The sequence below is a fragment of the Pseudomonas putida genome (genome assembly GCF_001941965.1).
In the GTDB taxonomy this organism is placed as follows: Bacteria; Pseudomonadota; Gammaproteobacteria; order Pseudomonadales; family Pseudomonadaceae; genus Aquipseudomonas; species Aquipseudomonas putida_L.
The window spans coordinates 57672-169986 of record NZ_MKZO01000047.1 but is presented as its reverse complement, the minus strand read 5'-3'; the positions used below and the strand labels follow the sequence as shown (position 1 = coordinate 169986).

103 protein-coding genes and 3 pseudogenes (2 of these 106 only partly in view) are annotated in these 112315 nt (G+C 64.9%); 41 read left to right on the top strand and 65 right to left on the bottom strand.

The genetic code is table 11. The features are described from left to right. The 8 genes from PSEMO_RS24160 to PSEMO_RS24125 all read right to left on the bottom strand — a co-directional run. Positions 1-41, bottom strand: partial view of a thiamine pyrophosphate-binding protein gene (locus PSEMO_RS24160; RefSeq protein WP_075805459.1) — the 5' end (the start) only. Its footprint begins 1645 nt before the window's first position; the window shows 41 of its 1686 coding nt (coding positions 1-41); the start codon lies at positions 39-41; its stop codon lies off the left edge, out of view. A 25-nt stretch (positions 42-66) separates the two neighbouring features. Then, positions 67-1263 carry an NAD(P)/FAD-dependent oxidoreductase gene (locus PSEMO_RS24155; protein ID WP_075805458.1) on the bottom strand — a complete coding sequence of 399 codons (1197 nt, stop codon included), beginning with the start codon at positions 1261-1263 and terminating at the stop codon, positions 67-69. A gap of 26 nt (positions 1264-1289) precedes the next feature. Continuing rightward, positions 1290-2102, bottom strand: a complete 813-nt coding sequence (locus PSEMO_RS24150) for an NAD-dependent epimerase/dehydratase family protein (protein WP_075805457.1) — start codon at positions 2100-2102, stop codon at positions 1290-1292. Positions 2103-2124: 22 nt separating this feature from the next. Further along, a complete protein-coding gene (locus PSEMO_RS24145) occupies positions 2125-3327 on the bottom strand; it encodes a pyridoxal phosphate-dependent aminotransferase (RefSeq protein ID WP_075805456.1) in 1203 nt (400 codons plus the stop codon). 1 nt (position 3328) lies between these two features. After that, a complete protein-coding gene (locus tag PSEMO_RS24140; RefSeq protein ID WP_075805455.1) occupies positions 3329-4993 on the bottom strand; it encodes a hydantoinase B/oxoprolinase family protein in 1665 nt (554 codons plus the stop codon). A gap of 23 nt (positions 4994-5016) precedes the next feature. Beyond that, positions 5017-7092 (bottom strand): hydantoinase/oxoprolinase family protein, encoded by a 2076-nt coding sequence (locus tag PSEMO_RS24135; RefSeq protein WP_086937263.1) that lies wholly within the window; start codon positions 7090-7092, stop codon positions 5017-5019. A 235-nt stretch (positions 7093-7327) separates the two neighbouring features. Continuing rightward, positions 7328-8083 (bottom strand): SDR family oxidoreductase, encoded by a 756-nt coding sequence (locus PSEMO_RS24130; RefSeq protein WP_075805453.1) that lies wholly within the window; start codon positions 8081-8083, stop codon positions 7328-7330. Beyond that, positions 8076-8825, bottom strand: coding sequence for an SDR family NAD(P)-dependent oxidoreductase (locus PSEMO_RS24125; protein WP_075805452.1), 750 nt, complete (start codon positions 8823-8825; stop codon positions 8076-8078). The genes PSEMO_RS24130 and PSEMO_RS24125 overlap by 8 nt, the downstream gene beginning before the upstream one ends. A gap of 85 nt (positions 8826-8910) precedes the next feature. Between PSEMO_RS24125 and PSEMO_RS24120 the strand changes: the two genes are divergently transcribed. The 6 genes from PSEMO_RS24120 to PSEMO_RS24095 all read left to right on the top strand — a co-directional run bounded on the left by PSEMO_RS24120 (position 8911) and on the right by PSEMO_RS24095 (position 13757). Next, the gene (locus PSEMO_RS24120) at positions 8911-9504 is read left to right on the top strand and encodes a TetR/AcrR family transcriptional regulator (protein ID WP_075805451.1); all 594 of its coding nucleotides are present in this window, start codon (positions 8911-8913) and stop codon (positions 9502-9504) included. Between the two features lie 197 nt (positions 9505-9701). Then, positions 9702-9869, top strand: coding sequence for a periplasmic nitrate reductase, NapE protein (gene napE / locus PSEMO_RS24115; protein ID WP_075805450.1), 168 nt, complete (start codon positions 9702-9704; stop codon positions 9867-9869). A gap of 35 nt (positions 9870-9904) precedes the next feature. Beyond that, complete coding sequence (locus PSEMO_RS24110; protein ID WP_075805613.1) at positions 9905-10159, top strand: chaperone NapD; 255 nt, start codon at positions 9905-9907, stop codon at positions 10157-10159. Beyond that, positions 10156-12660 (top strand): nitrate reductase catalytic subunit NapA, encoded by a 2505-nt coding sequence (napA, locus tag PSEMO_RS24105; protein ID WP_075805449.1) that lies wholly within the window; start codon positions 10156-10158, stop codon positions 12658-12660. Before PSEMO_RS24110 ends, napA begins: the two co-directional genes overlap by 4 nt. Positions 12661-12671: 11 nt before the next feature. After that, entirely contained in the window at positions 12672-13151 is a 480-nt protein-coding gene (locus PSEMO_RS24100; protein WP_075805448.1) for a nitrate reductase cytochrome c-type subunit, read from the top strand. Positions 13152-13160: 9 nt separating this feature from the next. Continuing rightward, positions 13161-13757, top strand: coding sequence for a cytochrome c3 family protein (locus PSEMO_RS24095; protein ID WP_075805447.1), 597 nt, complete (start codon positions 13161-13163; stop codon positions 13755-13757). 173 nt (positions 13758-13930) lie between these two features. Here the strand turns inward: PSEMO_RS24095 and PSEMO_RS34395 are convergent. From PSEMO_RS34395 to PSEMO_RS24035, 12 genes and pseudogenes are all read right to left on the bottom strand, one after another. Further along, positions 13931-14359 (bottom strand): annotated as a pseudogene (locus PSEMO_RS34395) (methyl-accepting chemotaxis protein); the annotation flags it as partial. A 433-nt stretch (positions 14360-14792) separates the two neighbouring features. Further along, entirely contained in the window at positions 14793-16058 is a 1266-nt protein-coding gene (locus PSEMO_RS24085) for an OprD family porin (protein WP_075805446.1), read from the bottom strand. 90 nt (positions 16059-16148) lie between these two features. Beyond that, a complete protein-coding gene (locus tag PSEMO_RS24080) occupies positions 16149-17351 on the bottom strand; it encodes a benzoate/H(+) symporter BenE family transporter (protein ID WP_075805445.1) in 1203 nt (400 codons plus the stop codon). Positions 17352-17538: 187 nt separating this feature from the next. Continuing rightward, positions 17539-18465 (bottom strand): catechol 1,2-dioxygenase, encoded by a 927-nt coding sequence (catA, locus tag PSEMO_RS24075; protein ID WP_075805444.1) that lies wholly within the window; start codon positions 18463-18465, stop codon positions 17539-17541. Positions 18466-18507: 42 nt separating this feature from the next. Further along, a complete protein-coding gene (locus PSEMO_RS24070) occupies positions 18508-19836 on the bottom strand; it encodes an MFS transporter (protein ID WP_075805611.1) in 1329 nt (442 codons plus the stop codon). Positions 19837-19884: 48 nt separating this feature from the next. Then, on the bottom strand, positions 19885-20646 hold the full coding sequence (locus tag PSEMO_RS24065) for a 1,6-dihydroxycyclohexa-2,4-diene-1-carboxylate dehydrogenase (RefSeq protein ID WP_075805443.1): 762 nt from the start codon (positions 20644-20646) through the stop codon (positions 19885-19887). Between the two features lie 61 nt (positions 20647-20707). Continuing rightward, positions 20708-21718, bottom strand: a complete 1011-nt coding sequence (benC, locus tag PSEMO_RS24060) for a benzoate 1,2-dioxygenase electron transfer component BenC (protein WP_075805442.1) — start codon at positions 21716-21718, stop codon at positions 20708-20710. Positions 21719-21762: 44 nt separating this feature from the next. Then, entirely contained in the window at positions 21763-22251 is a 489-nt protein-coding gene (benB, locus tag PSEMO_RS24055) for a benzoate 1,2-dioxygenase small subunit (protein ID WP_075805441.1), read from the bottom strand. After that, complete coding sequence (benA, locus tag PSEMO_RS24050; protein ID WP_075805440.1) at positions 22251-23606, bottom strand: benzoate 1,2-dioxygenase large subunit; 1356 nt, start codon at positions 23604-23606, stop codon at positions 22251-22253. Before benA ends, benB begins: the two co-directional genes overlap by 1 nt. 213 nt (positions 23607-23819) lie before the next feature. Further along, positions 23820-24773 (bottom strand): AraC family transcriptional regulator, encoded by a 954-nt coding sequence (locus PSEMO_RS24045; protein WP_075805439.1) that lies wholly within the window; start codon positions 24771-24773, stop codon positions 23820-23822. Between the two features lie 166 nt (positions 24774-24939). Then, positions 24940-25230, bottom strand: a complete 291-nt coding sequence (gene catC / locus PSEMO_RS24040; protein ID WP_075805438.1) for a muconolactone Delta-isomerase — start codon at positions 25228-25230, stop codon at positions 24940-24942. A gap of 13 nt (positions 25231-25243) precedes the next feature. Continuing rightward, positions 25244-26365: a muconate cycloisomerase family protein gene (locus tag PSEMO_RS24035; RefSeq protein WP_075805437.1), complete on the bottom strand. Its 1122-nt coding sequence runs from the start codon at positions 26363-26365 to the stop codon at positions 25244-25246. 130 nt (positions 26366-26495) lie between these two features. On the opposite strand from PSEMO_RS24035, the gene PSEMO_RS24030 reads away from it, so the two are divergent. The 3 genes from PSEMO_RS24030 to PSEMO_RS24020 all read left to right on the top strand — a co-directional run bounded on the left by PSEMO_RS24030 (position 26496) and on the right by PSEMO_RS24020 (position 29349). Next, positions 26496-27377: a LysR family transcriptional regulator gene (locus PSEMO_RS24030; RefSeq protein WP_075805436.1), complete on the top strand. Its 882-nt coding sequence runs from the start codon at positions 26496-26498 to the stop codon at positions 27375-27377. 363 nt (positions 27378-27740) lie between these two features. Beyond that, the gene (locus tag PSEMO_RS24025) at positions 27741-27983 is read left to right on the top strand and encodes a hypothetical protein (protein WP_075805435.1); all 243 of its coding nucleotides are present in this window, start codon (positions 27741-27743) and stop codon (positions 27981-27983) included. 340 nt (positions 27984-28323) lie between these two features. Next, positions 28324-29349, top strand: coding sequence for an AraC family transcriptional regulator (locus PSEMO_RS24020; RefSeq protein ID WP_075805434.1), 1026 nt, complete (start codon positions 28324-28326; stop codon positions 29347-29349). 131 nt (positions 29350-29480) lie between these two features. On the opposite strand, the gene PSEMO_RS24015 is transcribed toward PSEMO_RS24020, so the two are convergent. From PSEMO_RS24015 to PSEMO_RS23980, 8 genes are all read right to left on the bottom strand, one after another. Beyond that, a complete protein-coding gene (locus tag PSEMO_RS24015; RefSeq protein WP_075805433.1) occupies positions 29481-31892 on the bottom strand; it encodes a TonB-dependent siderophore receptor in 2412 nt (803 codons plus the stop codon). Positions 31893-31994: 102 nt separating this feature from the next. Then, on the bottom strand, positions 31995-32984 hold the full coding sequence (locus tag PSEMO_RS24010; RefSeq protein WP_075805432.1) for a FecR domain-containing protein: 990 nt from the start codon (positions 32982-32984) through the stop codon (positions 31995-31997). Beyond that, positions 32971-33486, bottom strand: a complete 516-nt coding sequence (locus PSEMO_RS24005; RefSeq protein ID WP_075805431.1) for a sigma-70 family RNA polymerase sigma factor — start codon at positions 33484-33486, stop codon at positions 32971-32973. Before PSEMO_RS24005 ends, PSEMO_RS24010 begins: the two co-directional genes overlap by 14 nt. A 456-nt stretch (positions 33487-33942) precedes the next feature. After that, positions 33943-36402 (bottom strand): TonB-dependent siderophore receptor, encoded by a 2460-nt coding sequence (locus PSEMO_RS24000; RefSeq protein ID WP_075805430.1) that lies wholly within the window; start codon positions 36400-36402, stop codon positions 33943-33945. Between the two features lie 74 nt (positions 36403-36476). Then, the gene (locus tag PSEMO_RS23995; protein WP_075805429.1) at positions 36477-37418 is read right to left on the bottom strand and encodes a FecR domain-containing protein; all 942 of its coding nucleotides are present in this window, start codon (positions 37416-37418) and stop codon (positions 36477-36479) included. After that, positions 37415-37924, bottom strand: a complete 510-nt coding sequence (locus PSEMO_RS23990; protein WP_075805428.1) for a sigma-70 family RNA polymerase sigma factor — start codon at positions 37922-37924, stop codon at positions 37415-37417. The genes PSEMO_RS23995 and PSEMO_RS23990 overlap by 4 nt, the downstream gene beginning before the upstream one ends. A gap of 51 nt (positions 37925-37975) precedes the next feature. Continuing rightward, entirely contained in the window at positions 37976-38167 is a 192-nt protein-coding gene (locus PSEMO_RS23985) for a DUF2986 domain-containing protein (protein WP_075805427.1), read from the bottom strand. A gap of 85 nt (positions 38168-38252) precedes the next feature. Further along, a complete protein-coding gene (locus PSEMO_RS23980; RefSeq protein WP_075805426.1) occupies positions 38253-38951 on the bottom strand; it encodes a hypothetical protein in 699 nt (232 codons plus the stop codon). 121 nt (positions 38952-39072) lie between these two features. On the opposite strand from PSEMO_RS23980, the gene PSEMO_RS23975 reads away from it, so the two are divergent. Beyond that, complete coding sequence (locus tag PSEMO_RS23975) at positions 39073-39720, top strand: hypothetical protein (protein WP_075805425.1); 648 nt, start codon at positions 39073-39075, stop codon at positions 39718-39720. A gap of 185 nt (positions 39721-39905) precedes the next feature. Here PSEMO_RS23975 and PSEMO_RS33595 read toward each other — a convergent pair whose 3' ends face one another. Next, positions 39906-40271 carry a hypothetical protein gene (locus PSEMO_RS33595; protein ID WP_178392044.1) on the bottom strand — a complete coding sequence of 122 codons (366 nt, stop codon included), beginning with the start codon at positions 40269-40271 and terminating at the stop codon, positions 39906-39908. 370 nt (positions 40272-40641) lie between these two features. On the opposite strand from PSEMO_RS33595, the gene PSEMO_RS23960 reads away from it, so the two are divergent. Then, complete coding sequence (locus PSEMO_RS23960) at positions 40642-41829, top strand: MFS transporter (RefSeq protein WP_075805424.1); 1188 nt, start codon at positions 40642-40644, stop codon at positions 41827-41829. On the opposite strand, the gene PSEMO_RS23955 is transcribed toward PSEMO_RS23960, so the two are convergent. The 6 genes from PSEMO_RS23955 to PSEMO_RS23930 form a co-directional block, all read right to left on the bottom strand. Continuing rightward, positions 41830-42759 carry a LysR family transcriptional regulator gene (locus PSEMO_RS23955; RefSeq protein ID WP_075805423.1) on the bottom strand — a complete coding sequence of 310 codons (930 nt, stop codon included), beginning with the start codon at positions 42757-42759 and terminating at the stop codon, positions 41830-41832. Between the two features lie 71 nt (positions 42760-42830). Then, a complete protein-coding gene (locus PSEMO_RS23950; RefSeq protein WP_075805422.1) occupies positions 42831-44081 on the bottom strand; it encodes an aspartate aminotransferase family protein in 1251 nt (416 codons plus the stop codon). Between the two features lie 25 nt (positions 44082-44106). After that, entirely contained in the window at positions 44107-45012 is a 906-nt protein-coding gene (locus PSEMO_RS23945; RefSeq protein ID WP_075805421.1) for a LysR family transcriptional regulator, read from the bottom strand. Between the two features lie 34 nt (positions 45013-45046). Further along, entirely contained in the window at positions 45047-45583 is a 537-nt protein-coding gene (locus PSEMO_RS23940; protein WP_075805420.1) for a 2,4'-dihydroxyacetophenone dioxygenase family protein, read from the bottom strand. Positions 45584-45710: 127 nt separating this feature from the next. Beyond that, positions 45711-47123: an amino acid permease gene (locus PSEMO_RS23935; RefSeq protein ID WP_075805419.1), complete on the bottom strand. Its 1413-nt coding sequence runs from the start codon at positions 47121-47123 to the stop codon at positions 45711-45713. Between the two features lie 262 nt (positions 47124-47385). Then, positions 47386-48396 carry an AraC-like ligand-binding domain-containing protein gene (locus tag PSEMO_RS23930; RefSeq protein WP_256721187.1) on the bottom strand — a complete coding sequence of 337 codons (1011 nt, stop codon included), beginning with the start codon at positions 48394-48396 and terminating at the stop codon, positions 47386-47388. A gap of 248 nt (positions 48397-48644) precedes the next feature. Between PSEMO_RS23930 and PSEMO_RS23925 the strand changes: the two genes are divergently transcribed. From PSEMO_RS23925 to PSEMO_RS23905, 5 genes are read left to right on the top strand one after another with little or no spacing between them, the layout of a single operon-like run. Continuing rightward, on the top strand, positions 48645-49541 hold the full coding sequence (locus PSEMO_RS23925) for a transporter (RefSeq protein WP_081430326.1): 897 nt from the start codon (positions 48645-48647) through the stop codon (positions 49539-49541). A 40-nt stretch (positions 49542-49581) separates the two neighbouring features. Then, on the top strand, positions 49582-50622 hold the full coding sequence (locus PSEMO_RS23920; RefSeq protein WP_075805418.1) for a phenylacetaldoxime dehydratase family protein: 1041 nt from the start codon (positions 49582-49584) through the stop codon (positions 50620-50622). Between the two features lie 16 nt (positions 50623-50638). After that, positions 50639-51244, top strand: a complete 606-nt coding sequence (gene nthA, locus PSEMO_RS23915; protein ID WP_075805417.1) for a nitrile hydratase subunit alpha — start codon at positions 50639-50641, stop codon at positions 51242-51244. Further along, positions 51244-51876 (top strand): nitrile hydratase subunit beta, encoded by a 633-nt coding sequence (gene nthB, locus PSEMO_RS23910; RefSeq protein WP_075805416.1) that lies wholly within the window; start codon positions 51244-51246, stop codon positions 51874-51876. The genes nthA and nthB overlap by 1 nt, the downstream gene beginning before the upstream one ends. A 31-nt stretch (positions 51877-51907) precedes the next feature. Further along, positions 51908-53425 carry an amidase gene (locus tag PSEMO_RS23905; RefSeq protein ID WP_075805415.1) on the top strand — a complete coding sequence of 506 codons (1518 nt, stop codon included), beginning with the start codon at positions 51908-51910 and terminating at the stop codon, positions 53423-53425. Between the two features lie 192 nt (positions 53426-53617). Here the strand turns inward: PSEMO_RS23905 and PSEMO_RS23900 are convergent, their stop codons facing one another. Continuing rightward, positions 53618-54013 carry a g-type lysozyme inhibitor gene (locus PSEMO_RS23900; RefSeq protein ID WP_075805414.1) on the bottom strand — a complete coding sequence of 132 codons (396 nt, stop codon included), beginning with the start codon at positions 54011-54013 and terminating at the stop codon, positions 53618-53620. 64 nt (positions 54014-54077) lie between these two features. Next, entirely contained in the window at positions 54078-54386 is a 309-nt protein-coding gene (locus PSEMO_RS23895) for a DUF2834 domain-containing protein (protein ID WP_075805413.1), read from the bottom strand. A 109-nt stretch (positions 54387-54495) separates the two neighbouring features. Between PSEMO_RS23895 and PSEMO_RS23890 the strand changes: the two genes are divergently transcribed. The 3 genes from PSEMO_RS23890 (at position 54496) to PSEMO_RS23880 (ending at position 55966) form a co-directional block, all read left to right on the top strand. Then, on the top strand, positions 54496-55305 hold the full coding sequence (locus PSEMO_RS23890; protein ID WP_075805608.1) for a helix-turn-helix domain-containing protein: 810 nt from the start codon (positions 54496-54498) through the stop codon (positions 55303-55305). Positions 55306-55423: 118 nt separating this feature from the next. Beyond that, positions 55424-55720, top strand: a complete 297-nt coding sequence (locus tag PSEMO_RS23885) for a DUF6555 family protein (protein ID WP_075805412.1) — start codon at positions 55424-55426, stop codon at positions 55718-55720. An 18-nt stretch (positions 55721-55738) separates the two neighbouring features. Next, positions 55739-55966 (top strand): hypothetical protein, encoded by a 228-nt coding sequence (locus tag PSEMO_RS23880; RefSeq protein WP_075805607.1) that lies wholly within the window; start codon positions 55739-55741, stop codon positions 55964-55966. Between the two features lie 56 nt (positions 55967-56022). Here the strand turns inward: PSEMO_RS23880 and PSEMO_RS23875 are convergent, their stop codons facing one another. Then, entirely contained in the window at positions 56023-56328 is a 306-nt protein-coding gene (locus PSEMO_RS23875) for a hypothetical protein (protein WP_075805411.1), read from the bottom strand. 462 nt (positions 56329-56790) lie between these two features. Next, the gene (locus PSEMO_RS23870; RefSeq protein WP_075805410.1) at positions 56791-58509 is read right to left on the bottom strand and encodes a SulP family inorganic anion transporter; all 1719 of its coding nucleotides are present in this window, start codon (positions 58507-58509) and stop codon (positions 56791-56793) included. Between the two features lie 369 nt (positions 58510-58878). Between PSEMO_RS23870 and PSEMO_RS23865 the strand changes: the two genes are divergently transcribed. Next, the gene (locus PSEMO_RS23865; protein ID WP_372239141.1) at positions 58879-60933 is read left to right on the top strand and encodes an ATP-binding protein; all 2055 of its coding nucleotides are present in this window, start codon (positions 58879-58881) and stop codon (positions 60931-60933) included. A gap of 102 nt (positions 60934-61035) precedes the next feature. On the opposite strand, the gene yfcF is transcribed toward PSEMO_RS23865, so the two are convergent. The 7 genes from yfcF to PSEMO_RS23830 all read right to left on the bottom strand — a co-directional run bounded on the left by yfcF (position 61036) and on the right by PSEMO_RS23830 (position 71878). Continuing rightward, positions 61036-61662: a glutathione transferase gene (yfcF, locus tag PSEMO_RS23860; RefSeq protein ID WP_075805408.1), complete on the bottom strand. Its 627-nt coding sequence runs from the start codon at positions 61660-61662 to the stop codon at positions 61036-61038. Between the two features lie 191 nt (positions 61663-61853). Next, positions 61854-64838: an autotransporter outer membrane beta-barrel domain-containing protein gene (locus PSEMO_RS23855; RefSeq protein ID WP_075805407.1), complete on the bottom strand. Its 2985-nt coding sequence runs from the start codon at positions 64836-64838 to the stop codon at positions 61854-61856. Positions 64839-65043: 205 nt separating this feature from the next. Next, complete coding sequence (locus PSEMO_RS23850) at positions 65044-66651, bottom strand: GMC family oxidoreductase (protein ID WP_075805406.1); 1608 nt, start codon at positions 66649-66651, stop codon at positions 65044-65046. 54 nt (positions 66652-66705) lie between these two features. Then, positions 66706-67923: a mandelate racemase/muconate lactonizing enzyme family protein gene (locus PSEMO_RS23845; RefSeq protein ID WP_075805405.1), complete on the bottom strand. Its 1218-nt coding sequence runs from the start codon at positions 67921-67923 to the stop codon at positions 66706-66708. Between the two features lies 1 nt (position 67924). Continuing rightward, a complete protein-coding gene (locus tag PSEMO_RS23840; protein WP_075805404.1) occupies positions 67925-69235 on the bottom strand; it encodes an MFS transporter in 1311 nt (436 codons plus the stop codon). A 108-nt stretch (positions 69236-69343) separates the two neighbouring features. Continuing rightward, positions 69344-70768: an aldehyde dehydrogenase family protein gene (locus PSEMO_RS23835; RefSeq protein WP_075805403.1), complete on the bottom strand. Its 1425-nt coding sequence runs from the start codon at positions 70766-70768 to the stop codon at positions 69344-69346. A gap of 177 nt (positions 70769-70945) precedes the next feature. After that, positions 70946-71878, bottom strand: a complete 933-nt coding sequence (locus tag PSEMO_RS23830) for a LysR substrate-binding domain-containing protein (RefSeq protein ID WP_075805402.1) — start codon at positions 71876-71878, stop codon at positions 70946-70948. 193 nt (positions 71879-72071) lie between these two features. Here PSEMO_RS23830 and PSEMO_RS23825 point away from each other — a divergent pair, with 193 nt between their 5' ends. Then, positions 72072-73250, top strand: a complete 1179-nt coding sequence (locus tag PSEMO_RS23825; protein WP_075805401.1) for a hypothetical protein — start codon at positions 72072-72074, stop codon at positions 73248-73250. A gap of 28 nt (positions 73251-73278) precedes the next feature. Next, positions 73279-74151: a LysR substrate-binding domain-containing protein gene (locus tag PSEMO_RS23820; protein WP_075805400.1), complete on the top strand. Its 873-nt coding sequence runs from the start codon at positions 73279-73281 to the stop codon at positions 74149-74151. Between the two features lie 104 nt (positions 74152-74255). Here the strand turns inward: PSEMO_RS23820 and PSEMO_RS23815 are convergent, their stop codons facing one another. From PSEMO_RS23815 to fae, 4 genes are all read right to left on the bottom strand, one after another. Then, complete coding sequence (locus PSEMO_RS23815) at positions 74256-75614, bottom strand: MFS transporter (protein WP_075805399.1); 1359 nt, start codon at positions 75612-75614, stop codon at positions 74256-74258. A gap of 78 nt (positions 75615-75692) precedes the next feature. Then, positions 75693-77126 (bottom strand): NAD-dependent succinate-semialdehyde dehydrogenase, encoded by a 1434-nt coding sequence (locus PSEMO_RS23810; RefSeq protein ID WP_075805398.1) that lies wholly within the window; start codon positions 77124-77126, stop codon positions 75693-75695. Next, positions 77123-78157 carry an aldo/keto reductase gene (locus PSEMO_RS23805; protein WP_075805397.1) on the bottom strand — a complete coding sequence of 345 codons (1035 nt, stop codon included), beginning with the start codon at positions 78155-78157 and terminating at the stop codon, positions 77123-77125. The genes PSEMO_RS23810 and PSEMO_RS23805 overlap by 4 nt, the downstream gene beginning before the upstream one ends. A gap of 10 nt (positions 78158-78167) precedes the next feature. Then, positions 78168-78680, bottom strand: a complete 513-nt coding sequence (gene fae / locus PSEMO_RS23800; RefSeq protein ID WP_075805396.1) for a formaldehyde-activating enzyme — start codon at positions 78678-78680, stop codon at positions 78168-78170. A 175-nt stretch (positions 78681-78855) separates the two neighbouring features. Here fae and PSEMO_RS23795 point away from each other — a divergent pair, with 175 nt between their 5' ends. Further along, positions 78856-79161: a hypothetical protein gene (locus tag PSEMO_RS23795; protein ID WP_075805395.1), complete on the top strand. Its 306-nt coding sequence runs from the start codon at positions 78856-78858 to the stop codon at positions 79159-79161. A 151-nt stretch (positions 79162-79312) separates the two neighbouring features. On the opposite strand, the gene PSEMO_RS34390 is transcribed toward PSEMO_RS23795, so the two are convergent. Further along, positions 79313-79504, bottom strand: a complete 192-nt coding sequence (locus tag PSEMO_RS34390) for a hypothetical protein (RefSeq protein WP_372239140.1) — start codon at positions 79502-79504, stop codon at positions 79313-79315. Between the two features lie 99 nt (positions 79505-79603). On the opposite strand from PSEMO_RS34390, the gene PSEMO_RS34385 reads away from it, so the two are divergent. Next, on the top strand, positions 79604-80437 hold the full coding sequence (locus PSEMO_RS34385) for a hypothetical protein (RefSeq protein ID WP_372239139.1): 834 nt from the start codon (positions 79604-79606) through the stop codon (positions 80435-80437). Positions 80438-80440: 3 nt separating this feature from the next. Here PSEMO_RS34385 and PSEMO_RS23785 read toward each other — a convergent pair whose 3' ends face one another. Together PSEMO_RS23785 and PSEMO_RS23780 are read right to left on the bottom strand one after the other, a co-directional pair. Then, positions 80441-81016: a methylated-DNA--[protein]-cysteine S-methyltransferase gene (locus tag PSEMO_RS23785; protein WP_305955604.1), complete on the bottom strand. Its 576-nt coding sequence runs from the start codon at positions 81014-81016 to the stop codon at positions 80441-80443. A 111-nt stretch (positions 81017-81127) separates the two neighbouring features. Further along, positions 81128-82030, bottom strand: coding sequence for a LysR family transcriptional regulator (locus PSEMO_RS23780; protein WP_178392053.1), 903 nt, complete (start codon positions 82028-82030; stop codon positions 81128-81130). Positions 82031-82165: 135 nt separating this feature from the next. Here PSEMO_RS23780 and araD1 point away from each other — a divergent pair, with 135 nt between their 5' ends. The 4 genes from araD1 to PSEMO_RS23760 all read left to right on the top strand — a co-directional run bounded on the left by araD1 (position 82166) and on the right by PSEMO_RS23760 (position 87730). Next, positions 82166-83164 carry an AraD1 family protein gene (araD1, locus tag PSEMO_RS23775; RefSeq protein WP_075805391.1) on the top strand — a complete coding sequence of 333 codons (999 nt, stop codon included), beginning with the start codon at positions 82166-82168 and terminating at the stop codon, positions 83162-83164. Positions 83165-83231: 67 nt separating this feature from the next. After that, the gene (locus PSEMO_RS23770; protein ID WP_178392046.1) at positions 83232-84551 is read left to right on the top strand and encodes an MFS transporter; all 1320 of its coding nucleotides are present in this window, start codon (positions 83232-83234) and stop codon (positions 84549-84551) included. Positions 84552-84579: 28 nt separating this feature from the next. Beyond that, entirely contained in the window at positions 84580-86133 is a 1554-nt protein-coding gene (locus PSEMO_RS23765) for a UxaA family hydrolase (protein WP_075805389.1), read from the top strand. Between the two features lie 19 nt (positions 86134-86152). After that, on the top strand, positions 86153-87730 hold the full coding sequence (locus PSEMO_RS23760) for an aldehyde dehydrogenase (NADP(+)) (RefSeq protein WP_075805388.1): 1578 nt from the start codon (positions 86153-86155) through the stop codon (positions 87728-87730). Positions 87731-87846: 116 nt separating this feature from the next. Here the strand turns inward: PSEMO_RS23760 and PSEMO_RS23755 are convergent, their stop codons facing one another. The 5 genes from PSEMO_RS23755 to PSEMO_RS23730 form a co-directional block, all read right to left on the bottom strand. Then, positions 87847-89628, bottom strand: a complete 1782-nt coding sequence (locus tag PSEMO_RS23755; protein WP_075805387.1) for a thiamine pyrophosphate-requiring protein — start codon at positions 89626-89628, stop codon at positions 87847-87849. A 97-nt stretch (positions 89629-89725) separates the two neighbouring features. Continuing rightward, entirely contained in the window at positions 89726-91810 is a 2085-nt protein-coding gene (locus PSEMO_RS23750; RefSeq protein WP_075805386.1) for an ATP-binding protein, read from the bottom strand. Between the two features lie 250 nt (positions 91811-92060). Next, positions 92061-94298 carry an ATP-binding protein gene (locus PSEMO_RS23745; RefSeq protein ID WP_075805385.1) on the bottom strand — a complete coding sequence of 746 codons (2238 nt, stop codon included), beginning with the start codon at positions 94296-94298 and terminating at the stop codon, positions 92061-92063. Further along, complete coding sequence (locus tag PSEMO_RS23740; RefSeq protein ID WP_075805384.1) at positions 94295-94909, bottom strand: biliverdin-producing heme oxygenase; 615 nt, start codon at positions 94907-94909, stop codon at positions 94295-94297. Before PSEMO_RS23740 ends, PSEMO_RS23745 begins: the two co-directional genes overlap by 4 nt. A 181-nt stretch (positions 94910-95090) precedes the next feature. Continuing rightward, positions 95091-95708, bottom strand: a complete 618-nt coding sequence (locus tag PSEMO_RS23730) for a LysE family transporter (protein WP_009406505.1) — start codon at positions 95706-95708, stop codon at positions 95091-95093. Between the two features lie 151 nt (positions 95709-95859). On the opposite strand from PSEMO_RS23730, the gene PSEMO_RS23725 reads away from it, so the two are divergent. Genes PSEMO_RS23725 through PSEMO_RS23700 form a run of 6 tightly spaced genes read left to right on the top strand, consistent with a single transcriptional unit; the run spans position 95860 to position 100819 of the window. Then, entirely contained in the window at positions 95860-96282 is a 423-nt protein-coding gene (locus tag PSEMO_RS23725; protein WP_075805382.1) for a nuclear transport factor 2 family protein, read from the top strand. After that, entirely contained in the window at positions 96279-97031 is a 753-nt protein-coding gene (locus PSEMO_RS23720; protein WP_075805381.1) for an SDR family NAD(P)-dependent oxidoreductase, read from the top strand. Before PSEMO_RS23725 ends, PSEMO_RS23720 begins: the two co-directional genes overlap by 4 nt. A gap of 7 nt (positions 97032-97038) precedes the next feature. Next, positions 97039-98286, top strand: a complete 1248-nt coding sequence (locus PSEMO_RS23715; RefSeq protein WP_075805380.1) for an NAD(P)/FAD-dependent oxidoreductase — start codon at positions 97039-97041, stop codon at positions 98284-98286. Beyond that, positions 98283-99095 (top strand): DUF1365 domain-containing protein, encoded by an 813-nt coding sequence (locus PSEMO_RS23710; RefSeq protein ID WP_075805379.1) that lies wholly within the window; start codon positions 98283-98285, stop codon positions 99093-99095. Before PSEMO_RS23715 ends, PSEMO_RS23710 begins: the two co-directional genes overlap by 4 nt. Then, a complete protein-coding gene (locus PSEMO_RS23705; protein WP_075805378.1) occupies positions 99070-100326 on the top strand; it encodes an SAM-dependent methyltransferase in 1257 nt (418 codons plus the stop codon). Before PSEMO_RS23710 ends, PSEMO_RS23705 begins: the two co-directional genes overlap by 26 nt. 1 nt (position 100327) lies before the next feature. Next, the gene (locus tag PSEMO_RS23700) at positions 100328-100819 is read left to right on the top strand and encodes a DUF2878 domain-containing protein (RefSeq protein WP_075805377.1); all 492 of its coding nucleotides are present in this window, start codon (positions 100328-100330) and stop codon (positions 100817-100819) included. A 193-nt stretch (positions 100820-101012) separates the two neighbouring features. On the opposite strand, the gene PSEMO_RS23695 is transcribed toward PSEMO_RS23700, so the two are convergent. Further along, positions 101013-101549 (bottom strand): DUF3833 domain-containing protein, encoded by a 537-nt coding sequence (locus tag PSEMO_RS23695; RefSeq protein WP_075805376.1) that lies wholly within the window; start codon positions 101547-101549, stop codon positions 101013-101015. A 2-nt stretch (positions 101550-101551) separates the two neighbouring features. Next, on the bottom strand, positions 101552-102103 hold the full coding sequence (locus PSEMO_RS23690; RefSeq protein WP_075805375.1) for a chalcone isomerase family protein: 552 nt from the start codon (positions 102101-102103) through the stop codon (positions 101552-101554). Between the two features lie 139 nt (positions 102104-102242). On the opposite strand from PSEMO_RS23690, the gene PSEMO_RS23685 reads away from it, so the two are divergent. From PSEMO_RS23685 to PSEMO_RS23675, 3 genes are all read left to right on the top strand, one after another. Next, complete coding sequence (locus tag PSEMO_RS23685) at positions 102243-102788, top strand: lipocalin family protein (RefSeq protein ID WP_081430324.1); 546 nt, start codon at positions 102243-102245, stop codon at positions 102786-102788. A gap of 150 nt (positions 102789-102938) precedes the next feature. Next, on the top strand, positions 102939-103634 hold the full coding sequence (locus tag PSEMO_RS23680; RefSeq protein ID WP_075805374.1) for a tRNA (adenine(22)-N(1))-methyltransferase: 696 nt from the start codon (positions 102939-102941) through the stop codon (positions 103632-103634). A gap of 238 nt (positions 103635-103872) precedes the next feature. Further along, on the top strand, positions 103873-104736 hold the full coding sequence (locus PSEMO_RS23675; RefSeq protein WP_075805373.1) for a sensor domain-containing diguanylate cyclase: 864 nt from the start codon (positions 103873-103875) through the stop codon (positions 104734-104736). A gap of 32 nt (positions 104737-104768) precedes the next feature. Here PSEMO_RS23675 and PSEMO_RS33900 read toward each other — a convergent pair. Together PSEMO_RS33900 and PSEMO_RS33895 are read right to left on the bottom strand one after the other, a co-directional pair. Next, positions 104769-105113: pseudogene (locus PSEMO_RS33900) on the bottom strand (glyoxalase superfamily protein); the annotation flags it as partial. Between the two features lie 21 nt (positions 105114-105134). Beyond that, a pseudogene (locus PSEMO_RS33895) lies at positions 105135-105542 on the bottom strand (NUDIX hydrolase); the annotation flags it as partial. A gap of 309 nt (positions 105543-105851) precedes the next feature. Here PSEMO_RS33895 and PSEMO_RS33585 point away from each other — a divergent pair. Beyond that, positions 105852-105992, top strand: coding sequence for a hypothetical protein (locus PSEMO_RS33585; protein WP_178392045.1), 141 nt, complete (start codon positions 105852-105854; stop codon positions 105990-105992). A 7-nt stretch (positions 105993-105999) separates the two neighbouring features. Here the strand turns inward: PSEMO_RS33585 and PSEMO_RS23665 are convergent, their stop codons facing one another. From PSEMO_RS23665 to PSEMO_RS23655, 3 genes are all read right to left on the bottom strand, one after another. Then, the gene (locus tag PSEMO_RS23665; RefSeq protein ID WP_075805371.1) at positions 106000-106953 is read right to left on the bottom strand and encodes a D-2-hydroxyacid dehydrogenase family protein; all 954 of its coding nucleotides are present in this window, start codon (positions 106951-106953) and stop codon (positions 106000-106002) included. A 120-nt stretch (positions 106954-107073) separates the two neighbouring features. Continuing rightward, on the bottom strand, positions 107074-108117 hold the full coding sequence (locus PSEMO_RS23660) for an ABC transporter substrate-binding protein (protein ID WP_075805370.1): 1044 nt from the start codon (positions 108115-108117) through the stop codon (positions 107074-107076). 325 nt (positions 108118-108442) lie between these two features. Further along, positions 108443-109414, bottom strand: a complete 972-nt coding sequence (locus tag PSEMO_RS23655; RefSeq protein WP_075805369.1) for an AraC family transcriptional regulator — start codon at positions 109412-109414, stop codon at positions 108443-108445. A gap of 202 nt (positions 109415-109616) precedes the next feature. Between PSEMO_RS23655 and antA the strand changes: the two genes are divergently transcribed. The 3 genes in view from antA to antC are tightly spaced (at most 11 nt apart) and all read left to right on the top strand, a layout consistent with a single transcriptional unit that may run on beyond the window. Continuing rightward, positions 109617-111005, top strand: coding sequence for an anthranilate 1,2-dioxygenase large subunit (gene antA / locus PSEMO_RS23650; RefSeq protein ID WP_075805368.1), 1389 nt, complete (start codon positions 109617-109619; stop codon positions 111003-111005). Beyond that, entirely contained in the window at positions 111002-111493 is a 492-nt protein-coding gene (antB, locus tag PSEMO_RS23645) for an anthranilate 1,2-dioxygenase small subunit (RefSeq protein WP_075805367.1), read from the top strand. Before antA ends, antB begins: the two co-directional genes overlap by 4 nt. A gap of 11 nt (positions 111494-111504) precedes the next feature. Next, positions 111505-112315, top strand: the 5' portion of a protein-coding gene (gene antC / locus PSEMO_RS23640) for an anthranilate 1,2-dioxygenase electron transfer component AntC (RefSeq protein WP_075805366.1). It continues 224 nt past the right edge of the window; the window shows 811 of its 1035 coding nt (coding positions 1-811); its start codon is at positions 111505-111507; its stop codon lies off the right edge, out of view.

The window sequence follows — 112315 nt, the reverse complement described above, 5'->3', positions numbered from 1 at the left end:
AGGACCTGCCCGCCGCTGCGTACCGCTGTGTTGTCGCTCATTGTTGTTCTCCTTCAGGCAGCGCGCTCAGATAACCGAGTCTTCGAGGAACGGCTTGTTGTCGATGACCCGCTGGTAGGACAGCGCGCCCAGGTCCAGCGAGCGATAGCCGCCATAGGTGATCAGCTCGGACAGCCCGCGCCCGATGGCGGGCGCCTGCTGCAGGCCGTGGCCGCTGAAACCGTTGCAGAAGAGGAAGTTGCCCACCTCGTTGTGCGGGCCGACGATGGCGTTATGGTCGAGCACGCAGAAGTCGTAGTGCCCGGCCCAGAAGTTGACCACCTTGATCCCTTCGAAAGCCGGCACGCGCTCGGCGAGGATCGGCCAGACCTCTTCGTCGAACTCGTCGTGCATGACGTCGAAGTCCTCGAAGTCCACTTCCGGGTCGTGTTTCGGGTAGGTGCCACCCAGGTAGAACTGCCCTTCGGGGCGGAAGAACACCCCGGTCGGATCGATGGTCAACGGCACCGTGCCTTGCAGCGGGGTGCGGCAGTCGAAGACGAACAGCGAGCGGCGGCGTGGCTCCACCGGAATATCCAGGCCGGCCAGACGGGCGACCTTGGTGCCCCGGGTGCCAGCGCAGTTGACCAGCACGCCGCAGCCGATGCGCTCGCCACTGGCCAGTTGCACGCCGGTGATGCGGTCGCCTTCACGCTGAATGCCGACCACCTCGTTCTCGATGTACTCGATACCCATGGCGCGCGCCTTGCGCCGGAAGCCATTGAGCATGCCGAGGCTATCGAACCAGCCCTCGCCGGTCTTGCCGTAGCTGGCTCCGGCCAGGGAATCGATATTCACCCAGGGGAACTGCCGCGCCAGCTGCTCGGGGTCGAGCAGGTGCACGTCGGCGCCATGGGACACCTGGGTGTCGTGCAGGCGGCGCAGCACCTCGTAGCCCTTGTCGTCGCCGAGGAACAGGTAGCCGTTCTCGTGGAAGGCCAGGTTCGGCTTGTCGCCGTCCACTTCCATGACCTCGGGGAAGTTGCGCACGAACTCGGCACCGAACTTCGAGATCTCGATATTGATCGGATTGGAGAACTGCTGGCGGATCGAGCTGCTGGACAGCGCGGTGGCCGACTTGTTGTAGGTCCAGTCACGCTCGATGACAAGCACCGAGCCCTGGAAATCCGGGTTGTTGGCGAGGAAGTAGGCGGTGGAGCTGCCGTTGACCGCGCCACCGACGATCACCACATCGTAATTCTGTTGTTTAGCCGTGGAAGCCATGATTCAGCACTCTGTTGATGTGGAGGTCATTTCGGGTCTTCGAAGTGCCCGGCACCAGCGAAGTTGCCGCCGTGGAAGCGCGCCGCCGGTTCGTTCGGGTCCAGCGGCGGATGCTCGGCCAGGACCTTTTCCCGATAGTCGTCGGCGCTGTCCCGGGGCACGTAGCCGATGGACGAGGCCAGGCGGTTGTCCCACAGGCTTTCGCGGTTGGCCGACAGGCCGTAGACGATCATGTGCCCGACCCGCGGCGCCAGCAGCGAGCGCTCGGTGAGCTGGGCAAAGTCGTCGAACGACAGCCAGGTGGCGAGCATGCGTCGGTCCAGCGGCTCGGGGAACGAGGAGCCGATGCGCAGGTTGACCGACTCGATGCCGAACTTGTCCCAGTAGTAGCGGCCCAGGTCCTCGGCGAAGCACTTGCTCACGCCGTACAGGCTGTCCGGGCGGTGGGCGGCAGTCGCGTCGATGGTTTCGGTGCGGTCGTAGAAGCCGATGGCGTGGTTGGAACTGGTGTACACCACGCGCTTGACGCCATTGCGCCGCGCCGCTTCGTAGATGTTGTAGGTGCCGACGATATTGCCGTTGAGGATCTTCGCGAAGGTGTCCTCCACCGGCACGCCGCCGGCATGCACGATGGCGTCGACGCCTTCGGTCAGCGGCAGCACGTCGTCGAAGTTGCCCAGGTCGCAGCGGATCAGCTGTTCATGGGGCGCAGCCTGGCCCAGGTCGGCGATATCGGTCAGGCGCAGCTCGTCGGCGAAGGCTGCCAGGTGCTTGCGCAGCACCGAGCCGAGGCGTCCGGCGGCACCGGTGATCAGCAGGCGTTTGAAAGGTTTGTTCATGGTGACCTCGAATTCCGATTAATCAGGACAGGGCCGCGAAGGCATCGCGCAGCTGCCCGAGGGCCTGTTCCAGTTCCTGCCGCGATGTGGCGAACGACAGCCGTACATAGGGTTCCAGACCGAAAGCAGAGCCCGGCACCGTGGCCACCTTGCCGACCCGCAACAGATAGGCCGAGAGGTCGGCGTCGTTGCCGATCACCTCGCCGTCCGGGGTGCGCTTGCCGATAAAGGCCGCGACATTGGGGAAGGCATAGAAGGCGCCTTGCGGCATCTCCAGTTGCAGCCCCGGGATCTGCGCCAGCCCGCGCACCACCAGCTCGCCCCGAGCCTGGTACTCGCGGTTGGCTTCGCGGACGAAGTCCTGCGGGCCGTTCAGCGCGGCCACGGCGGCCAGCTGGGAGATGCTCGACGGACAGGTGGTGGTCTGCGACTGGGTCTTGTTCATCGCCACGATCAGGTGCTTCGGCCCGGCGGCATAGCCGAGGCGGTAGCCGGTCATGGCATAGGCCTTGGACACGCCGTTGATCAGCAGGGTGCGATCGCGCAGCTGCGGGCAGGCGGTGACGAAGGACACGAACGCCTGGTCGCCGAGCACGATGTGCTCGTAGATCTCGTCGGAGATCACCAGCACGTGCGGGTGGCGCTCCAGGACCGCGCCGAGGGCGGCCAGCTCCTCACGGGTGAAGATCGCCCCGCTCGGGTTGTTCGGCGAATTGAGCATGACCCAGCGGGTACGCGGGGTGATTGCCGCCTCCAGTTGCTCCGGGCGCAGCTTGAAGCCCTGGTCGGCATCGCACGGAATAACCTTGGGCACGCCGCCATTGAGCATCGCCATATCGGTGTAGGACACCCAGTACGGCGCCGGGGTAATCACCTCGTCGCCCGGCTCCAGCGTGGCGAGGAAGGCATTGAACAGCAGTTGCTTGGCACCGTTGCCGACGCAGATTTCATCGAGGCCGTAGACCAGGTCGTTTTCCCGGGCGAACTTGTCGACGATGGCCTGGCGCAGCGACTCCAGGCCATTGGGCCCGGTGTAGTGGTTGTTGCCGGCGAGCATCGCCTGGTGGGCGGCCTCGATCACGTGGGCCGGGACGTTGTAGTCCGGCTCACCGAGGGCCAGGTTGATCACCGACTCGCCCTGGGCCAGCATCTGCTTGGCCAGGACCGACACCGCCATGCTTGGCGAGCTCTTCACCGCGCGCACGCGGCTGCTCTGGATTTCCATCTCAACGCTCCCCGCCGGCTTCGAAGCCGTAGTCGTCCCGCGCCTGCTCGGCGCTGATGTAGCCGAAGCGCAGATCACGCTCGACCTGCTGGCGATCGCGCTGGCGCGGATCACCGTAGCCGCCGCCACCGGGCAGGCGCAGGACCAGGCGCCGGTCCGCCGGCACGAACTGCTGGCCCTTGCCGCGCAGCAGGCTGCCATCGTCCAGGCCGACATAACCTGCCGCGCCCGGCTGGCCACCTTCCAGGCCGCGGGCGGCGTACTGGATACGGTCGAACATGGCGCTGAAGCGGAAGCTGTAGCCCTCGGCCGCCGAGACCTCGATCTCCTGGCCCAGGCCGCCGCGCAGCAGGCCGGCACCGCCGGAACCTTCCCGCAGCTCCTTGCGCCAGACCACCACCGGGCCGGCATGCTCGGTGGCTTCCACCGGCATGGTGTGCACGCCGCTCGGGAAGGCCGTGGCGCTCAGGCCATCCATCGCCGAGCGGGCGCCCATGCCGCCGCTGTTGAACATCAGCATCTCGGCATTGCGGCCGTTGGGGTTGCTGTCCAGCGGGCGCACGCTCAGGTGCAGGTTCCACAGGGCACTGGCGCCCTCGGCCGGGACCTTGCCCGGCAGGCACTTGTGCAGCGCACCAAGGACCAGGTCGGGCACGAAGTGGCCGAGCACATGACGCACCGACACCGGCGCCGGGTGCTTGGCATTGAGGATGCAGCCTTCCGGCGCGGTCACCTCGAAGGGCTCCAGGGACGCCGAGTTGTTGGGGATTTCCGGTGCGACGATGCATTTCAGGCCATAGCAGGCATAGGCCTTGGCATAGCCCAGGGGCACGTTGATACCGAACTGGCTCATGCCCGAGGTCCCGGTGAAGTCGCTCTTGATGCCGTCCGGGCCGACAGTCAGGGTCACCGCCAGGGTGACCGGCACGTCGTAGCCGTCCAGGGTCATGCTGTTGCTGTAGGTGCCGTGGGGCAGCGACTTGAAGCATTCCAGGGTGGCGCGGCGGCTGTGTTCCAGGATGAAGCTGCCGATATGCTCCAGGTCGTCCAGCTGGAACTCCTCGAGCATGTCCAGCAGGCGCTTGTGCCCGGTCTCGTTGCACGCCGACAGGGCGTAGAAGTCGCCGACCACCCGATCGTTCTCGCGCACGTTGTTGCGCAGGATATTGATCAGGTCGCGGTTGACCTTGCCGCGCTCGAACAGCTTCATGATCGGGATGAACAGGCCTTCCTCGTACACCTCGCGGGCATCCGGGCCGAAGCCGCGGCCGCCGATATCCACCACGTGGGCGGTACTGGCGAAGTAGCCGATCAGCCGCCCCCGGTAGAAGGATGGCGAGACGATGGTGATGTCGTGCAGGTGCCCGGTGCCCTTCCACGGGTCGTTGGTCACGTAGACATCGCCTTCGAAGATGTTGTCCTCGCCGATGTCCTTGATGAAGTGCACCACCGCCTCGGCCATGGTGTTGACGTGGCCCGGGGTGCCGGTCACGGCCTGGGCAAGCATGTTGCCGGCGCGGTCGAAGACCCCGGCCGACAGGTCGCCGGCCTCGCGCACGCTGGTGGAGAAGGCGGTGCGGATCAGGGTCAGGGCCTGCTCTTCGACCACCGAGACCAGGCGGTTCCACATCACCTGCATTTGAATGTCGATCAATGTTTCGCTCATGGTGAATGCTTCCGAATCAGGTATTAGCGACGGGCGACCAGCAGGCAGCCGTCGGGCTGGACCGTGGCGGTGAAGTTCGAGGTAACGAAGGTCGAGGTCTCGCGTTCGACGATGATCGCCGGGCCATCGACCCGGGCGCCGACCTGCAGCTCTTCGCGCGGGTGGATACCGGCGTCGACGAAGCCACCGGCCGCCACGTCGAAGACCTGGCGGCGCGCGATTTCATGGGCACGGTACGAAGCCGCGACTTCCTCGATTCGGGCCACCGGTGGCAGTGGCGAGCTGGCCCTGACCGACCAGCTGACGATCTCGATGTCCGGACCTTCGATCGGGCGACCGAAGAAGCGGGTGTAGGCCTCTTCGAAACGCGCCTTGAACTCGACGGTGTCCGCCGCACTGAAGGCCTTGAACGGCAGGCCCACGGGGATTTCCCAGCCCTGGCCGACGTAGCGCATGAAGGCGGTGCAGTCCATTTCCGGCTCGCCCTCGGGCATGCCCTGGCGCAGGAAGCCCAGCGATTCGGCCTTCATTTCCTCGATCAGCACATTGACCGCGGCGGCATCGAACTCGGACAGGCGCACGAAGGCGCTGCGCACCGCCTCGTAGCCGAACGGCGCACGCAGGAAGCCGATGGCCGAACCCACGCCGGCACCGGCCGGGACCAGGAAGCGCGAAACACCCATTTTTTCGCAGAGGCGCGCAGCATGCAGCGGACCACCGCCGCCGAAGGTGATCATGGTGTAGTCGGCGATGTCCTTGCCGCTTTCCACGGCATGCACGCGACCGGCGTTGGCCATGTTCTCGTCGACCACCTCGCAGACGCCGAAGGCAGCGGTATCGGCCTGCATGTTCAGCGGCTGGCCGATCACCCGGCCCATGGCGCTGGCAGCGTTATCGCTGGACAGGCGCAGGGCACCACCGGCGAAGTTGTCGGCGTCCAGGCGACCGAGCAGCAGGTTGGCGTCGGTGATGGTCGGCTCCAGGCCACCGCGACCGTAGCAGGCCGGGCCTGGCTCGGAGGCGGCACTGTGCGGGCCGACGCGGATCTGGCGCATGCTGTCGATGCTGGCGATGGAACCGCCGCCGGCACCGATCTCGACCATCTCTACCACCGGAATGGAAATCGGCATGCCGCTGCCCTTCTTGAAGCGGTAGGTCCGGGCGACTTCGAAGGTCTTGGCGGTCTTGGGCACCTGGTCTTCGATCAGGCAGATTTTCGCCGTGGTCCCGCCCATGTCGAAGGACAGGACGTTTTCCAGTTGGTAGCGGCGGGCAATATCGGCGGCGAAGATCGCCCCGCCGGCCGGGCCGGACTCCACCAGGCGCACCGGTAACTCGGCGGCGCTCTGCACGGAAATGATGCCGCCGCCGGAGTGGATCATGAACACCGGGCAATCGGCGCCTTCCTTTTTCAGCGTGATGACCAGGCGGTCCAGGTAGGACTTGATCAGCGGCTTGACGTAGGCGTTGGCGCACACGGTGTTGAAGCGTTCGAACTCGCGCATCTGCGGCGAGACTTCGCTGGAAATCGAGATGGACAGCTGTGGCAGGCGCGCCTGCAGCGCATCACGCAGTTGACGCTCGTGGGCGCCGTTGACGTAGCTGTGGATGAAGCCGATCGCCACGCTTTCGTAGTCGCCTTCGGCGATGCGCTCGACCAGGGCGTCGACCTCGGCCTGGACCGGGGCGATCAGCACGCGACCCTTCACATCCAGGCGCTCGCGCAGGGTGTAGCGGTGTTCACGGTCGATCAGCGGCGGCGGCAGGGCGATATTGATGTCGTACTGCTCGAAGCGGTTTTCCGTGCGCATTTCCAGGGTGTCGCGGAAGCCTTCGGTGGTGATGAAGGCGGTGCGTGCGCCACGGCGTTCGATCAGGGCGTTGGTCGCCAGGGTGGTGCCGTGGATCAGCTGGTGGATATCCGAGAGCTGCAGGCCGGCCTGCTCCACCACCTGGCGCACGCCGGTGAGGATGGCCCGCTCGGGCAGCTCATAGTCGGTCAGGATCTTGGTCGAATGCAGAACCCCGTCCACGTCCAGCGCGATATCGGTGAAGGTCCCGCCTATGTCCACGCCGACCCGGCATGATGTCGCAGTCATCGTCATATCCCCTGCAATGCTTTGTAGTTGTACGACCCCGCCTTGGTGGGCGGCTTTAAACGTAAGTTATATGTTGTCTTACATGTGGTCAAGCACCTCTAGACAGAAATCTGTTGCCTTTGCCGGCCTCATCGCTGGCAACGCCAGCTCCCACGGGGTGTGGTGCCAGCCACAGGATCCGGGCCCGACACGAACCCTGTGGGAGCCGGCGTTGCCGGCGATGGCGTCGGTCCTGTCACCCCAGCGTCTTGACCATCCGTGCCCCACCCACCGCCTGCGCCGTGGGAAACACCTCCAGCCGCGACACATCCACCGCTGCCGGCATCCTCAGCGCTGCCAGCAACAGCTCGGCGATATCCGCCGGCTGGATCGACTCATAGCCGTCATACAGCTCGCTGCCCGCCGCCTGCATGCCCATCGCGGTCTTGTACAACTGGGTCTGCACCCGCCCCGGGGCGATCTCGGTCACCCGCACGCCAGTACCGAGCAGGTCACAGCGCAAGGCATCGCAGAACAGGCTGACGCCCGCCTTCGAAGCACCATACACCGCGGCCCCTGGATGCGGCGCCCGCCCGGCGCTCGAGCCGATGAAGAACAGGTGCCCCCTGCCCCGCCCGACCATTCCCGGCAACACCTGCCGGGCCAGGTGCAGCGGCGCCTTGAGGTTGATATCGAGCATGTTGTCGATCTCCGCCTCGTCGATCTCCTGGAACGCGGCCCGGGTCGAGAGGATGCCGGCGTTGTTCACCAGCACATCCACCGCCTGCCCTTCCAGTGCGGCGCTCAGCCCACGGAAATCACGGACATCCGCCTGCAGGGTGGTCACCCCCGGCTCGCCGGCCAGCTCGGCCAGCGCTTCGGGGCTGCGCCCGACCGCGATCACCTGCAGCCCGACATCGCGCAACGCCAGGACGATGGCCTTGCCGATACCGCTGGTGGCGCCGGTGACCAGGGCCCGCTGGTAGCCGGCGGGAAAGGCGACTTCAGGCATAGATATAGCCCCCACTGACGATGACGTTTTCACCGGTGGCATAGCTGTTGCGGCTGCTGCCCATCATCACGATCCATTCGGCGATTTCCGCAGGCTCGGCGGCGCGGCCCAGCGGGTTGGCGGCGGCCAGTTCGCCGAGGAAGCCCAACTGGCGGGCACGCTCGGTGGCGAAACCGGCCGGGGCCACCGAGTTGACCAGGATCTGGTCCTTGGCACAGGCCTGGGCGAAGGATTTGGTCAGGCTGACCACGGCGGCCTTGGTCGCCGCGTAGTGGGCGTTCTGCGGGTGAGCCTTGAAGGCATCCACCGAGGTAACGTTGACGATGCGCCCGGTCACTGCCGGCGCCGCCACGTACTGCTGCATATGCCGCACCGCCGCGACCATCATGTGGTAGGTGCCCTTGATATTGACAGCGTTTTCCAGGTCCCATTCATCGTCGGTGATCTCGAAGATGTCCTTGCGCGGGTAGATCGCCGCGCTGTTGACCAGGCAATGCACCCGGCCCAGGGCCGCGACGATCTCCTCGAACGCGCCGTGGGCGCTGTCCTTGCGGGCGATATCGCCAACCGCCAGCGCCACCTCGGCACCCAGGCCGCGCAGCTCTTCTGCCGCCTGTACCAGCAACTGCTCATTACGGTCGATCAGACCGATCTTCGTCGCCCCGCGCTTGACCATCAGGCGCGCCGTCTCCAGGCCCAGGCCCGATGCGCCGCCCACGATCACCACCGTTTGATTTTCCATGAACCACCTCTGCGATTGAGTCTTTACGTAAGATGCCTGTTGTCTTACATTTGGTCAAACATCAAATCGCCCACAGGTCATCCCGATGCCCGCCGCCAGCCGCCTGTCCCCGCCCTCCCCCGACGCCCGCGATCGCTTGCTGGAGGCGGCCAGCAGCCTGTTCGCCAGCCATGGCTACCAGGCCATCGGCCTGCGTGACCTGGCCAGCCACCTGGGTTTGCGCACGGGGTCGCTGTACCACCATATCGAAAGCAAGCAGGGATTGTTGTTCGAACTGATCGAGTCGAGCCTGACCGACCTCCTGTACGAAACAAGGCAATGCCTGAAGGGCAGCCGGAGCAATGGCGAGCGCTTGCAGCGCTTCGTCCAGGCGTTCATTTCGTTCAGCCAGGCGCACCCGGACAAACTCACCCTGCTGACCCGCGAGGCGGTCAACCTGAGTACGGAACAGATCGGCCAGATAGACGAACTGAAGGCGGCCTACAGCGACCTGCTCAGCGAGATCATCGCCGCCGAATGCGGGCCGGCATCCGAGCCGCAGGCCCGTCCCATTGCCCTGGCGGTTCTGAGCCTGCTGTGCGGTCAGGGGCAATGGGGAGCGATCAGCACCGCGCGGGAGCAGATCGTGGCATTCGTGAGGGGCACCGTGCGCAGCGGGATGAATGGTCAGGCCTTCTGACTGTTCATGCGAGTGAGCGAAAGCCCTCCAGACTTACGTTATATATAAAAATTTATTACGAAACACGAAGCAAACAGGACTCCGCTTAAAGCCAATCAAACTAAAAACCTCACCAAACATTGATCTGGCTCCCCTCTTCCAATTCCTATCCAGACTATGTTTCCAGCCTGACACCGTTTCAGCCTGGAGTAATAAAAGTGTCAACTACGGATAAACGCCCGGCCACGCGCAGCAAGGAGTTGCGGCTCTTCCTGTTTCTTGTCGTGTGCCTCTTCCCGTTGATATCGGTCATGGTCGTCGGTGGCTACGGCTTTATCATCTGGTTCCTCCAAATGCTCTTCGGCCCGCCCGGGCCGCCCAACTGAAAGTTGCCTGCCAAAGAGCCCAGTGGAGCATGAACATGGATGACACCCTGCATATCGCCAGCCTTGTCGTACTGGCCCGACCGGAACTGTTCGACGCCGTAAAAGCCAACCTGCGCCTGCTCGACGACCTCGAGCTGCATCACGAAAGCCCCGCCGGAAAACTGGTGGTGGTCCTCGAAGCCGGCGACGAACGCCGGATCCTGCAACGCATCGAGCAGATCAACGCGATCCCCGGCGTGCTCAACGCCGCGTTGATCTATCACGAACTCCTCGATGGAGAACGCCCATGAGCATGACCCGCCGCACCTTCGTCAAATCCCATGCCGCCGCCATCGCCGCGGCCGCCGCCGGCCTGCCCATCGCCACCAGCGCGAGCAACCTGGTCACCGAGGCCGACATGGTCAGCCTGAACTGGAACAAGGCGCCCTGCCGCTTCTGCGGCACCGGCTGCAGCGTGATGGTGGCGACCCGCGACAACCGCGTGGTCGCCACCCACGGCGATATCAAGGCCGAGGTCAATCGCGGGCTGAACTGCGTCAAGGGCTACTTCCTGTCGAAGATCATGTACGGCGTCGACCGCCTGACCCAGCCGCTGCTGCGCATGACCAACGGCCAGTACGACAAGCAGGGCGAATTCCACCCGGTGAGCTGGGACCAGGCCTTCGACATCATGGCCGTGAAATTCAAGGAAGCCCTGAAAAACAAGGGCCCACAGGCCGTCGGCATGTTCGGTTCGGGGCAGTGGACGGTATGGGAAGGCTACGCCGCCAACAAGCTGATGAAAGCCGGGTTCCGCAGCAACAACATCGACCCCAATGCGCGGCACTGCATGGCCTCGGCGGTGATGGGCTTCATGCGCACCTTCGGCATGGACGAGCCCATGGGCTGCTACGACGATATCGAGGCCACCGACGCCTTCGTGCTGTGGGGCTCGAACATGGCCGAGATGCACCCGATCCTCTGGAGCCGGGTCACCGACCGCCGCCTCAGCCAGCCCCACGTCAAGGTCGCGGTGCTGTCGACCTTCGAGCACCGCAGCTTCGAGCTGGCGGACATTCCGCTGGTGTTCAAGCCGCAGACCGACCTGCTGATCCTCAACTACATCGCCAACCACATCATCCAGAGTGGCGCGGTGAACAAGGACTTCATCGGCAAGTACACGCGCTTCGCCAAGGGTGCCGACGATATCGGCTACGGCCTGCGCCCGACCGACCCACGGGAAATACAGGCGAAGAACGCCGAGCAGGCCAATACCTGGTCGGATATCTCCTTCGAGCAGTTCGCCGAGTTCGTCAGGCCCTACACCCTGGAGCGCACGGCGAAGGAATCCGGGGTCGCCGCCGAGTATTTGAAATCCCTGGCCGAGCTATATGCCGATCCGAAGCGCAAGGTCGTGTCGTTCTGGACCATGGGCTTCAACCAGCACACCCGTGGCGTCTGGGCCAACAACCTGATCTACAACATCCACCTGCTCACCGGGAAGATCAGCGAGCCGGGCAACAGCCCCTTCTCCCTCACCGGCCAGCCCTCGGCCTGCGGCACCGCGCGAGAGGTGGGGACCTTCTCCCATCGCCTGCCGGCGGACCTTGTGGTGACCAACCCGAAACACCGCGCCACGGCCGAGAAGATCTGGAAGCTGCCGGCCGGCACCCTCCAGGAAAAGCCCGGTTTCCACGCCGTGCAGCAGAGCCGCATGCTCAAGGACGGCGTGCTCAACGTGTACTGGACCCAGGTCAGCAACAACATGCATGCCGGCCCGAACATCATGCAGGAGGTGCTGCCCGGCTGGCGCAACCCGGACAACTTCGTGATCGTCTCGGACGTCTACCCCACCGTCTCGGCGCAGGCCGCCGACCTGATCCTGCCCAGCGCCATGTGGGTGGAAAAGGAAGGCGCCTACGGCAATGCCGAGCGGCGCACGCAGTTCTGGCACCAGTTGGTGCGTGCACCGGGTGATGCCCGCTCGGACCTTTGGCAACTGATGGAATTCTCCAAGCGCTTCACCACCGACGAGGCCTGGCCGGCCGAGCTGCTGGCCAAGGCGCCGGAGTACAAGGGCAAGACCCTGTTCGAGGTGCTGTTCAAGAACGGCCAGGTCGACCAGTTCCCGGTCGAGCAGATCGAGGCCGGCCACCTCAACGACGAAGCCATCGCCTTCGGCTTCTACCCGCAGAAAGGCCTGTTCGAGGAATACGCGCAGTTCGGTCGCGGCCATGGCCATGACCTCGCCGACTTCGACCGCTACCACCACGAACGCGGCCTGCGCTGGCCGGTGGTGGACGGCAAGGAAACCCGCTGGCGCTACCGCGAGGGCCACGATCCCTATGTCGAGGCCGGCAGCGGCGTGCAGTTCTACGGCTACCCGGACAAGAAGGCGATCATCTTCGCCCTGCCCTACGAGCCGCCGGCGGAGTCACCGGATGCCGAATTCCCGTTCTGGCTCAGCACCGGACGGGTTCTCGAACACTGGCATACCGGGACCATGACCCAGCGCGTCGAAGAGCTGTACAAGGCGGTGCCCGACGCCCTGGTGTACATGCACCCGGACGACGCCAAGGCCATGAAGGCCCGGCGTGGCAGCGAGGTGAAAGTGGTCAGCCGGCGTGGCGAGATCCGTGCGCGCATCGAGACCCGCGGGCGCAACAAGCCGCCGCGGGGCCTGGTGTTCGTGCCGTTCTTCGATGCCAACAAGCTGATCAACAAGGTCACCCTGGACGCCACCGACCCGATCTCCAAGCAGACCGACTACAAGAAATGCGCGGTGCGCATCGAACTGATCAGCGCGGCCTGAGGAGCCCAGTCATGAAACTCTCAATCCTGCCCCTGTTGTTGCTGGCCGTGCTGGGCACGGCCCGCGCCGCCGACTATCCGCTGGACGCCCCTGCCCCGGATGGTCGCCGCCCCGGCGGCACCCTCAGCCAGACCCTGGCGTCGCCGACCATCGCCAACGATGAAAACAAGGACCTCAAGCGCGAGCGCAACTACCCGGACCAGCCACCGACCATTCCCCACAGCATCCGCGGCTACCAGATCGACAAGTACGGCAACAAGTGCCTGACCTGCCACAGCCGGGCCAACAGCGCGAAAACCCAGGCCACCATGATCAGCATCACCCACTACATGGACCGCGACGGCCAGCCGCTGGCGGCGGTGTCGCCGCGGCGCTACTTCTGCGACCAGTGCCATGTGGTACAGAGCGATGCCAAGCCGCTGGTGGGCAACAGCTTCGAGAACATCGACAAGCTGCTGCAGGACGATGCCAATGCCGCGCGCAAGCCGTAGGGAGGCGTCATGAAAGGATTGTTCGGCCTGATCAAGGAGTACTGGGGCATCCTCTGTCGCCCCAGCGTGTACTTCAGCCTCGGCTTCCTGGTGCTCGGCGGGTTCATTGCCGGGATCATTTTCTGGGGTGGATTCAACACCGCGCTGGAGGCGACCAACACCGAGAAGTTCTGCATCTCCTGCCACGAAATGCGCGACAACGTGTACGTCGAATTGCAGGAAACCATCCACTACACCAACCGCTCCGGGGTGCGCGCCAGTTGCCCGGACTGCCATGTGCCGCATGAATGGACGCACAAGATCGCGCGCAAGATGCAGGCCTCGAAGGAGGTTTGGGGCAAGCTGTTCGGCACCATCGACACCCGCGACAAATTCCTCGAACTGCGCCGTACCCTGGCCGAGCATGAATGGGCGCGGCTCAAGGCCAATGACTCGCGGGAATGCCGCAACTGCCACAACTTCGAGTTCATGGACTTCACCCGGCAAAGCAAGCGGGCCGCGGCGATGCACTCGACCTCGCTGGCCAAGGGGGAAGCGACCTGTATCGATTGCCACAAGGGGATCGCGCACAAGTTGCCGGATATGCATGGGGTGAAGGGGTGGTGAAAGGGCTCCGGATCTTTATTGCCTGACCCGGCCAAATCGCTGGCAAGCCAGCTCCCACAGGTTCGGCGGTGCACGCACTATCTGTGTGGGCAGGGGGCAGACCCACAGTGTCCGCGGCGCGGCAGAACCCTGTGGGAGCTGGCTTGCCAGCGATGAGGCCATCAGCAGCACCATCAATGCAGAGGGCCTACCAACCTCCCCGCCTCCCCCGCCAACGCCCGCTGACTCGCCAGCCGCCCCATCACCCGCTCGACGATCTCCACCCGCGCCACCGCCGCGCTGCGCATGTCCTGCATGGCCTGCAACGCCACCCCGGACTGCGCCAGACCCTGCCGCGCCGCCTCGCCAAGCTGGCCGATCCCCAACCGCGCCTCCTCCGCCGACTGCTCCAGCCCCTTGGCAATCTGGCGAATCCGCGCACTGGAATCCGCCGCCCGCCGCGACAGGTTGCGCACCTCATCCGCGACCACTGCGAACCCGCGTCCTTGATCCCCGGCCCGCGCAGCCTCGATCGCCGCATTGAGCGCCAGCAGGTTGGTCTGGCTGGAAATATCCTGGATGCTGCCCACCAGCGAACCGATCTGCACCGATTGCGCGCCCAGCTCGTCGAAGGCACTGGCGACCTGGACCATGGAGCTGTCCAGGCGCCCGAGAATCTCCGCCGAGGCCTGGATGCTTTCGGCACTGGCGACGACCTTGCCCCCGGCCTCCCGCGCCAGCAGGTTAGCGAAACGCATGTCCTCCTCGGTGGCATGGATCTCGCCATCCAGTTCCACCAGGCAACCGCGCAGGCGCGGGTCTTCCACGGGCAACACCGGCGGCGCCGGGGCACAAGGCTCCGGCAGCGGCGCCGGGAGTTCGACGATCACTTCCTGCACCCGATACTCCACCACGCCCTGCCAGAGCATGGCGGCCAGCGCCATGCCGGCCACGGCCAGGACAATCCCGGCCGGGTGCCACAGCGCGGCGATACAGGCGAGCCCGGACAGGCCCTGCACCAGCAGGGCCAGACCTTTTCGCGTCATGCCGCCTCCTTCAGAGCAGTTTCCAGGTGTAGGTGAAGATCAAGCGGTTCTCGTCGATATCGCTACGGTAGTTGGAACGGGCCATGGCGTTGCGCACGCGAATGCCCAGGCCGCCGAGCACGCCGCTTTGCACCACATAGGCGATATCCAGGTCGCGCTCGCGGTCCTTGCCCTCGAAGCCACGGCCGGTGTCGACGTTGTCGCCGGTGATATAGCGCACGCCGGCGGTCAGGCCGGGCACGCCCATGGCCGCGAAGTCGTAGTCGTAGCGCGCCTGCCAGGAGCGCTCGTCGGTGTAGGCGAACTCGTAGGTCGGCACTTCGTTGCCCAGCGGGGTGATGTTGGCGAACACCCGCGGGAACGGGCTGTCACCGTACATCGCCTGATAGCCGACGTAGAAGGTATGCCCGCCACGCTTGGCCGAGAGCAGCGAGAACAGCGCCTGGTTGTCGATATTGCCGAGCAGCGCATCACCGTCTTCCCGGGCGGTGTAATAGCCGAGGTTGGCGCCCAGGACCCAGTCACCCACCGGCTGCGAGTGCTTCAGGCCAAGGAAGCCCTGCTCGTAGATGTCCTCCAGCTGGCCGTACCACAGGCTCGCCGTGGTGCGGTTGGCGTTGAAGGCATAGTCGGCGCCGGCGTAGTTGAAGCCATCGCTGTCCGCCTGACGCTGCGGCAGGTGGCCGAGCATGGCGAGCATCTTGCCGTCGCCGCTTTCGTTACGCAGGTGGGTGGACTTGAGGTGGCCGGCCTGCAGGGTCAGGCCGTCGATTTCCGCCGAGCTGATCGCCACGCCCTGGTAGGTCGGCGGCAACAGGCGGATATCGCTGAAGGCCAGCACCGGCAGGTTGGGCTGCAGTTCGCCGAACTTCAGCTCGGTCTTCGACAGCCGGGCCTTGAGGGTCAGGCCGAGGCGGCTGTAGTTGTCGGCGGCCTCGCCATCCTCCTGCATCGGCAGCAGGCCGGTGTTGGCGCGGTCCGGGCTGCTGTCGAGCTTGAGCCCGAGCAGGCCGATGGCATCCACGCCGAAGCCGAGGGTCCCTGGGGTGTAGCCGGACTTGAAGGTGAGGATGAAGCCCTGGGCCCACTCCTCTGCCTTCGACTGCTGGTTGGCCCCGACAATGTCGGAGAAGTCACGGCTGAAGTAGTAGTTACGGGTGGTCAGGGTGGCGGTGGAATCCTTGAAGAAATCCGCCTCGGCCGCCAGCAGCGACGGGCTGGCGACAACCAGGCCGAGAGGGAGCATGACTCGGGTAGCGCAAGGTGCATGTTTCATCGGGAAGCTCTCTGATCTTGTTTTTATTGGGGTGCAGCTTTCCAGGCAGCGGTCCGGTGAGGCCGCTGCCGTGGGTGTGGAACTGGTGGATCAATGGCTGCGGCGCAAGGCAGCCTCGGTGGTGGATGGGCGGCGCAGGGCCAGCAAAAAGTGGGTCAGCAGGCCGAACAGCAGGCCCCAGAACGCCGCCGACAAACCAAGGAAGGACACCCCCGACGCGGTCACCAGGAAGGTGAACAAGCCGGCATCGCGTTCCTTGGGCTCGGCCAGGCTGCGGGCCAGGGCCTCGCTGATGGCGCCATACAGCGCCAGCCCCGCCAGCGCCGCGATCAACTCCGCCGGGAAGGCGGCGAACAGCGAGACCAGGGTCGCCCCGGCAATGCCGAACAGCAGGTAAAGGGCACAGCCGGACAGCGCCGCGATATAGCGGCGACGCGGATCCTCATGGGCCTCGCGCCCGGTACACAGGCTGGCGGTGACCGCCGCCAGGTTCAGCCCATGGCAGCCGAACGGCGCGAGCAGGCCGCCGACCAGCGCACTGCTGCTGATGATCGGGCTCGCCGGCGTCTGATAGCCGGCATTGCGCAGCACCGCCATGCCCGGCATGAACTGCCCGGTCAGCGACACCAGCACCAGCGGCAGGGCCAGGTTGAGAATCGCGCCCAGGCTGAATTCCGGGGTGATCCACTGCGGCGTGGCAAAGTCGAAGACCAGCGCCTCGCTATGGAAATGCCCGCCGAACAGGGTGATGCCAACGCCCACCAGCAGTACCGCCGCCACCGAGTAGCGCGGCCACAGCCGGCGCATCGTCACGTAGGTGATGAACATCCCCAGCACCAGCGCCGGTTGCGCCGGCAGGGCCTTGAACACTTCGATACCGAAGCTGAACAGGATGCCCGCCTGCATGCCGGCGGCAATCGAGCCCGGCAAGCGCGCGATGATGCGGTCGAAGGCGCCGCTCAAGCCGATCAGCAGCAAGACGAGGTTGGTCACCAGGTAGGCGCCGATGGCCTGGTTCAGGCCGATCTGCGGCAAGGCGGTGACCAGCAGCGCCGAACCCGGGATCGACCAGGCGATCACCACCGGCACCCGGTAGCGCAGGCTGAGCACGCCGCCGAGCACGGCGCTGCCGATGGAGATTGCCCAGACCCAGGACGACAGCAGTTCATGGGACAGGCGGGCGCTTTCCGCGGCGTGGAAGACCAGCACCAACGGGCCGGCGTAGGAGATCACCGTGGCGATCATCCCGGCTACCAGGGCGGAGAGGGAACAATCCTTGAAAAGGTCTTTCATGGGACCTCACTTGGGCCGGTTAACGGCGTGATTGTTTTCGGGCTTTAAGCCGTTCGCGATTCTCGTAGGAGCGTGGCTTGCCCGCGAAGGAGTGCGAAGCGCTCCCAGAATGGTGCAGACATTGAGAATTTGGGACCGCTACGCGGTCCTTCGCGGGCAAGCCACGCTCCTACGGGATCGCGCCGGTTCAGGCCTCCTGCAGAGCACGAGGACGCTTGCTGCGCACCTCGGCCGCCGCATCCGGCGCCTCCTGCAGCTGGAAGTCGAAGTTCAGCTCGGCATAACGCCCCGCCACGCCACGGGCGCCGTCCTCGCGGAACTGCACCTCACCCACCAGCCCCTCGCGGGTGGCGTAGGCGAAGTCATCCCACAGGTACTTGTCGCCGGAAAGGTTGATCTGGGTAGTCAGGTGACGATAACCCGGGGCCGAGATGAAGAAGTGCACATGAGCCGGGCGCTGGCCATGACGGCCGAGCTGATCCAGGCATTCCTGGGTCGGGCCCTGCGGGTCGCAGCCGTAGCCGGACGGCACGATGCTGCGAGCACGGTAGCGGCCTTCGGCATCGGTGACGATACGGCGGCGCAGGTTGTACTCGGACTGGCTCTGATCGAAGAACGAATAGGTACCCTTGGTGTTCGCGTGCCACAGATCGACGACGGCACCGGCCACCGGATTGCCTTGCGGATCCAGCACCTGGCCTTCCAGGAACATCAGGGTCGCAACGCCCTCCTCGCTGCCATCGTCCATCCGCGTCTCGCCCTGGGCGATTGGCGCGCCGGCCACGTACAGCGGGCCTTCGATGGTCCGCGGAGTGCCGCCGGTCAGGCCGACCTGGGCGTCCTTGGCGTCCTGCAACAGGTCGAGGAAGTGCTCGATGCCCAGGCCCGCCACCAGCAGCCCGGCTTCATTGCGCCCGCCGAGGCGGTTGAAGTAGTCGACGGTCTTCCAGAACTCGTCCTCGGTGATCTCCAGGTCCTCGACGATCCGCGCCAGGTCCTGCAGCACGCGGAGCATGATGCGTTTCAGGCGCGGGCTGCCTTCGTCGTTACCAAGGCCGGCGGCCTCTTCGAAGAACTTCTGGATCTCGGCAGTGTGGGAAATCTTCACGGTCATGGTGTTCACCTCTTGTTGTGATCTGTGGGTGTGGCGGTTGCCTCAAACCGCCGGGGCAGCCGCCAGGCTCTGGCGCTTGCCGCTGAGCACATGGATGGTCATGGCCAGGGCGGCGACCGCACCGGGAATGGCGAAGGCGATGAAGTTCAGTTGCAGCGGCAGGTTGATGCCCATCAGCGCGCCGCCCAGCAGCGGGCCGACGATGGCGCCGTTGCGGCCGATGCCCGAGGCCCAGCCAAGGCCGGTGGAGCGAATCGACAGGCCGTACAGCTGGGCCGCGCCGGCATACAGGAGGATCTGGGTGCCGATGGTGGTGGCGCCGGCGATGAAGATCAGCAGGTAGAGCACCGGCATCGGGCTGTTGACCCCGAGCAGGCTGATCGAGGCCGCCGCCGCGAGGAAGAAGCCGATCTTCACCTTGACCAGGTTGTAACGGTCGCCCAGCCAGCCACCGAGAATCGCCCCGGCCATGCCGCCAAAGTTCAGCGCCAGCAGGAACGACAGGCTCGAACCCAGGCTGTAGCCGGCGCTGGCCATCAGTTTCGGCAGCCAGGAGCTGAGGGCGTAGACCATCAGCAGGCAGCAGAAGAACGCCACCCACACCGACAGGGTGCGCACCGCCAGGCCGCCACGGAACAGCTCCAGCACCGAGACGCCCTTGCCCTTGTTGTCATGGGCTTCCAGCACATCCTCGGCCTTCGGGTCGCACGCCGGATCGAGGCGCTTGAGCAGGGCCTTGGCCTGTTCACCGCGGCCCTGGCGCACCAGGAAACCGATGGATTCCGGCAGGTAGTAGAGGATCACCGGCAGCAGCAACAGCGGGATGGCGGCGGCGAAGAACATCGATTCCCAGCCGAAGCGCGGCAGCATGTAGATGCCAACCCCGGCCGACAGCATGCCGCCCACCGAGTAGCCGCTGAACATGATCGCCACCAGGGTGCTGCGCAGGCGCTTGGGTGCGTATTCGTTCATCAGCGCCACGGCATTGGGCATCAGGCCGCCGCAGCCGAGGCCGGCGAAGAAGCGGTAGATGCCGAACTCGGTGGGGCTGCTGGCAAAGCCGTTGAGCAGGGTGGCGGTGGAGAACAGGGCGAAGCAGATGGCGATGCCCTTCTTGCGCCCGATCCTGTCGGCCAGGCTGCCGAAGGCCAGGGCGCCGAACATCATGCCGAACAGCGCGTAGCTGCCGAGGGCGCCGGCCTGCAACGGGGTCAGGCCCCACTCTTTCATCAGGACCGGCAGGACCACGCCATAGATGAACAGGTCGTAGCCGTCGAAGATCAGCAGCAAGGCGCACCAGCACATCACCATCCAGTGAAAGCGGGTAAAGGGCGCCTGGTCGATGACCTGGTGAACGTCGATTTTTCGCATGGCATCCATCTCTTGTTTTTGTTGTTGTAGAAACCTGTGCAGCGGGGCTCAACCGAGGTCGCCACCGCCTACGGGGAGAATCGTTCCGGTGATATAGGAGGCGTCGTCGGAGGCCAGGAAGAGGATCGCGCCGACCTGTTCATCGAGGCTGCCGTAGCGCTTCATCAGGCTGCTGTCGAGGGTCTGGTCGACGATCTGCTGGTACCATCCCTGCTCCTGCTCGCTCTGCTGCGCGCTGTTGCGCGGGATGCGTCGCGGCGGTGCCTCGGTGCCACCCGGCGCGGTGGCGTTGACGCGAATCCCGCGCCCGGCGTTCTCGAAAGCCAGGCACGCGGTCAGGGCATTCACTCCGCCCTTGGCCGCGCCGTAGGGCACGCGGTTAACGCTACGGGTGGCAATGGAGGAAACGTTGACGATCGCCCCGCTGCCCTGCTCCAGCATGTACGGCAGCGCCGCATGGCAGCACCACAGGGTGGGGAACAGCGAGCGGCGCACCTCGGCCTCGATCTCGTGCTCCTGGTAATGCTCGAACGGCTTGGCCCAGATGGTCCCGCCGACGTTGTTGACGAGGATGTCGAGACGGCCGAAGCGCTCGACCGCTGCCGCCATCACCCGCTGACAATCGGCGTACTGTTCCAGGTCGGCGGTCAGGGCCAGCAGGGTCTCGCCCTGTTCCAGCTCGAACACCAGTTCGGAGCGGTCCACAGCAATCACCCGGGCGCCCTCGGCCAGCAGGCGCTCGACCACGCGGCGGCCGATGCCCTGGGCCGCGCCGGTCACCAGCGCGATCTTGTCGTCGAATCTGTTCATTGCGACCTCGAATAAAAGGGGGTCACCCCACCCGCACGACAGGGCAACCCCATAAAAGGGTTCAGACGGCGGCGGCGAACTTCTCGTAGTAGAAGTTGGCCGGATTGATGTTCTGCTCGCGCAGGTACTGGCTGACCGCCTCGACCATCGGCGGCGGGCCGCACAGGTACACATCCACGTCGCCATCGTTCAGGTGCGAAGGAGCGATGTGCTGGGTGACATAGCCCTTGTTCGGGTACTGGCTGCCCGGGTTGGCCACGCAAGCGCTGAAGGTGAAGTTGGGGATCTGCGCGGCGAACTGCTCCAGGCGCTCCAGCTCCACCAGGTCGAAGTCGTTGGTGACCCCGTAGATCAGGTGCAGCGGGTGTTCGCTGCCCTGCCCGGCGATCTTCTCCAGCATCGCGGTGAACGGCGCCAGGCCGGTGCCGCCGGCCAGCAGCAACAGCGGGCGCTTGACCTCGCGCAGGTAGAAACTGCCCAGCGGGCCGGTCAGGGTCATGCTGTCGCCGGCCTTGGCCAGGCCGCTGAGGAAACTGCTCATCAGGCCGCCCGGCACGTTGCGGATCAGGAAGCTGACCTCGCCGTTCTTCTGCAGGGAGCTGAAAGAGTAGGCGCGGGTCTGCTCGCTGCCCGGCACCTTGAGGTTGACGTACTGCCCCGGCAGGAAGGCCAGGCGCGACAGGGACTCATCCTTGATCGACAGCGCGATGGTGCTCTCGGACAGCTGGCGCACCTGGCTGATGGCCGCCTCGAAGCTGGCCTGCTGGGTCTTGCACAGCTGGGACGAGGCCGGCACCCGCACCACGCAATCGCTCTCGACGCGCATCTGGCAGGTCAGCACATAGCCCTGCTCCAGTTCGTCGGGGCTAAGGGCGTCTTCGATGAAGTTGTCGCCCATGTCGTAGCGGCCGGCTTCGGCGAAGCACTTGCAGGTACCGCAGGCGCCGTCGCGGCAGTCCAGCGGGATATTGATGCCCTGGCGGTAGGCGGCGTCGGCCACGGTTTCGCTGGCGGTGGCGTCGATGAAGCGGGTCACCCCGTCTTCGAAATTGAGCGCGATCTGGAAGCTCATGCTGCACCTCGCACGGCAGCGCCTGGGGCGGCGCTGCCGGGTATTCAAATGTGGTAGATGTCGATGACCTGGCGGACGTAGTCGTTTTTCAGGACCACCTTCTTGGCCTTGACCAGCGGCTGCTCGCCGCGCAGGTCGAGGGTGTAGAAGCTGGTGCCGAAGTAGCTGTCGGTGGTCTTGTAGCGGAAGCTCAGGGTGTGCCAGTTGAAGCGCACCAGGCACTGGCCCTCGCCTTGCTCGACGATCTCGATGTTGCTCAGGTTGTGCGAGGTCCGGGTATCCGGGATGGTCGCGCTGGAACGCTCGGTCTTGATGCGGAAGATGCGGTCTTCCAGGCCACCCCGGTTGCCGTACCAGATCAGCGAGATTTCGCTTTGCGGGTCCTCGGTGAGGGTGTCGTTGTCGTCCCAGGACGGCATCCAGAAGGTCGCGTCGGCGGCGTACAGCTCCAGCCATTCGTCCCACTGGGCATCGTCGAGCAGGCGTGCTTCGCGGTAGAGGAAGTCGCGCACGGTTTCGTAGAGAGCACTCATCACACAGCCTCCACGGGGATCAGTTGCGGCTCGGCGCTGGCGGCCTTGAGCATGGTGTCCTGCCAGTATTTGTGTTGCAGCACGAACAGCCCTTCGTCCTCGGTACGCACGCCGGACAGCAGCGGATGCAGGTCGATTTCCTTGGCGGCCTCGTCGGCACCTTCCACCCAGTGCTCGGCACCGCGGGACATGTCGTTCCAGCCGCGACCGCCGCCGTAGCCGGTCTGGCAGGAACGGAATTCCTCCAGGTCGTCCGGGGTGGCCATGCCGCTGACATTGAAGAAGTCTTCGTACTGGCGGATGCGCTTGGCCCGTGCGTCGGCGCTTTCGCCGCGCGGTGCGATGCAGTAGATGGTGATCTCGGTCTTGTCCACGGAGATCGGCCGGGCGATGCGGATCTGCGAGCTGAACTGGTCCATCAGGTAGACGTTGGGATACAGGCACAGGTTGCGCGAGTTCTGGATCATCCAGTCGGCGCGGGCCTGGCCGAATTCCTCGGCGAGCTCGGCGCGGCGCTCGAAGGCCGGGCGGTCCTCGGGGTTGGCCCAGCGGGTCCAGAGCAGCAGGTGGCCGTGCTCGAAGGAGTAGAAGCCGCCGCCGTTCTTGGCCCAGCTGCCGGCGCTCATGGTCTTGATCTCTTCACCCGCCTCGCGCTGCTTGCGCTGGTTCTGGGTGGCGGCGTAGTTCCAGTGCACGGAACTGACGTGGTAGCCGTCGGCGCCGTTCTCGGCGGTAAGCTTCCAGTTGCCCTCGTAGATGTACGAGCTGGAGCCGCGCAGCACTTCCAGGCCGTCGGGGGACTGGTCAACGATCATGTCGATGATCTTCGCCGACTCGCCCAGATGCTCGACCAGGGGCTTCACATCGGGGTTGAGGCTGCCGAACAGGAAGCCGCGATAGGACTCGAACCGCGCGACCTTGGTCAGGTCGTGGGAGCCTTCGCAGTTGAAGGAGGACGGGTAGCCGGCTTCACTCGGATCCTTGACCTTGAGCAGCTTGCCGCTGTTGTTGAAGGTCCAGCCGTGGAACGGGCAGGTGTAGCTGGAGCGGTTGCCGGTCTTGTGCCGGCAAAGCATCGCGCCGCGGTGGCTGCAGGCGTTGAGGAAGGCATTCAGCTCACCGTCCTTGTTGCGCGCAATGAAGATCGGCTGGCGCCCCATGGTGGTGGTGAGGAAATCGTTCTTGTTGGGGATCTGGCTGTCGTGGGCAAGGTAGATCCAGTTACCTTCGAAGATGTGCTGCATCTCCAGTTCGAACAGCCGAGGGTCGGTGAACATCTCCCGCTTGCAGCGGTAGACGCCTTGGTCCTTGTCTTCCTCGAGCAGGGCATTCAGGTAGTCGATTCCCAGGGTCATGGCCGGGACCTCCATTTTTATTATCAGACGGAGGCAAGGTTAAGGAGCCGGGAGGGGGCGAGATATCCGGTTTTTGCAGACCGTTATCCATTTCTTGCAGTTGGAAATGGCGCGGACCCTGTGGGAGCTGGCTTGCCAGCGATAGCGATAGTGAATTCACCACCGCCATCGCTGGCAAGCCAGCTCCCACAGGGTCCGCAGTGCTGTCTGGTTTTATGGCCGGCGCTTGAGAGTATCGGAAGGCAGCTCGCCAAACTGCAGGCGATAGCTTTCGGAGAACCGCCCCAGATGCAGGAAGCCATAGTCCATGGCCAGCTCGGTCAAGCTGCGCACCAGGCAATCCGGATCACTCAGGCAGGCATGGATGCATTCCAGCTTGCGCTGGCGGATGTACTGCTTCGGGGTGATGCCCAGTTGCCGCTCGAACAGCGCATACAACGACCGCACGCTCATCCGCGCCTGCTCCGCCAGGTGCTCGCTGGACAGTTCCTGCTTCAGGTTGCGCTCGATGTAGTCGAGGATCCGCTCGAAACTGGCCGCCGATGCGCCCAGGCTTTCACGGCGGATATTGGTGGTCAGCAACGACAGCAGCTTGCTGCCGACGATCTGGCTGTAGTGGCTCTGCACCCGCAACAACGGGTCACTGGCCTCGGCTTCCATGCAGACCATCGCCAGCAGACTGGAAAAGCCCTCCAGCTCATCCAGCCGGTAATGGTTGCGCAAAAAGCGCACGCCGCTGTCCGGTCGCTGCCAGCGGTGCTCGTCGCACACCGACTCGAGCACCTTGACCGGCACTTTCAGGATGAATTTCTCGCAGTCTTCCGAGTAGGTCAGGTCCACCGGATCATCCGGGTTGATCAGCAGCAGCTCCCCCGGCACCAGGTGATGCTCGCGCTGGTGCCCGCGCCACAGGCAGTTGCCGCTGAGCAGCACCTGCAGGTGATAGATGGTCTCCAGCGCCGGCGAGGTCACGCGCACGCTGCCGCCATAGCTGATCCGGCACAGGTCGAGGTCGGCGAACTTGCGGTGGTTGAGGCTGGCCAGGGGGTGGGTGCTGCGGGAAAGGCCTATGCAATGCTGGCCGACGTGACGGTTGACGTAGTCGGACACGGCATAGGGGTCGGCATGTCGAAACACGCTACTGCGGTCACTCAGCAGGCTATCCATCGGCAAGGCACTCGGTTTTTTTATTTATTGTCATGGCGCTCCTCCTCCAGGCATTCCTGCGGGGGCGCTCTCTGGCATCACAGTACGCAAAGGCAAGGGCGGGCACAATTCACCGGCGACAAACAACCGGAGGCGCGGGGTGCCGCCCTCGCCGGGCTTCAGCCCCTCAACGGTCATCCTCGTGGATCGACGACGGGTGCCGGCACAGGCCGTCGATCTCGATATCCATGTAGGGGAACAGCGGCAACTGCATCAGCAGGTTGTGCAGGTCCTCGACGCTGGGCACGTCGAACACGCTGTAGTTGGCGTAGTGCCCGGCAATGCGCCACAGGTGGCGCCAGGTGCCCTCGCGCTGGAGGTTCTGGGCCAGGGCCTTTTCGTCGGCCTTGAGCTGGTTGGCCATGGCCGGGTCCATATCGATCGGCAGTTTTACCGTCATCTTCACGTGGAACAGCATGGTCGTTTCCTTCTTAACGGCGGGCGAAGCGCGACAGTTGCGCGTCGTCGAGGGTCAGGCCGAGGCCGGGGGTGGTCGGTACATGCAGCTGGAAGTCGCGGTAGACCGGCGCTTCGCGAACGATCTCCTCGGTCAGCAGCAGCGGCCCGAACAGTTCGGTGCCCCAGGTCAGCTGGCGCAGGGTGAGGAAGGCATGGGCCGAGGCCAGGGTGCCCACCGAGCCTTCGAGCATGGTCCCGCCATACAGGGCGATGCCGGCCGCCTCGGCGATCTGCGCGGTGCGCAGCACGGCACGGGGGCCGCCGTTCTTGGCGATCTTCAGGGCGAAAATGCTGGCGGCGCCATCGGCGGCCAGGCTGAAGGCGTCCTCGACGCTTTCGATGGATTCGTCGGCCATGATCGGCGCCGGGCTGCGCTGGTTCAGGCGCACCTGGCCGGAGCGGTTGACCCGGGAGATCGGCTGTTCGATCAGGTCGATGCCGTTGTCGCCCAGCACCTGGCAGCCCCGGATGGCCTGGGACTCGTCCCAGTACTGGTTGACGTCGACGCGCACGCTGGCATAGTCGCCCAGGGCCTTTTTGATCGCCACCACGTGCTTGAGGTCCTGCTCCAGCGGGTTGGCGCCGATCTTCAGCTTGAAGATGCGGTGGCGGCGCAGTTCCAGCATCTGCTCGGCCTCGGCAATATCCCGGGCGGTGTCGCCGCTGGCCAGGGTCCAGGCCACTTCCAGGCTGTCGCGCACGCGCCCGCCGAGCAGCTCGCTGACCGGCAGGCCGAGGCGCTTGCCCTGGGCATCGAGCAAGGCGCTTTCCAGGCCGGACTTGGCGAAGGTGTTGCCTTTGGCGATCTTGTCCAGCTTGAGCATGGCGGCATTGATATTGTCGGCGGCCATGCCGACCAGGGCCGGGGCCAGGTGCGCGTCGATATTGGCCTTGATGCTTTCCGGGCTCTCATAGCCGTAGGACAGCCCGCCGATGGTGGTGGCCTCGCCGATCCCCTCGACGCCGTCGCTGCAGCGCAGGCGCAGGATCACCAGGGTCTGCTGCTGCATGGTGTGCATTGCCAGCTTGTGCGGGCGGATGGTGGGCAGGTCGACGATGATCGCCTGGACCTGTTCGATCAGTGCATTGCTCATATGCCGGGACACCTTGTGGCCGGCGACGCCCCTGCGCCGCCGTTGTTGTTCGTTGGATGAGCAAAGGATTGCCTGTTGGCGGCTGGCAATCCAATATCGAATACCTCTGCCACCATACCCAGGAAGTCTGATGGAGCTTCGCCACCTGCGTTACTTCAAGGCGCTCGCCGAAACCCTGAACTTCACCCGCGCCGCCGAACGCCTGCATATGGCCCAGCCGCCACTGAGCCGGCAAATCAGCCAGCTGGAGGAAGAACTCGGTACCCTGCTGGTGGAGCGCGGGCGGCCATTGCGCCTGACCGAGTCGGGACGCTACTTCTATGAACAGACCGGCACCCTGCTCCAGCAACTGGAACAGATCGGCGCCACCACCCGGCGCATCGGCCAGGGACAGCGGCACTGGCTGGGGATCGGTTTTGCGCCGTCGACCCTGTATGGACTGCTGCCGGAACTGACCCGGGAACTGCGCAGCGATGCCGAGCTGCAACTGGACCTGATCGAGATGACCACGGTGCAACAGGTCGAGGCGCTGAAGGCCGGGCGTATCGATATCGGCTTCGGGCGGATCCGCATCGACGACCCGGCCATCGAGCAACGGGTGCTGTACGAGGATCCGCTGGTGGCGGTGCTGCCGCGCGGGCATGCGCTGTGCGGGACCACTCCGAGCCTGGCGCAACTGGCCGGCGAGCCCTTCGTGCTCTACCCCGCCACGCCCCGGCCCAGCTATGCCGACCATGTGCTGGCGCTGTTTGCCCACCATGGTTTGAGCGTCAAGGTCGGGCAGTGGAGCAATGAATTGCAGACGGCGCTGGGGCTGGTGGCGGCCGGGCTGGGGGTTACCCTCGCCCCGGCTTCGGTGCGCCAGCAGCATCGGGCGGATCTGGAGTACACCGGGGTGAGCGACCGGGATGCGGTGAGTCCGATCATTCTGAGCCGGCGCAAGGGTGATGCGGGGGCGGAGTTGCAGCGTTGTCTGGAGTTGATCGAGGTACTGCGCAACGGGATGCCTTAAGTCATGCAACCTGATGCTCGGCAACGCTGCCAAACGATGTTGCATTTGAGGGTAAAACCTCCCCGATTTCCGACTTTCTTGTAGGCAATTTCCCAAGCATACTCCCCAGCCCCTCCAGCGGGTTGCGTCTAGTGGAAACGGTGCCTAGTCTGCGTCGGTCGTCGCAAAATCGATGACACGGATTAGCAGTCCGGAAACCACATATAACGCTCCCAGCAACCTGTCATGGCGGCTGTGCGTGTGGGCACCTTCGGGTGCACCGGGTTTTCCTATGTGTCCCGGTCTGCTAACTCACGTACAGTCGCAACCCCTTCGCATAGCAGCGGAATCGTGGCGATCCGATCAGCACACTAGGAAATTGCCATGAAAAAGCTCGTCCCTGATCCACCTCCCGTCCTCTGCGTCGGCCCTGGCCTTTATCACGAAGAAGCCATCGCCCGGGCTGCCGAGCACCTCAATAAAGCCATCCATGGTGCAGGCTCGTTGCCTGACACGCCCACTCCCCGTAATGAAGCGGAACTGAGCAACATCCTCCTGGAAATGAGGATTGCCAAAGCGTTGCTTGGGGTGGCGTTATCGGCCTCGCCGGTGACGGTAGAGGTGTAGAAAAACTTGTGGGAGCTGGCTTGCCAGCGATTTGGCCCGATCTGGCAACATCATTGCCCAAGCCGGCCTCATCGCTGGCAAGCCAGCTCCCACAGGGTCCGTGTTGACCTTTGGAAAATGAATCTGCCTCCCCCCTCTTCCCTCACCTCGCCCACCGGCGACGACCAACCTACAGGTTGGTCTGTTCCTTGCTGAGAGATAGGCAAGCCGACGGTGATCGGCACCAAGGATCACACTGCCGCCCGGGCATTATCCGGACACTGCAACGACCATCCGGTAACTGCAGGGGCCGACGCCCGAAAGCGTGCAGACGTGGTTGCCTGTGTAACGAGAGGTGACAATGATCTCCAACGAAGCAAGCCTTGCGAGCGGTGAGTGCTTCAGTGATCTGCAGCTTTTCACTGAACAGAACCAGTTGTTCCTGCATTACGACCTGGACAGCGTGCGCAGCAGTGTCGGGCGTATCTTCAAGCCCCATGAGCTGTCGGCAGTACGCAGTACCGAGACGGTTGGCGCCTGCATGCACCATGTCGCCCGTGGCGGCCTGGCCCTGAGTCGCCTGGAATACGCCACGGAAGTGGATATCGATCCGGGACGCCTGGAAGACTTCTACCTGATCCAGATTCCGATCCAGGGTGGTGCGCTGATCCGCTGCGAGGGGCAGGAGTTCGAATCCTCGCCGCTGGTCGCCTCGCTGCTGTCGCCGACCCTGCCGGCGCAGATGCGTTGGCAGGGGCATGCGCCGCAACTGACCTTGCGCATCGAGCAGGCCGACATGGCCTACCACTGCCGCCAGCACATCCCCCAGGCCAGCCAGCGCCTGCCGCAATTCGACCCGCGCCTGGACTTCTCGCGGCCCGGGGCGGCGTATTTCCTGCAGTTGCTCAATACCCTGGCCAATGCCATCGGCAGCCCCGAGCACCCGCTGCACCAGCCGCTGGTGCTCAAGCAGTTCGAATCGGCGCTGCTCAATTCCCTGCTCTACGGGCAGCCCCACAGTGCGCTGGGCAATCTGGAGCGGCCGGCGGAGAAGAACATCTCGCCCTACTTCATCAAGCGCACCGAGGCCTATATCCGCGAGCATCTGCATGAGCCGCTGAGCGTCGAGTCACTGGCAGAGCAGGCCGGGGTCAGCGTGCGCACCTTGTTCGCCGGGTTCCGCAGCTTCCGCAATAGCAGCCCGATGGCCTATATGCGCGAGCTACGCCTGGAGCAGGTGCACGAGGAACTGACACGCAACGAGCAGGCGTCGGTGACGGATGTGGCGTTCAAATGGGGATTTGCACATCTGGGGCGGTTTGCCCAGGAGTACAAGCGGCGGTATGGGGAATTGCCGTCGGCGACCCGGCGGTTTCGGGCGTCGTGATGCCAGACGTTATCCTGGCCAGCCTGGGAGTGGCGCCCTGGTCAATCGGCACCTGCCGTGGCCATTGACCACACCCAATGATGCCTGCGCGAGGGGCACCTTCAGGTGCCCCTCGCGCAGGCCGTTCGCCCTTACCAGTTGTAACTCAACTTCGCCGTCACTTCCCGCCCCGGGTTGTAGTAGTTCGCCGTACCCGACCCCACGACATGCTGCTCGTCCAGCAGGTTGCTGACGTTCAGGGCCAGTTCGGTACCCTTGGCGATCTTGTAGTTGAAGGCGGCATCGAACAACGTGGTGCCATCGGTCTTGCGGGTGTTGGCGGCATCCAGGTAGTAGGCGCCGACATAACGCGCGCCCAGGCCAACGCTCACGTCGGTACCCGGCACGTCGTAGTAGCTCCACAGCGAAGCGGAATGCCGCGGTGCGGTGGTGAACTCATTGCCCTTGAGCGAGCTGCCGTCTCTCAGCGAACCGCGCAGCACATCGGACTGCATGTACGAGTAGCCGCCTACCAGGCTGAGGTTCTGCGTGACCTGTGCCTTGCCTTCCAGGTCCAGGCCGCGGACCCGCGATTCGCCCACGGTCTGCTGCTCGATGATGCCGCTCGGCAACACCACGGCGATGGTGACGTTTTCCTGGGTCAGGTCGTACACGGCCGCCGAGAACAGCGCGTTCATGCCCATTGGCGAGTATTTCACGCCCACCTCGTACTGCCGGCCGGTCTGCGGCGTGACGCCCACCTGAGGCGGCGAAACCGATTCCACCATGCTGACATAGCTGGATACCTCGTCGTTGACGATGTAGGTCAATGCCCCGCGGTAGGAGGTTTCCGAGAAGTTGTCCTTGTCGTCGAACTGCACCGGGCTGGAGAACTGGTTGTAACCCTTGCTGGACAGGTCCATGGAGTCGTTGCGCACGCCGGCAGTGACAATGAAACGCTCGTAGAACGACAGGTTCTGCTGGAGGAACACGGCCTTGGTCCTGGCCTCGTTCTTTTTCGCGGTGTACGGCGTCAGCGTTGCCGGAACACCGGTGAACACCGGGTTGGCGATGTCGATCGAGGACACCAGGTCGTACACCGAGCTGTCCTTGGTCGAGGAGTCGAGGTATTCCACGCCCACCAGGCTGCTGCTGTCGATGTTCTCGAAGCGGGCATCGTATTGCAGCATCAGGTTGCCGTTGAACTGGGTGGCGTCGCTGTCCGTGCCCAGCAGGTAGCGGGGAATGGTAGTACCAACACGCGAGGCGTTGTCGCTCAGGTACACGTAGCCATAGTCATCGCTCAGCTTGCTGTAGCGCATATTGCTGCGCAGCACGAAACCGTTGTCGAAGTCGTGGGTGATGTTGCCGCTGAGGCTGGTGCGCTCGACATCGTGGAAGTTGTAGCCCGGCTCGCCGAAGAAATCGCTGCGATCGTATTCCTTGTCCAGCGGCGAGCCACCGTTGTTGGGCGTGCTTTCGGTCTTCAGGTGATCGAGGATCACGGTGGCCGAAGTGTAGTCGCTCGGCGCCCAGGTCAGGCCGCCCATGACCAGGCGGTTGTCGTCCTGGGAGTGATCGTATTCGCGGTCGCTGTTCTGCCCTTTGGCGACAAAGCGGCCGGCCAGGGTCTTGTCGTCGTTCAGCGCATCGGTCACATCGATGCCGCTCTCGATATGGTTGAACGAGCCATAGGTCACGTAGCCCTGGCCCGACGCCTCGAAGCGCGGCTGCTTGCTGACGAAGTTCACCGAGCCACCCGGGTCCGCCGGGCCGAACAGCGTAGAGTTGGCGCCGCGGATGATCTCGATGCGCTCATAGGCGAACGGATCTTCGCGCACACCGCGCATCGAACTCAGGGTCAGGCCGTCACGGTAAGTGGTGGCCTGGAAGCCGCGGATCTGGAAGTAGTCGTTGCGGTCGTCCGAGCCGTAGTAGTCGCTGACCACACCCGGGGTGTACTGCAGCGCTTCTTCCGTGGTGCTGACGCTGCGTTGCTCCATTTCCTTGCCGGTCACCACCGATACCGAAGCGGGCGTGTTGAGAATGCTGGTCGCCACCTTGCCGCCGACCCAGAGCTCCTGGGCGACCACCGAGTTGGCGTCGTCGTCGGCACTGACCTTGATCTTGGAATTGATGATCACCGGCGCCAGTCGGTAGTCATCGATGGACGTGGCGTCCAGCTCCACCGGGCCGGCCGCCGCCGGCTGGGCGACCAGCAGGTAGGCGCCGGGCCCCTGCTGCTCGATCTGCAAGCCACTGCCCTGCAACAACGAGGACAACGCGGCGGCGGTATCGAAGTTGCCGTTCACGCCCTGGGTCATGCGATTGGCGACGCTCGCGGCGTCGAAAGACAGGCTGATGCCCGCCTCCCGTGCGAAGCGGTCAAGTGCAGGTGCCAGTGGACCGGCGGCGATGCTCCAGTGCTGGACCAGGCTGCCAGGTGCAGCGCTCGCGGTTTGCGCCAGCGTCGGCAGGGCATGGCTGCTGACGATCAAGCCAAGGATCGCGCCCTGCAAGGCACGGCTCAGGGGATGGCGCTGTGGGACCGGGGAAGAACTCATTATCTCGCTCCGTGGAAGGGTGTCGGCAAACTGGCCTGTACTGCGGCCTTCCTTACAGGTCGAGCGAGAATGCGAAACCACCTCATTTATTTTTCGGAGGCTTCAACTGGCGGCGGTCAGGGTCACCCAGTAGCGGGTCCGGTAGTCGACCCGCAGACGCAGCGACTTGGCGACCAGCGCCAGGACCTGGTCGTTGTCGGCCAACTGGAAGGTGCCGGATACCCGCCGATCGGCCACCTCCGGGGCGCAGCGCAGGACGCCCGGGCGATAGCGCGACAGCTCGGCGGTGAAATCACCCAGGCGCATGTCGTGGGCGGTGATCACTCCGTCGCCCCAGCCCCAGACATCCAGGCCGTTGTCCTTGACCTCACGGGGCCCCTGGGCGGTGAAGAACAGCTGGTTCGCGGCCTGGACTGCACCGCTGTCACTCTCGCCCAGGGGCTGGACAGAGCCGGTAAACACTTCCACCGTACCGCCCTGCACCGCCAGCAAGGTCCCGTCCTCCTGCTCGCGCACCAGGAAACGCGGACTGTGGGAGCGCACCAGTCCGTCGCGGGTCTTGACCCAGAACGGTCGTGGTTGCGATGCATGCTCGTCCGCGCCGACGTTCACGATGATCTCCCCGCGCAGCAGGGTGATCAGGCGCCGTTGCGGGTCGAAGTGGCTGTCCACGGCGCTGTCGCTGTTGAGCTGGACCAGGCTGCCATCGTCGAGCTGGAAGTCGCGCCGTTCGCCAGTGTCGCTGCGCTGCTGGGCAAACAGCGTCGGCAGTGGCGTGTAGTCGCGGGCAAGCCAGGCGGCCGTGCCGACTGCAGAGAACAGGCCCAGCAGCTTGAGGCTTTGCCGTCGGCGCATGCCCTTGCTGGCACCGGCGAGGGTCTGCCGGGCCAGTTGCGGGGGAATTCCGGCCAGCTCATCGCCCAGCCCCGCCACCCGCTGCCAGGCCAGGGCGTGCTCCGGGCGCTGTTGCAGCCAGTGCTCGAAGTTGCGCTGTGAGCGCTCATCGGCCTGGTTGAAGCGCAAGCGCACGAGCCAATCGATCGCCTGGTCGACAACGGCCGGATCCAGCACCTGCGGCTCAGGCTTCGACATAGCGCAACCGATAGCAGTGTTGCAGGGCCAGGGCCAGGTCGCGTTCCACGGTGGCGCGGGAAACCTCCAGCTTCGCGGCGATCTGCGGACAGCTCAAGCCATCGAGGTGAGCCAGCAGGAACGCCTGCCGGGCCCGTGGCTTGAGGCGGTCGAGCATGCGGTCGATGCGTTCGAGTGCATCGAGGATCAGCAGCCGGTCTTCTTCGCTGGGCACCTCTTGCGCGGGCAATGCCTCGATGCTTTGCAGGTAGGCCCGCTCCAGCTCGCGACGGCGGAACTGGTCGATCATCAGCCCGCGGGCGATGCTGCTGAGGTAGGCACGAGGTTCGCGCAGGGGGCTTGCCTGGCGGGACTTGAGCAGGCGCACGAAGGTGTCCTGGGCCAGGTCGGCGGCGTGTTCATGGCAGCCGACCCGCCGGCTCAGCCAGCCGCGCAGCCAGGAGTGATGGGTGCGATAGAGCAGCTCTGGATCGGCAGTAGCTAATGAATCGTCGCTGCGCATCGGCGTCCCGGGAGAATACATGATTGATAATAATTTGCATTCTACTCACGCAGGCAGCTACCACGCAAATGGGTGTGCCGAACGGGCTCGCCGAAACACAACGCGGACCTTTTGGGAGCGGGTTCACCCGCGATTACGTCGGTGAACCCACCATTGCAATCGCTGGCGAGCCAGCTCCCACAGTGACCGCGTCGTACCCGGGATTGATGGCTGGCAGGAACCCTGTGGGAGCTGGCTTGTCGGACCGCCGAACCGCAGCGATTACGGTGGTGAATTCACGGCCCTCATCGCGGGTGAACCCGCTCCCACAGGGTCCGCGTCGTACCCGGGATTGATGGCTGGCAGGAACCCTGTGGGAGCTGGCTTGTCGGACCGCCGAACCGCAGCGATTGCGGTGGTGAATTCACTACCCTCATCGCGGGTGAACCCGCTCCCACAGGGTCCGCGCCAGGTCGATCAGAAATCAGCCCGCAACGTCACCGTGTAGTTGCGCGGATCCCCGTAATGGTTCGCCGCATACAACCAGCCGATCGTCGAGAAGTACTTCTTGTCGAACAGGTTGTTGCCATTGAGCGCCACGCTGAAGTTCTTGTTGATCCGGTACGCTACCCGCGCATTCCAGATCGCATACCCCGCCTGCTCGATGTCCCCGACCCCATCCGTGCCACCGAAGTTGGCGTGGTAGTTCCTGCTCTGGATATTCGCGCCGCCACCGACCGTCCATTGCTCCAGTTGGCCCGGCAGGTTGTAGTCGGCCCAGAAGCGCAGCAAGTGACGCGGGGTATAGCTGTTGAACGTGCCACCCGCCGTCGAGACATCATCCTTCGGATCGTTGAGGTACTCGGTGCTGGTGTAGGTATACCCGGCGAACAACTGCAGCCCCGCCAGTACCTCGCCGCTGATCTCGGCGTCGAAGCCCTGGGCGCGCACCTTGCCGCCGGCGACATAGCAGTCGTTGTTGCAGAGCGGATTGTTGGTCAGCTGGGCGCGGTTTTCCTGGTCGACGCGGAACAGCGCAAAGCTGGTGTTGACCCGGCCATCGAGCAGCTCGCCCTTCAAGCCGAGCTCGTAGTTGGAGCCCGTCAGCGGTTCGAGCGTGGTGCTCTGTGCGGTCAGCTCGGTCTGCGGCTTGAAGATATCGGCATAGCTGACGTAGGTGGACCATTGCTCGTTGAGCGCGTAGATCAAGCCGCCGTAGGGAGTGAATTCGCCGCTTTCCCGGGAGCGGGCCGGGTCCGGGGAGGCCGCGTTGAAGCGGTGCAGCTCATAGTCGTACTTGTAGTTGCTGCTGCGCCCGCCCAGCACCAGGGTCAGCGGCTCCGCCAGCTTGTAGCGGACCACGCCATAGATCCCGTTCTGGCTGATCTTGCCCTGGGAAGTACCGGCATAGGTGGTGCCCAGCAGTTGCTCCATGGTCGGGCGCTGCGGCGAGACCGGGTCGTAGATATTGATCGAGCCCAGGTTGAGCAGACCGCCCTGCAGGTCATCGGTCTTCAGGTCGCTGGCATTGGCCCCGACCACCACTTCATGCTCCAGGTCGAAGGCCCGCCATTTGCCGGTGAGGTTGATATCGGCGCCCTTGTTGACGTTCTCGAAGTCGTACAGATAGGCCCGGGAACGCATGCCATCGCCGGTAGCCGGATCGACCGAGCCGCGGCCGAAGCTGTAGAGAATGTAGTTGGTCTCGCGCAGGTAGCTGCCCGACGCCTTCAACCGCCAGTCGTCGTTGAAGTCATGGGTGATATCGGCAAAGTAAGTGGTCTGCTTGTTGTTCCACTTGTTCCAGTCGGCGCCGGTAAAGGTCGAGCGCCCGGCGTTCACCGCGCTGCCATCCTTGTTGCGCGGCAGGCCACTAAAGAACGGCACGGCGTGCAGGTCTTCGACACTGGCGCCGGCCGCCACCGTGGTGCTGTCGCCCAGGTCATATTCGAGGATGCCGTAGAGCACGTTCTTGCGGCTTTCGGCGGTGTCGTAGAAATAGTCCTGGTCTTCATGGGCGGCGACCATGCGCCCGCGCAGGGCACCATCGGCAGTCAGTGGCGCGCTGGCATCGATGGTTTGCCGGTAGCTGTCCCAGGAGCCGGCGCTGGCGGTGACGGACAGCGCCGCCTCGGCCTTGGGCCGCTTGCGCACCAGGTTGATCGCCGCCCCGGGATTGCCGCTGCCCTGCAGCAGGCCGTTGGCGCCGCGCAGGATTTCCACGCGGTCGTACAACAGGGTGTCCGAGGTGAAGCTGCTGCCGATCGCGTAGTAGCGACGGTCCAGCGGCACGCCGTCGTACTGGATGGTTTCCACCTCGAAGCCGCGGGAATAGATGTACTTGCCCCCGGACGGGCTCTGGAAGGTGGTGACCCCGGTGGTCTTTTCCAGCACGTCGTCGAGGGTGTCCAGGCGCTGGTCGTCCATGGCCTTGCGCGTCACCACGCTGACCGACTGCGGGATGTCCTTGAGGCGATGGGTGGACTTGCCGATGGTGACCGCATTGGAGGTATAGCTGCCCGAGTCTTCGGTGGTCGCGTCGACATGCACGCCGGTAATGCCCAAGGGCGCCAGGTCCAGGGAGCCCGAAGCCGGCAGTGGTTCCAGGCCGTAGACGTCGTCCCCACGACGCACGGCCTGCAGGCCGGTCCCGGCGAGCAATTTGAAGAAGCCTTCTTCGATCCCGTAGTTGCCCTGCAGGCCGGGGCTGGACAGATCGCGGACCAGCGCCGGGGTGTATTGCAGGGTGACCCCGCCTTCGCTGGCAAAACGCGCCAGCACCTGGGCCAGGCTGCCGGAGGCAATGCTGTAGGCCTGCGGCGCCTGCGCCGGCGCGGCCAGGGCGGACAGGCTCGCGCCCTGCAGGGCGAGGGTCAGCGCGCTCAAGGCCAGCAGGTGGCGATAGCCGGGGTTGCGGGGTGAAGAAGAGCGAATCATGAAGTGAGGGTCCCTATGTTGTTGGCAGTTCCATACACAAGGACTGACGAGCTGGAAAAACGGGCCAACTTTTTTCAAAGCGCCGTGACGGTGACCCAGTAGCGGGTGCGGTACTCGACCTGGACCGCCAGCGTGGCCGGCAATGCGGCAAGAATCCGCTCGGTGTTGTCGAGCTGGAACGCGCCGCTGATCAACAGGCGGGAAACCTCGGGCTGGCACCTCAGCCAGCCGTTGCGATAACGGCCCAGTTCGCCAAGGAACTCGGCCAGGGGCATTTCCTCGACGATCAACTGGCCGCGGGTCCACTGGCTGTCCTGCTCGCGTGCCGGACCAACGGTCCCCTGCCCTCGCGCGCTGAAGGTCAACTGCTGGCCGGCGGCGAGGGTCTGCTGCGGACCGCTCAGCGGGCTGACCCGCACTGCGCCCTGGAACACGCTCAGTTGCGTGCTGGCGTCGCGCTGACGGACCAGGAAGCGGGTGCCGAGCGCCTCCATCAGGCCTTCCCCGCTGGCGACCCGCAGTGGGCGGTGATGCGTGCTTTGCGGGTCGGCGCCGCTGTCCACGAGGATCTCGCCGCGCTTGAGAATCACCAGGCGCTGGGCTTCGTCGAACTCGACCTCGACCACGCTATCGGTGTTCACGTCCAGCACCGTGCCGTCCGCCAGGGTCAGGCGGCGGCGCTCGCCAACGGCGGTGGCGTAGCGCTCCTGCGGCATGAGCTGGCGGTAGCCGGCATAGCCGACAGGCGCGAGGATCGCCAGCACCAGCAGTTGCTTGAGCGCCTGGCGCCGCTCGCGGTTGAGCGTGCCCATGGCCAGCCGTTGCGGCAGCAGGCCCAGGCGTGCCTGGACCCGCTCGGCCTTCTGCCACGCCTGTTCGTGCTCCGCCGCCGCCGCCCGCCAGCGCGCGCAGGCCGCCTGCTGCGCCGGGCTGACCTGCTCGTCGAGCATCAGCATCTGCCAGTGGGCGGCCTGGCGAGCGACCTCGGGGGTTATCCGGGCCTGCGCCTGGCTCACAGGAAGTCATCCTCGAACAGGATGCAGGCTTCCAGTGCCCGGGCCATATGGCGCTTCACCGTACGCTCGCCGATGCCCAGGCGCTCGGCCACCTGCACATAGGTCGCGCCCTCCAGCTGGACCATCAGGAACACCGAACGCACGACCGGTTTCAGGCCGTCGAGCAAGGCGTCCAGTTGCTGCAGGGTTTCGCGCATGCAGGCCAGTTCTTCCTCGGACACCACGAACAGCTCGGGCAGTTGCGCGAGCAGGTCCAGGTAGGCACGTTCAAGGGACTGGCGGCGGAAATGATCGTAGACCAGGCGCCGGCCGACGGTGGTCAGGTAAGCCCGGGGGCGTTGCAGGCCGAGGCTGGTGCCGGCTTTCCGTTGTGCCTGGAGGATGCGCAGGAAGGTGTCCTGGGCCAGGTCGGCAGCCTGGGCGGAGCAGCCGATGCGACGGTACAACCACTGCTTGAACCAGCCGTTGTGCTCGGTGTAGACCTGGGTCAGTTCGTCGTTGATCACGGGGGGCCCTCCAGTACGAGGGCCGCATCGTAAATGGTAACGATTATCAGATCAATTAATAACCGTAGTCGTTGAGTCGGGTTGGCTTTCAGGTACGGCACTCGCGCCGTCGCCGGCCTCGGCCGCCAGCTTCAGCCGGTCCGCCTTGGAAACATAGGTATTGCGGTTCTTCGGCGCCAGCTTGGCACTGGCCTTCTTGGCCTTGGCCTTGAACAGTTGCTGCAATTTCTTTTGACGATTCATGGAGTTCTACTCAGCCTGCTGGCGCATCACGCCATTTCGGCCGCCACCTTAAGGAGTCGGGTGCGGCGTGTCCATGACAATTACCCTACGGCCGCAAGCGTTTCCTGGCCTTGGCGCAGTCATTGAGATCGACCGCTTTCTGATAGAACGCCGAACGCTGCGCTCGATTCCAGTCCCCCAGCAGCCGATAGACTTCCGCCTGGTAGTCACGACTGCTGCCCCACTGCAAGGCCATACCCACTGGCTGCCCAGGCTTGCACTCCAGCCACACGCCAGGCTGTGGGAAATACTGCTCGTAACCCGGCATAGCGGCCTCGACAGCCTGTAGCTGCGCCTGATAAAGCGGCGTTTTGGCATGGGCCAGGCACCACGTTGAAATCACCACTGCCGGCGGCGCAAAGCCTTGAGCCAGGCTCTGTTCGAACAGGGGGCAGGCTTTCTCTTCGATCACTTCGCTCGGCGCCAGCAGCATCACCCGGATCAAGCCCAAACGATATTGGGCAACAGGGTGGCCGAGAGCCGCTGCCTGCTCAAGCAACTGCACCGCCGGTTTGAGCAGCGCGCCACCTTCCGCAGCAAGACCCAGGGAACGCTGTTCTTCCGCTTCGCTGGTCTCTGGCGTGATGGCCGTGACCGCTTCGAACTTGCTGTCGGCTTGTTGCAGATAAGGGACAGCCTGCTGATAAAGGCTGTCGCCACGTGGATCGATCTGAAGCGGGCTGGCGACGCAAGCCTGCGACAGCAGGCAGGCGGCCAGGGTGTAGAACCGGTGATGACGAGGCATGAGTGGCTTCCTTGCGGCACATTGCCAGTAGCGTACCGAGTCTCTTGTCTTGAAACCACTGCCACGGGTTTGCTGAACTGTTGAGCGGCCCATCCCACTCCACAAACCATCAAGGCCAGACATGACGTTCACTGATGAAATAGCTGCCGCCTTTTCCCCGACCAACCCTCTCCCGCCGGTCTTGCGCCAGGCAATGGAATTCCTGGAAAGCCAGGGTTGCGTCCGTCACTTCACCAGGACACAACAGCGCTACATATCCTTGTATCCGCAGCCCGAATACGCCAGCCACATCACCTTCCAGGTCCCGGACGTGAGCCACACTGCTATCTGGACCGGCAGCGAAGACCCTGCGATCAACCAGCGCCTGTCGATATTCCTCAGAACCGGTGGTGACGGCTCCTGGGCCGGGCTCTGGCTCGATGACGACAATCGGCAGCGAATCGTTCATCTGGGCTCGGGTTCGGGTTCGACGATGCTCGGCATTCTGGTCAATGACGCGGAGGATCTCCTCCGCCTGCTTGCCATTGGCTACGACGAACTCTGCTGGCCAGAGCAATTCTCCAGTACGCCGGAAGAAGTCCGGGAGCAGGATTCTGACGGTGATACCTATCTACCACCGCCAATGGCCTTGCGAAACCATGTGGAGCACACACTCGGGCCTGGCATCCCGCAGCGCGCAGCGGAGTTTATCTCCAGCCCAGAGAGCATGGATGCGGATGAGTCCACTGATCCTTTCTGGAATTGGCTGAAGCAGGTCAGAAATGAGTGACGAGTAACGGTAATATCCCGCCAGCTACAGTAGTGCATTCTCCATTGCAATCGCTGGCAAGCCAGCTCCCACAGGGTTCTCTGCCGGCCACCAATACCCGGTACGGCGCGGTCACTGTGGGAGCGGGTTTACCCGCGATGACGGCAGTGAATCCACCATCGCCCCACAAGGCCGAGGCGCAATGCTCAGTCCAGTGTGAAGCCTCGCGCCGTCACCATCTCCCGCAGATGCTCCCGCCCGCCCATGTACTCCAGGCTGGTGGTCGAAGCCAGTACCGCCTCCTGCCAGCTTTTTTCACTCATCCCCCGCGCCTGCCGGAATTCCAGGCACGCCGCCTCATACCCCTCCAGATACTCCCGATAGCGCTCCCGCGCATAGCGGTTGTGATGCAGCACCACAGGCTGCGCCGGCCGCGGACGAATCCCGCCCGGACGTTCGGGCTGGTGGGGATGCTGGTGGCGGGGCTGGGGATCGGGCAGGTGCATGCCACGGTGGCGGCCGGCTTTTTCCAGTCCGGCGTGCTGGTGCCGGTGCTGGAGGAGCAGACCCATGCGAGCATTCCGATTTCCCTGGTGTTTCCGCCGAACAAGCGCTTGAACGCGCGGGTACGGGTGTTCGTGGATCGTGGAGCGGGTTCATCAGGCCGCCGAACCGCAGCGATTACGGTAGTGAATCCACTACCGTAATCGCTGGCAAGCCAGCTCCCACAGGGTTCTGTGCCGGCCATCAATCACAGGTACGGCGCGATCACTGTGGGAGCTGGCTTGCCAGCGATTGCGGTAGTGACTTCACCATAGCAATCGGGGTGAACTCCACGCATGAATTAATGAATCCATTTCCTCAAACAAGAGAAAAACCGCCAAAAATAGGAAGCCCAATAATAAATAGACTAGCCCCCTGTTTCTTGGAGCTTCCTCGTTCATGTCCGCACACCAACCCGCCCCTCACCTGGCATCTACCCGCAACACCGCAATCAGCATCGCCATCCTCGCCTTCTCGGCCTTCCTGATCGTCACCACCGAATTCCTGATCGTCGGCCTGCTGCCCGCCCTGGCGCGGGACCTGGACATTTCGATTTCCCTGGCCGGGCAACTGGTCACCCTCTTCGCCTTCACGGTGATGATCTTCGGCCCGCCGCTGACCGCCGCCCTGTCCCACCTGGACCGCAAGCATCTGTTCGTCGCCATCCTGCTGATCTTCGCCGCGTCCAATGCCCTGGCGGCCGCCTCGGACAGCTTCCTGATACTGGCCATCGCGCGAATCATCCCGGCCCTGGCGCTGCCAGTGTTCTGGGGTACCGCCAGTGAAACCGCCGGGCAACTGGCCGGGCCATTGAAGGCGGGCCAGGCCATCTCCAAGGTCTACCTGGGGATCTCGGCGGCCATGCTGCTGGGCATTCCACTGGGGACCGTGGCCGCCAGCGCCATCGGCTGGCGCGGTGCGTTCTGGCTGCTGGCGGGGCTGTCGCTGCTGATGGCCCTGGCGATGATGCTGTACATGCCCAGGGTGGCACGCACCGCGAAGGTCGATTTCATGCAGCAGGCGCGGATCTTCAAGGAGTCCTGGTTCCTCGGCAACGTGCTGCTCTCGGTGCTGGTGTTCAGCGCCATGTTCATCGGCTACACCTACCTGGCCGATATCCTCGAACGGGTCGCGGGCGTACCGGCCACCCAGGTCGGCTGGTGGCTGATGGGCTTCGGCGCCGTCGGCCTGCTGGGCAACTGGATCGGCGGCAAGGCGGTCGATCGCTCGCCGATCAAGGCCACGGCGCTGTTCCTGTTGCTGCTGGCGATCGGCATGGCGGCCATCGTGCCGCTGGCCCAGGCCGGGGTACTGTTCTGCCTGGCGCTCGGGCTCTGGGGCATCGCCAATACGGCGCTGTACCCGATCAGCCAGGTGCGGGTGATGGGCTCGGTGAGTCACTCCCAGGCGCTGGCCGGCAGCACCAACGTCTCGGCGGCGAATGCCGGCATCGGCATTGGCGCAGTGGTCGGCGGGCTGACCATCCCGAGCCTTGGGGTCGAGTCCGTCGGCTACGTGGCCGCCCTGGTGGCATTGCTCGCCTTGCTGGTGATCGTGCCGCTGCGCAAGCTGGCGCCGCAGCCCTGATCAGGCCAGTGCCGTGCTACCGTGCGCGGCCAGCCGGGGCAGCAGGTAGTCCAGCAATGCCCGGACCTTAGGCAGATTCTCCCGGCTTCTGAGCCACACCAGGTGCATCGGCAAGCCGTCCGTGGCCAGCTCCGGCAACACCTCGACCAGGGTCCCGGCATCGATATGCTGCTGGGTCAGCCAGGTCGGCAACTGGCCGATGCCATGCCCGGCCAGCACGGCTGCCACCTCGCCCTCGCCATCCCCCACCGCGATACGCGCCGGCATCGTGCGGCGCTCCATCTCGCCGGGCTGGCGGCCCTTGAAGTGCCAGGGAGTGACCCGCCCGTCGCTGTGCCCGTAGACCACGCAGTGATGGTGCTCCAGGTCCTCCTCGGCAAGCGGTACGCCGTAACGCGCCAGGTACTCGGGAGCGGCACAGAAGATCTGGCGCTGGGCGCCGAAGTAGCGATGCCCGAGGGCGGCCGGCCAGGTGTCCGGCCCACCGATGCGCACGACGATATCGATCCCCTCGTAGACCGGGTCGATAAAGCGGTCGGAGAAGGAAATATGCGGCTGCAGCAAGGGATGAAGACGCAGGAAGTCCATGATCAACGGCAGCACGTGCAGGCGCCCGAAGGAGGCAGGAAGTTCGATACGCACCCGGCCCTGGGGCTCGTTGCCCTTGGCGACGATGGCCTGCTCGACCTCTTCCAGGTCAGCCAGCACCGAGGTGCAGGTGCGATAGAAGGTCACCCCGGCCTCGGTCAGGGCCAGGCTGCGGGTGGTGCGGCTGAACAGCCGGGTACCCAGGCGGTTTTCCAGGCGGGCCACGCTTTTGCTGACGGCGGAGCTGGTGAGGTTCAGGCGCAGCGCCGCCGCGGTGAAGCTGCCCAGGTCGGCGACCGCGACGAACACATCGATACCCTTGAGCCGTTCGGAAGAGAACATGGCGGTTCCACTGTTGCACGAAACCGCCATTAGCTCGCATGGCACCGCGCAAAGCAATGCCAGCCGACAACTTAGTCCCGGCTCGCAAAGCGAGGCGCCAACTGCCCCGCCGCTACCTCGAACGCCGCCCTCATCGCCTCCACGACCTCATCGTCATGCTCGAACGACAGGTAGATTCGCCCATACTGCGACGGCATCACCAGCACCCCGACCGCCCGCAGCGCCAGGTGCAGCTCCCGACTGAACGCCGCATCGCCAAATTCCAGCGCCTCGGCATAACCCTCCGGCGCCCGCTGCGACGGCCAGATGCCGAACACATTGCCGTAGCCACTGGTACTCACCGTGATCCCCCGCGCCGCGAAGATCGCCTGCACGTCCCGGCGCAGCCGTTCACCGCGTTCGATCACGGCGCCATAGTCGGCCCGGTCCAGTTGCTCCAGGGTACCCAGCACCGCCGCACAGGCCAGCGGATTGCCGCTGAAGGTTCCGCCACGCAGTACCTTGCCTTCTTCGAACCCGGCCAGCACCTGCGGCTTGCCGACAATGGCCGACACCGGCACGCCATTGCCGATCGCCTTGCCGATACTGGCGATATCCGGGTCCAACCCGGCCAGTTCACTCGCCAGCCCGGCATGCAGCCTGAAGCCCATCAGCACTTCATCGCTGATCACCAGCGCCCCGTGCCGCCGTGCCACCTCTTGAACGTGTTGCAGAAACCCCGGTGCGGCCATGATGCAACCGGCGTTGGCGAGCATGGGTTCAAGGATCACCGCCGCGATGTCACGGTCCTCGGCGAACAGCCGCTCGACATCCGCGAAGTCGTTGAAACGCAGCAGTGTGGTGCGTGGCGTCAGCGGACGCTGGCCATCGGCAAAATTGGCCTCGGCGGAACCGACGTTGCCAAAGCTCACATCATCGAACCAGCCATCGAACCCGGCCGCCATCTTGGCAATCCGCCCGCGCCCGGTATAAGCCCGGGCCGCCCGACAGGCCAGATGCACGGCTTCACTGCCGGAGTTGGTGAAGATCACCTTGCTCAGCGCCCCGGTATGCGCCGCCAGCGCACTGGCCGCATCATGCTCGCGAACATGGGCCCAGGACGGCGAAGCGGAGTCGGCCAGGGCCTCGGCAACGCGAGCGTTGACCGCATCATTGGCATGACCGAGCAGCACGGCGCCAAAACCCAGGGCCGTGTCGATATAGCGCCGGCCCTGGTCGTCCCACAGGTACGGGCCCTTGCCATTGCGGATAAAGAGGGTCTGGCCGTCGAGCGCCGGGAGAATGCGGGCGGCGCTGGACACATCGCCTACGAGATTGGGCATGGTTACCTCTTGGAAAAGTTGTGCCTCAGCGGGCATTCCACGGGCTGACCGCGAGCTTCTGTTCAAGGAAGTCGCGGAATACCCGGATCCTCGGGCTGAGGTGCTTGCGATTGGTGTAGATCAGGTAGATCGGTTCGGTGCTGTCCTGGGCGTAATCTTCCAGCAGCGGCACCAGACGGCCGTCCTGCAGGTCCTGGCCGATATGGAAGCCGGCCAGGCGCACGATGCCGGCGCCACTCAGCGCCAGGTCACGCAGCATGTCGCCCTGGCCGAAGGTGGCCCGGGGCACGATGGGCACGGTGACGCTTTCACCGTCGACCACGAAGCCCCAGGTGTTCCACACGCTGTTGAAGCCGAAGGAGAAGCAGGTGTGCTCCAGCAACTGCGCCGGATGTTCTGGCGTGCCATGCCGGGCCAGGTACTCGGGCGATGCACAGACGATCCAGCGGCTCTGCCCAACCTTGCGCGCGATGCGCGTGGAGTCCGGCAGTACGCCGCTGTGGATCGCCACGTCCAGGCCCTGGTCGAACTGGTCGCTGAACTGCGCGCCGACCTGGATATCCACGGTCAGCCCCGGGTAGGCGGCGAGAAACTCCGGCAACCAGGGAATGATCTGGTGCTTGGCGAAGGTGGTCATGGTGTGCACGCGCAGGGTGCCGCTGACCCGGGTCGGAAAGGCCTCGGCCAGGGAGTCGGCCTCGGCCATCGCGTTGCTCACCGCACGGGCGCTGACCAGGTACGCGGCGCCCTCCTCGGTCAGGGTCAGGCTGCGGGTGCCACGCTGGAACAGGCGCACCTGCAGGCGATCCTCCAGCCGCGAGATCAGCTTGCTGATGGCCGACGGCGTCAGCCCGCAAGCCCGCGCCGCGGCGGAGAAGTTGCCATGCTCGGCAGCGCCGAGAAAGGCCAGCAGTTGCGAATAATGGTCCATGTCCTGCCTCCGGAACCCGACCTGACCGGCGCGGTCAGCGGATGAACTGCTCGATGTAGTCGTCAGGCAAACCGAGGGACTTGTAGTGCGCCCGGGCGGTTTCCAGCTTGGTGAACACGTCCTCGTAGCCCACGGCGACGCCTTGCGGATCGACATAGGTATAGCCGCCCTGGACGTGGAACCAGGTGATCATCTCTTCGACATCCTCCGGAACGAAAAGTGTGTGGGTCTCTCCCGGCGGCTCGAAGGCGAAGGAACCTTCCTCGGCGATCCAGTCGTGCTCCAGGTAGAACCAGCGGCCCTTGAGTACCAGGGCATGGACGCCGCCGGTATGGCGGTGACGGGACAGCACGCCGCTCTGGCGAACCCGCAGCAGGTTGATGTAGTAGCCGCCGGACACGCTCAGCAGCAGCGGTTTGAAGGAGACCGAGGCGGTCACCGGGACCCACAGCTGGTCGTCTTCGAGCCACTTGCCGAGCACGCCCGGGTGGACCATGTCCGGGGACATGAACGGCACCTGCGGCAGTTGGTAGGGGATAGCCAGTTCATCGGGTTTGCGCACTACGCTCATTGGGATTTCCACATCAGGTTTCGAATGGCCGGCCTGCGATGGGCCGGATTGACGTCAGGTTAGAACCGCGTGTCAGCGGGAAAAAGCAGGTCACCGGCATAGCTGCTGTGACCTGCGGTCATGGCTGTCAGGCGGCTGCCGGGGCTTCGGGCTGCCAGGCACTACGCTGCGCGGACAGGGCCGGCTGGCTCTTCTGCAGATACACGCCGATGCTGATCAGGATGGCGGTCAGGCCCAGGGTGCTGAGCAGCTCCGCGCGTTGCCCGGGGAACGCCGCCATCACCGCGAACACCGCGACGATGAAGGCGATGGTCAGCAGGGTCAGCCAGGGGAACAGCCACATGCGCACTTCCAGGGTCTTGCCCATGGCCAGCAATTTTCGGCGCATGCACAGCTGGGTCACGGCGATCACCAGGTACATCAGCAGGGCCAGGGCGCCGCTGGTGGCGAGGAGGAACTGGAACACCTGGGCCGGCAGCAGGTAGTTGGCCGCCAGGGCGATCAGTGCGGCGACCGAGGTCAGCGCCACTGCCAGCAGCGGCACGCCCTTGGCCGTGGTCCGCGAGACCGCCTGCGGCGCGTCACCACGCCGGGCCAGCGACCAGGCCATGCGCGAGGCGGTGTAGATCGCCGAGTTCAGGCAACTGGTCACCGCCACCAGCACCACGATGCTCATGATCCCCGGCGCCCAGGGGATGTTCATCGCCATCAGCACCGCCTGGTACGAACCCTGGGCCAGGCCCGGGGCATTCCACGGGATCAGGCACACCACCACGAACATCGAGCCGAGGTAGAACAGGCCCAGGCGCCAGACCACGGCGCGGATGGCCTTCTTGATATTGGCTTTCGGGTCGCGGGATTCGGCCGCGGCGATGGTCACCACCTCGCTGCCCTGGAAGCTGAACATCGCCGTGAGCAAGGCGGCGACGATGGCCACGTTGCCCTTGGGCGCGAAGCCGCCGTTGGCCCACAGGTTGCTGATGCCGCTGGTGGACGAGCCGGGCATCAGGCCAAGAATGGCCAGCACCCCGAGCACGATAAAGCCGACGATCGACACCACCTTGAACAGCGACAGCCAGTACTCCAGGGTGCCGAACGAGCCGACGCTGAGGCTGTTGCAGAAGATCAGCACGCCGGTGATGGCGAAGGCCGTCAGCCAGTGCGGCAGGCCCAGCCAGTCACCGAGGATATTGCCGGCGACGATGGCCTCGATGGCGATCACCAGCACGTAGAACCACCAGTACAGCCAGCCGATGGAAAACCCGGCCCAACGGCCGATGGCCTGGTCGGCATAGGAGGAAAACGACCCGGTGTCCGGCCGCGCCGTGGCCATCTCGCCGAGCATCTGCATCACCAGCACCACGATCGCCGCGGCGATCACGTACGCCACCAGCACCGCCGGCCCGGCCGCCGCGATGGCGTTGCTCGAACCCACGAACAGCCCGGCGCCGATCACCCCGCCAATGGAGATCATCGTCACCTGTCTGGTTTTCAGGCCGGTTCCCAGCCTGTTGTTGCTCTCTTCTCGTTCACCACGCATCGGCTCGTACCTCGGTTGCACGCTTGTTGTTGTCATGGGTCGCACTCGGGGGCGGCCCTGCTGACTACGTTAAGCGAGCGGGATACGGCGGATTAGGTGGAATGGCGGCATAGCGGGTGTGACGAGGGTTCAAAGCACGGGTATCGACACTGGACCAGTAGGAGCGTGGCTTGCCCGCGAAGGACCGCGCAGCGGTCCCAAATTAGTGCCAACCATACAAATTTGGGACCGCTGCGCGGTCCTTCGCGGGCAAGCCACGCTCCTACAGGCGTAGGGATGCCGAGAGTCGTTCCTCTTTCCACTCCCGCGGGCTTTGCCCGTGGCATTCGCGAAACACCCGGCTGAAATGCGAGAGGTCATTGAACCCCCAGCGAAACGCCACATCGGAAATTCGCTGGGCCGCCAGCAACGGGTTCTCCAGCTCCCCGGCACAGCGCTCCAGGCGTCGGCGCAACACATAGCGCATCAGCGAACTGCCCTCGCGCTCGAACAGCTTGGCGATATAGCGGGTGGACAGCCCCATGGCCTGGGCGACCTGCCGGGCACTCAGCGCGGGATCGCGCAGGTTGTCATTGATATAGACCTTGACCCGGGTGAGGGTCAGCATCTGCGAGCGTGACTGATCGCCATCCAGCGGCTGCAGGTTGCCCAGGGTCAGGGCGATCAACTGGGTGGCAGACTCCGCCAGGCGCGCCATTTCCTGGGCGCTGAACTGCCCGACCTGCCCGCACAGGGTCTCGAGGAAAGCACGCAACACCCGCCCGCTGGGGTTATCCAGGGAGACCCGGGTCGCGGTCCGACATTCCATGTCCACCACCAACTGGTTCAGGCTGGTACGCGGGATGCTGATGATGATCTGCCGCCAGTCACCGTCGAAGCTCAACTGGTGCGGCCGGGTGGCGTCGTAGATGGCGAACTCCCCCGGCCCGATCCGTGCCCGGTTGTCCCCCTGGGCCAGGGACTCCTGACCATCGAGCATCAGCACCGCAAAATACTTGTCTTCCTCGCGGCAACGCGGATTCAGATGGCGCCGATTGACCGCCTGGGCCGAGGCGCCGACCTCGCTGACCCGCAATGCCTCGCATTTCTGCGAACGCACCCGGCCATGGAACGCCGGGTCGGGCAGCGCGCCGATTTCAACGTCGGCGAACAGGCGCAGGATCATCTCCCGCCAATAGTCCACACGGTCGTGAAAGGAATGGCCGAGGGTCGCCAGCTCGATCCGTTCGCTCGCCCAGTTGGCCGGCGCTTGTGCCCGTGGTGGTTCGATCATCGCGATGCACCCCTGTTATTGATCTTTTCAGGATGGATCCATGGCCTCTGAGGCCCGGTTTCCATTCATACACCAGCCCCGGCAGGCATTCCAGCAGTCCCGACGCAAGGGCCGTCCGGAGCAAATGCTGGTTCTCTTTCAGCCAAGAACCCGTGGGCACAGCGTTTCATCCTTGAGCCACGACAGCGAGGACGTCGAGCGTCAGCGACCAGGCCGGTCACCCGTCCCTCTCCACCCAAGGCAAGCCCATGAAAACAACAAGACCTTTGCTTTGCGAGCTGAAACACAGCGTGATCGCCGGCCTGATCCTGATCGGCGTATCGTTCTCCAGCCTGGCGGCGGAAGTCGCCCCCGGCGACTACGAGCAGTTCCCCGGCGGCGCGACCATCGGCCTGCTCTACTACCAGCATGCGACTACCGACGCGCTGCGCAGCGACGGTCGGTCGGCCAGTTCCGACTTCAATCTGACCTCGGATATCGGCATCCTGCGTCTGCTCCACGTCTTTCAACTGAGTGAACGGATCACCGTCGATCCGCAGTTCCTCCTGCCCTTCGGCCATGTCTCCGGCAATGGCGATGCCTCGGCCCTCGGCGATGCCAGCGGGGTCGGCGACCTGATCCTCACCGCGCCGATCAAGCTGCTGCTCAACGAGGCCCGCGACACCCTCAGCGCCAACGCCTACCTGTACGTGCCGACCGGCAACTACGACCGCGACGATGCCCTGAACCTTGGCGAAAACCGCTGGAAGGTGGATTTCCAGGGCGCCTATATCAAGCACTTCGGCGAGAAGTGGGCGATGGACCTGATCGGCGATGTCATCTGGTATGGCGACAACGACGACTTCGGCCCCGCATCGGCCACCCTGAAGCAGAAAACCTCCTACGGCGCCCAGATCATGGGCCGCTACATGCCCGAGCCGGCCACCAGCCTGGGCGTGGGCATCGGCCAGCTGTGGGGCGGTGAGACCCGGGTGGACGGGGTTGACCGCGATGACTGCCAGCGCAGCACCAACCTGCGCTTCACCGCCAGCCACTTCTTCACGCCCAAGGACCAGCTGCAGTTGCAACTGGGCCGTGACCTCGCCGTGGACAACGGGCCGCGCGAGGACTTCCGCCTGAACCTGCGCTACGCGCACATCTTCTAGCGCCCATCCATAACAACAACGACAACACCTGGAGGCTCCCATGGAATCGGCAATCGACAAGCACCTGCTGTGCCCGCGCCTGCGCGCGCGACGCATCGAAGACGACTACACCCCGCCCTTCCCCGCCTGGGTCGGCCGGGCAGATCCTGCGATCACCCGCTACGTGATGGCCTACCTGGGCGTGCAGAGCAAGGGCGAAAGCCAGCTCGGCGCCGCCTGCGCCGCCCTGCGCCAGATCGTCCAGAGCCTGGAACACGGCGCCGGCCCGCGTTACCACGACATGGCCCATTACCAGGATGCCAGCGGCTACGACAACCTGTTCGTCATCGCCTACTGGGACAACCCCGCCACCTTCGCCCGCTGGCAGCGCGACGAGACCGTCGAGGCCTGGTGGTCGGGCAAGGAGACCGGGCATCAGGGCCTGGGCTTCTTCCGCGAAATCATCAGCCCCGGCGTCGAGCGCTTCGAAACCCTCTACGCCATGCCCGAAGGCATGGAAGGCGTCGGCCTGGCGATGGGCGAGCGCAGCGGCGAGATCCAGGAGCACGGCTATTGGGGTTCGATGCGTGACCGGGTTCCGCTGTCGCAGACCGATGGCATGGCCGCGTCCGGTGAACTCAAGGCCGAGCGCAGCACGCAGCGGGTCCGGGTCTGCGGCCATGAAAACCTGGTGGTGATCCGCTCCGGCCAGGACTGGAGCGAAACCGAGGGCCAGGAACGCCAGCTCTACCTCGGTGAAATGGAACCGGTGCTGCGCGCCGGCATGGACTTCCTGCGCGACCAGGGCCTGCCGGTGGGCTGCTACAGCAACCGCTACGTGCAGCATATCGACGCCCATGGCCAGCCCATGGAGAAGCGTTTCTCGGTCAGCCACTGGCGCTCGATGTCCGCGCTGGAGCGCTGGTCCGAGTCGCACCCGACCCATATCGAGATCTTCGGCACCTTCATGCGCATGGTCCAGACCCTGGGCGGCCAGCTGAAGTGGAAGGGCTATCACGAGGTCAGCGTGCTGCGCGCCCAGGACCAGCACTACGACTACATCAACTGCCATCCCGGCACCGGCCTGATGGCCGGCGTCTGAGCACGAGGAGAACGACATGGACCACAAGCATGCCCCGGCGGGCTCCGCCGCCGAACGCGCCTACGCCCTCAAGCACGCCCTGGCCGAAAAAGGGGTGATCCCGGACGGCTATATCGAACACTTCACCGAGGTCATGGAAACCGACTTCGACCCGGCCAACGGCGCCCGCGTGGTGGCCCGGGCCTGGGTCGACCCGGCCTACCGCGAACTGCTGCTGCGCGACGGCACCGCCGCCTGCGAGCAGTTCGGTTACACCGGCGTGCAGGGCGAATACATCGTCGCCCTGGAAAACACCCCGACCCTGCAGAACGTCATCGTCTGCACCCTGTGCTCGTGCACCGCCTGGCCGGTGCTCGGCCTGCCACCCGACTGGTACAAGAGCTTCGAATACCGCGCCCGGGTGGTGCGCGAGGCCCGCACGGTGCTGCGGGAAATGGGCCTCGACCTGCCCGAGGACGTGGCGATCCGGGTCTGGGACACCACCGCCGAAACCCGCTACATGGTCCTCCCCGTGCGCCCTACGGGCACCGAAGGCTGGAGCGAGGAAGCCCTCGCTGCACTGGTGACCAAGGACGTGCTCATCGGTATTGCCCGCCCCGACATCAGCGGAGGGCGAGCGTAATGGACGGCATCCATGATCTTGGCGGCCTGCAAGGTTTCGGGCCGGTCGCGCACACGGCCAACTCCCTGAGCTACAAGCCGGTGTTCCACGAAGACTGGGAACACCTGGGCTACAGCCTGCTGTTTCTCGGTGCGGGGGAACTGGGCCTGTTCAATGTCGACGAACTGCGCCATGCGATCGAACGCATGGAGCCCCGGCAGTACCTGACCTCCAGCTACTACGACCGGATCGTGGTGGGCACCGCCTCGCTGTTCGTCGAAAAAGGCCTGCTGAGCCGGGAGCGCCTGGCGCAACTGGCCGGTGGCAGCTATCCCCTCGCCTTGTCGATCGGCCCGGGGCGGGCAGCAAACCCGCCGCGCAAACCGTTCGAGGTCGGTGAGCAGGTGCAAGTGCGCGACGAATTCGTCGACGGACATATCCGCATGCCGGGTTATGTCCGCGGCAAGCGCGGCGTGGTGCTGCACCGTACCACCCATGCCTGGCCCTTCCCCGATGCGGTCGGGCATGGCCTGGACAGCGCGCCGGAGCCGACCTACCACGTTCAGTTCACTACCGAAGAGTTGTGGGGCGATGCCGCCGACAGCGGCACGGTAGTGGTCGATCTCTTCGGCGGCTACCTGCTCCCGGCCTGACCAACAGCCACTTTCCCGAGGACACTTCAAGATGACCCTACGCAGACCCGACTTCAATGAACTGGGCCAGATCGCCGAAAGCCTCGGCCTGACCTTGAGCGCTGCACAACTGGATGCCTGCCAGAGCGCGCTGCAGGCCAACTTCGATGCCTATGACCTGCTCGACGAACTGCCCGACTTCCTCCCCGAGGTGCGTTATCCCCGTGGCCCGGTACACAGGCCGGAAGCCGCTGAAAATGCCCTCGGTGCCTGGCAATGCAAGTCGCTGATCCAGGGCGCCGCGAACGGCCCGCTGGCGGGCAAGCGGGTGGTGGTCAAGGACAACATTGCCGTCGCCGGGCTACCGATGTTCAACGGCAGCGTCACCCTCGACGGTTATGTCCCGGAGGTGGACGCCACGGTGGTCAGCCGCCTGCTCGATGCCGGCGCGACCATCACCGGCAAGTCCGTCTGCGAAGCGCTGTGCTTCTCTGGTGGCTCGCATACCTCGGCCAGCGGGCCGGTGCACAACCCCCGGCGGCATGGCTATTCCGCCGGCGGCTCTTCGTCCGGATCGGCGGCGCTGGTGGCGGCCGGCGAAGTGGAAATGGCCCTGGGCAGCGACCAGGGCGGCTCGGTGCGCATTCCTTCGGCGTACTGCGGCGTGTACGGGATGAAACCGACCCATGGCCTGGTGCCCTACACCGGAGCGATGCCGATCGAAGCGACCCTCGACCACCTCGGGCCGATCACCGCCAACGTGCGTGACAATGCGCTGCTGCTCGAAGTCTTGGCCGGCCCGGACGGGCTGGACCCGAGGCAAGTTGCGGTGCCTTCGGAGCGGCGTTATCTGCAAGACCTGGAGCAGGGTGTCGCGGGCATGCGCATCGGCGTTTTGCGCGAGGGTTTCGGGCAGGCCAATTCCGAAGCCGAGGTGGATGACGCCGTGCGCGCAGCGGCCGAGGTGTTCCGTGGGCTGGGGGCTACGGTTGCGGACGTGTCGTTGCCGATGCATGGCCTGGGTCCTGCCATCTGGCTGGCGATCGCCGCCGAGGGTGCTACCGGGCAGATGATGAAGGGCGACAGCCATGGCCTCAACTGGCGCGGGCTGTACCTCACCGGGATGATGGAGCACCACGCGCGCTGGCGCGAACGCGCCGACCAATTGCCGGACACGGTCAAAGTCACCCTGCTGCTGGGCGAGTACGTCAACCGCAACTACGGCGGCCGCTACTACGGCAAGGCGCAGAACCTCGCCCGGCAACTGCGCCTGGCCTATGACGGGCTGTTCGAGGACTACGACCTGCTGCTGATGCCGACCCTGCCCCTGCGTGCGACGCCCCTGCCGGCTGCCGATGCGCCCATGCCGGAGGTGCTCGACCGGGCCTTCGAGATGCTGGGCAACACCTGCGGCTTCGACGCCACCGGGCATCCGGCGATGTCGATTCCCTGTGCTTGCCGGGAGGGGTTGCCGGTGGGGATGCAGTTGGTGGGCCGGTATTTTGCCGAGGGGCAGATTTATCGGGCGGCGTATGCGTTTGAGCGGGCTGCGGAGTGGGAGAGGCGTTAACTGTCGTACTCGCGACTGTGGTGAGACCACTATCGCAATCGCTGGCAAGCCAGCTTCCACAGGGTCCTGAGTCGATCATCAGATCCGGGCACGACGCGGTCACTGTGGGAGCTGGCTTGCCAGCGATTGCGGTGGTGCGGCCACTATTGCAATCACGGGTGAACCCCCACAGAGTCCGTGTCGACATATCGATCACTTCACCCTGAACTCGATGCTGTACTCGACCTTCTCCCCCCGCCGCGCCGAGGCCCGCATCTGGTACACCTCGATCCGGTACTCCCCCGAGTCCGGCAACACCGCACTCCAGTCACTGCCGACACTCCCGCCACCCAGGGCCGTCGACGCCCCGGGCGCGAAGACATTGAAGTTGGCATTGCGACTGCCCTGGATCCGCACCGTCATGCTCTGCCCGGCCTTGGCGCCGAGGGTGTAGCGGACGCTGTCATAACCACTGAAGCGCCCCTTGAGTTCCGCACTCGACGCCCCCTTGGCGAAGTGCACCGGCACCTGGGTCACGGTGTCCTTGGCCTGCACCGAACCATTGACACCGCACGCAAGGAAGAGGGAGAACAGAAGTGCTGATTTCATGCTGAAAACTCCAATAAGGCCAATGCCGCTCACAGCGTAGAAGCCTGTCCACACCACCGCCAGGCTAACCCTCCCAACGCAACCCCCGCACTGCGATATACAACAACGGCCCCAACGACACGAACACCGCCGTCAGCACCAGCCAGGGCACGGCACTCCACCGGCTGCCACCGCGCAAGCGCACATCCCTGACCATCCACGCCCCGGCCAGCCCCGCCATCAGGTACAGATCGATCACCACCTGCGCAGTATCCGGCCGCGACAGCAGCTGCATGCCGAACGCCAGCAACGATTGCTCGGCGATCGCCATGGTCCAGGTGGTGTACAGCGCAAGCACGATGAACAGGGCGAGCGCCCCGATACGAACAGCCATCTCCAGCCCTCCTGATTGGGAATGCCGTCAATGTAGTGATAGGGTGAGCCGTCCCTCAATGACCTCCCAGGTCATGGACGCCCCGCACAAGGACCGTCACCGTCGCGCCATGAGCCCACGCCCTTTCCATACTCTGAGCCCGGCCACCCATGCCGGTCAGCATCTGCGCCAGTTGCGCCGGCAAGCCGGGCTGAGCCAGCTTGGCTTGTCCCTGGCCTGCGGCATTTCCCAGCGTCACCTCAGTTGCATCGAGACCGGCCGTGCCAAGGCCGGGCCCGGCACCTTGCATGCCCTGCTGTCGGCGCTGGATGTGCCGCTGGAGCAGTGCAACGAGGTCTTTCTCGCTGCCGGTTATGCGCCGCGCTACCAGGCCTCGGCCCTGGACACCCCGGCGCTGGAGATGATCCACCGTGCCATCGAGCATCTGCTTCGCGCCCAGGACCCGGCCCCGGCGATAGCCCTCGATAGCGACTGGAACATCATCGCCACCAACGCCGGCGCCATGCGCCTGGTGGCAATGACCGGCGAGCCGGTGGCCGATACGCAAGGCCTCAACCTGCTGGAGACCCTGCTACGCCCCGGTGGCCTTGGCGACCATCTGGTCAATGCAGCACAGATCCGTGCGCTCACCTGGCAGCGGGCGAACCGCGAAGCCCTGGGCAATCCCGGCCTCGCCCGGCGCCTGCAGGATCTGCCGACACCCGAAGCCCTGCCGCAGGACGACGAGCCTTCGCCATTGATCCTGACCCGCGTGCGCACGGCGGATGGCGAGCTGACATTCCTTTCCACCTTCACCACCTTCGGCATGCCCCTGGACATCAGCGTGGCGTCGCTGCGCATTGAACACCTGATCCCGGCGGACGAGCAGACCTGGGCAGCAATGCGCAGCCAAGTTGCCTTGCCAACCGTCTCATGTTGATCCACGTCAATATGTAAAGAATGTAAATAAACTACGACATTTTCCATTCATTCAATTGAATTGAATTTTTCCGAGTGGCAACTCTCCATTCATCCGGTATCTGATGAAGGAGATCGCCATGAAGGGACCCCAACTCTATGTAATCGACTATGAACTGCGCGGCGAACATCGCACTTTCATCATCAGGCTGGAACGCATGGATAACGCCGAGGCCTGGCATTGGGCAAGTTGCGATGCAGGAATAGGCATCATTCCACGCTTCGGCCAGCAGAAGGTCAAGAAAGTCAGCAAGCCGATGGCGGAGCGCTACGGCCTCGAAAACGTGCGCTGGCGACTGGCGGGCGACGGACCGGCCTTCCAGCCGCCACCCGCGGATCCGAAGCAGTCTTCCGATGCCAGCCAGATAGCGGATTGAAACGAGAGGGTGGAAACCATGAGGTTCCAGATCGAATATTCACTCAAGGGTGTACAGCGGACCTGGTGCTGCGAGACGCCGAGGAATGCCCTGTCGTTGGACGATGCGGTGGTGGCCCTGCTGCGCCTGCATCTACCGTTCAACCAGGTGATCACTCCGCGTAGCCTCGGCCAGTTATCGAAGGAGAAGCACCTGCGGGCGGTACAGGAACTGGGGATATCCGATATCCGCATCATAGGCCCTTGAAATCATGGCGTATTGAGCGCTGCAAGGAGAGTCCTGCGGCAGGCCAGGCTCTCCACTCACCCTTTCATTCCGACATTCACACCCCTGCCGTCGCGGACCAGCCGCGATGCCTGGCGCCTGGCTTGCACGACGCCCAGGGCCAGGGCCTTGGACATGGATTCTCCAGGCCGTGAATCGAAAGCCTCCTCGTGCAGGGCCCGACCATCGTCAGCGTAGAGGCCAATGAACAACTGTGTGCTGCCAGTCCGCGATAGCCTGACCTGCACATCGATACTGCTGCCATCGGCGAGTATTTCATCGTAGGAGCGGTGGTGCAGGCTGGCGTCTGCCCATGACCAGAATACTTCTCCGCGAATTCTCATCGCTGCTCTCCGGAAACGTTTAGTCAGACGACACCTTAGTCCCTCTTCCTGTCAGCCTGGAAAGTTATCGCGCAAATATTCTCCGATTCTGACCGGTGGAAATAAAGTTATACCCGAGCGCACGATCTGTACAACTTTACGGAGAAAGCTATACACCTATTACAACCCTCAACTATTGGAAGTGAATAGCAACCAAACAAAACACACGCGAGCGCAGACACTGTCCGGACTGTAGAACCAGGCGTCCATCAACTAACCTCCCCACACTCGCCAACCACACCGACTCATTGCTCGCGTTCATCGTCGCACTCCTCGCTCTGTGCGGTGAAGTCCGCTCGCCAGGCGCGGGTTCAACTGCATGACGCCGAGTGTCGCTCGCGGTTTTCCTGGAACCAATCCAGGCACCGGTGCGTCAACCGCAAAATTGAAGGCAAGATCGCGGTGGTCCCGCAGCTAGAGTGATCAAGGCGTCCAGTCGACCTGGTGTTGCTCCAGATACACATCCACCGCCGCCCCCACCGTTGGCTGGAACACCCCCCGGCCAATCCGCGCCAGCACCTCCAGCCGCTCCAGCTTGTCCTTGACCGGGTCCTTCACCTCGGCAAAACGCAACTCAACCCCCTGCCCACGCAGGATCTGCTCCAGTTCGATCAACATGTCCGCCGAGGTCACGTCCACGCTGGTCACCGGCTCCGCCGCGATCACGATCCGCCGCACCTTGTCCGGCGCCTTTGCCACCGCCTCCAGCACGCAGTTCTGGAACAGCTCGGCATTGGCGAAGAACAGCGGCGCATCCCAGCGGAACAACACCAGCCCCGGCACCCGGCGGGCATCGGGGTAGCGGCTGATATCGTGATAGCCGCGAATCCCCGCCACCCGCCCGAGCACCGCGTAATGCGGGCGCCAGCCGTCCCAGAGAAACTCGATGACTGCTATCACCACCGCCAGCCCGATCCCCGGAACCGCCCCGAGCACCACCACGCCGACGAAGCAGGTCATCGACAACCAGAACTCCCACTGCTGGATGCGGTAGATGCGCCGCAGGTCCTTGAACTCGAACAGGCCGATGGCCGCGGCGATGACCACGGCGGCCAGGGCGCTGCTGGGCAGGTGCCGGAGCAGATCGGGACCGAACAGCAGCAACAGTGCCACCCCCAGTGCGCCGAACACCCCGGCCAGTTGGGTCCGGGCGCCCGCCGCCTCGGCCACCGGGGTGCGCGACGAACTGCTGCTGACCGGAATGCCCTGGAACAGCCCGGTAGCGAGGTTGGCCATGCCCAGGCCGATCATTTCCTGGTTGGCATCCACCGGGGTCCGGGTTTTCGCCGCATAGGTCCGCGACAGTACGCTGGTATCGGCGAACGACACCAAGGCCACGGCAAAACCGCCGACCAGCACGGCCTGGATGTCGACGGCATCGATCAGCGGAAAGACGAAAGCCGGCAAGCCCTGGGGCAACGAACCGGTGACCTTGACCCCATGCCCGGCCTCCAGGTCGAACACCCACGCAGCGAGCGTGGCAAGCACCACCGCGATCAGGATCCCCGGCACCCGCTCGAAGCGTTTGAGCAACAGGATGATCGCCAGGCTGCCGGCGCCGATGGCCAGGGCATAGCCGTTGGCCTTGCCCTCGAACAGGGCCTGGAACAGGTGCCAGATGTCCTGCCCCGGGCCTTCGCTGTCGAGGCTGATACCGAACAGCTTCGGCGTCTGGCTGATCAGCACGGTCAGGGCGATGCCGTTCATGTAGCCGTAGCGGATCGGCTTGGACAGCAACTCGGTGATAAAACCCAGGCGCAGCACCCCGGCGCCCAGGCAGACCAGCCCGGAGACCAGAGCCATGGCGCTGGCCAGGGTGATTGCCTTGAGCGGATCGCCTGCTGACAAAGGCAGCACCACGGCCAGGATGATCGCCACCAGCGCCGAGTCCGGACCGAGCACCAGGATCCGGCTGGGACCGAACAGCGCGTAGGCCAGCAGCGGTACGATGGTCGCGTACAGACCGTAGATGCCCGGCACCCCGGAGGCCTGGGCATAGGCGATACCCACCGGCACCAGCATGGCGGTCAGGACCAGGCCGGCCAACAGGTCCCTGGGCAACCAGGCCGGCACATAGCCCCGCAACAACTGCAAGCCTGGCAGCCAGCGACGCCAGTCACGGGGAGGGAACGAATTAGACATGGACACTTCCTTGGCAATGGGCCTGACGCCTGTGAATCTAGCAAGGATCGCCGTCTGCGCGAGCGGTCGCGGTCAATGCTCAGTGCACTGAGCAATATTCATTTGCCAGTACGCCTGTGCTAGAACATCCGTGCAGCCGGCAGGCTAAGGTTTCTCCAGGTCGAGGCGGAACGTATCGACAGGCCCGCCACTCCAAACCGGCTGCCCCTGGCAACAACGAACGAAAAGAACCTGCGGTGGAACAGCATGAAGCACCTGACCCGTGAAGCGCTGGAGGCGGAAGTCCTGCGTTTGCGCCTGACCCTGGAGATGGCGGGCCTCGACCCCGAGCCGCCGTCAGCCCATTACCAGCCTCTTGAAACCACCGCCATGCACAGCGCCAGGGTCGCCCTGCGCAAGAGCGAAGAGCGTTTCCGCACCATCCTCGAAACCGTCGAGTCGGCCTTTGCCATCGTCAAGGTCAAGTTCGACGCCGCCGACCGCCCCATCGACTACCAGTTCGTCGAAGCCAACCCGGCCTTCGAGCGCCAGGCCGGGGTCGATCTGCGCGGCAAATGGGTCACCGAGTTCGCCCCGGACCTGGAGGACTTCTGGTTCCAGACCTATGGCCACGTGGCGAAAACCGGGGAGCCGGCGACCTTCGAGAACTACGCCGAGGCGTTCAAGCGCTGGTTCGATGTGCGCGCGGTGAAGATCGGCGAGCCGGACGAGCGCCTGATCGCGATCATCTTCAGCGACGTCACCGAACGTCGCAACGCCGAGGAACGCCTGCGCCTGAGCGAGGCCGTGGCCCGACAGAACATCGAAAGGGTCCAGCTGGCCCTGGCCGCCGGCGCGATCATCGGGACCTGGCACTGGGACCTGGGCAACGGCCAGTTCACCATCGACGACGCCTTCGCCCGCGCCTGCGGACTGGACCCGGCCTGGGGCACCGAGGGCCTGACCCTGGAGCAGGTGCTGCAGTCGGTGCACCCGGACGACCGCAACGGCCTGACCGAGGCCATCGGCGCGGTGATCGCCAGCGGCAAGCCCTATGCCCATCAATACCGGGTGCGGCGCAGCGATGGCTGCTGGTACTGGATCGAAGCCAATGGCCGGGTCGATCGTGACGAAGGCGGCACTCCCACCAGCCTGCCGGGGGTGGTGATCGACGTCGAGGAACGGCGCTCGGTCGAAGCCGAGCGCGACCGCGCCATCGCGGCCTTGCGCAGCCTCAATGAAACCCTGGAGCAGCGGGTCGCCGCCCGGACCCTGGAACTGATGCAGGCGGAAGAAAAGCTGCGCCAGTCGCAGAAGATGGAAGCGGTCGGCCAGCTCACCGGCGGCATCGCCCATGACTTCAACAACCTGCTGGCCGGGGTGTCCGGCGCCCTGGAAATGATGGCCGCGCGCATCGCCCAGGGCCGTATCCAGGAGCTGGACAAATACCTGGAGACCGCACAGGGTGCGGTCAAGCGCGCCGCCGCCCTGACCCATCGCCTGCTCGCCTTTTCCCGGCGCCAGACCCTCGACCCGCGGCCCACGGACGTCAACCGCCTGATGCAGGGCATGGGCGAGCTGATCCAGCGCACCGTGGGCCCCGGCATCGCCGTCGACACTCTGGCCGCCCCCGGGTTATGGCCAACCCTGGTGGATGCCAGCCAACTGGAAAACGCCTTGCTCAACCTGTGCATCAATGCCCGCGATGCCATGCCCGATGGCGGGCGTATCCGCATCGAAACCGCCAATATCAGCCTGGATGCCGACGGCGCCCGGGCCCAGGAGATCAGCGAAGGCGAGTATGTACTGCTAACGGTGGCCGACAGCGGCATCGGCATGACCCCGGACATCCTCGCCAAGGCCTTCGATCCTTTCTTCACCACCAAGCCGATCGGCCAGGGCACCGGGCTGGGCTTGTCGATGATCTACGGCTTCGCCAAGCAGTCCGGTGGCCAGGTGCGCATCAGCTCGGAATCGAGCGGCGGCACCACGGTGCAGATCCTGCTGCCGCGTTATCACGGCGCGCTCGATGAGGACAGCCGCGCCGACGATGCCAGCACCGTGATACCCAGCGAGTCAGGGGAAACCATTCTGATCGTCGACGACGAGCCCAGCGTGCGCATGCTGCTGATGGATGCGCTCGGCGACCTCGACTACAGCCTGATCGAGGCCGGCGACAGCCTGTCGGGGCTCAAGGTGTTGCGCTCGGACGTGCACATCGACCTGCTGATTACCGATGTCGGTCTGCCCGGCGGCATGAATGGCCGGCAGATGGCCGATGCCGGGCGGGTGGTCAGGCCGGACCTGAAGGTGCTGTTCATTACCGGCTATGCCGAGACCGCCGCGATCGGCGAAGGCCAACTGGAGCCGGGGATGCAGGTGCTGACCAAGCCGTTCGCCCTGGAGGCACTGGCGGAGCGGGTGCGGGAGATGATCAGGTCTTGAGGGCCTCATCGCCGGCAACGCCGGCTCCCACAAAGTCCGCGTACACCGCTAACCCAGTGGGAGCTGGCGTTGCCAGCGATGAGGCCAGTAGCAGCAGCGCAGTTACAAAGCCGGCCGCACCTTCTCGACCCACTCCCGCACCGAAGCCCGCTGCCACTGCCGCGCCGCGTAGTCCTGCAAGCGCTGCGGCACCTTGTCACCATTGAGGACCAGTCGATTGAGCATCACCGCCAGGTCCACATCGGCAATCGACCACTCCCCGCACAGGTACTGCGCCCCTTCCGGCAACAACGTCTCCACCGCTGCGATCAGCTTGGCGGCGGCCACCCGCCCCGCCGCCGACAGCGGGCCGTTCTTCACGCCATAGAACACCACCACGGTGGAGCGCTCCTCACGGATCGGCATCAGGTCGCTGCGTACCCAGGCCTGGACCTGCCGGGCACGGGCCCGTTGGGCCGGGTCGCGGGGATAGACCGGATGCTGCGGATACAGGTCTTCCAGATATTCGGTAATGGCCGAGGATTCGGACAGGGCGAAACCCTCGTGGATCAGGGTCGGTACCCGTTGAGTAAGAGAGAGGCGGCTGTAGTCGCCAGACTGGTTCTGCCCCTGGTCGAGATCGACCAGCACGGTTTCGAACTCCAGGCCCTTTTCCCGCAGGGTCACGTAGACCGACATGGCGTAGGGGCTGGCATAGCGGGCATCGACGAACAGGCGGAACTGACTCATGGCGCGATCTCCTTGGTTGAGGCGATCACGCTATGAGGTTTTCAGGGGGAAATACAATTCAAGGTTTTCATGGGCGTATTCCACGGGGGAATAGGATGTCGCCTGGACGATCATCGCTGGCAAGCCAGCTCCCACAGGGTCTGTGTGGGAGCTGGCTTGCCAGCGATGAGGCCCTCAGCAGCAACTCAGGATCAGAACTTCATCTGCCACTGTCCCACGAGTGCATGGTTACGGCTGTTGCTGCCCAGTTCGCCGTTGTAGCCAAGCCCCACCGACTGGGTCGCACTCACCCCCAATTCCAGCCCCGCCTCGACCACCAGGCTGTCGCGGTCCAGCGCGCTGCCCTCGACACTGAAGGCATCGCCCCCGGCAATGAACGCCTGGCGGGTGCGGGTATCGACATCGCCATACACATGGCGCCAGCCCAGGCTCGCCCGCGGGGTCAGGCTCATGCCGTTGTCGAGCATGCCAAGGTGGGCCAGGCGCACGCCGAAGGTGCTGCTGACGTTGTCCTGGGTATCGCTGTCCACCGCCAGGGCCGCGTCACCACCCTTCTCGCGGTAACCATCGCGGTGATAACGCTGGTAGCCCAGGTTGGCGAACGGCTCGGCACTCAGGCGGCCGCTGCCCATGGCATAACCCAGCTCGGCAAAGGCCTGCTGGCTGTCGGCGTCGTAGTCGCCCTTGAGGCGCTCGTCGAAGCTGCCGAACGCCACATCACGCTTGCTGTCGCCCTTGTGCGCGCTGTAGGCCGCCCCCAGACGCAAGGCCAGCGGGCCGCTCTGGCGCATGGCGTAGACACCGGCGTGCCAGCTGTTGACCTTGCCATCCAGGCCGGTGGCGTCGAGACGGGTGCTCGAATAGCCGCCCAGCACACCGAGACGCCAGTCGCTGCCGGCGGCCCAGTCCAGGCCCAGCACACCACCGCCGGTACGCTGCTCCAGCTCGCTGCCGCCATGGCTGCCATCGACCTTGCCGTAGCTGCCCAGGGCCTGCACCCACAGGCGACTGCGGGCGTTCGGATCGTTGAGGTTGCGTAGGCCCTGGGGCACACCAGTGGCCGCCAGCATCGGGGTGTCCTGCTCATTCATGCCGACCAGCAGACCGGCATTGCTGCCCATGGACTGCATGGCACCGAGCATGGTGCTGCCGACCTGCGCGCTGCCGCTCAAGGTCGCCGCAGCGAGGTTGGCGGTGTTGCTGCCGGAAAGCTGCTCGATGGCGCTGCTGGCCGTACCGGTCGAGGTGTTCAGCAAGGCGCTGTACAAGCGGCTGTTGCTGCCCAGGCTGCCCAGGGAGCGGGCAGCGGCGGCACCGTTGCCGGTCTGGGTGTACTGCTCGAAGGCCACGTCGTTGCGGGTGTAGGTCAGGCCCACCGAGGTGGCGCTGTAGCTCAGGGTCGGGGTGAGGAAGGCGTAGTCGCTGGTGACCTTGCCGAAGGTGCCGTCCACGGCGCCGGCCGTCAGCACGGTGTATTGGCTCTTCCACGGGTATTCCCCCGAGGATGGCGCGACATTCAGGGTGGCGCCGTTCAGATGTGCGGTGCCGGTAACGCTGATCGGCGCGCTGCTGCCATCGGCGTTGACGCCGTAGACCAGGCTCGAACCGCTGCCAAAGCTCAGGTCGCCATTGACCTTGGCCACGCCCAGCCCGGTATTGGTCAACATGCTGCCGTTGACCGTCAGGCCGCCCACCGAACCGCCACCGGCATACACGCCGCCCTGGTCCACGGTCATGGCGCCGAGGATGCTGCCCTGGTTGACCAGGGTCGCGCCGGAGGTGACCGTGCCGCCCTGGCTGAAATCGTTGGTGCTGCTCAGGGTCCAGCTACCGCCGCTGACCACCAGCTTCTCGAAGTTGGCACTGTTGCCGAAGCTGCCGGTGCCATCGAGGGTCAGGGTGTCGATTCCGTCGCCGCCGTCCACCAGGCCCTTGAAGCGGCCCCCGGTGTTGACGATCAGTGTGTCGTTGCCGGCGCCCATGCTCAGGGCCAGGCCGTTGCCGCCGCTGATCAGGCCGCTGTTGATCACCGTGTCATCGTACGGGCCGATCAGCTTGATGCCGAAACCGCCGTGGCCTTCGATCAGGCCGGCGTTGGTGATCCGGGTGCTTTCCACGCCCGGGCCTTCGGCACCGTCATCGACCAGGATGCCGTTATCGGTGCTGCGGATGATGCCGGTGCTGGTGTTGACGATGGTCCCGCCGCCCATGGCGATGCCTTCGCTGCCGTTGGGCCGGCCGCCGCTGTCGACACCCTTGGCGCCCAGGCCCTGGATGGTGCCTTCGTTGTAGATATGGCCGACGTTGTCGATATCCACGCCATCGCCGTCGCCGTTGATCTTGCCGTCGGCGATGGCCCCGGTGATCACCCCGCCGGCGTAGTTGAACACCGTGCCGGAGCCATCCGAACCGAAGCCCGAGCCGTTGCGCCCGGTCACGCTGCCGTAGTTGTAGAGGGTCGCGTCGGTCTTCAGGTCGATGCCGTGGCGGTCGGCCGTGACGGTACCGTAGTTGTACACGGTGACCCCGGTGGAGGTGCCGATCTTGATGCCGTCGAACTTCTGGTCCTTGCCGTCCTTGTCCTGGGGCGCGGTGTCGGTGGTGATCAGGCCGCGGTTGATCACCGTGGCGTTGGAACCGGTCTTGATCGCGTCGTTGCCCACCGCATGGATCACCCCGGTGGCTTCGTTGGTAATGGTGGTGGTGAACTTGACGTTGTTCAGGGTTTCCAGGTCGATGGCCTGGCCGTCGCCGATGGACTCGATGGTCCCGGCGTTGGTGATCTTCAGGGTGCCGCCGGCGGTGGGGTTGGTCTGGAAGCGCAGGCCGTCGTTGGCGCCCTGGATCAGCGCCCCGGCGCGGTTGTTGATCACGTAGGCACTGACATCCTCGCCCTCGTCCTTGGTATCGATACCGCGGTCCTTGGTGGAGCGGATGATCCCGGCGTTGTCCACGGTCATCGTGGTGCCGCTGGTGTGCTTGGGCAGGATCACCCCGTCATCCTTGCTCGAAACGATACTGCCCTTGGCGGAAATGGACAGGTTGTCGCCTTTCTTCAACTCCAGCGTATCGGTGGTGGCGCTGGTGATCGAATAGTCCTTGGCGAACAGGGTTGGAGCGAACGAAGCGCTAGCGAGCGCGACGCAAAGAGCAAGGCGATGCGGGGTGAAAAGCATGGTTGGCGGCCATTGTCGTTATGATAAGGCCGCCTAATATGCTGAGTTGATATTACGGTTTGATTGATTGGATTCGTGAACGCCGCCCCCACCCTGTGGGAGCTGGCTTGCCAGCGATGAGGCCAGCAGGCGCAACCCTGTTGTCTGGTCGGGCCAAATCGCTGGCAAGCCAGCTCCCACAGGGTTTTGTGCAAGCCTCTCCAGATCAGGCATCGGCCAGAATCAGGTCCGCGCCCTTCTCCGCCACCATCAGCACCGCCGCATGGGTATTGCCCGACGTCACATTGGGGAAGATCGACGCATCCACCACCCGCAGCCCGTCCAGGCCATGCACCTTCAAGCGCTTGTCGACCACCGAAACCTGCTCGTCCGCGCCCATCGCACAGGTGCCGCACAGGTGGTAGATCGACCCGCAGTTCTGGCGGAAATACTCGAGCATCTGCTCGTCGCTCTCCACCGCCGGCCCCGGCAGCACTTCGTCCACGGTGATGCCCTTGAGCGCGGGCGCCTGCATGATCCGGCGCATCAGGCGGCTGCCCTGGATCGCTTCCGCCCTGTCCTTCTCGGTACTCAGATAATTAGGGTCGATCAGCGCGGCATCCCGCGGATTACCCGAAGCGATCTCGACATGCCCGCGGCTGGTCGGCCGGCACGGGTTGAAGCACAGCAGGAAACCGGAGTAAGGCTCAGGCTTGAGGCTGGCCTTGTTGTTCTTCGGAATCTGGTACGACAGCGGGTTGAAGTACAGCTGCAGGTTGGGGTTCTGCTCCAGCTCGTCACCGCGGAAGAAACCGCCCGCCTGGTTGACGCTCATCGCCAGCGCGCCCTTGCGCGTCAGCAGGTACTGGATGCCCAGCTTGAGCTGGCCCAGCAGCGAACTCAGCTGGTCATTGAGGGTCGGCACATTGGCCTTGTAGTAGTAGCTGACGCAGAGGTGGTCCTGCAGGTTCTGCCCCACCGCCGGCAGTTGCTTGACCTGGGCGATACCGTGCCGGTCCAGCAGTTCGCGATCGCCGACACCGGACAGTTGCAGGATCTTCGGCGTATCCACGGCACCGGCACAGAGGATCACTTCCTTGCGCGCGGTGAAGGTGCGGTTGACGCCGTTCTGGCTGACCATCACGCCAGTCGCCCGCTGCCCTTCGAACAACACCCGGTCCACCAACGCATGATGCTCGACCTTGAGATTGGCCCGGCCCAGCGCCGGATGCAGGTGGGCGAAGCTGCTGGAGCAGCGCTGGCCATTGCGGGTGTTGACGTCGTAGATCCCGGCGCCTTCGAAGTCCGGCCCGTTGAAATCATCGCTGCGCGGGTAGCCCAGCTCTTCGCAGCCCTTGAGGAAGACATCGCAGATGGCGTGGGTCTGGCCCTTCATCGGGGTGATGCTGATCGGCCCGCTGCCACCGTGGTACTCACTGTCGCCCAGCGGGTGGTTTTCCAGCTTGCGGAAGTACGGCAGCACATCCTTGAAGCCCCAGCCATCGTTGCCGTTGGCGGCCCAATCGTCGAAGTCATGGGCCTGGCCACGCACGTAGATCATCGCGTTGATCGAGCCGGAGCCGCCCTGCACCTTGCCCCGCGGGGCATACAGGGCACGGCCGCCGAGCTGCTGTTGCGGCTGGCTGTAGTACATCCAGTTGAAGGTCGGGTTGTAGTACATCTTGGCGAAGCCGACCGGGATGCGGAACCAGAACGAATCGTCCTTGCCGCCCGCTTCCAGGAGCAGGACCGAATGTTTGCCCGAGGCCGAAAGCCGGTTGGCCAGGACGCAACCGGCAGCGCCTGCGCCGGCGATGATGTAGTCGTAAGTCATGCAAGTTACCGCGTAAGTCGGGAAAACACCGCCCGTTGCCGGGCGGGAACAAGGTCAGCCTTTGGCTGGCGAGTTGTCGCGCACATCCACCGGGTTGGCGGCCATCTGCAGATGCAGGCGCTGGCCGGTGTACGGGCTGTGCTTGCGCACCACGTCCATGTTCAGCTCCACGCCCAGGCCCGGCTCGCTGGACGGGATGATGTAGCCGTCCTCCCATTGCAGCGGCTTCTTCAGTACCTCGGCATGGAAGCCGCCCCAGGTCTCGATGCTTTCCTGGATCAGGAAGTTCGGCGTGCAGGCCGCCAGCTGGAAGCTCGCCGCCGCGCCGACCGGCCCGTTGTAGAGGTGCGGGGCAATCTGCGCGTAATAGACCTCGGCCAGGCTGGCGATCTTCTTCGCTTCCAACAGGCCGCCGCAGCGCGCCACGTTCATCTGCAGGATCGACGCCCCGCCGGCCTGCAGCAGCTTGAAGAACTCGTACTTGGTAGTCAGGCGCTCACCGGTGGCGATCGGGATGCTGGTCTTGCCGGCAACCTGGGCCATAGCGTCTTCCTGCCCTGGCGGAATCGGCTCCTCGAACCACAGCGGATCGTATTTCTCCAGGCGCCTGGCCAAACGAATCGCCGAGGACGGCACCATCTGCCCGTGGGTGCCGAACAGCAAATCGCACTTGTTGCCCACCGCCTCGCGGATCTTGCGGCAGAAGGTTTCGCAGCGGTCCAGCACCTCCAGGGAGATCTGGTGCCCGGAATACGCGGTGTACGGGCCGGCCGGGTCGAACTTGAGGGCGGTGAAGCCCTTGTTCATGTTCTGCACCGCGCATTCGGCGGCCAGGTCCGGGTCGTCGTAGTCGTACTCGCCCTGGCTGTTCAGCGGGTACAGGTAGGTGTAGGAGCGCAGGCGCTCATGGACCTTGCCGCCAAGCAGCTCGTACACCGGCTTGTTCGCCGCCTTGCCGATGATGTCCCAGCAGGCCATTTCCAGGCCGCTGACCACGCCCATCATGGTCAGGTCGGGGCGCTGGGTGAAGCCGCTGGAATAGGCCTGGCGGAAGAAGCGCTCGATATGGTGCGGGTCCTGGTCGAGCAGATAGCGCTCGAACACGTCCTCGATGATCGGCAGCATGGCCTTGGGGCCGAAGGTGGCGGCGTAGATCTCGCCGACGCCTTCGATGCCGCAGGCAGTGCGCAACTTGACGAACAGCCAGTACATGCCGCCGATATGGGGTGGCGGTACGGCGACGATATGGGTTTCGAGAGCGACGATTTTCATCTCAGGCACCAGTGTTCTGAAGGAGTTGCTTGCGTTTGACCCGGCCACGCAATGCCACCGCGGCCAGCGTGCCGACCAGGCCCACGGCGCCGATGTAGCCGAAGTACAGCTGGTAGCCGAGGGCGCCCGGGTAGTGTTCGGTGAGGTAGCCATTGATCAGCGGGATGAAGGTGTCCGGCAGGTAACCCACCACCGAGACGATGCCGATGGCCAGGCCGGTGATGCGCAGCGGGATGGCGCAAGTGTCGAGGATCGCCCAGTACAGCCCGCGAATCGCGTAAGTCATCAGGCCGATGAAGATCACCGTGGCGATCAGCAGGCCGAGGCTGTTCAGGCCCGGGAAGATGATCAGGCCGAAGATGCCCAGGGTCGCCAGCAGCAGCGCGACGATCAGCACCGAGACATTGCTGAACTTGTCACCCAGCCAGCCGCCGCCGATGCCGCCGATGGGGCGCATCCACAGCTTGATGGTGGTGATGGTGCCGGCCATGACCGCGGTCATGCCGCTGCCTTGCAGGTAGTCGGAGAAGCTGTAGGTGGCCCAGAAGATGTGGTAGCCGCAGAACACGATGGCGGTCACCAGCCAGAGCTCGGGGATCTTCACCAGGGTCGCCAGGTCGCTGAGCAGGTTGAACTTGCCCTGCTCCACCGGCCGGGTGTCGTCCATGGATTTCGGGTCTTTCAGCAGCACCAGCACGCAGCCGATGGCGATACAGGTGAAGGAATACAGGTAGACCACATGCCTGAAGCCTTCGGCCACCGATTCGCCGCGGGTTTCCGTGGCCATGGCGAACAGCGCCAGGGCCACGGTGGCCAGCAGCGCCTCGACCAGCCCGCGACCGCCGTCGAGGATGCCGAAGAAGCGGCCCTGTTCGGACTGCCGGGCGATCATCTTCACGCGCTTGAGCACCGAGGCCCAGAAGGTCAGGCCGGTGGTCAGTCCCCAGCAACCGAAGATCACCAGCAGGCCGTCCATGCCCGGTGCGGTGGAGTACCACAGGCCGAGGGCGCCGGTGGCGACCAGCGAGAAGAAGATCAGGAAGCGCGGGGCGATCCGGTCCGCCAGCCAGCCGCTGGGCAGGTAGCTGAGCAGGAAGATGGTGCCGAGCATGGAATACAGGTAGCCCAGCTCGGAATGGTTGATCTGGAACACTTCGAGCATGGTGGTCTGGTAGACCTGGCGCAGGTACAGGATCGGGTAGATCGCCCCGGCGGCGAGGACCAGCAGCATCAACTGGAAATAGCGACTTCCCTTGTCGCTGGCGTCCTCGGCGAGAACGGCAGAATGCGGAGCGGCAGCATGCTTGGACATAAATGGATTCTCTGTTGTTCTTATTAGGGAGCGGCAAGCTGCAAGCCATAAGCGCCAAGTAAAAGCGCGACGCGGACTGCTTGAAACTTGTAGCTTGCCGCTTGCAGCTCAGTACTTCATGACCACCAGTCGGGTCTGGGTGAATTCGAGCATGCCGTGCTTGCCGTCATCGCCGCCCAGGCCCGAGCGTTTCCAGCCCGCGTGGAAGCCCTGGTAAGGGTCGGCCGGGGTGCGGTTGACGTAGAGCTCGCCGGCTTCGATGGCGGCCGCGACCTTCAGGGTGGTGCGGTAGTTCTCGCTGAACAGCACCGAGGACAGGCCGAATTGATGGTCGTTGGCCATCTCCAGGGCCTGGTCGATATCGTGGTAGCTGAGCAAGGCAAGCACCGGACCGAAGGTTTCTTCCTGGACGATCTCCATGTCCTGGCGGCAGTGGCTGAGCAGGGTCGCCGGGTAGAAATGGCCCGGGCCTTCCGGGATGAAACCGCCCGCCTCCAGCACCGCACCGGCACCGACGGCGCGCTCGACCATGGTGTGGATGTTGCGCCGGGAGGCGGCGTTGACCAGCGGGCCCATCAGGCTCGGGTCTTCGGCACGGTCGCCGAAGCGCACGGCAGCGAACCTCTCTTTCAGCAGCGCCAGCAGGCGGTCATGCACGCTCTCATGGGCATAGACCCGCTCCACCGCCGTGCACAACTGGCCGCAATGGGTAGTCTTGGAGGCGACGATGGCGTTGGCGGCCTGTTCCAGGTCGGCATCCGGCTCGACGATCACCGGGGTCTTGCCGCCCAGCTCCAGCGACGGCTTGGCGATGTTTTCCTTGCAGTAGTCGAGAACGATGCGCCCGGCGTTGACACTGCCGGTCAGGGTGATCAGGCCCACCGCCTTGTGGGTGCACAGGCTGGCGGCGGTTGCGTGGTCCATGGTCAGGATATTCAGCACGCCGGCCGGCAGGCCCGCTTGCTGTGCCGCACGGGCGATCTCGAAAGCCGACAGCGGGGTGTTGTTGCTCGGGCGCACCACCACCGTGTTGCCGGCGATCAGCGCCGGGGCGACCTTGCGCAGCAGGGTGTAGACCGGGTAGTTGAACGGGATCAGGCAGGCCACCACACCGATGGCCTCGCGGTGCAGGAACAGGCGTTCGTCCGGGGTATCGCTGGGGATGATCTCGCCTTCGATGCGGCGTGCCCACTCGGCGTGGTAGCGGGTGATCTGCGCGGCGTAGCGGGCTTCATTGCTGGCGTCGACCAAGCTTTTGCCGGACTCGGCGGCCAGGGCTTCGCCAATGGGCACGGCGCGGGCTTCCAGGGCATCGGCGAAGGCGCGCAGGTAGTCGCCGCGTTCGATGCTGGTCAGCTTGCCCCAGGTTTTCTGGGCGGCGGCGGCAGCGTCTACGGCGGCGATGGCCTCGTTGACGGTGGCGGCGGCTACTTCACCGACCTTGGCTTCGGTGGCCGGATCAAACACGGTGATCCGCGCCGTGCCGGCCGGTTCGATAAAGTCGCCCTGAACAAAATTTCGCTCGATTCGCATCGCAGACTGCCCATCGTTGTCACGTTGTTATTGGCGGGCAGTGTTGTGATTTGCGCTGGGGGGGACAAACGATTAATTGGCGGGGGGAACATTCGAAAAAGGCATGTTAGTGAGAGGGAGGGTGCTCTTCAGGGCCTCATCGCTGGCAAGCCAGCGATGAGGCCCTGAAGAGCACCATCACACTGCCGGAGTAGACGGCTCCAGCTGCCGCTGCGCCAACCAGATCTCCTCCTGCAACCACTGATGGAACAGCTGCAACTGCGGCGCATCACGCTGTTCCGGCCGGGTCACCAGCCAGTACGACTGGTGCCCTTCCACATGCACATTGAGCACCTGGGTCAGGCGCCCGCTGGCCAGCTCCGCCGCGACCATATGCCAGTCGGCAATGGTGATCCCCAGCCCATCCACCGCCGCACGGATGGCCAGGTCCAGCAGGTCGAACTCGTAACCACCCTGGGTATCCACGCCACTGATCCGCGCCGCATCCAGCCAGTGCTTCCAGGTCAGGTAGCGCTGGTCTTCCCGGGCCAGCACATGCAGCAAGGTCATGCGGTTGAGGTCGATGCCCTCCTCGTCCTGCTCCCGGGCATACAGCGACGGCGCACACACGGCGATATGCCGCTCCTGGATCAGCAGCGAGCTGTCCAGCCCGTCCCACTCGCCATTGCCGAAACGGATCGCGCAGTCAAGGGTGGCGGTCTCGGCCAGGCTGTCCTGCAACTGCGTGGTGATGCTCAGCTCCAGCTCCGGATGACGCTCGCGCAGGCGCCCCAGGCGCGGCATCAGCCAGCGGCTGGTAAAGGTCGGCGGGGCATTGAGGTGCAGGCGGTTGGCGTGGGTCTTCTGCTGGATGCTGCGCACGGTCATTTCGATCTTGTCGAAGGACTGGTGCAGCGCCCGCAGCAGCACGCGCCCGGCATTGGTCAATTCAAGATGGTGATGGCGGCGCTGCAACAGGTGCTCGCCAAGCTGCTCTTCCAGTTGCCGGACCTGGCGGCTGACCGCGCTCTGGGTGACGTTGAGCAACTCGGCAGCACGGGTGAAGCTGCCGGTGCTGCCGGCCACTTCGAAGGCCTTGAGGGCGTTGAGACCTGGCATCTTGCGTTTCATGGAAGGCGCTCGGCGGGACGGGAAAGGTGTGAAGTATCCCATGCAGCGTAAGACACATCCCACAGGACATTCGGAATATTCCTCGACTAACCTGCGTTTATTGCAGGTTTACCCTGCCATTTAATCGTTTGTCCGACAAAGCCCCGCTGGCAACACTGCGCGCGTCTCACATAACAACAACGAGAGCCGCACCATGCCCTTCAGTTCTTCCCTGCGCTTGCAGTCCGTCTGTCTTGCCGCCCTGTCCAGCCTCGCCGTTCCGGCCTTCGCCGTGCAGGTCACCGACCACCTCGACCTCGGCGGCGCCGTCCGCGCGCGCTGGGACTACGACCCGGACCGGGATATCCAGAAGTTCAACTTCGACACCGCCTTCCTCACCGCCAAATACGACTCCGACAGCTGGATCGGCGCGGCCAAGTACCGTTTCTACGGGCGGGCCTACCCGTACAAGTACACCAACAATGTCGGTGATATCGCCTTCGCCGAAACCGCCTGGGTCGGCTACAGATTCAATCCCGAGCAGCAGGTCCAGGTCGGTCTCAACCAGATCCCCTTCGGCCTGCAGCCCTACTTCGGCAGCACCTTCTTCGAAACCCTGGGCAACGTGATCGGCCTGGAGGACGTCGAGCAGATCGGCGCCAAGTACATCCAGCAGGCCGGCGCCTGGAACGTCCAGGCCGGCTGGTACCTGCGCCCGGCCTGGCAGGGCAAGGGCACCAGCAACGGGCGCACCTACTCGACGGTGGTGTCTTCCGCCGACAGCTATGTCGCCGACGGCAGCGACAACCGCGAGCGCAACACCGCCGTGCTGCGGGTGGCGCGGGCGGTGCAACTGGGCGACTGGAAATCCGAGGTGGGCGTGTCCGGCATGACCTCGACCCTGAAGAACAACGACACCCACGACGATGGCCGGCGCAACGCCGTAGCCGTGCACTACCTGGGCAAGAACGGCCCCTGGGGCGTGCAGTTGATGGCGGCGCGGCAACAGATGTCACCGCGCAACGAAGGCACCGACGAACTGGTCACCTTCGGCGGCTACGACGGCACCTTCAACGTCGCCAGCCGCGGCAATTTCTATGTCGCCGACCTGAGCTACGACGTCGACGGCAAGTACCTGTTCGACCAGGTCAGCGGCATCAAGCTGTACGCCAACTACAGCGCCTTCGACAAGTCGGCCGCGGGCTTCGACACCTCGGAACGGCTGATCCTCGGCTCGTCCTTCTCGGTGAGCAAACTGTGGATCGCCACCGAGTGGCTGTTCGGCAAGAACGATCCCTATATCGGCGGCAGCAACTACACCCAGAGCCTGGGTGCGGGTGGTAGTGACCAGTGGGAAAATCAGGTATACGTCAACATCGGTTATTACTTCTAAAACGTCCCTCTCCTGCGGGGTGGTTTCCATGCGTCAACTGCCCCCGCTCAACATGCTGCGCGTCTTCGAAGAAGTCGCGCGGCACCGCAGTTTCAGCCGCGCCGCCCTTGAGTTGAACGTGACCCAGGGTGCGGTCAGCCGGCAGATCAAGCAGTTGGAAGATCACCTGGGCGTGGCGCTGTTCGTGCGGACTCATCTGGGTTTGACCCTGACCGAGGCCGGCGCGGCGCTGTCGCCGCAACTGGCGGCGGCCTTCGACCAGATCGACCGTGCCCTGCAATCGGTACGCATCCCCAACCTGCGCCAGCGCCTGCGCATCCTCGCCCCGCCCACCTGGGGCACGCGCTGGCTGTCGCCGCAGTTGCGGGATTTCTGCCGGCGCTATCCGGAGATCAGCCTGAGCGTGAGCAACCAGGCCAGCCATGAGCACCTGGCCGAGATCGACTGTCGCATCCGCTTCGGCCTGGGGCCGGCGGAGCACTGGCATAGCGAGTTGCTGGTGATGGAGCGGCATGTGGCGGTAGCCAGTGCCGAGCTGTTCGTCGACGGCCAGGCGCCGGATCTGCGCGCCTGGCCGCTGCTGCATATCCTGCATGACGGCAAGCGCTTGAAGGTCTGGGAAAACTGGCTGGCAGCCATGGGCCGGGATGATGTGGAGACGGCCGGAGGGCTGGAATTCACTACCCTGGACCAGGTAATTCACACCGCGCTGGCCGGCGGTGGGCTGGCGGTGATCGACCGGCAGATGATCGAGCGGGAATTGCGTGAGGGCAGCCTGCTGCCGATTGCCGGGGTGGAGGTGCTGGGGCCTTATGGGTACTGGCTGGATGTGGCGGGGGACAAGCAGGGGTTGTCGAAGGTGGGGTTGTTCACTGACTGGTTGCAAGGGGTCACTGGCTGATTCTTCCGTTGTTATCACCGGCCTCATCGCTGGCAAGCCAGCTCCCACAGGGATCGCGTACCCTGTGGGAGCTGGCTTGCCAGCGATGAGGCCAGTAAAGACACCTAGGTAGCCAGGCCAGACACAGCCCCGACCTTCACCCCATCAACACTCGGCACATCACACGCCTGGCTCAGGGTCAGCGCCTTGGTCTCCGGCGCCCAGGCCCAGGAAATCAGCGCGCCAAACGCCAGGATCGCCGCCAGGATGCCCATGGTCGGGCTCAAGCCGATCCCCGCTACGCTCAGCGGCAGCAGGAAAGTACTCACCGCCGAACCCAGGCGGCTCACTGCCGTGGCCAGGCCGATTCCACTGGCCCGTACCGGCGTCGGGAAGCTCTCCGCCGGGAACACCCCGACCAGGTTGCTCACCGCCGACAGCACCAGGGTGAACAACCCGAACACCAGCACCATCAGCCACGCCGCACCGCCCGGCAACACCGCCAGCAGGAACAGCGCCGCCGCCAGGATCACGAACGAGCCGATGAGGAACCCGCGCCGCGAGAACTTCACCGTGCACCAGATCCCCAGCAATGCCCCGACGATCAGCAGCAGGTTGAGCATCAGCTCGGTACCGAAACCTTCGGCCAGCCCCATCTTTTCCAGGATAGTCGGCAGGAAGGTGTAGATGGCGAAGTACGGCATGACGATGCACACGAAGAACAGGCAGTTGAACGCGGTGCGCTTGCGGTACTCGCGACTGAACAGCGCGGCATACCCCGAGCGATGCTCGCCGGCCGGCTCTTCATCCAGCACCACATGGGCGCCAAGGTGCTCGCGCACGATGGCCCGGGCTTCCTCGATGCGCCCGCGATTGACCAGCCAGCGCGGCGACTCCGGGGTACCGATACGCGCCAGCAGGATCAACCCGGCAGGAATCGCCGAGGACGCCAGCATGTAGCGCCAGGCGTCATCGCCCAGGCTGAGCATCGCCGTGCCAACAAAGGTCGCCGCCACATAACCGAAGGTCCAGATCACGCTGAACGAACCCAGCAGCACGCCACGGTGCTTGCGCGGGGCGAACTCGGCGAGCATGGCATGGCCGACGCTGAAGTCCCCGCCCAGGCCGATGCCGATGAGGATCCGGCAGGCCAGCAAGGCCGCCGCGCTTTCCACGTAGAACTGCATGACCGAAGCCAGGGTGATCAGCACGAAGCTGATCAGGAAGATCTTCTGCCGGCCAAGGCGGTCGGAAATCCAGCCGAAGAACAGGCTGCCGAGGAACAGGCCGATCAGCGCCGAGGCACCGATCAGCCCCTGCCAGAAGGCGTCCAGCTGCATCTGCGGGCTGAGCAAGGTGAAGGCGATACCGATCAGGCCAAGGATATAGCCGTCGGTGAAGTGGGCGCCGAAGGTCAGGCCGGCGATCTTGATATGGAAGCGACCGATCGGCAGGTCATCGATCTTGACTGGGGTTACGGACATGTTCGTCTCCGGTTTTTGTTCTTGAAGTAGAGATGAAGCCGAAACGCCGCCGGTGTGCTGCCGGCGGCAGTGGGTGCCTTACAACCCGCCCATCAGCAGGTATTTGATCTCCAGGTATTCGTCAAGGCCGTACTTCGAGCCCTCCCGGCCCAGGCCCGATTCCTTGATCCCGCCAAAGGGCGCGACTTCCGTGGAAATCACCCCTTCGTTGATCCCGACCATGCCAACCTCCAGGCCCGACGCCATGCGCCAGACCCGGCCGATATCGCGGCTGTAGAAGTAGGCGGAAAGGCCATAGGGCGTGTCGTTGGCCGCCTGCAGCACCTCGGCTTCGTCCTTGAAGCGGAAGCAGGCGGCCACCGGGCCGAAGGTTTCGTCGCTGGCGATGAGCATGTCGCGGCTCGCCTCGGCCAGCACCGTGGGTTCGAAGAAGGTCCCGCCCAGGGCATGGCGCTGGCCGCCGCAGACCAGTCGTGCGCCCTTCTCCAGGGCATCGCCGACATGGGCCTCGACCTTGGCCAGGGCCGCCGCGTTGATCAGCGGGCCCTGGTCGGTCGCGCCTTCCAGCGCCGAACCGACACGCATGGCCCGCACCGCCTCGGCCAGCTTGCCGACGAAGGCGTCGTACACCCCGTCCTGGATAAAGAAGCGGTTGACGCACACGCAGGTCTGCCCGGTATTGCGGAATTTCGAGGCCATGGCGCCCTTCACCGCTGCGTCCAGGTCGGCATCGTCGAAGACGATGAAGGGCGCATTGCCGCCCAGTTCCAGCGAAACCTTCTTCAGAGTCTCGGCGGCCTGGCGCATCAGCAGCTTGCCGGTGCGGGTCGAGCCGGTGAACGACAGCTTGCGCACCACGCTGGAGGCTTGCAGCGCACCGCCGATGGCCACGGCATCGCCGGAGACGATATTGAATACGCCTGCCGGGATCCCGGCCTGCTCGGCCAGCACCGCCAGGGCGAAGGCCGACAGCGGGGTTTCTTCCGAAGGCTTGAGGACCATGGTGCAGCCCGCTGCCAGCGCCGGACCGACCTTGCGGGTGACCATCGCCAGGGGGAAGTTCCACGGGGTAATGGCGGCCACCACACCGATCGCTTCCTTGACCACGACGATGCGCGCATCGGCCTTGTGGCTGGGGATTACATCGCCGTAGGCGCGCTTGGCTTCCTCAGCGAACCACTCGAGGAAACTCGCGGCATAGACCACCTCGCCCATGGCCTCGGCCAGCGGCTTGCCCTGTTCGCGGCTGAGCAGCGTGGCCAGCTCGCGCTGCTGGGCGAGCATCAGTTCGCCCCAGCGCTTGAGGCGCTGGCTGCGCTCCTTGGCGGTCAGGCCGCGCCAGGCCGGCAAGGCCCGTTCGGCAGCGGCGATGGCCAGGCTGGTTTCCTCGGCGCCGGCCTTCTGCACCTGGGTGATCAGCTCGCCGCTGGCCGGGTCGGTCACCGGGTAGGTCGCACCGCCGGAGCACCACTGGCCATCGATGTAGTTGCCGTGACGCAGCAGCCCGCTCATGCCACCGCCTCGCTCAGCAGGAAACGCTCGCTGCCCGGCCGTGCCGAACGCAGAATGCGCTTGCCGGCGGTGTAGTCGTTGATCAGGTCGCACGGTGTGTAGTTGCGCTCCAGTTCATGCAGTTCCTCGCTATCCAGGCGGGTATCCAGGGCCGCCAAAGCGCTGTCGAACTGCGCCGTCGTATCGGCGCCCACCAGCATGCAGTCGACACCCTGGTGACCGAGCACCCAGGCCTGGGCCACCTGCGCGTTGGACACGCCACGGGCGCGGGCCACTCGCTGTACCGAACGGGCGATCTCGAACGACGCCTCGTCGCTGTACATCTGCTGGGTGAAGAAGTCGGTCTGGTTGCGCGTCGACTGCACGTCGCCGCTGAGCAGGCCGCGGGCCAGCGGGCTGAACACCGACACGCCCAGGCCCTGGTCGCGGCACAGCGGGATCATCTCGCGCTCTTCCTCGCGGTAGGCGACGTTGAGCTGCAGCTGCATGTTGATCGGCTTGACCCAGCCATTGCGCTCGCAACACATGAGGATCTTCGCCAGTTGCCCGGCGAGCATGGTCGAGACCCCGATATAGCGGGCCTTGCCGGCCTTGACGATGTCGTTGAGCGCACCCATGGTTTCTTCCACCGGGGTGTTCACATCGAAGTAATGCAGCATGTACAGGTCGACGTAGTCCATGCCCAGGCGGGTCAGGGAGGCGTCGATGCTGTCCATGATGTGCTTGCGCGAATGGCCGCTGGCGTTGATCCCGGCGCGGGTGCCGTAGCCGACCTTGGTGGTGATCACCAGGTCTTCGCGGCGGGCCAGGCGCTTGACGATGCGCCCCACCACTTCCTCGCCGACGCCGGCGGAATAGAAGTCGGCCAGGTCGATGAAGTTGACCCCGTTGGCCAGGGCGTGGGCAACGATCGGCTCGCTCTGCTTCTCGTCGAAGATCCACGGTTTCCAGTCCGGGGTGCCCATGTTCATGGTGCCCAGGCACAGGCGCGAGACTTCCAGGCCGGAATGGCCCAAGCGGATGTATTGCATGGCGGCCACCTCAGGCTTTCGGGGTATAGAAGGGATTGCTGATCTGCCCGACCACATCGGCCAGCTGGGCGCGTTCCGGTTTGCCGGTGAGCGCGGCGCGGATGGCGGTGCGGCAGGCGTTGTAGTTGTTCAGGTAGACCGCATCGAGGTCGTCGCAGGCGGGGTTGACCCAGTTGGCGGTGACGATGGCCCACTCGTCCTCGGCCTCGGCCGGCAGGGTGCCATCGAGCAGGGCCTCGGTCACGGCCTTGGCGATGCCGGCCTGGGACGCGCCCCAGGTGGCGTTGCCGTGCAGCTCGCCGTCGATGGCGGCCTTGTTCACATACAGGGTCATGGGCTTGACCGGGATGTTCGGCTGGGCGATCACCATGAACGGGCAATGACCCTGGCTCGGCGAGGCCAGACTGTTGGCAAAGGCCTGGCCGGCGGGGCCGTTGCGCGGGCCGATAAGGATATTGATATGCGCGGCGTTGACGCCCGGGCCTTCGAAACCTTCGCCGATGTACAGGTCAAGTTCTTTCATCTGCAAACACTCTTTGTTGTTGGTGGGTGTGTTTGCAGGTTTTGTATCACCGGGGCTGGCGGGGGCTGGAACCACATAAAGTCATGGGGGTATGAGGGAAAGTCATGGCCGGGCCACAGGGCTCCGGCAGGATCGGTGTACCTGTTATCATCGCCGCCCCATCAAGGAGGAACCCATGGTCGATATCGCCATCGAAGTATCGGAAAAATCCGCAGCCGACGAGCTGGAAGCACTGGGCCAGGAGGTCGGCAGCTTCGCCTCCGGGCGCCGCGGCCTGGACGGGCAGATGCTGCTGACCGTGATCATGACCCTGGCGCCCATGGTGATCACCGGTATCGTCGCGGTGGTTCGCGCGCGGATCGCCGCGCAGAAGCACGTCAGGGTGATCGTCGACGGCATGGAGATCCATGGTGTGAGCGAACGCGTGCTGCTCGAGATCCTCAAGGCGAAAAGTCCCCAGGTGAACGCAGATGACAACTGACACGTCGTCTATCGACCGCTTCATCCGGGTGACCCGGTCCAACCAGGCAGGCCGGGTCCAGCCGCAGCTGTACCGCAAGGGTGTCGCGCGGCTGTCTCACCTGGCGACGCTGTTCGAGGTGCCCACCCATTTCAGGATCGTCTACTCGACATCACGCCGGGTGGAGCTGGTGACCCTTCCGGACGCCACCTGGATCGTCTACGACCAGTACCTGGGGCAATCGCTGAACCTGCTCAATCGCCTGTTCATCGAGGCCGGTGACCTGGAGCCGGCGATCATCTACTTTCACAAGGTCCTGGCAGAGCGGCTTGTCGAGGTGGGGCGCCTGGAGCAAGCGCTGCATTGTGCGGCGTTCTATGACGAGCACCGTGACCTCCTGCAACCACGCCGCCTCGACGAGCCCTGGCGTTTCCTCCTGACCGAGGTGCATGAAACCTTCCTGATGAGCCACGAGCTCGGCCATCGGCTCTACGACCAGGAAAACGCCCTGCCGGAAACACGGGAACAGGTGGCCGAGCTGATCGCCGCTCAGATCACGTCCAAGCAGCGTTCGCTGGAGGACCAGGTGCGTGACCTGCGCAACGCCCCTGCGGCCGCCATCCATCATCGGGACGTAGAGGACGTCATCAACGACGTGCAGCAGCTGGCGCAAGCTCCGGACACCTTCATGGCCGCGCAACTGGCCTGCCTGGATGACCCGCAGACCTTCGAGGAAGTCTTCTGCGACATCTTCGCCGCGGACCTGGTGATGGCCGCCATGACCAGTGAAGGCGCGGATCCGATACAGGTACTCCGCGCGATCTACATCGGGTTCTATCACATACAGGCCCTGGAATACCTGAAGCGTTTCCCCCTGCTGGCCGGGAGCGAAACCGACTGGGCGACGGATATCGTGCCCCGTGTCCAGACTCGCGCCCACTGCCTGCAGGACCACCTGAAATTCCTTTACGGCGTCTACCTGCTCAGCAATGGGTCCGATGCGGCGGAACTGCCGGCGGCCACAGCCAGGCTGGGCATCGCCCTGTTCGAGGACCAGAAGCGCCATTACGAGTCGGTCTACGACGCGGCGATGAACCTGTGCGACAACCTGCGCAAGGATAACTGGATCGAGGAACTGGGCCAGGCCGCCATGGGTGAGCTGCACGACAGGATCGGCGAAGCCGGTGGAGACGCGATCACCGCAGACAGGCTCAAGCGACTGGTACTGGCAATGACCGGCTGGCTTGGCGACCCCGCGCCGGCCACACCACCCGCACCGGGAGCTGAAACAGAGTGACGGCTAGGGCGCGCTGCTGCAGCTGGGCGTATAGAACAGCGACGACAGCGCCCCCTCATGCTCCAGCAGCTGGATCTTCTTCTCTATTCCCCCGGCATACCCGGTCAGGCTGCCGTCGCGGCCGATCACCCGGTGGCAGGGGATGATGATGGAGATCGGGTTATGCCCCACCGCCCCGCCCACGGCCTGGCTGGACATGCTCGGCAGGCCGCTGCGCAGGGCCACGGCCTTGGCGATCTCGCCGTAGGTGGTGGTACCGCCGTAGGGGATCTCGCAAAGCAGGGCCCACACGGCCTGGCGGAAGTCGCTGCCCAGCGGGGCCATGGGCAAATCGGCGATGGGGGGTTGTGCGCCGGCGAAGTACTGGTCGAGCCAGTGGCGCACCTGCTGGAAGAACGGCAGGTCGTCGCTCGGCTCCAGGGTCCCGGGGGCACTGCCGCCGAAGTACTTCTGGCCGACCATCCACAGGCCCAGCAGGTGGCTGTCGCTGGCGGCGAGCTGCAGGGTGCCGACGGGGGACTGGTAGAGGGTGGAGTAGTACATGGGGCGGTCCTGGGTCTGGGGGGAAGTCTTTACCATGGCATCTGCTGTGTGCTCAAGGGCCTCATCGCCGGCAAGCCAGCTCCCACAGGGGTTGTGGACACCGCCGGACCTGTGGGAGCTGGCTTGCCAGCGATAGGGCCCTGGAGATCACCGATCAATCATCAGGATATCCACCAACACCCGCCCCGGCCCGCTCAGTTCCACGCCGCGCCGCGTCACCACCTCATACGGCTCACTGCGCGACACCAGTTGCAACGGCAACTTCACCAGCATCCCATGCTCCACCGCCACCCGCGCCACATCCCAGGGCATCACCGCCAGCAACCCCGGGTCCTGGCGCAACAGCGACAAGGTGGTGAAGGTCGACGAGGTCTCGATCGGGTACTGCGGAAACCCCAGCCCCGCCTCGCGAAACTCCCGTTCCAGGGTCAGGCGCATCGGCATGTTCACCGGGAACACCACCCAGCGCGAATCCGCCAGTTGCGCCAGCTCCAGATGCTCACTGCCCGCCAGGGCATGGGCCGGGTTGGCCACCAGCACCAGTTGCTCCTGATGCTTGACCCGGCTGTCATAGGCATCCGGCCGGCGGCTGACGCTGGTCCGGCAGATCACCACGTCCAGCCGGCCCTGGTCCAGCAGGCTGAGCAGGCGGTCGCTGGTGTCCTCGACCACCGTCACCGACAAATCCGGCTGTTCCTCGCGCAGCCGCGCCAGCCCGTCCACCAGCATCGGCACCGCGCCCATGATGGTGCCCACCGACAGCCGCCCGCCATGCCCCTGCATGATCCCGATCATCTCCTCGCGCAGGTGCGCCAGGTCAGTGCTGATCAACCGCGCATAACGCACCACGCAGCGCCCCAGGTCATTGGCCTCCAGGCCCTTGCTGGTGCGCTCGAAAAGCACCGCGCCAAGGGTCGATTCGATCTCGTTGAGGGCCTTGGTCGCCCCCGGCTGGGTGATCGACATGGCCTCGGCGGCCTTGTGGATCGAGCCCAGTTCGTCGAGACAGATCAGCAGGCGCAGTTGCCGCATGCGCAGGCGCGAGGCCATGGAACTCAGGGGTGGCAGCACAGGGGATCACCAAAAGTTATCACGGAGTCAATAGCTGTCATTAGGCAGCATCGACCGGGAAATTTAAAGTGGCCCCATCGATCCTCCACAAGAACAATCAATCATGGAGCCCCCATGCGCCTGATCCAATTCGAAACCGCAACCGCAGGGCGCCACGTCGGCGTGGTCGAAGGCGACCTGATCCAGCCGGTGCGCGACACCACCCACATGCGCGAACTGGCCCTGGCCGCGATCCGCAACCAGCGCAGCCTGGCCGCCGAGGTCCTGGCCCGTGGCCTGGCCGACGTTACTGAAAGTTATTCCCTGGCCCTGGCCGAAGCCCGGGTGCTGCCGCCCCTTGATCATGAAGACCCGGCCCACTGCCTGATCAGCGGCACCGGCCTGACCCACCTGGGCAGTGCCTCGACCCGCGACAAGATGCACCAGCAGAAGATCGACGATGCCGCCGCCCTGACCGATACCGCGCGCATGTTCCAGTGGGGCATCGAGGGCGGTCGCCCGGCCGCCGGCAGCGTCGGTGCCCAGCCGGAGTGGTTCTACAAGGGCGACGGTTCCACCGTGGTGCGCCCGGGACAGGCGTTCCAGAGCCCTGCCTTCGCCGAAGATGCCGGCGAGGAGCCGGAACTGGCCGGCCTCTACGTGATCGGAGATGATGGCCAGCCCTACCGCCTGGGCTTCGCCATCGGCAACGAGTTTTCCGACCATGTGATGGAGCGTCGCAGCTACCTGTACCTGGCCCATTCGAAACTGCGCAACTGCGCCTACGGCCCGGAACTGCGGGTCGGCGAACTGCCGCGCCACCTCGAAGGCGTCAGCCGCATCCGCCGTGGCGACACGGTACTCTGGGAGAAACCCTTCCTCAGCGGCGAGGACAACATGTGCCACTCCCTGGAGAACCTCGAATACCACCACTTCAAGTACCCGCAGTTCCTCCGGCCGGGCGATGTGCATATCCACTTCTTCGGCACCGCCACCCTGTCGTTCGCCGACCAGGTCAGGACCGCACCGGGGGATGTGTTCGAGATCAGCCTGGCCGAGTTCGGCGCGCCGCTGCGCAATGCCGTAGGCCAGGCCGCCGAGCCGCTGGCACCGGGAGCCGTGAAACCGCTCTGAACCGATGGACCCGGCGCAGGGAGGCGCCCAACCGGCATTTCATAACAAACATAAGAGTGAGATGAGCATGAAGAACAGCCCTTACCCGGCGGCCCCCTCGCCCGCCCTCGCCAGCACCGATAGCGCACGTCCGACCAACGTGCGCTGGCGCATCTTCCTGATCCTGCTGTTGCTGGCGGCGATCAACTACATCGACCGCGCCTCGCTGTCGGTGGCCCTGCCGCTGATTTCCGCCGAGTTCGAACTGACCCCGGCCCTGGAAGGCCTGATCCTCAGCGCGTTCTTCTGGTCCTATGCGCTGATGCAGATCCCCAGCGGCATGCTCCTGGACCGTTTCCAGGTGCGCAATATCGTCGGCGTCGCCACCGTCGGCTGGGGTGCCTTCCAGGCCCTCGGCGGCTTCGCCCATAACTGGATCACCCTGCTGGTCACCCGCATCGGCCTGGGCGTGGCCGAGTCGCCGATCATGCCGGCCGGGGCCAAGCTCAACGGTTCATGGCTGACCCCCAACGAGCGTGGGCGCGGCGCTACCCTGGTGGACGGCGGCGCACCGCTGGGCACCGCCTTCGGCGCGATCATCATCGCCGGACTGATCACCTGGTTCGACTCCTGGCGCATCGCCTTCGTGATTGCCGGCGTCGGCACCGTGGTGGTCGGCATCTGGGCCTGGTGGTACATCCGCAACCACCCGAGCGAACACCCGCTGGTGAACAAGGCCGAGCTGGACTACATCACCCAGGCCAACGACGCTGCGAGCAAGTCCAACGGCAACCGCAAGGCGGTGCTCAAGGAACTGCTGAAAAGCCGTTCGGTACTGTGCATGTTCGCCGGCTACGCCTGCTACAACAGCGTGTTCTACGGCCTGCTGACCTGGATGCCGAGCTACCTGCACCAGGCCCATAACCTCGACATCAAGGCCATGGGCGGGGCGACCTTCCTGATCTTCATGTGCGGATTCGTCGGCGAGCTGGTCGGCGGCTGGATTGCCGACAAATGGCGGACCAACGGCGGCCAGCCGAACACCGTGATGCGCAGCATGTTTGCCGGCTCCGCCGCCGTCGCCGCCCTGTGCATCCTGCTGGTGGCCTACACCCCGGACGCCGCGCTGGTGATCTCGCTGCTCTGCGTGGCCCTGTTCTTCATCCGCTGGTGCGGCATGTACTGGTGCCTGCCGGCCATCCTCGGCGGCAAGTCCAAGGCCGGCGTGCTGGGCGGCAGCATGAACTTCTGCGGCAACATGGTCGGGGTGATCGTACCGATCCTGATCGGCCTGATCGTGCAGTTCACCGGTTCCTATTTCCTGGCCCTGATCTTCTTCGTGGTCATGGCCTTCGGCCTGATGCTGTTCTCCGGCCTGATCGACTATCGCGAGCGTGGGCTGGCCTGAGCCCGCGCTGTTATCTGAGGTAACCGTCATGCAACTCATTACAACAACAGGCAGCGAACGCGCTGCCCTCGCCGTGATCCGACTCAACCCGCTGGACGACGTGCTGATCGCCCGCCAGCCGCTGACCGAAGGCCTGGAACTGCCGGAGGGCATCCGCGTGCGCGAGCCGGTGCCGGCCGGGCACAAGATCGCCGCCCGGGACATCGCCGAGGGCGAGCCGCTGCGCCGCTACGGACAGATCATCGGTTTTGCCAGCCAGGCCATCGGTGTCGGCCAGCATGTGCATGTGCACAACGTGGCCATGGGCGACTTCAGCCGCGACTACGCCTTCGGCGTCGATGCCAAGGGCATCAAGGCACCGGTCGCGGGTACATTCATGGGCATCGTGCGCAGCGATGGCCGGGTGGCCACGCGCAACTACATCGGCATCCTCACCTCGGTGAACTGCTCGGCCACCGTGGCCCGGGCCATCGCCGACCATTTCCGCCGGGATATCCATCCCGAGGCGCTGGCCGACTACCCGAATGTCGACGGCGTGGTCGCCCTCACCCACGGCGTTGGCTGCGCCGTGGACCCGGGCGGCGAAGCCCTGGCGATGCTCCAGCGCACCCTTGGCGGTTACGCGGTGCACGCCAACTTCCACTCGGTGCTGATGATCGGCCTGGGCTGCGAGACCAACCAGATCCCCGACCTGCTCGCTGCGCAAGGCCTGGAAAGCTGCAACACCCTGCGCACCTTCACCATCCAGGGCACCGGCGGCACCTCGAAGACCATCGCCAGCGGTATCGCCCAGGTCAAATCACTGCTCGCCGAAGCCAATGCGGTGCAGCGCGAACCGGTCAGCGTGCGCCACCTCACCGTCGGCCTGCAGTGCGGCGGTTCCGATGGCTACTCCGGGATCACCGCCAACCCGGCGCTGGGCAATGCAGTGGACCGCCTGGTGGCTGCCGGCGGCACCGCGATCCTCTCGGAAACCCCGGAAATCTATGGTGCCGAGCACCTGCTGACCCGTCGCGCCGTGAGCCAGGCCGTGGGTGAAAAACTCATCGCCCGTATCCAGTGGTGGGAAGCCTACTGCCAGCGCATGGGCGCCGAGCTGAACAACAACCCGTCCGCCGGCAACAAGGCCGGGGGCCTGACCACCATCCTGGAAAAATCCCTCGGCGCCGTGGCCAAGGCCGGTTCCAGCGACCTGGTGGATGTCTACGAATACGCCGAACCGGTGCGCGCCCATGGCCTGGTGTTCATGGACACCCCCGGCTACGACCCGATCTCGGCCACCGGCCAGGTCGCCGGCGGCGCCAACCTGATCGCCTTCACCACCGGACGCGGCTCGGCCTATGGCTGCGCGCCGTCGCCGTCGATCAAGCTGGCGACCAACACCCGCCTGTGGGAAACCCAGGAGGAAGACATGGACGTGAACTGCGGCGGCATCGCCGACGGCAGCATGACCATCGAAGAGCGCGGCGAGCATATCTACCGCCTGATGCTGGCAATCGCCTCGGGCGAGCGTAGCAAGAGCGAGCAGCACGGCTACGGGCAGAACGAGTTCGTGCCGTGGCAGATCGGCGCCATCACCTGATTTCTTAAGGGAGTACCCCATGATCCTCGGTCACAACTACATCGGCGGGCAGCGTTCGGCACGGGGCGATGTACGCCTGCACAGCCTCGACGCGGCCAGCGGCGAGGCCCTGCCGGGCGCATTCGTCCAGGCCACCGAAGCGGAAGTCGATGCGGCAGCACAGGCAGCAGCGGCGGCCTTCCCGGTCTATCGCACGTTTTCGCCGGAACAGCGTGCGCAGTTCCTCGACGCCATCGCCGACGAACTGGACGCCCTGGGCGATGACTTCGTCGCCACGGTCTGCCGCGAAACCGCCCTGCCCGCCGGGCGTATCCAGGGCGAGCGCGGGCGCACCAGCGGGCAGATGCGCCTGTTCGCCAAGGTCCTGCGTCGCGGTGATTTCCTCGGTGCGCGGATCGACCGTGCCCTCCCGGATCGACAGCCCCTGCCCCGGGTCGACCTGCGCCAGATGCGCATCGGCATCGGCCCGGTGGCGGTGTTCGGCGCCAGCAACTTCCCCCTGGCCTTCTCCACGGCGGGTGGCGATACCGCAGCGGCGCTGGCGGCCGGTTGCCCGGTGGTGGTCAAGGCCCACAGCGGGCATATGGCGACCGCCGAAGCGGTGGCTGACGCGATTGTCCGTGCCGCCGAACGCACCGGCATGCCGGCCGGGGTGTTCAACATGGTCTATGGCGGGGGTGTCGGCGAGTGGCTGGTCAAGCACCCGGCGATCCAGGCCGTGGGCTTTACCGGTTCGCTGCGCGGCGGCAATGCCCTGTGCCGCCTGGCTGCCGAGCGGCCGCAACCGATCCCGGTGTTCGCCGAGATGTCCAGCATCAACCCGGTGATCCTGTTGCCGCAGGCGCTGCAAGCCCGGGGCGAGACGATCGCCCGGGAACTGGCGGCGTCGGTGACCATGGGTTGCGGGCAGTTCTGTACCAATCCGGGGTTGATCATCGGTCAGCGTTCGCCAGCGTTTTCCGCGTTCGTCGAACAGCTCAAGGCGCAGATGGCCGACCAGCCGGCGCAGACCATGCTCAATCGCGGCACCCTGGCCAGCTATCGCAAGGGGCTGGAGCATCTGCACGGGCATCCGGGCGTGCGTCATCTGGCTGGAGCGGTGCAAGGCGACGGGCAAGCGCAACCGCAGCTGTTCGCAGCGGATGTGCGCATGTTGCTGGAAGGGGATGAACTGCTGCAGGAAGAGGTGTTCGGGCCGGCGACCGTGGTGATCGAGGTCGAGGACGCGGCGCAACTGCGGGCGGCGATCCAGGCCCTGCGCGGGCAACTGACGGCGACGCTGATCGGCGAGCAGGATGAGCTGCTGGCCCATGCCTGGCTGGGTGAATTGTTGCAGGACAAGGTCGGACGGGTGCTGGTCAATGGCTATCCGACCGGGGTCGAGGTGTGCGATGCCATGGTGCATGGCGGGCCGTATCCGGCGACCTCGGATAGTCGCGGGACGTCGGTGGGGACGCTGGCGATCGACAGGTTCCTGCGGCCGGTGTGCTTCCAGAATTATCCGGATGGCTTGTTGCCCGAGGCGCTGAAGGATGGGAATCCGCTGGAGATAGTGCGATTGGTGGATGGGGTGTTCAGTCGGGAGCGTCTGGTCTGATGATGTTCTGTTGATCTTCAGGGCCCAATCGCTGGCAAGCCAGCTCCCACAGGTTCAGCGGTGCACACAATACCTGTGGGAGCTGGCTTGCCAGCGATGAGGCCCTGGAAGTCACCTCACTTCTTCGGCAGGACACTGCTCACAAGCTGCCTGGCCGTCTGCCGGATCACCCCCACCCCATCCGGATCCCCCTGCAACAATGCACCGGCGAACTGGCGGGCCTGCTTCAGGTTGATATGCGGCGGCAACGGCGGCACATCCGGGTCGGTGCGGAAGTCGATGACCACCGGCACATCGCTGGCCAGCGCCTGCTCCCAGGCCGGGGCCACGTCCTCCTCGCGCTCGACGCAGATCCCCTTCAGGCCAATGGAAATGGCGAACAGGTGATACGGCACATCGGGAATTTCCTGGCTCGCCACAAATTTCGGGTCACCCTCCATCACCCGCTGCTCCCAGGTCACCTGGTTCAGGTCCTGGTTGTTGAACACCGCACAGATCCAGCGCCCGTTACCCCACTGCCGCCAGTACTTGGCGACGGTGATCAGCTCGGCGAGGTTGTTCATCTGCATCGCCCCATCGCCCACCAGCGCGACCACGGTCTGCTCCGGATGGGCGAACTTGGCCGCAATCGCATAGGGCACCGCCGCCCCCATCGAGGCCAGCCCGCCGGACAGCGAGCAGCGCATGCCCGGACGAACCCGCAGGTCACGGGCAAACCAATTGGCGCAGGAGCCGGAGTCGCTGGTGACGATCGAGTGATCCGGCAGGCGCGGCGATAGCTCGTACACCACCCGCTGCGGATTGATCGGATCGGCCTTGGCCAGGGCACGCTTTTCCAGCTTGCTGTCCCAGGCCTTGCGCCAGCCCTCGACCTTCTTGCGCCAGCGCCGCTCGGTCTTCTGCTCGATCAGCGGCAGCAGGGCGTCGAGGCTGTCGGCCGCATCACCGACCAGGTTGATTTCCATCGGATAACGCAGGCCGAGCATGTTCGGCGCGATATCGATCTGCACGCCCCGGGCCTGGCCTTTCTTGGGCAGGAACTCGGCATAGGGGAAGCCCGAGCCGATCATCAGCAAGGTGTCGCATTCGTTCATCAGCTTGAGGCTCGGCTCGGTGCCGAGCAGGCCGATGCAGCCGGTGACCCAGGGCAGATCGTCGGGGAGCACGGCCTTGCCCAGCAGCGCCTTGGCCACCCCGGCACCGAGCTTCTCCGCCAGTTGCCTGACCTGCTCGCTGGCGCCCAGGGCACCGGCGCCCACCAGGATGGCAACCTTGCTGCCTGCATTGAGCACTTTCGCCGCCGCGGCAAGATCATCCTCCCGCGGCAGCACCCGCGGACGGCTGCAGCCGACGCTGGAGTGCAGGGTGCCGTGGGCGCGGGCCGGCTCTTCGTAGGGCAGTTCCTGGAGGTCGTTGGGCAGGATCAGCGCCGTGACCTTGCGCTCGCCGACTGCCGTGCGCACAGCCCGGTCCAGCAGGTGACGCACCTGGGACGGCGCCGCAGCCTGCTGGACGAAGGCCCCGGCGACATCCTTGAACATCGAGACCAGATCGACTTCCTGCTGGTAATGCCCTCCCAATGCGGTACGAGCCTGCTGGCCGCAGATCGCCAGGACCGGCATATGGTCCATGCGCGCGTCGTAGAGGCCGGTGATCAGGTGCGAGGCACCGGGCCCGGAGGTGGCGATGCACACGCCCAGCTCGCCGGTGAACTTGGCGTGGGCGCTGGCCATGAACGCGGCCATTTCCTCGTGGCGGCACTGGACGAACTCGATCTTGCCGGAGCGGCGCAAGGCGCCGAACACGCCGTTGATGCCATCGCCGGGGTAGCCGAAGATGCGCTTCACGCCCCACTGGCTGAGCCGCTCCACGAGAAAGTCGCCTACGGTGCTGGACATGTGCTGCCTCCTTTATCGTTCGGGTCGGTAAAGGCTGGGACAGGACGCCCGGCACAGGTGTTCAGATTGATTGGTCGTTGCTGGCAGCCCTGTCCCTTCAGGAACCACCCAGCAACCGCGCCAGGCTCCTGGCCAGTTCCACCCGCCGGAACGGTTTGCGCAGCACCTCGAAGTCATGCAACGCCTGCGGCGGCAGGTTGGCGTAGCCGGTGATGATCAACACCGGCAAGTCCGCCCGCGTCTGGCGCAGATCGCGGGCGAAGCGGCTGCCGGTTTCATCCGCCATGATCTGGTCGGTGACCAGGATATCCAGCGCCAGCCCTTCCTCGATCAGGCGCCGCGCCTGGACCGGTCCGTCCGCCTCGGTGACCTTGTAGCCCAGGTCGCGCAACTGCAAGGTGGTGGCATGCCGGACGATTTCCTCGTCATCCACCAGCAGCACGCGGTTCAGGCGCCGGGCCAGGGGCACCGTGTCACCGAACTCGTCCTGCCCCTCCTGCGCCACTTCGCCCACCGGCAGCCACAGCGTGACGTGCGTGCCGCGTCCCGGCCACGACTGGATCTCCATGCCGCCACCGGATTGTCCGGCCAGGCCCTGGACCATCGACAGGCCTAGCCCGGTGCCGCGGCCCATGCCCTTGGTGGAGAAAAACGGTTCGGCACAGCGGCGCAGCACATCGGCACTCATGCCACAGCCGCTGTCGCTGACCTTGAGCCACAACTGCGGACCCGCCACGCCCTCCGGCGGCTCGCCCCTCCCGGCCGCGATCAGCAGGCGCCCGCCCTGCGCCATGGCGTCGCGGGCATTGACCACCAGGTTGAGCACGGCCAGCTCGAGCTGATGAGGATCGACCACCACGGTGGGCAGGTCCTCAGCGACCTGCATGTCGATCTGGATGGTCGGCCCCAGGGAGTGGGCGATCAACTCGCTCATTTCCGCCATCAGGCTGGCCAGTGCCACGGTCTGTGGGGTCAGGGTCTGGCGCCGGGCGAAGCTGAGCAGGCGCCCGACCAGATTGCGTGCCCGCTCCGCCGCCTGCAGCGCGCCCTGGGTCAGGCGCGCGGTGCGCTGCTGGTCATCGGGGCGGCGCTGGATCAGTTCCAGCGACGTGATGATCGGGGTCAGCATGTTGTTGAAGTCGTGGGCAATGCCGCCGCTGAGCTGGCCGATCATTTCCATCTTGCGAGCTTCGTGCAATTCGACGATGGCCGCCTCGCGCTCGGCGATGATCGCGGCGACCCGTTCTTCGAGGCTTTCATTGAGCGCCAGCATTTCCGCGAAGGTCGCCTGCAGATGCGCCGAACTGGCCTGCAGGGCCCGTTGTGCACGAGCGTGGCTGATGGCATCCCAGGTCAGCCGGGCGCACTCCTCGATCAGCAGGCATTCATCCTCGCAGAGCACCCGCGGCCGGGCGAAGTCCACGCTGAGCATGGCTTCGAGCTTGCCGGCGCGCAGTACGGGCATCTGGACGCTGGCCGGTGGGGAACCTTGCAGGGCGTCTTCGACGCAAAACTGGTCTTCAACCGACATAGCGTCTTCAACCAGAAAGACCCCAGAGGCATTCACTTCCTGCCGGAGGCGCCCGCAGGCCAGGTCACGGATCGCCTCGGGATCCTCGAGCCCCCGCAGCGCGGCGCCCAATTCCAGAAGGAAGGCCTGGCGGCGCTGGAACTGCACGCGCCGGGTGGTTTCGGTGACGATGCACAACACTCCGCCCACCGCACCATCGCCCTCGCGCACGGCGGAATAGGACACATCGAACCAGGCAGTCTCGCCGACGCCGCTGCGCTCGATATAGAACGGTCGGTCCGAGGCGGAAAAGGTCTGCCCGGTCTCGCGCACGCCACGCAGCAGCGGCTCGAGATCGTCCCACAGCTCGCTCCAGTGCTCGACGGCAGGACGGCCCAGGGCGTGGGGATGCTTGGCGCCGATGGTCGGCGCATAGGCCTCGTTGTACAGGGCCACATACTGCGGCCCCCAGAACAGCACGATCTGCGCCTGGGCCGCAAGCAGGGTGCCCATGACCGCCTGCAGTCCCGGCGACCAGCCATGCGGCGGGCCCAGGGGCGAGTCCTGCCAGTCGAGGGCCTGCAGCAGACCGCTGATAGCGTCGCCATTGCCGAGAAAGTCCGGCGCCAGTGTTGTGCAACCGCGCAAAGGGTTGCCGTGGCTTGATTTCATCCTGGTAAGGCCCCGGCCGTGTTTCGTTGATCCAACCAATATGAAGTGCAGCGCAGGCGGATCGTTCCGCGAGGAACGACCGATGGCTGGAAAATTTGATTAGTTGCGAAAATTCCCGCGAATCAACGGATTAATGCTGCGCGATGGCGAGGGCCTGTCAGAAAACCGCGTTATGGCCACCAGGTGCATGCCGGGAGAGCTTCGGCGCCCTCAGGATCGAGCGCCGTGTGGACGGCGCTCGAGTTGCGGGTCAATCCCCCATCGGCATGGTGAACCTGAACTCGGTGCCCTTGCCCACCTCACTCCTGGCCTCGATCCGCCCGCCATGGGCCTCGACGATCCCCTGGGTGATATACAGCCCCAGCCCGGTGCCGTTGGGGTTGCCCTCCTTCATCGTCCAGTAGCGCTCGAACACATGGGGCAACTGCTCCGCGGGAATGCCTTCGCCGTTGTCCTTGACGGTAAACACGATCTCGTTGCCGCCCAGCGCCGCATGCACCCCCACGGTGCCCAGGCGCGGAGTGAACTTGATGGCGTTGCCCACCAGGTTCGACAGCACCTGGAACAGACGCTCCGGGTCGGCGTGGATCTTCAGGTCCGGCTCGCTTTCGAAGGCGATGCTGATGTTCTTGTTCAACGCCAGCGGTGCCAGCAGGGCCTGGGTTTCCTCGAAGATCTGCCCGACATCCAGGGTCTTGGGGGAAATGCTGTAGCGCCCGGCGTCGATCTTCGAGGTGTCCAGCAGGTCGTCCAGCAGCGTGCTCATGCGCCCCGCCGCCTGCTGCATGGTGTCAATGGCCGTGGCGATGCGTCGCGAAGTGTGCGGGCCGTCGGAACTGAAGCTCTTCTGCATCATGCCGCAGAGCATGGAGATGACCGTCATCGGGTTGCGCAGATCGTGGGACACCACCGCCACCAGGTCATCGCGGGTACGCACCGCCTGCTGCTCGCGGCGCACCTGGCGCGCCAGGTCGTTTTCCAGGGCGGAACGGCGCAGGTCATTGGCGGCGAACAGGTCGCCATGGCTCCATTTGCGCGAGATCCCGGCCATTTCCACCTTCCAGATCTCGAAGGACGTGCGCGGACGCAAGCGCAGGCCGGTTTCGGAGCTCTCCAGGTCCAGTGGCTTTTTCGGGTCGCCACTCCAGTTGATACTCTCCTTCACTTCCGGGCGGAACCACAGCACGCCGTTGTCCACCGGCTTGGGCAGGCTCATGGCGAGCACCCCGCTGGCCACATGCTGGTAGGCCTCGGCAGGCGGATACACCGCGGACAGGTTGTGGCTGGCGAACACCGGCTCGCCGCCCTGCTGCAACCACTTGTGCAGGGCACGGATGTCCTCGGGTTCCGGACAGTTGCCGTAACGGTGCAGCTGTTTGTCCTCGATGATCGCGATGCCGGCGGCACCGGTCAGGGCCATCAGCACCTCGGGTTGACGGGCCAGGCCGTCGAAGACGTTCTGTGGCGAGTCGACCATGGCCTGGTTGAGCAGCGCCAGCGCCTCGACCTTCTCTTCGCGCTGGCGGCTGACTTCCAGCGCTTCCATGGCGCTGATCTGCAGCGACAGCACCTGGCCGATGGACTGGCAAGCCATGCGCAATTCATGGGGCACGTGCAACGGCTGGCGGTTGCCGCAGCTGATCAGGCCCCAAAGCTCGCCGTCCTTGAGCAGGGAAATGCTCATGGACGAGAGCACACCCATGTTCTTCATGTACTGGCAGTGGATCGGCGACACGCTGCGCAGGGTGGCGAAGGTCAGGTCCAGCGCTTCGCCGGTATCGGGCCGCAGCACGGGCACCAGCGGCACGGCCTGGTAATCGGCGTCGGGGATGATCCGCAGCCAGTTCTTGCGGTACAGCTCGCGGGCCTGCTGGGGGATATCCGAGGCCGGGAAGAACAGGCCGTTGAACAGTTCCATGGAGGGGGCGGACGCCTCGGCGATCACCTGGCCATGGCCCTCCTCCTCGAAGCGGTAGATCAGCACCCGGTCGTAGCCGGTCAGTGCCTGGATCTCGCGCACGCTGACGTCATACAGCGCCTGCAGGGTCGTCGCGCCCTGCAAACGCTGGAGCATGCGTCCAAGATTGGTCAGGTTGCCGGCGATGCTGCCGGGCTCGTAGTGACCGGCGTGCAGCTCGAGCTCGAGGATCAGCACGCCGTCATGGCGGTGCAGCAAACCATCGAAGGTCACGCCATTGAGCGCGACGGTCAGTGGCGACTCGTTGGACAGCACCGGCTGTTCCAGGGTTTTGCGCACGCTCGCGACGAGGTCCTGCCCCAGCAGGCCGTCCAGGGTCTGCCCGATCAGCGACTGGGGCGTGCGGCCAAGCAGGGTCTCGACATTGGCGCTGATCTGGATGATCTCCAGGCCCGGTTCGGCCAGGGTCAACAGCAGGCCATGGGGCTGGATCGCCCCCGGAAAGCGGATCGGTTCGTTGGCGCAATTGGCCAACAGCGTTTCGAACGCCTCCTGATCTTCTGGGGTCATAGCAGTACCTCCCGGCTTTGCAGCCAGTGTTCGAAACAACGGAATGTATCTTGGGCTGCGCCAACCACGGCGTCACGCTCGGCCTCGGTCAGTGGCCGCGAGCACAGGTAATGAAGAAAGGCGCGCCAGCGGCGGCCGGTCTCTTCACCATAGACATCGAGAAAGGCCGCACCGTTTCCGGCATCCAGGCCAAGGCTCGCGAGGATCTGCCGGCGCAGGACCTGACCGCCGAGTGTCGCGCCTTCCAGTACGTAAAGCACACCCAGGCAGGCGGCGCTGGAGTCCAGGGGCGGCAAGTCCCGGCAACGCGGCAGGCGGGCGATGGCCTCGGCCGACAGGCCCATGGCCTGAAGGTCGCTGCGCAGGGTGGCAGACTTCAGGCGGGCTTGCAGATCGAAATCGGCGGGGAAACAAGGGCTGGTTCGCAGGGCGTCTTCCAGCGGCGCGTAGAAACCGTGATAAGCCTGCATCAGGTGCAGGAAAGCAGGGGCATCCAGGGAATCGGCGAAGAAAGGCAGGCGTTTTTCCAGTGCGATGTGCAGTTCGGCGGTGTGGGCACGCAATGCTTGCAGTACCGGCGCCGAAGCGACGTCGCAGGACGGTGATGGCATAGAAGGGGGGCTCGGGTGGCTGACCTCGTGACGGCCAATGACTATAAGTTGATCGATGGATCAGCGTACAAAATGGCCGAATTCCTACAAGGAATCAATGCGGACGAGGGTTTTTGTGTCCTCGGCATGGGCCTCATCGCCGGCAATGCCGGCTCTCACAGGATGCGTGCCAGGCCGAAGATCAGCGCATCGCCGCCAGCTTGATACCGAAGCCCACCAGGCAAGCACCTGCGAGGCGCTCGAACAGGTTGGAGATCCGCGGATTGGCACGCATGCGCTCGGCCAGTTGCTGGGTCAGCACCACGGCGATCAAGCCGTACAGGAAAGTCACCACCGCCACCGTGGCCGCCAGGAAACCAAAGGTGATCAGCCCCTGGTGCTTCACCGGATCGACGAACAACGGGAAGAACGCCATGTAGAACATGATCGCCTTGGGATTGAGCAAGGTGATCATCATGGTCTGGCGCAGGTAGTGACCGTTGTCCATGCGGCTCTTGCGCGGTTCGCCGCCGGGCTTGCTGAGCAGCATGCGCATGCCCAGGTAGGCGAGGTACGCCGCGCCGGCCCACTGCACCACATGGAAGGCCGCCGGATAGGCCGCCAGCAGCGTGGCCACCCCGGCCACCGCCAGCCACAGCAGCACTTGGTCACCCAGGATCACCCCGCAGGTCGCCGCCAGCCCGGCCTTGATCCCGCCCTTGCCGGTGGCGGTGATCAGGGCAAAGTTGCCCGGACCAGGGATCGCCAGGACGATGATGAAGGCGATCACGAAGGCGCCATAGTCGGTCACGCCAAGCATGGGGAAGGTCTCCTGAGTGCGGTAGGAAAAATCTGACAGGTGGCTAGCCTAACCCAGACCCCGCACATTTGACTTGTACCATTTATGGCTTAGCCTTCTGGAATACCTGTACAAGAATTTAATCTTGTACAAGATTACCCGGGAGCCGTGGATGTCAGAGTACCTGGAAAGCTTTGCCGAGCGCTTCGCTACGCTGGATGCAGGCAATCTGCACAAGCTGAACGAGTTGTACAACGAGGACATCACCTTTCGCGACCCACTGCATCAGATCCACGGGCTGCCCGCCCTGCGCGAGTATTTCGCCGAGCTGTATGCCAATGTCCGGGATATCCGTTACGACTTCCACGATGCCAGCGAGACCCGCCCTGGCCACGGCTACCTGCGCTGGACCCTGCACTTTCGCCACCCGCGCCTGAACGGCGGCCACCCCATCGCCCTCGACGGCTGCAGCCATCTGCAATGGGACGAGCGCGTGCATTTCCACCAGGACTATTTCGACGCCGGTGCCCTGCTCTATGAACATGTGCCCGTGCTCGGCGGGCTGATCGGCTGGCTCAAGGGACGCCTGGCATGACCCGCTGCTGGCTGACCGGCGCCAGCAGCGGCATCGGTGCCGCCCTGGCCCGCTGCCTGCTGGAACAGGGCTGGCAGATGGTCCTCAGCGGTCGCCGCCGCGAACCGCTGGAACAGCTACGCGAGCGTTATCCGACCCAGGTGGTGCTGGCCGTTGGCGATATCGCTGAACGCAGCGATGTCGCGGCCATCGGCCAGGTCATCGAAGACACCTGGGGCGCCCTTGACCTGGCAATCCTCAATGCCGGCACCTGCGAGTACCTGGAGCCAGGCCGGTTCGACGCCGCCCTGGTGGCGCGGGTGATGCGCACCAACCTGCTGGGCCTCGCCCTGTGCCTGGAGGTGGCCCTGCCGCTGTTGCAACGCGGCCAGCGCCCGCACCTCGTGGTGACCGGCAGCTCGGTGGACTGGCTGGCCCTGCCCCGCGCCGGAGCCTATGGTGCGTCCAAGGCCGCCGTGCGCTACCTGGTGGAATCCCTGCGGATCGACCTGATCAGCGCCGGGATCGACGTCACCCTGGTCAGCCCCGGCTTCGTCGACACCCCGCTGACCCGGCGCAACGACTTCCCCATGCCCCAGATCTGGAGCGCCGAACGGGCCGCCACGTATATCGCCCGGCGCCTGCCCCGACGACCGCTGGCAATCAGTTTCCCCACCCTTTTCATCCTGGTGCTGCGCCTGCTCGGCGCGCTGCCGGGGCGCTGGCGCCTGAAACTGGGCCAGCGCATGGCCCGACCCGAACAGGACTGAAGCCACCATGCGCATCGCCATCATCGGCAGCGGTATCGCTGGCCTTACCTGTGCCCACCTGCTCTCGCGCCATCACGAGATCAGCGTGTTCGAGGCCGCCGACTGGATCGGCGGCCACACCCATACCGTCGACGTGCAGTGCCAGGGCCGCCGCTATGCGGTGGACACCGGTTTCATCGTGTTCAACGACTGGACCTACCCCAACTTCATCCGCCTGCTCGACCAGCTCGGCGTGCCTTCGCGGCCCACCGAGATGAGCTTCTCGGTACACGACCCGGCCAGCGGCCTGGAGTACAACGGCCATGACCTGGACAGCCTCTTCGCCCAGCGCAGCAACCTGCTGTCGCCGGGGTTCTGGGGCATGTTGCGGGACATCCTGCGCTTCAACCGCCAGGCCCTGGCCGACCTCGATGGCCAACGCATCGACCCGGCCACCACCCTGGGTGACTACCTGCGCCAGCACGGTTACGGACGACGCTTTATCGACCACTACATCGTGCCCATGGGTTCGGCGATCTGGTCGATGTCGCTGGCGGACATGCTCGGTTTTCCGCTGCAGTTCTTCGTGCGCTTCTGCCGCAACCACGGCCTGCTGTCGGTCAGCCAGCGGCCGCAGTGGCGGGTGATCGAGGGCGGCTCGCGCAGTTATGTGGAGCCGCTGTGCCGCAGCTTCATCGGGCGCATTCGCCCGAATTGCCCGGTCCATCAGGTCACCCGCGACGACAGCGGCGTGACGGTCGCCAGCGCCAGCGGCAGCGAGCACTTCGACAAGGTGGTCTTCGCCTGTCACAGCAACCAGGCGCTGGCCCTGCTCGACGCCCCCAGCGAGGCCGAACGGCAGATCCTCGGCGCGATCCGTTACGCCGGCAACGAGGTGGTGCTGCACACCGACACCCGCCTGCTGCCGACCCGGCGCAAGGCCTGGGCCAGCTGGAACTACCGCCTCGGCGGCCCGAGCCAGGCGCCGGCGGCGCTGACCTACGACATGAACATCCTGCAGGGCATCGAGGCGTCGCAGACCTTCTGCGTCAGCCTCAACCAGACCGAGCTGATCGACCCGCAGACGATCCTCGCCCGCTTCGACTACGCCCATCCGCAATACAGCCTGGCCGCGCTGGCAGCCCAGGCGCGGCGCAGCGAGATCCAGGGTCCGCGCCACAGCTATTACTGCGGCGCCTACTGGGCCAACGGCTTCCATGAAGACGGCGTGGTCAGCGCCTTGCAGGTCGCCGAACTGTTTGGAGAACGCCTGTGAACAGCAGCCTGTGTCACGGCTGGGTCAGCCATCGGCGCCTGGGCCCCCGGCTGCACGCATTTCGCTACCGGATCGGGATGTTGCTGGTCGATCTGGACGAGCAGGACGCCTTGCTCAAGCTGTCGCCGTGGCTCGGGCCATCCCGTTTCGCGCCCCTCAGCTGGCGTGAACGCGATTACCTGCCGAGCCTGACCCACCAGGGCGTGCCCCTGGCCGAGGCGGCGCGGCGACTGGTGGAACAGGCCAGCGGGCAGATCCCGGCAGGCCCCGTGCACCTGCTGACCCAGCCGCGTTGCTGGGGGTTGTCGTTCAATCCGGTAAGTTTCTACTTCTGTCACAGCGCGGACGGGCAACTGGCGGCGATCCTCCTGGAAGTGCGCAATACGCCCTGGCGCGAGCGCTACCACTATGTGCTGCCGGTGCAGCCGGGACAGCCGCAGCGCTTCGCCCTGGCCAAGGCCTTCCATGTCTCGCCGTTCATGCCGCTGGACATGGACTACCGCCTGGATTTCCGTCTCGAAGGCGAACGCCTGCGCATCCATATGGAGAACTGGCACGCCGGCCAGCGGGTGTTCGACGCTGACCTGGCCCTGAACTGCCAGATCCTGGACCGCCCTGCCCTGCACCGGCATATCCGCCGTTTTCCGTGGATGAGCCTGCGCACCGTAAGCGCCATCTACTGGCAAGCCCTGCGCCTGCTGTGCAAACGCACGCCCATCCATGACCACCACGCCAGCCAGGGCAACCTGGGTCTTGGCCACGCCATCCACGAGGAGCCCGACCATGTCCAATCCCACCCTGAGCGTTAGCAAGTCGGCCGGGCTGGCGCCCCTCCTGGGCAGCCTGGCCCGGCGTGCGGTAACGGCGCAATTGCAGCGCCTGCGCCAGGGCCATCTGCGCCTGCTGTTTCAGGGCCAACAATGGAGCTTCGGCGATGCCGCCTCGCCCCTGCAGGCCGAAGTCGAAGTCCTCGACGAAGCGGCCTGGGGCCTGGTCGCCGGCAACGGTTCGATCGGCGCGGGCGAAGGCTATATCCATGGCTACTGGCGCAGCCCGGACCTGGCCGCGGTGACCCGCCTGTTCGTCGCCAACCTCGACGTGCTCGATGGTCTGGAGGGCGGCCTGGCGCGCTTCGGGCGCCCGGCGCTGCGCCTGCTGCATCGCCTCAACCGCAACGATCGGCGCGGTTCGCGGCGCAATATCCTGGCCCACTACGACCTCGGCAACACCCTCTTCGAGCGCCTGCTCGACCCGACCATGATGTATTCGGCGGCACAATTCGAAAGCCCGGAACAGAGCCTCGAGCAGGCCCAGCTGAACAAGCTCCAGCGCATCTGCGAAAAGCTCCGGCTCAGGCCCGAGGATCACCTGCTGGAAATCGGCACCGGCTGGGGCAGCCTGGCGATCCACGCCGCCAGCCGTTTCGGCTGCCGGGTGACCACCACCACGCTGTCCGAGGCGCAGTACACCCACACCCTGCAACGGGTCCGCGACCTTGGCCTGGAGCAGCGCATCAGCGTGCTGCGCGAGGACTACCGTGACCTGCGCGGGCGCTTCGACAAGCTGGTCTCCATCGAAATGATCGAAGCGGTCGGCCACCGCTACCTGCCGGACTACTTCCGCCAGTGCGGCGCCCTGCTCAGGGACGACGGCCTGATGCTGCTGCAGGCCATCACCATCCGCGACCAGCGCTATGCCCAGGCGCGGCGTTCGGTGGACTTTATCCAGCGCTACATCTTCCCCGGCGGCGCCCTGCCCTCGCTCAGCGTGCTGCTGGACACCGCCAGCCGCCAGACCGGGCTGAACCTGGTGCAGATGGAGGACTTCGGCCAGGACTACGCGCGCACCCTGCGGTACTGGCGCGACAACCTGCAGCGTTCCCGGGTGGCGCTGGTCGAGTTGGGGTATGACGAAGCCTTCCAGCGCTTGTGGGAGTTCTACCTGTGTTACTGCCAGGGTGGCTTCGAGGAGCGGGCGATTGGTGTGGCGCAATTGCTGTGGGCCGCGCCGCTGGCGGGTCGGGCGCCGTTGGAGGCCTGAGATGTCGCGGCGGGCGTGGCTGGTCGGCAACGCCCTGTGGCTGCAGGCCGGGTGGTGGGGTTGTGTGCTCGGCGCCCGGCATTCGTGGCTGTTATGGGCGGTCGGGGTTGGGTTGGTCGTGCATCTGCGGTTTTGCCCGGATTGGCGGGCGGAGGTGCGGGTGGTGCTTGGGGTCGGGCTGGCGGGCTGCGTGCTCGACTCGCTGCTCTGCGTTTTCGGAGTATTCGACTTTGCGCCGCTGCCAATCTGGCTGGCGCTGCTCTGGCTGGTGCTGGCCAGCGGGTTGCGGCATAGCCTGGGCTGGATGCGCACGCCGATCTGGCTGGGGGTGGTGGGTGGAATGATCGGCGGGCCTTTGGCTTATCTGGCGGGGGCTCGGCTGGCGGGAGTCGGGTTGCCGTTGGGGAACTTGGGGACGGTACTGGTGCTGGCGCCGCTTTGGGCGCTGTGGTTTCCGATTTGCCTTCGTTGGGCGCAGCCCCGTGCCCATTGATGGTGAGGCCACTACCGCTATCGCTGGCAAGCCAGCTCCCACAGGTTCTGTGCCAGGCTCAAGGTCCGAGGTGATCCCTGACCCATATCGGCACTGGCACACCACCATTCCTGAAGGCTGCGGTGAACCTGTGGGAGCTGGCTTGCCAGCGATGAGGCCGACAGCTACACCATGAACCTCCAACACTCCTGACTCATGGCGTACCCTGCGGCAAGCGCCGGAAGAACAGGGTGATCTGCCCGACCTCCACACCCAGCTTGCTCATCCGCGTGCGATTGATCAGGGTGTCGTCGTCCATCAGGTACATCCAGTCATCCATATCCATGGTCCAGTGCCGGCCATCCACCGGCAGGTCCAGGCGATAGCGCCAATGCAAGGCATTGCCCGCGACCTCGCCGAGCGCCTCGCCAATCACGTCGCCGGCGGTACCGCGCCAGCGGCCGGGGCCGTCCGGCACCAGGATCCAGGTCCGCTGCTGGCGGGTGCCATCGCTGTAGACGAAGCGCTCATCGAGGATCAGCTTGTCACCGTCACGGCGACTGGTGACCTGAACGTGAAAACGCTTGACCACCTCCCCCGAACGCTTCTGGAACATGCCCCAGGCCTCCACGGGCCGGTCGAAGAAGGCGACAAGGTCGAACTTCGGTTGCTCCTGGGCATAGTCCTCGACCTCGACATTGCCGCAAGCCGTCAGCAGCACACAGACCAGCGCAGTCAACAAGGCGCGCATCGTCACTCTCCTCGATTCTCCGCGGCCAGCCCGACCAGGCGCTGGCGCAGCTGTGGATCACGGGCCCGCGGGTCCAGCCAGATGGCGAAAAAGGCCCGGGCGAACGCGACATCCGCGACCTGATGGCGCAACTGGTCACCGACGTAGAAACGACAACCCTCCCCGGGCAGGTAGACCCCGGTGATGCGCATGCCCGGCAGCACATCGACGAAGGCTTCGCGCATTTGCGCAGTCCAGCGTTCAAGCACCGCCTCAGACAGTTTGTCGCCCTGCAGCCGGCGCATCTCGTCCACGCTCGCCTCGACCAGGGTGTCCCGGGAAAGGCGCCGGTGGTAGGTCAGTTCCAGGGCGAAGGGTTGCGCCCAGTTCAGCGGTGTGGCCGGGCTCCAGGTCCGCGCGCTGTACAGGCGCAGGCCGAACCAGGTGAAATCGCCACTGCCCACGGCGCGAGCGCCCGGCAGCGCGGCCTGCCAGTCGGCCAGGGCCGGGGTCGACAGGGCCAGCAGGCAGAATGCGATCCGGACCAGCCAGCGACGTTCGCCCGCAGTTGCCATGGGCCTGACTCCTCGTGGGGGGACATCCTGTACAGGTATATCTGTTTGTACAGTTTTCGCCGGGAAAGTTTGTACAACTTTTCCGGACGCGACGCCTCCAATCTTCAAGAGCCGGTTACCCAAGCCCCTGGAGGTCGAAATGGCTATGCGCACACCCTTGCTGCTGTCCTGCGTGATGCTGGCTTTGGCCGGCTGTTCCAGCACCGACCACGGCACCCCGCCACCGACCACCATGCAGGTGGACCTCAAGCGCTACCAGGGCACCTGGTACGAACAGGCACGCTTGCCGATGTTCTTCCAGCGCAACTGCGTGCAGTCCGAGGCGCACTACGGGCTGCGCGAGGACGGCAAGATCGATGTGACCAACCGCTGCAAGGAAAAGGACGGGGAATGGAATGAAGCCAAGGGCATCGCCGAGGCCCAGGTCCCGGGCCGGACCGACAAGCTCTGGGTGCGCTTCGACAACTGGTTCAGCCGCCTAGCGCCGGAGATGACCAAGGGCGAGTACTGGGTGCTGTATCACGATGCCGACTACAAGGTAGCCCTGGTCGGCCATCCGAACCGCGAGTACCTGTGGCTGCTGTCGCGGGACAAGGACATCAGCAGTTCCACCCGCAGCGAACTGCTCGGGATTGCCCGCAAGCAGGGGTATGACGTCGGCGAGCTGATCTGGCGCCAGCCCTGAACGGGCTGACGCCAGGCGGCATTGACCTCGATACCGGCCTCGGCCTGGCCGGTACGCGGGGGATCGTCAGGAGGATTTGAAATTACCGGCAATGCCCTCCAGAATCGCCAGCCGATCCGCTCTCCCCGCCGCCGAACAAGGGCTCCCCGCTTGAACCACCAGACACTCTCCCGACGCCTCGAACGCGTCGCCGCCCATGTGCCGGCCGGCGCACGGCTGGCCGATATCGGCTCGGACCATGGTTACCTGCCGGTAGCGCTGATGCGTCGTGGCCTGCTGGAGGCCGCGGTGGCCGGGGAAGTCGCGCTGACGCCCTTCCAGGCGGCGCAACGCAGTGTCCGCGAGAACGGGCTGGAGGCGTCGATCAGCGTGCGCCTGGCCAGTGGCCTGCAGGCGATCGAAACCCAGGACCGGATCGACGTGATCACCCTGTGCGGAATGGGCGGCGAGACCATTCGCGACATCCTCGAAGCGGACCAGGCACGGCTCCAGGGCCATGAGCGCCTGGTGCTGCAGCCCAATGGCGGCGGGCAGCCGTTGCGCCTGTGGCTGATGGCGCACGGGTACCGGATCGTCGCGGAGGAGGTGCTGCGGGAAAACCGCTTCGATTACGAAATCATCGTCGCCGAGCCCGACGGGCCGGTGCTGTATAGCGCCGAGGAGCTGTATTTCGGGCCCTTGCTGATGCGTGAGCGGAGCGAAGCGTTCCTGGCGAAATGGCGGCGGTTGTTGCGCCTGAAGGAAAAGACCCTGGCGGGATTGAGCGGGGCGAAGCGGGCGGTGCCGGAAGAGAAGACCCAGGAACTGGCACAGCAGATCAAATGGATTGGCGCGCTGATTTCGTAGAATGTCGATCAACGCCGTCCGCCAAGATATCAAACCGCCAGCTATATTTTCCCTGATCCCCAAGCCCGCACTTTTTATCCCCTTTTTCTGCCATCGTTTTTCTGCTTATGTACGCTGTATTTGGCGCCACACCACCGTTCCAGAACGGCGCCAAGCGACAGGAAGTCTGCCAGATCGCTCGCCCGGGCCTTATTCGGCCAGGCCATGCCCTAGCGTCACGAACCGGACTACCTGACTTATGCCCGTTGACCTGCAAGCGCTGTACCCCAAGCTTATCCACCTGATGCTGGATACGGTGTTCGTGGTCGACCGGGACGATCAGATCGTTTTCGTCAGCGATGCCTGCCACGCCCTGCTGGGCTACCGTGCCGACGAGCTGGTCGGCACGCCGATCACCCGCTACATGCACCCCGAAGACCTGCCCTCGACCCGCGCCTCCATCGTCCGGGTGATGAACGGTCAGCCGCATTTCGACTTCCGTAACCGCTACCTGCGCAAGGATGGTGGCGTGGTGTACATCCTTTGGGCGGCCTTCTGGTCCGAGGAAGTCGGCGCGCGCATCGGCGTGGCGCGCAATGTCACGGCCCTGGCCAAGGCCGAGGAGGAGTTGCGCTTTCTCGCCCATCACGACCCGCTGACCAAGCTGACCAACCGCTCCCTGTTCAGCGACCGCCTGGAGGCCGCCCTGCATATCGCCCACCGGCACAAGACCACCTTCGCCCTGCTGTTCCTCGATATCAACGACTTCAAGGGCATCAACGACGACCACGGCCACACCATGGGCGACCGCGTGCTCTGCGTGATCGCCCAGCGCCTGCAAGGCTGCGTGCGCGAAACCGATACGGTGGCGCGGATGGGTGGCGACGAGTTCATCGTGCTGCTGACCGACATCCCGTCGGATAATGCCGTCTCGGAGAAAGTCGCACAGATCCTCGCGGTCATGGCCGAGCCGCTGGACGCGGACTTCGACGGGCTGGCCATGCCGACCTGCAGTATCGGCGTGGCCTGCTATCCGGCCAATGGCGAGGATGCCGATACCCTGCTGAGCCATGCCGACGGGGATATGTACCGGATCAAGCGGCGACGTAGAGGGGCTTGCTGAGCCAACAACCCGGCCGCCAGCAGACCCATGGTTCACCCCTCGCAGAATCTGATTCGATTGCCGAACGGATCATGCACTTCCAGCACCTTGCCCCAGCCCTGTTCGACGATATCCGGACGGGCATAGCCATAGCGTTTGTTACGCAACTCATCCCGTAACGACTCGATGCCCTGCACCGGTACGAACAGCGTCGTGCCCGGGCTGGCATCGCCATGGTGTTCGGACAGGTGCAGTTGCAGGCCGTTGCGACGGATACCCAGGTACAGCGGCAGGTCCGCTTCGAAACGGTGTTCGAATTCGACCTCGAAACCGAGGAAGTCCAGATAGAACTCCCGGGCCTTGGTTTCATCGAACATGCGCAGGATCGGGATGGCGCGCTCCAGACGAATGGCAGGCCGGGCTTTCAGGGCCTTGCCAACGAATTCCAGGGCGCGCTGGAAGAGCGGATCACAGTCCGCGAGCGGCAACTGATCGAGAGGCGCCCAGAAGAAATCGAAACAATGCCCATGGTCGTCCAGGGTCTGGTGCGACCATTGTTCGGCGAGAGGGCCGGAGACACGACACAGGTGGAAGGACCAGACCTGCTCGCGGTGACCGGATGCCCACAGCCCCAGGTCGGCCTCGAGGGTCGCGGCCGTAATGCCCGACTCCTCGGCCAGCTCGCGCAAGGCCGCCGCACCCGGGGTTTCACCCGGCTCGATACCGCCCTTGACCAACTGCACCCCGGCCACCGGGTGGCGAAACAGGAGAATGCGCGGGGTCGGGTCGGCGGACAGGACCACGGCACAGGCCTTGGTGGGATGCATGACGAATTCCTTGTCGAAACGGATGGCCCGTCATCATACGGCACTGCGCAGTTGCAACCAGTCACAACTGCATCGCAAACAAAAATGAACGTTATTGAAAGTTGCCGGCCTGAGCATTATGAATCTGGCATGAAATTCTCATGCAAGAACTTGAAACATATACTCAAGCCGTTAATTACTCGTTTTCCCCACCCAACAAAAACACAGGGGGTTCCTATGAGTTGTCTGATCTGCGCGGGTCGTGCCGAATCCGTCGAGTGTTCCCCGGGGTGGGAAGAGCGCCGCTGCCCACAATGCGGGTGTTACCGGATGTCCCAGTCGCTGGTGCTGCTGATGATGAACGAAGGCCAGATCTTCGATTCACCGAAGATGCGTGCATGGCTGGAAGTCAGCCGCAGCCAGGTACCGGTACCGTCGATCGATTTGAAACAGGCGATCATCGTTCAATAGCCGAGTTTCAATTGGCGACGTTCTTCGGCACGCCTTCGAAAAATGCCACGACATTGTCGAACGCATCACCGAAATACAACTCGTACCCGTTCTTCTCGACGTAGCCAAGGTGCGGTGTCGCCAGCACCCGTGGATGCGTGAGCAACGGATGCTGCGGATCGAGCAATGGCTCCTGCTCATACACATCCACCGCCGCAAACCCCGGCCGCCCGGCATCCAGCGCCCGTAGCAAGGCTCCCGGCGCGATCAGTTCGGCGCGGCTGACATTCACCAGCAAGGCGTCGGTTTTCATCCGGCTGAGGTCTTCGAAGGTCACCCCATGACAGGTGCTGTCGGACAGGCGCAGGTTGAGCGTGACGATATCCGCCTCGGCAAAGAACGCCTCCCGCGACAGCGCAGCCCGATGACCCTCGGCTTCAGCCGCCGCCCGGCTGGTTTCGCTGCCCCACACCAGCACCGGCATGTCGAACGCCCGGGCATAACGCGCCAGACGCTGGCCGATCTTGCCGTAGCCCCAGATACCCAGGGTCTGGCCCGCCACGGCCTGGCCCAGGTTGACCTGCCAGCGCCCCTGCCTGAACGCGTCGATCGCCGGAACCAGTTGCCGGCGAGCATTCAGGATCAGCGACCAGGCCAGTTCTGCCGGTGCCACCGGCGAGCCACGCCCCTCGGTAACGACGATGCCCCGGGCCGTGCAGGCGTCCAGATCGATATGCCCGGAGACCTTGCCGGTCTGGCTGATCAGCCTGAGTTTTGGCAAGCGCTCGAGCAAGGCGGCGTCGATGCGGGTGCGTTCGCGGGTCAGCACCAGGGCGTCGGCATCGATGAAGCGCGCGGCGAGTTCGTCGAGGGATGCGGGCTGGACGTGGTGAAGCACGGTGACCTCGTGGCCGGCCAGTCGCGCGAAGCAGTCGAGCGTGCGAATCACATGCTGGTAATCGTCGGGAATGACTATGTGCATCGGGAGGGTCCAGGCGAGGGATCGAGAGGGGTGACGATAGCCGAACCACGATGGAAATGTCTCGGGAAGCCGGACTTGCCGGCGGTCCGGGTAAACCCGCACCGGCCGGCCAGGTCGAGGCTAGCGCGCCGCCCAGGCGTTGAAGCGCTCCTCCAGCTCCTCGCCGTGATCCACCCAGAAGCCCGAATCCACCAGCAGCCCCTGTTCCAGGTTGGCCGGCGCCGTCGGCAACTGCGCCTGGATATCCGCCGGCAAGGCGCTCAGGGTCTGCTTGTTGACCGGACCATAGGGAATGTTCGACGAGAACACTTTCTGGTTCTGCGCCTGACTGGCGAAGACGATGAATTTCTCGGCCAATGCCTTGTTCGGCGAGCCCTTGACGATGGCCCAGTGGTCGGGGTCGTAGAGGCCGCCATTCCAGACGATGCCCAGAGGGGTGCCCTCCTTCTGCGCCACGGCGATCCGCCCGTTGTAGGCGGCGGACATCACCACGTCATTGGCCGCCAGCCATTGCGGCGGCTGGGCGCCGGCCTCCCACCACTGGATCGAGGACTTGATCTGGTCGAGCTTGGCGAAGGCGCGGGTCACGCCCGCCGGGGTAGCGAGCACTTTATAGAGGTCGGCGCGGCTGACGCCGTCGGCCAGCAAGGCCGCTTCGAGGGTGTACTTGGCGCCTTTGCGCAGGCCGCGCTTGCCGGGGTACTTGACGGTGTCCCAGAAATCCGCCCAGGACGCCGGCGGCGTCGCCAGCTTCGCGGGGTTGTAGGCCATGACCATGGACCAGACATAGCTGGCCACCCCGCATTCACTGACGGTATTGGCGATGTACTGCTCGCCGTTGCCGAGCAGGGCCGGGTCGATCTTCTCGAACAGGCCTTCCTCGCAGCCGCGCAGCAGTTCCGGGCTTTCCACCTCGACGACATCCCAGGAAACCTGCCCGACGCTGACCATCGCCTTAACCTTGGACAGTTCGCCGTTATAGTCGCCGGCCACCACCTTGCCCGCCCCGCTCTGCTCGAACGGCTTGAAATAGGCCTGGCTCTGGGCAGCCTTGGTCGCGCCGCCGAAGGAGATCACCGTAAGCGGGTCAGTCGCCGCCAGGGCATGGCCCGCCGCCAACGTGAACAGTACAGCCAACGCGCACGCACGCATTTTCATAGACATCGACACTTGCTCCCTACGTCTCAAGGTAAATGCCGGGTAGCCGCGAACAGCTGGCGCGGGTCGTCGACCCCGACATGGTTGGCACAGACAGTCTTGAAAGGGCAGTAAGGCGGGTGCGGGTCTTGTTATTCAGCGCCCCTGGCACCGGCCGGTATCGAGCGCGTGGAGTGCGCGTCGTTTTTGTTGTTCGAGTAGGACGGATGATGGGGCAGGCGCAGGGTTAGGCAAATTATTAAAAATGTTGGGGTTGAGCAGGAAAAAGCTTTGCTGGGCCATTGATCGCTGGCAAGCCCATAGGGTGTTCGTCGACCTTGCCTGGCGGTGTTCAACGCAGGCGCGCGAGCGTGCCTGAGGGCGACTCGCCGAACGCCTTGCGGTAATCACTGGCAAATCGCCCCAGGTGCCCGAAGCCCCACTCCAGTGCCACGCTCGACACACTCACCACCGCCCCGCCACTCAACAAGGCGCTGCGCACCGCCTTCAGGCGGTAATGCTTGAGATAGGCCATCGGCGTCAATCCGTGATGGCGACGGAAGGCCTCGTATAGCTTCTCCCGCGAAACCCCGGCCACCTGCTCCAGATCGTTCAGCCGCAGCGCCTCCCGGGCATGGTCCTGGAGAAACTGCCGGGCGCGGACCAGGTAATGCGGGATCCGCTCCTGCCCGCCCTGCTCCAGCTCATCCGAATAGTTGTTCGGCTGCGCCAGCAGCAACGCCCGGATCAGCAAACATTCCATATCCCGTGCCAGCCGCGGCTGGGCATACAGCGCGCTGAGCGGCCCCCAGTTATCCAGCAACTGGCGCACACTCAACCACCAGGCTGCCACTTCCTCACGGCCGATATCCATTTCCGCCCGAAAGCGGATCGGCTCGCGCAAGGGCCGCTGCAGCATCTCCTCGGCCACCTCCTCCAGCGCCCGCCGATGCACCACCACCTGGAGCTTTTCACAGTCTCCGCCCAGCTCCAGCGAATGCGCCTCCAGCGGTGACACCACCAACCCGCACGCCGCATCCGAACGCACCTGCGCCCGTCCGCTGCGCAAGCGCTGCCGCCCGCGCAGGGGCAGGCTGATGCTGTAGGCGTCCAGGGAACGGATATCGATATTCACCGCCGTGCCATAGGCGATCCGCCCGAGCACCGTGCCCAGCGCCGGCAGGCGCGTGCCCAGGTGGCTGAAGCAGAGCTGTTCGGGATGCCGCGAGCGCAGCAGGTGCGGGCCGCAGATGGCGCTCATCCACTGCTGCGCCTGGGTCAGTTCGGCGCTGTGGGTGTGCAGGGTGGCGATGGCACGGTGCATGGGCGTCTCCTCGGTGGACTGACTTGATTGTCCGGGCTCTGCGGCCCTTCCCACTATCCATTTTCTGCAGCTATTTGCCCGCCCGCCATCCACCCGCTGCAAGGACGGAAGAAATGGCTGGTCAACGCCCACTAAGCGGCTAGAGCGACCCCGCCACCAGCGCTTCAATCCGGCACAGAACACAACAACGAGGACACGCCCGATGAGCGCCCGCAACCTGAGCCAATGGCAAGACTACGTCCAGGGCTGCCTGGACTTCCGCCCCGTCGAGGGGGTCTACCGCGTCGCCCGCGATATCTTCACCGAGCCGGAACTGTTCGACCTGGAGATGGAGCTGATTTTCGAGAAGCAGTGGATCTACGCCTGCCATGAAAGCGAAATCAGCCAGCCCAACGACTTCCTGACCCTGCGCGCCGGGCGCCAGCCGATGATCATCACCCGCGACGGCAACGGCGAACTGCATGCCCTGATCAACGCCTGCCAGCACCGCGGCGCGACCCTGACCCGCCAGGGCTCGGGCAACCAGTCGACCTTCACCTGCCCCTTCCATGCCTGGTGCTACAAGAGCGACGGCCGGCTGGTGAAGGTCAAGGCCCCAGGGGAATACCCGGAAGGCTTCGACAAGGCCACCCGCGGCCTGCGCAAGGCGCGCATCCAGAGCTACAAGGGCTTCGTCTTCATCAGCCTCGACAGCCAGGCCAGCGACTCGCTGGAAGACTTCCTCGGCGATGCGCGGATCTTCTTCGACATGATGGTGGCCCAGTCCCCGACCGGCGAACTCGAGGTGCTGCCGGGCAAGTCCACCTACACCTACGACGGCAACTGGAAGCTGCAGAACGAGAACGGCCTGGACGGTTATCACGTCAGTACCGTGCACTACAACTACGTGTCGACGGTGCAGCACCGCCAGCAGGTCAATGCCGAAAAGGGCCAGGGCGACAGCACCCTGGACTACAGCAAGCTGGGCGCGGGCGATGCGGAAACCGATGACGGCTGGTTCAGCTTCCACAACGGCCACAGCGTGCTGTTCAGCGATATGCCCAACCCGGCCGTGCGCCCGGGCTACGCCAGCGTCATGCCGCGCCTGGTCAGCGAATACGGGCAGGTCCGCGCCGAGTGGATGATGCACCGCCTGCGCAACCTGAACATCTATCCGAGCCTGTTCTTCATGGACCAGATCAGCTCGCAACTGCGCATCGTCCGTCCGGTGGCCTGGAACAAGACCGAAGTCACCAGCCAGTGCATCGGGGTCAAGGGCGAGTCCGCCGCCGACCGGCGCAACCGCATCCGCCAGTTCGAAGACTTCTTCAACGTTTCGGGCATGGGCACGCCGGACGACCTGGTGGAATTCCGCGAACAGCAACGCGGTTTCCAGGCCCGCCTGGAACGCTGGAGCGATATCTCCCGGGGCCATCACCGCTGGACCGACGGCGCCACTCCCAACAGCGAAGCCCTGGGCATCCAGCCGGTGCTGACCGGCCGCGAATTCACCCACGAAGGCCTCTACGTCAACCAGCACGGCACCTGGCAGCGCCTGCTGCTCGAAGGCCTGGCCCGTCGCGCCCTGCAACCGAAGGAAGTCCAAGCATGAACCTTTCCCTGCACTACGCCATCGAGCAGTTCCTCTTGCGCAAGGCCGAGCTGTGCGACGCCCAGGACTGGGACGCCTACCTGGAGCTGTTCGACCCGGACAGCCTGTTCCACCTGCCGCAGTGGGAAAGCGAGCACCGCTATGTCGAAGACCCCGACCAGGGCCTGTCGTACATCTACTACGAGGACCGCTCCGGCCTGGAAGACCGGGTGTTCCGCCTGCGCACCGGCAAGTCGGCGGCGTCCACCCCGCACCCGCGCACCCTGCACCAGATCAGCAACCTGCGGGTCCGCGAGCTGCAGGACGGGCAGTTCGAGGCGCGGGTCGCCTGGCACACCCTGTACGCCCGCCAGGGGCGTCAGGGCAGCTTCTTCGGCCACTGCACCTACCAACTGCGCCAGGACGGCGAAAGCTTCCGCATCCGTCGCAAGCAGGTGCTGCTGCTCAACGACACCATCGACTCCGTGCTCGATTTCTATCACCTCTGAGGGCTGCCGCCATGTCCCATAACGTTGCCCTCAGCTTTGCCGACGGCAAGACCTTCTTTATCGCGGTCAAGCCCAACGAGCTGTTGCTGGACGCCGCCTTGCGCCAGGGCATCAGCCTGCCGCTGGACTGCCGCGAAGGGGTGTGCGGCACCTGCCAGGGCCGCTGCGAGTCCGGGCGCTACGAGCAGGAATACGTCGACGACGAAGCCCTGAGTGCCCGCGACCTGGCCCAGCGCAAGATGCTCGCCTGCCAGACCCGCGTGCAGTCCGATGCCACCTTCTACTTCGACCACGACTCCAGCCACTGCCATGCCGGCGAACCGCTGCGCCTGCAGAGCAAGGTGCTGCGGGTCGAGCAGGTCTCGGCCAGCACCGCGATCCTCCACCTGGATGCCGGCGCCCAGACCGACACCCTGCAGTTCCTTCCCGGCCAGTACGCCCGCCTGCAGGTGCCGGGCACCGACCAGTGGCGCGCCTACTCCTTCGCCAACCGGCCGAGCCCCGGCAACCAGTTGCAGTTCCTGATCCGCCTGCTGCCGGACGGGGTGATGAGCAACTTCCTGCGCGAACACTGCGCCCCCGGCATGGACATGCAGCTGGAGGCGCCGCTGGGCAGCTTCTACCTGCGCCAGGTCGAGCGGCCGCTGGTGATGGTCGCGGGTGGCACCGGCCTGTCGGCCTTCCTTGGCATGCTCGACGAGATCGCCGAGCGTGGCGACTGCGGCTACCCGATCCAGCTGTTCTACGGGGTCAACCAGGAAGCCGACCTGTGCGAGACCGCACGCCTGGAGGGCCTGCGCCAGCGCATCCCCGGCTTCGAGT

What these genes read in the sequence shown, in the direction of transcription:
- PSEMO_RS24155 (WP_075805458.1), bottom strand. Translation starts at nt 1,263, where the DNA reads ATGGCTTCCACGGCTAAACAACAGAATTACGATGTGGTGATCGTCGGT.
- PSEMO_RS24150 (WP_075805457.1), bottom strand. Translation starts at nt 2,102, where the DNA reads ATGAACAAACCTTTCAAACGCCTGCTGATCACCGGTGCCGCCGGACGC.
- PSEMO_RS24145 (WP_075805456.1), bottom strand. Translation starts at nt 3,327, where the DNA reads ATGGAAATCCAGAGCAGCCGCGTGCGCGCGGTGAAGAGCTCGCCAAGC.
- PSEMO_RS24140 (WP_075805455.1), bottom strand. Translation starts at nt 4,993, where the DNA reads ATGAGCGAAACATTGATCGACATTCAAATGCAGGTGATGTGGAACCGC.
- PSEMO_RS24135 (WP_086937263.1), bottom strand. Translation starts at nt 7,092, where the DNA reads ATGACTGCGACATCATGCCGGGTCGGCGTGGACATAGGCGGGACCTTC.
- PSEMO_RS24130 (WP_075805453.1), bottom strand. Translation starts at nt 8,083, where the DNA reads ATGCCTGAAGTCGCCTTTCCCGCCGGCTACCAGCGGGCCCTGGTCACC.
- PSEMO_RS24125 (WP_075805452.1), bottom strand. Translation starts at nt 8,825, where the DNA reads ATGGAAAATCAAACGGTGGTGATCGTGGGCGGCGCATCGGGCCTGGGC.
- PSEMO_RS24120 (WP_075805451.1), top strand. Translation starts at nt 8,911, where the DNA reads ATGCCCGCCGCCAGCCGCCTGTCCCCGCCCTCCCCCGACGCCCGCGAT.
- PSEMO_RS24110 (WP_075805613.1), top strand. Translation starts at nt 9,905, where the DNA reads ATGGATGACACCCTGCATATCGCCAGCCTTGTCGTACTGGCCCGACCG.
- napA (WP_075805449.1), top strand. Translation starts at nt 10,156, where the DNA reads ATGAGCATGACCCGCCGCACCTTCGTCAAATCCCATGCCGCCGCCATC.
- PSEMO_RS24100 (WP_075805448.1), top strand. Translation starts at nt 12,672, where the DNA reads ATGAAACTCTCAATCCTGCCCCTGTTGTTGCTGGCCGTGCTGGGCACG.
- PSEMO_RS24095 (WP_075805447.1), top strand. Translation starts at nt 13,161, where the DNA reads ATGAAAGGATTGTTCGGCCTGATCAAGGAGTACTGGGGCATCCTCTGT.
- PSEMO_RS24085 (WP_075805446.1), bottom strand. Translation starts at nt 16,058, where the DNA reads ATGAAACATGCACCTTGCGCTACCCGAGTCATGCTCCCTCTCGGCCTG.
- PSEMO_RS24080 (WP_075805445.1), bottom strand. Translation starts at nt 17,351, where the DNA reads ATGAAAGACCTTTTCAAGGATTGTTCCCTCTCCGCCCTGGTAGCCGGG.
- catA (WP_075805444.1), bottom strand. Translation starts at nt 18,465, where the DNA reads ATGACCGTGAAGATTTCCCACACTGCCGAGATCCAGAAGTTCTTCGAA.
- PSEMO_RS24070 (WP_075805611.1), bottom strand. Translation starts at nt 19,836, where the DNA reads ATGCGAAAAATCGACGTTCACCAGGTCATCGACCAGGCGCCCTTTACC.
- PSEMO_RS24065 (WP_075805443.1), bottom strand. Translation starts at nt 20,646, where the DNA reads ATGAACAGATTCGACGACAAGATCGCGCTGGTGACCGGCGCGGCCCAG.
- benC (WP_075805442.1), bottom strand. Translation starts at nt 21,718, where the DNA reads ATGAGCTTCCAGATCGCGCTCAATTTCGAAGACGGGGTGACCCGCTTC.
- benB (WP_075805441.1), bottom strand. Translation starts at nt 22,251, where the DNA reads ATGAGTGCTCTCTACGAAACCGTGCGCGACTTCCTCTACCGCGAAGCA.
- benA (WP_075805440.1), bottom strand. Translation starts at nt 23,606, where the DNA reads ATGACCCTGGGAATCGACTACCTGAATGCCCTGCTCGAGGAAGACAAG.
- PSEMO_RS24045 (WP_075805439.1), bottom strand. Translation starts at nt 24,773, where the DNA reads ATGGATAGCCTGCTGAGTGACCGCAGTAGCGTGTTTCGACATGCCGAC.
- catC (WP_075805438.1), bottom strand. Translation starts at nt 25,230, where the DNA reads ATGCTGTTCCACGTGAAGATGACGGTAAAACTGCCGATCGATATGGAC.
- PSEMO_RS24035 (WP_075805437.1), bottom strand. Translation starts at nt 26,365, where the DNA reads ATGAGCAATGCACTGATCGAACAGGTCCAGGCGATCATCGTCGACCTG.
- PSEMO_RS24030 (WP_075805436.1), top strand. Translation starts at nt 26,496, where the DNA reads ATGGAGCTTCGCCACCTGCGTTACTTCAAGGCGCTCGCCGAAACCCTG.
- PSEMO_RS24025 (WP_075805435.1), top strand. Translation starts at nt 27,741, where the DNA reads ATGAAAAAGCTCGTCCCTGATCCACCTCCCGTCCTCTGCGTCGGCCCT.
- PSEMO_RS24020 (WP_075805434.1), top strand. Translation starts at nt 28,324, where the DNA reads ATGATCTCCAACGAAGCAAGCCTTGCGAGCGGTGAGTGCTTCAGTGAT.
- PSEMO_RS24015 (WP_075805433.1), bottom strand. Translation starts at nt 31,892, where the DNA reads ATGAGTTCTTCCCCGGTCCCACAGCGCCATCCCCTGAGCCGTGCCTTG.
- PSEMO_RS24010 (WP_075805432.1), bottom strand. Translation starts at nt 32,984, where the DNA reads ATGTCGAAGCCTGAGCCGCAGGTGCTGGATCCGGCCGTTGTCGACCAG.
- PSEMO_RS24005 (WP_075805431.1), bottom strand. Translation starts at nt 33,486, where the DNA reads ATGCGCAGCGACGATTCATTAGCTACTGCCGATCCAGAGCTGCTCTAT.
- PSEMO_RS24000 (WP_075805430.1), bottom strand. Translation starts at nt 36,402, where the DNA reads ATGATTCGCTCTTCTTCACCCCGCAACCCCGGCTATCGCCACCTGCTG.
- PSEMO_RS23985 (WP_075805427.1), bottom strand. Translation starts at nt 38,167, where the DNA reads ATGAATCGTCAAAAGAAATTGCAGCAACTGTTCAAGGCCAAGGCCAAG.
- PSEMO_RS23980 (WP_075805426.1), bottom strand. Translation starts at nt 38,951, where the DNA reads ATGCCTCGTCATCACCGGTTCTACACCCTGGCCGCCTGCCTGCTGTCG.
- PSEMO_RS23975 (WP_075805425.1), top strand. Translation starts at nt 39,073, where the DNA reads ATGACGTTCACTGATGAAATAGCTGCCGCCTTTTCCCCGACCAACCCT.
- PSEMO_RS33595 (WP_178392044.1), bottom strand. Translation starts at nt 40,271, where the DNA reads ATGGGTCTGCTCCTCCAGCACCGGCACCAGCACGCCGGACTGGAAAAA.
- PSEMO_RS23960 (WP_075805424.1), top strand. Translation starts at nt 40,642, where the DNA reads ATGTCCGCACACCAACCCGCCCCTCACCTGGCATCTACCCGCAACACC.
- PSEMO_RS23955 (WP_075805423.1), bottom strand. Translation starts at nt 42,759, where the DNA reads ATGTTCTCTTCCGAACGGCTCAAGGGTATCGATGTGTTCGTCGCGGTC.
- PSEMO_RS23950 (WP_075805422.1), bottom strand. Translation starts at nt 44,081, where the DNA reads ATGCCCAATCTCGTAGGCGATGTGTCCAGCGCCGCCCGCATTCTCCCG.
- PSEMO_RS23945 (WP_075805421.1), bottom strand. Translation starts at nt 45,012, where the DNA reads ATGGACCATTATTCGCAACTGCTGGCCTTTCTCGGCGCTGCCGAGCAT.
- PSEMO_RS23940 (WP_075805420.1), bottom strand. Translation starts at nt 45,583, where the DNA reads ATGAGCGTAGTGCGCAAACCCGATGAACTGGCTATCCCCTACCAACTG.
- PSEMO_RS23935 (WP_075805419.1), bottom strand. Translation starts at nt 47,123, where the DNA reads ATGCGTGGTGAACGAGAAGAGAGCAACAACAGGCTGGGAACCGGCCTG.
- PSEMO_RS23930 (WP_256721187.1), bottom strand. Translation starts at nt 48,396, where the DNA reads ATGATCGAACCACCACGGGCACAAGCGCCGGCCAACTGGGCGAGCGAA.
- PSEMO_RS23925 (WP_081430326.1), top strand. Translation starts at nt 48,645, where the DNA reads ATGAAAACAACAAGACCTTTGCTTTGCGAGCTGAAACACAGCGTGATC.
- PSEMO_RS23920 (WP_075805418.1), top strand. Translation starts at nt 49,582, where the DNA reads ATGGAATCGGCAATCGACAAGCACCTGCTGTGCCCGCGCCTGCGCGCG.
- nthA (WP_075805417.1), top strand. Translation starts at nt 50,639, where the DNA reads ATGGACCACAAGCATGCCCCGGCGGGCTCCGCCGCCGAACGCGCCTAC.
- nthB (WP_075805416.1), top strand. Translation starts at nt 51,244, where the DNA reads ATGGACGGCATCCATGATCTTGGCGGCCTGCAAGGTTTCGGGCCGGTC.
- PSEMO_RS23905 (WP_075805415.1), top strand. Translation starts at nt 51,908, where the DNA reads ATGACCCTACGCAGACCCGACTTCAATGAACTGGGCCAGATCGCCGAA.
- PSEMO_RS23900 (WP_075805414.1), bottom strand. Translation starts at nt 54,013, where the DNA reads ATGAAATCAGCACTTCTGTTCTCCCTCTTCCTTGCGTGCGGTGTCAAT.
- PSEMO_RS23895 (WP_075805413.1), bottom strand. Translation starts at nt 54,386, where the DNA reads ATGGCTGTTCGTATCGGGGCGCTCGCCCTGTTCATCGTGCTTGCGCTG.
- PSEMO_RS23890 (WP_075805608.1), top strand. Translation starts at nt 54,496, where the DNA reads ATGAGCCCACGCCCTTTCCATACTCTGAGCCCGGCCACCCATGCCGGT.
- PSEMO_RS23885 (WP_075805412.1), top strand. Translation starts at nt 55,424, where the DNA reads ATGAAGGGACCCCAACTCTATGTAATCGACTATGAACTGCGCGGCGAA.
- PSEMO_RS23880 (WP_075805607.1), top strand. Translation starts at nt 55,739, where the DNA reads ATGAGGTTCCAGATCGAATATTCACTCAAGGGTGTACAGCGGACCTGG.
- PSEMO_RS23875 (WP_075805411.1), bottom strand. Translation starts at nt 56,328, where the DNA reads ATGAGAATTCGCGGAGAAGTATTCTGGTCATGGGCAGACGCCAGCCTG.
- PSEMO_RS23870 (WP_075805410.1), bottom strand. Translation starts at nt 58,509, where the DNA reads ATGTCTAATTCGTTCCCTCCCCGTGACTGGCGTCGCTGGCTGCCAGGC.
- PSEMO_RS23865 (WP_372239141.1), top strand. Translation starts at nt 58,879, where the DNA reads ATGCACAGCGCCAGGGTCGCCCTGCGCAAGAGCGAAGAGCGTTTCCGC.
- yfcF (WP_075805408.1), bottom strand. Translation starts at nt 61,662, where the DNA reads ATGAGTCAGTTCCGCCTGTTCGTCGATGCCCGCTATGCCAGCCCCTAC.
- PSEMO_RS23855 (WP_075805407.1), bottom strand. Translation starts at nt 64,838, where the DNA reads ATGCTTTTCACCCCGCATCGCCTTGCTCTTTGCGTCGCGCTCGCTAGC.
- PSEMO_RS23850 (WP_075805406.1), bottom strand. Translation starts at nt 66,651, where the DNA reads ATGACTTACGACTACATCATCGCCGGCGCAGGCGCTGCCGGTTGCGTC.
- PSEMO_RS23845 (WP_075805405.1), bottom strand. Translation starts at nt 67,923, where the DNA reads ATGAAAATCGTCGCTCTCGAAACCCATATCGTCGCCGTACCGCCACCC.
- PSEMO_RS23840 (WP_075805404.1), bottom strand. Translation starts at nt 69,235, where the DNA reads ATGTCCAAGCATGCTGCCGCTCCGCATTCTGCCGTTCTCGCCGAGGAC.
- PSEMO_RS23835 (WP_075805403.1), bottom strand. Translation starts at nt 70,768, where the DNA reads ATGCGAATCGAGCGAAATTTTGTTCAGGGCGACTTTATCGAACCGGCC.
- PSEMO_RS23830 (WP_075805402.1), bottom strand. Translation starts at nt 71,878, where the DNA reads ATGAAACGCAAGATGCCAGGTCTCAACGCCCTCAAGGCCTTCGAAGTG.
- PSEMO_RS23825 (WP_075805401.1), top strand. Translation starts at nt 72,072, where the DNA reads ATGCCCTTCAGTTCTTCCCTGCGCTTGCAGTCCGTCTGTCTTGCCGCC.
- PSEMO_RS23820 (WP_075805400.1), top strand. Translation starts at nt 73,279, where the DNA reads ATGCGTCAACTGCCCCCGCTCAACATGCTGCGCGTCTTCGAAGAAGTC.
- PSEMO_RS23815 (WP_075805399.1), bottom strand. Translation starts at nt 75,614, where the DNA reads ATGTCCGTAACCCCAGTCAAGATCGATGACCTGCCGATCGGTCGCTTC.
- PSEMO_RS23810 (WP_075805398.1), bottom strand. Translation starts at nt 77,126, where the DNA reads ATGAGCGGGCTGCTGCGTCACGGCAACTACATCGATGGCCAGTGGTGC.
- PSEMO_RS23805 (WP_075805397.1), bottom strand. Translation starts at nt 78,157, where the DNA reads ATGCAATACATCCGCTTGGGCCATTCCGGCCTGGAAGTCTCGCGCCTG.
- fae (WP_075805396.1), bottom strand. Translation starts at nt 78,680, where the DNA reads ATGAAAGAACTTGACCTGTACATCGGCGAAGGTTTCGAAGGCCCGGGC.
- PSEMO_RS23795 (WP_075805395.1), top strand. Translation starts at nt 78,856, where the DNA reads ATGGTCGATATCGCCATCGAAGTATCGGAAAAATCCGCAGCCGACGAG.
- PSEMO_RS34390 (WP_372239140.1), bottom strand. Translation starts at nt 79,504, where the DNA reads ATGCAGCGCTTGCTCCAGGCGCCCCACCTCGACAAGCCGCTCTGCCAG.
- PSEMO_RS34385 (WP_372239139.1), top strand. Translation starts at nt 79,604, where the DNA reads ATGAGCCACGAGCTCGGCCATCGGCTCTACGACCAGGAAAACGCCCTG.
- PSEMO_RS23785 (WP_305955604.1), bottom strand. Translation starts at nt 81,016, where the DNA reads ATGGTAAAGACTTCCCCCCAGACCCAGGACCGCCCCATGTACTACTCC.
- PSEMO_RS23780 (WP_178392053.1), bottom strand. Translation starts at nt 82,030, where the DNA reads ATGGCCTCGCGCCTGCGCATGCGGCAACTGCGCCTGCTGATCTGTCTC.
- araD1 (WP_075805391.1), top strand. Translation starts at nt 82,166, where the DNA reads ATGCGCCTGATCCAATTCGAAACCGCAACCGCAGGGCGCCACGTCGGC.
- PSEMO_RS23770 (WP_178392046.1), top strand. Translation starts at nt 83,232, where the DNA reads ATGAAGAACAGCCCTTACCCGGCGGCCCCCTCGCCCGCCCTCGCCAGC.
- PSEMO_RS23765 (WP_075805389.1), top strand. Translation starts at nt 84,580, where the DNA reads ATGCAACTCATTACAACAACAGGCAGCGAACGCGCTGCCCTCGCCGTG.
- PSEMO_RS23760 (WP_075805388.1), top strand. Translation starts at nt 86,153, where the DNA reads ATGATCCTCGGTCACAACTACATCGGCGGGCAGCGTTCGGCACGGGGC.
- PSEMO_RS23755 (WP_075805387.1), bottom strand. Translation starts at nt 89,628, where the DNA reads ATGTCCAGCACCGTAGGCGACTTTCTCGTGGAGCGGCTCAGCCAGTGG.
- PSEMO_RS23750 (WP_075805386.1), bottom strand. Translation starts at nt 91,810, where the DNA reads ATGAAATCAAGCCACGGCAACCCTTTGCGCGGTTGCACAACACTGGCG.
- PSEMO_RS23745 (WP_075805385.1), bottom strand. Translation starts at nt 94,298, where the DNA reads ATGACCCCAGAAGATCAGGAGGCGTTCGAAACGCTGTTGGCCAATTGC.
- PSEMO_RS23740 (WP_075805384.1), bottom strand. Translation starts at nt 94,909, where the DNA reads ATGCCATCACCGTCCTGCGACGTCGCTTCGGCGCCGGTACTGCAAGCA.
- PSEMO_RS23730 (WP_009406505.1), bottom strand. Translation starts at nt 95,708, where the DNA reads ATGCTTGGCGTGACCGACTATGGCGCCTTCGTGATCGCCTTCATCATC.
- PSEMO_RS23725 (WP_075805382.1), top strand. Translation starts at nt 95,860, where the DNA reads ATGTCAGAGTACCTGGAAAGCTTTGCCGAGCGCTTCGCTACGCTGGAT.
- PSEMO_RS23720 (WP_075805381.1), top strand. Translation starts at nt 96,279, where the DNA reads ATGACCCGCTGCTGGCTGACCGGCGCCAGCAGCGGCATCGGTGCCGCC.
- PSEMO_RS23715 (WP_075805380.1), top strand. Translation starts at nt 97,039, where the DNA reads ATGCGCATCGCCATCATCGGCAGCGGTATCGCTGGCCTTACCTGTGCC.
- PSEMO_RS23705 (WP_075805378.1), top strand. Translation starts at nt 99,070, where the DNA reads ATGTCCAATCCCACCCTGAGCGTTAGCAAGTCGGCCGGGCTGGCGCCC.
- PSEMO_RS23700 (WP_075805377.1), top strand. Translation starts at nt 100,328, where the DNA reads ATGTCGCGGCGGGCGTGGCTGGTCGGCAACGCCCTGTGGCTGCAGGCC.
- PSEMO_RS23695 (WP_075805376.1), bottom strand. Translation starts at nt 101,549, where the DNA reads ATGCGCGCCTTGTTGACTGCGCTGGTCTGTGTGCTGCTGACGGCTTGC.
- PSEMO_RS23690 (WP_075805375.1), bottom strand. Translation starts at nt 102,103, where the DNA reads ATGGCAACTGCGGGCGAACGTCGCTGGCTGGTCCGGATCGCATTCTGC.
- PSEMO_RS23685 (WP_081430324.1), top strand. Translation starts at nt 102,243, where the DNA reads ATGGCTATGCGCACACCCTTGCTGCTGTCCTGCGTGATGCTGGCTTTG.
- PSEMO_RS23675 (WP_075805373.1), top strand. Translation starts at nt 103,873, where the DNA reads ATGCCCGTTGACCTGCAAGCGCTGTACCCCAAGCTTATCCACCTGATG.
- PSEMO_RS33585 (WP_178392045.1), top strand. Translation starts at nt 105,852, where the DNA reads ATGTCCCAGTCGCTGGTGCTGCTGATGATGAACGAAGGCCAGATCTTC.
- PSEMO_RS23665 (WP_075805371.1), bottom strand. Translation starts at nt 106,953, where the DNA reads ATGCACATAGTCATTCCCGACGATTACCAGCATGTGATTCGCACGCTC.
- PSEMO_RS23660 (WP_075805370.1), bottom strand. Translation starts at nt 108,117, where the DNA reads ATGTCTATGAAAATGCGTGCGTGCGCGTTGGCTGTACTGTTCACGTTG.
- PSEMO_RS23655 (WP_075805369.1), bottom strand. Translation starts at nt 109,414, where the DNA reads ATGCACCGTGCCATCGCCACCCTGCACACCCACAGCGCCGAACTGACC.
- antA (WP_075805368.1), top strand. Translation starts at nt 109,617, where the DNA reads ATGAGCGCCCGCAACCTGAGCCAATGGCAAGACTACGTCCAGGGCTGC.
- antB (WP_075805367.1), top strand. Translation starts at nt 111,002, where the DNA reads ATGAACCTTTCCCTGCACTACGCCATCGAGCAGTTCCTCTTGCGCAAG.